This window comes from Martinezella tropici (genome assembly GCF_008370325.1).
Lineage (GTDB): Bacteria > Pseudomonadota > Alphaproteobacteria > Rhizobiales > Rhizobiaceae > Rhizobium > Rhizobium tropici_B.
This window is the reverse complement of sequence record NZ_VNIP01000004.1, coordinates 1-115343: the sequence shown is the minus strand read 5'-3', so window position 1 is coordinate 115343 and position 115343 is coordinate 1. Positions and strand designations below refer to the sequence as shown.

Sequence of the window (115343 nt, the reverse complement as noted above, 5' to 3'; positions counted from 1 at the left end):
GGCCTTGCAGGTGTGGCCGGAACATATGCTGTCAGCCATTTGCTGCGCATACGGCTGTTCAGCATCCTCGCCGCGATCCCCTTTGTCATGGCGTTCATTGCAATGGGGCTCGTCCTGTTCGGGACATCGCCCTCCATTACCGCGGCGCTTCTGATGGGCTGGGGTTTCTTCGGTACCGCGGCTCCGGTCGGATGGGGCACCTGGCTGAGCAGATATATGGCGGATGACGCGGAAGCCGGCGGCGGCCTGCAGGTCGCGACCATCCAGCTTGCCATCACCATCGGCGCGTCGGCCGGCGGCGCTCTCTTCGATGCCACAGGCTGGTGGGTCACCTTTGCCTTTGCCGCAGCGCTGCTTCTTACGTCATCACTCTTTGCCATCGTCGCATGGCACTCGGCAACCAGGCTTTGACATGGCGGCTGGGCCATGAGTCAGCTCTGGTAAGGCTTTGGTCCGAATGCCCTTTGCGACCCACGTCCCAATCCAATCGACTGAAGCCTAAGAAAAGGAACTGATTGCAATCGGGTCCTGTTTTACCAACAGCTCCGTCAATGACGGACGAATAGAAGGTGAAAGGAGATTCTGATGAAAACGAAAGTACTTAGTATTGCGGCACTCTCGCTTGGCCTGGCCGCCGGATGTGCCTTCGCCCAGTCGTCGACCGTCACCGGCGCGGCAGGTGGCGCCGCAACCGGAGCCGTGGTCGGCGGACCTGTCGGAGCTGCCATAGGCGGCGTGGCAGGCGCCATCGTCGGCACCGCCATCGATCCTCCGCCGCAGAAGGTGGTTACCTATGTCCGCGAACAGCCTCTGCCCGATGATGGAATTGTGGTCCGCGAACGAGTGGTCGTCGGCCAACCGTTGCCGGAAAGGGTCGTCATAAGAACCGTTCCGGAAAACCCGCGATATGCTTATGCCGTGGTCAACCACGAACGTGTGATCGTTGAACCGTCATCGCGCAAGGTCATCCGGATTCTTGAGTGACCAAGGTGGAGAGTGGGGACACGCTCCCCACTCTCCCCAGGGCTTTGCACCTGGCCATTGAATCTAGTGGAGACGATGTAATTGCCTATCGCCGGATCGAGCAGCGTCCGGGCGGGAAGCTCGACCCGGCGATAGAGCCGGTGGGCGGACCGGCTATGAAATGGCGTCAGCTGAGCGGAACCCTCAGAAGATTGACCTCAGGAACCGTCGATACAGACGCGCGGCAATCGATATGCTCATGCCGTAAAACCGTTATTGCGGCGCTTCAGTCGTCAATCCCGGTATCGCTCTGAGACGGGGCCGTGGATTGCCTTTCCAGTGCGTCGCGAACTTCTGCGATTTTTCCCGTATTCGTTCCGGCTCCAAGAATGCTCTTTGCCTCGGCAAAGGTCTGGTCCGTCACTGGTTTGTTCGACAGCTGCGCCAGTGCCGAACGCAAAGCGCTGTCGCTGAGGGCAGGATCCGTCGGCACGGCTGTCGTTCCGTATTGCATTTCGAACTCTGCATATGCTTTCACATAGGCTGAGAGCGCCGCCATCTTGGGATCCTTCGAATTCAAGTAGGCGTGGTAATCTCTCTTGAGTGAACTCAGGCTGCCCTGGCCGGGCTTCGAAACATGCGTCTTCGCGCTTGCGCTATGGGATTTGGAGTGCTTGTCGGGGTGATGCCCCAACAAGGACGATGAAGCGCCCGGCGCCGTGGCCGTATTCGCGGACGTGCCGCTGGCATCGTCGTCGCCGGACTTTGCGTGGTCGGATTTTCCCTGGCCGTGGCTACCGCCATTGCCGTTACCGCCACCATTTCCATTTCCGCCGCCATTTCCGCCCTTTGCGAATGCCGTCTCTATGAAGCCGGCGGCGGTTCCTGCCATGGGAGCGACGGCCAATACCAGGCTAAGGCTCGCGGTGCCGATGATAGAGCCGATTTTCATGCACATTTCCTTCACAAAAAATCCGTCGCCTAGGGCAGCGGTCAGCAAATCAATGCGCATTATCATATTGCCGAAATCACGTGTTTCTACAGCGCTCGGACCTATGCCTTGGGTATTTGGACCATGGTCTGATTGATCCCGCCCGATGGTCCCTTAGATTGCATGGGCCGGGAGAAATACCATCCCAGGTGACGAGACGACCGATGCCTAAGGGCAATAGTTGACACGCGATCCAGCTGGGATAGCTATAAGGGGTTGGGAGATCAGTGCTGACTATGCCGGTTCTGCGAGCAAATCGTAAACACAAGCTATCTCTGGCAGGTCTGATCGAACGCTGGAATTCTCAATCCTTGGCCAGACAGTTCCTGCTCGCCGGCGGCTTCGTCGCGATCTGTGCCATGCTCGTCGTCGGCTCCTTCGTTGCCGGCCTGATCGAAAATGCGGTGACACGCAATTCCGCGGCAACGACTGCCCTTTACGTCGATAGCGTCATCGCCCCGCTTCTACCCGATATGCAAACCACCCAGGCCCTCGACGACACGGTAGCACGGGCTCTTGACGAGACACTCGGCCAGGGCGCGCTTGGGACGCGGCTGTTTTCGTTCCGATTGTGGCGTAGCGACGGGACGATCCTTTACTCCAATAACAAAAATCTTTCCGGCAAGCAGTTTCCGCTCTCTGACAGTCTCAGAACCGCTTTTTCCGGCCAAATGGTCGCCAAATTCAATCGGATCGACGATATGGAGAGCGTTGCCGAGCGCAATAGCGGCAAACCGCTGCTGGAAATCTACAATCCGGTGCTGCAGCCCTGGTCGGGCAAGGTCGTTGCCGTTTCCGAGTTTTACGAGGTGGCCAACGACTTCGAAGGGAGCCTGATACAAGCCCGGCTGTTAAGCTGGCTTGTGGTCGCCTTGTTTACACTGACATTCTTCGCGCTTCTGTCGATCATCGTCCTGCGCGGCAGCCGCACCATTGACAATCAGCGCAAGGCGCTCAATGGCCGTATCGGGGAGCTGTCGACGCTTCTTCGACAGAACGAGGCATTGCGTGCACGCGTTCAGCGCGCGACGCAGCGCTCGGCTGCGCTCAACGAGAGCTATTTGCGCCGCATCGGCGCCGACCTGCATGATGGCCCTGCCCAATTGGTCGCATATGCCTCCTTGCGCTTGGACAGCCAGACCCTGACAAGCCCCGCCACCGCACCGGATGAACGCGAGGCATCGCTGCGCACCATCAAAGCCAGTCTCGACGATGCCATGGCCGAAATCAGAGGCATCTGCGGCGGATTGATGCTACCCCACATCGAGACGGATAATCTGACCGAGCTCTTGAAGCGGGCAATCCGCGCGCATGAGCGGCGCACCGGCGTCACCGTCGCGCTCTTCGTGGGCGCGATACCGGCGGACCTTTCCACCTCCGCGAAGATCTGTGTCTTTCGCTTTGTGCAGGAAGCCTTGAACAACGGCTATCGTCATGCCGGCGGCATCGGACAAAAGGTCGTGCAATCCTTGGAAGACGGCCAGATCGTGATCGAGGTCGCCGATGAAGGGCCGGGATTTGATCCGAAAGATGTCGGGCCGCAAAAACTGGGGCTGGCCGGCCTCAGGGACCGGGTCGAGAGCCTTGGCGGCACGTTTCAGCTTTCATCATCGAACCGTGGAACAACCGTTCGAATGTCTTTGAACATCGAGGAAATGGAACAGGCATGACAGCTCCGATCAGCTTGGCAGTCATCGATGACCACCCGCTTTTCAGGGAGGGTGTTATCCGAAGTCTGACTGAAATGAATGGATTTAGCGTCGTCGGCGAAGGAAGCAGCAAGGAGGATGCGCTGCGCATCGCGGCGGAGTGTCGCCCAGACATCTTACTGCTCGACATCTCCATGCCCGGCGGGGGGCTGGACGCCATCCCTCTCATACTCGAGCAGATCCCGAACCAGAAGATCGTGATGCTGACGGTCTCCGAGGCAAGCGATGACGTGATGGAGGCACTTAAGAGCGGCGCGAAGGGCTATGTTCTGAAAGGCGTTGGATCCCGGATGCTTGCCGATATCATTCGCAGCATTGCCGCCGGCGATAGCTATGTCGCGCCGACGCTATCGGCTCGGCTGATTTCGGAGAACGGATCGAGCACCCAGACAAATCCCTTCAGCACGCTGACGGATCGGGAACGGGAGGTGCTGGAATTGGCCTCCGCCGGATTGAGCAACAAACATATCGGCCTGAAGCTCGATCTACACGAAAAAACCATCAAGCATCACATGACCCAGATCTTCACCAAGCTTGAGGTGAGCAATAGAACGGAAGCGGCGATGGCATTCCGGGATGAGCTTGAAAGGCGCCGTCAGTGAAGGAAGGATTTGAGCCGCTGCTCGTCCGCAACCGTCGCACTGCGATTGACGATCGTGCGGCCCTTTGAATCCTGCATCACATAACGTCCACTCTGTATCTTTTCGCTCATGCCATCCTTGTGGCGAACGGCAAGTGAGCCGTTGCCCGCGTCAGTAGATTGATCGGAATCGACCTGACTTTGCGTCGCGCTCTTGGCGCTGGACGACTGGCCCTTGTCGTTTCCTTTGCCATTGCCGTTACCACCTCCATTGCCGCCCCCATTGCCGCTGTTGCCGCCGCCGTTTCCATTGCCTCCGCCATTCCCGTTACCGCCGCCGTTGCCTCCACCATTGCCGCCGCCATTACCGTTTCCTCCCTTGGCCTCCGCCATCTGCTGCGCAAGTATCGCGGAACCGCCGTGAATTTTGACGGTGTAAGGGAGCGCGGTGCTGAGGAAGGTCAGCAACAAGCATGGTAAGGCGGCAATAAGCTTTCGACGCAATGACACCTGTAGCCTCCTGAGGCTTGGAGTAGTTCCGGCGACGGGCGGTCATCGTTCCCCGGCACGAAAGCGCCGCCCTTTATCGCCTATTGGCAAGTTCCGATCTCCATATCAGATCGTCGCAACACCGCGAGGGGTCAAGTTTTATCACACGGGCAAAGCTCGGCTTGGACTTCAGCAATCGCGCCCGGGACCTTTTGCCGACACGGCATCAGACCAACGTCGGAGAAGAAGACGGACCGAAGCCCAATTGCACGATTGCATTATTGAAAGCAATTTTCTTCGGCCGATATGACTGCGGGCACGCCGGGGCCTTGCCGACGCAGATGCGGTGGTTGGGATCCTAATAACGTCTCTGAAAAAATTGGCACGCGTGAGGCGGCAGCACCTTCGCGATCGATCCGATGGGAGAATATTGTGACCCAGCAATGGAGGATATTTCTGGCCCGTTCAACCCCACCAGGCGCAATATTGGATTTCTCGGCCGCCGAATTCGCCATCGAGGTTGCTGTCAATCTGCGCTATTGCCTGCGTCTCGTCCAACCGACGCCGGAATGCATCGATCTGGCCGAACTCGTGCTGCTGCGCGCCCAAAGGTATGGCGAGGCCAGAATGGGCGATAAGTCGCTGTTGTTCGCGGAGGCGGAAGATGCCCTTGCCCAGGCGACAAGGCTGCTCGAGCTGGAACTCGAATATTGCTCGAAACGGGACATGCAGAGCAGTTGCGATCAAGCCGCCGCCTGAAATTTCGCCGAACTATGCGCTTTGTCGTCTTAAGCCAAGACCCTATCGACGTGATCGCAAGGCTGCGGTCAGGGGAAGTCTGCTTGCAACGGTTGCCGGTAAGGCACCGCCCAGAATGCCGATTGCAAGTCCGAGCAGACCGGCCGTTGCCATGACATCGCCGGTTACGGAGAGTTGGAACGCCATGCGCGCGCCATTAGCACCAACCGTACTTGCCTGCCAACCATTGAAGGCCAGCCACGATGCCAGCAGCCCGATCGCCATACCAAGGGCGGCAAGCACGATTGCCTCCACCCAAGTGCCGAGAAACGCTGATATCCGACTAAAACCGAGAGCCCGGACGGTTGCGATCTCGACGGTGCGATCGGAGACCGAATTCATCATCGTATTGAGCGCTCCTGCGGTCGCACCAATGGCCATCAACAGCGCAAGCGGCCATCCGAACAAGCGGATTAGGCTTGCCGTGCGAGCCGATTGCGCCGCATAAAGCTCGGCTTCGACGATGGCACGCAGCGGCGTGGTCTTGATGGCATCGAGACTATCCTGCAGCCGTGGCAGCGAGGCGGGGTCGGCAAGGCGCATACGAAGGCTCTGCACTTGTCCCTGACGATTGAAGGCGGACCGTACCGCATCGAGGTCGGCCCAGATTTCGGATTCGAACGCGCTGCCTCGCGCCGAGAAGAAACCGACCACCGTCCAGTCGACCGTGCCGAGCCGCACCACGCTGCCGATCGAAAATCCAAACTGCCGGGCGAGGCGGTCTCCGAGGACGATCTCGCGGGTACCGGGTGCAAATAGGCGTCCCGCTGACAGGCTTATATTGTCACGGATCGACGGGCCGCTTGCGTCCATACCCCGCAAGGCCAAAGTCTGCCCTGTCCCAGCGTTGCCCGGCTTGGAATCGACGGCAATGACGATTTCACGCGAGACGATCGGCATGCCGTTGGCATCCCGTGTGATGCCGATATCACCGGTCATGGCGCCAAGCGTGCGGATGACCGAGGCCGGAACGTCTGAACCAGCCTCCTGATTGGTGCCTCCGCCCAGGATCACCGCCACCGAATTCGAGCCGGCACTTTGCAAAGCGATCTCGAAGCCTCTCGCCATGGCCAGAAAACCTGTGAGAACGCAGACGACCAGCGCCACGGAGATCACCATGGAGGCGGAAACGGAATTGCGTCGCGGCAGGCTGAACAGGTTTGCCCTGATCATGACGAATGCTTGCCTGGCATTGGAAGACATGGATCTACCTCGTTCTGAATGCGGAAATGATCGGGATCCTGAGCGCGTTCAGGGCCGGAAGGGCTCCGGTCACAAGCGCAAGCAGAATGACCATTGCCAGGGCTTTTGCAAAAATGACGTTGGAAAAGACCAGGCCAATTGCGGGGCCGGTGATCTTCGTTGCAAGCAGCGCAAGCACCAGTCCCATAGTCCCGCCGGCCAGGAATATGAACAGCGTTTCGCCAAGGATAAGCGCCATGATCCAGAACCCGGAAAAGCCCAGAGTTTTCAGGACACCAATCTCGAAGGTACGCTCGCGAACGGCAAAGACCATGGTGTTGCCGACGATCATCAGCAGCGTGACGAAAGCCGCTCCGATAACCATGTTCACGATCAATCCAATATCGGCATATTGGCGCAGAAAGGCCTCCAGGAACTGCCTTTCCGACCTGGTCTGCGTCGGCGCCGCTGAATTGGCGAACAGCTCGTCGATCCTTGAGGCCAGCTCTCCGGCCGATACACCCGGTTGCGGTCGAACAATGAAGGCGTCGACCGTGTCCCTGTTGCGGGCTCTAAGCGCATTGATATAGTCATATTGCGCGACCACGAAATAGGTGTCGGTGGAGGCATTTTCGCCCTCGAAGATGCCGGCGATTTCGAAGGGCCAGTCGCGGTTGCCATCCTGCCTCGCGATATCGAAACTGGTAATCGTGATTTTCTGGCCGATCGTCCACCCTTGCGCCTCGGCAAGCGCCCGGCCGACGAGGACCGTGCTGCGGTCCTTGCCGAGTGCGCCAATCAGATCCGGTGTCAGTCCGAGCTCCTTGCCGTTCGAACTCAAAAGACGCTGAGGCTCGGCGGCACTCAGTGAAATGATGTTCTTCTCCACCGTCGCAAATCCCCGCAGGCGCGACATGTAGCCGACCGCGGCCACACCTGGTTCGGCGCCAATCCGGTTCAGGTAGGAGATCGGCAGTGGCTGGGTGCGGCCCGCCGCGCTCATGACGCCGAGAATATCGTCGCTGGCCGCCGACGAGCCTTGACTGCCATCGACGAAGCTCGTCGTCAGTCCGTAAATGAGAAAGGCCGTGGCTACGCTGACCATCAACAATATTGTGCGCAGCGGCTTTCGCCAGGCGCTCTTTCGCACGAGATCGAGGAAGGTCATGCGTCAACCCTCCCCTCCTCGACGAACTCACCCTTGTCGAGATGCAGCGTTCGGCTGGCATAGCTTGCGGCTTGTGGATCATGGGTGACCATGATGATGGTCTTGCCCAGCTCACGGTTCAGAAAGCGCAGCATTTCCAGCACCTCATCGGCCGATCTGCGATCGAGATCGCCCGTGGGCTCATCGCAGAGCAACAAAGCCGGATCCGCGACGATGGCGCGCGCGATGCCGACGCGCTGCTGCTGACCACCCGACATCAGCTTTGGATATTGTTTCTGGCATCCGGCAAGCCCGACGAGATCCAGCACCTTGTCGACGCGGACCCTACGTTCCCTCGACGAAAGCGGCTTCAGCAGAAGCGGGAGCTCGATGTTCTCGGCGGCGTTCAGCATCGGCAGGAGGTTATAGAACTGGAAGACGATCCCCATATTGTGGGCGCGCCAGCAGGAGCGGGCCGATTCGCCCATCTGATCGAGATTGCTGACCCCGATGCGCAGGCGCCCCTGATCCGGCCTGTCTATGCCCGACAGCATGTTGAGCAGGGTCGATTTTCCAGACCCCGAAGGCCCCATGATGGCGACGAATTCGCCCCGCGCTATCTCAAGATTCAGATCGGTAAAGATCGGGACGGCCTCCGTCCCTATCCCGTAGCCCTTTCTGACGCCGCTGAGCGCGATATAGGGCTCTTTGCTTATCGAAGAGGTCATTGAAACTTGCCTCCTGGCTGTTGTGCTGAACCGATCGAAATACGAATGCGCGCGGCCATATTGGGCATGATGCCCTCGGGTGGATTGAGAAGGGCAAGGCGCAGGGTAATCGTGCCTTTCTCGCGTGAAGCGGTCGGCCAAAGCTGTAGGATCTCGATGATAAAAGGCTTGTCGGGAAAACCGTCGAGGACGGCTTCGCCCCGAAGGCCCGGCCGAAGGGCGCCGATATTGGTTTCGGCAATATCGGCGTCGATCACGAGGCTGCCGGTATCGGTGATCGTCAGAAGGCTTTCATTTTCCTTGATGCTATCCACTCGAGCGAGGACCCGGCCGCCGATATGAGCGTCGAGCCGCGTCACCGTGCCCGAGATCGGAGCTTTCACGGTTAGCGCGTCGACATGTTCCTGGGCGACCTTCACGCCCAGTTGCGCTTTGGCGTAAGCTTGGCGCGCCTGATCGACGGCGTTGAGGGCGGTATCTCTCGCCGTTCGCGCTTCCTCGAGGATTTGCGTCGAGACTACGCTTTTTGCGGAAAGCGCCTCATTGCGCTCCAGCGAACTGAACGCCTGCTTCAGTTCCAGTATCTTTCCGTCAAGGGCAAGCTTGGCTGCATCGCGATCCGCCCTGGCCTGCTCGAGCGAGAAATCAGCGCTGATATCGTCGATCTCGACGAGAACCTGCCCGGCTTCGACGCAATCGCCGATTCGGGCGGCAACCGAGGCGATCTCTCCCTCATATTTGGAAAAGACGGTCACGATACCGGGAGCAACGACGTAGCCGGAGCCGGTTATCTCGGGCGCTGGCGCCAATTGAGGCGGATTGAGAGCGGGAATGGCTGTGTTTACGCCCGCGGCTGCCTTGTTTGCTGCCGAGTTTGCTTGGCCTCTCGTCTGCGCAATGCTTGGAGCGAAAGCGACTTCCTGCTTCTGTTGCAATATTCTTGTGAGCTGAGGCGCGATTTCCGGCCATAAGATGGTCACCGTGATCGTGCTGGCACCGAGCACAAGCAGGATGGTCAGGAGGACAGGCCGCCGATCCTTCCCGGGCGGCGGCTCCCCTGATTGGAACGACGCCTCGAGAGAAAGCGACCTGAGCGTTTCGGCGAGCTTGCGATTGTCTTTGGTGATCGTGTTCATGCCGCCAACATGAACGGAAGGGCAGAAAATTCGACCTCAAACGCGTTCCAGATCGTACTCGATCGCGATCTGGTACTTTTGCCCCTCCTATGCGGCTGCCAGGGTCTTCTTCCGCCACTCGAGAGGTGTGACCTCGGTCACGCGCCGGAACTCGCGATTGAAATTGGATTTCGTCTGAAAGCCGACCGCATACATGATCTCGATGACCGACTTTTCGGTTTCGGTCAGCAGCTTGCAGGCGGCGGCGATACGAAACTCGTTGACATATTGCGAGACGTTTTTTCCGGTGGCACGGTTGATCGCCTCGGAAATCTGACGCGCCGACAGGCCGGCCTTGCGCGCCAGTCTGTTCAAGGTCAGATCGTGATCTTCATAGAGCCGCCTCTCCGACATCAGCGCTTGAACGGCAGCCATCGTTTCGATATCGCCCGCATCCGCTTTCGGGACCTCGGCGATCTCAGGCACTTCTCTTGCCGCGCCGCTACGGCTGGCAGCCGCAGCGGCTGTGGACAAGATGATGAGCGCCACCAGGTTCCCGCCGACAATGAGCGTCGGCGCGTAGCGGCCCTGCGCCCAAATCAAATCGAAGGCGACGACCGTATCGAGCGCCGCGGACAGAAGCAGCGAGGCGGCCGCGAGCAGGATCGCATGATAGGCAGGCCTGGCTTCGTCGAAGGCGGCGAGGCGAAGGGCGTCCATTCCCGGCCTCATCAGCCGCAATATGGCGATCGCATATCCGACGAAGACGAGAACGAGGACGATATCGATCGCATCGCGCCAAACGATCATCGATATCAGAACAAGAACCGCGGGCAGACAATGAATGCCGATGCGCAGGAAAGGCGGTCGCGCACTCTTCTTGACCAGCTGGAACACGCCCGCATAGACCAGCGGCGGCATGGTCGCCGCCACCAGGGGCGCCAAATACATGACGGCCTGGATCCCGTACCCCCATCGCAAGCCGGACAGCACGGATTGGAAAGCACTGACCAGGATAAGCGCCAGGAACGGGACATTGACTGGGCGTTCGTCATCCCGCTTGAACACCATGCCAAACAGGACGAGCAGCACAATGGCGACAGCGAAGGGAAATGGAATGAAAAGCATGACAGTCACCCACGGCGGCTCAAAAGCAATAGAATGAAATCATGTCAGCAACTGTCGCTTCGCACGACCTCGATCGCGTTTCAGTACCGTGTCATTGCCATAAATTGACGCCTGCTACCGGTCAAGCGCGGGCAACCCGCTACATCAGCTTGGAGGCCATCAGCGAATCCTTGCGCGCGCCGATGGCCTCCGGAACGGTCATTGCTCCAGACGCTCCGCTCGGAGATTGGTTTGTGATCCTTACGGAAACCTCGGCTGGTTGGGACCGCAGGCGCGGCTTAATGAAGATGTCGCTAGCTGTAATAGGCGCGCTCGAGGTCCGCGATGACGATCTTTTTCATTTTATACATGGCGTGCAGCACGCGCGTCGCCTTGCTCTTGTCGGCATCGGCGATCATTTCAAGCAGGATTGTCGGCGTGACCTGCCAATAGACGCCGAATTTGTCGGTGAGCCATCCGCACGGCTTTTCTTCACCGCCGCCGGCCGTAAGCGCATTCCAATAATAGTCAGTTTCCGCCTGGTCGCCCGTTCCGATCTGGAAGGAGAACGCTTCATTATAGGGTACGTCAGAATTGGCATTGAGGGCGGTGATTGGCAGCCCGGCCAATTCAAACCGAACTACCGACAATTCAGGATCTGGAAGGTCGATTCGCCCCAGGGGCTTCGAGTCCCTGAACACCGACATGTAAAACGCCATGGCGTCTTCTGCCTGCGCCTTGAACCAGAGATGGGGATAGATTTTCATGGCAATACTCCCTCACTGGCCGTTGCACATCGACATCGGGCCACCGGCCCGGATCAGCGACCCGTCCCAGTCCCTCTCGAAGCCGATATCCCGCAGACGATGGGCCGAAAAACGGGTGATGAGCCGCATCGTCCACATATACTGGACACGGGCGAACAGGCAGGCCGCTCGCCGCGCGATCATGGTGAGCACGGATTTGATCGCCGCTATGGGTAGGCCGATGGACACGGGGGCCTGGCGATCGACGATCTCATTATAGGCGTGAATAACACTCACAATAACCTCCTGTTTGTATCGCATTGTCACCGACTACTTCGCTTAAAAAACGATACTGATAGCCAAAGATTGCCCGCCGCCCGGCTGGACGACAACCGAATATTCGTGCAGGATATGTGAGTTTCACTCACAGGTAATCGATGCCGCGCCAGCTTCCGCCTTTGACAACTCTTCCGGCTTTCGACGCCGCGGCTCGTCATTTGAGCTTTACGAAAGCAGCCGCCGAGTTGAATGTGACCCACGGGGCAATTAGCCGCGCCATCCGGAACTTGGAGGAAAGACTCGGTACTCTGCTGTTCGAGCGAGGAACGCGATCCGTCCGGCTGACACCCGCGGGCGTCGCTTACGCCGCCGAAATCGGCGCGGCTCTAGATCGAATAGGTATCGCAACCGCCGCCGCCACGGCGCCGAAATCATCAGGCGTCCTCAATGTCAGCACGTCGGACGGGTTTGCCGGAAGGTGGCTTGTTCCGCGGCTGCACCGGTTCCATCGCGCCAACCGCGACATCGATGTGCGTCTCTCCACCTCCGGCGGATTCGCGGATTTCCTAAGAGACGGAATCGATATCGCAATCCGCTATGGAGAGGGCGACTATGAAGGGGTGGTTTCGGAGATGCTGGTGGAGGAAGATGTCTCTCCGGTCTGCAGCCCGGAGCTACTTGAAGGCGAGCATCCTCTCCGCTCGCCGACTGATTTGAGATACCATAGGCTTATTCACGACAACTTCCGCATTGATTGGGCCACCTGGCTCAAAGCCGCGGGCTTGGACGATATCAATCCCGATAATGGCGTCAGATTCGACTCGGCCGCCTATGCGGTGGAAGCCGCCGTGCAGGGCGAAGGAGTATTGCTGGGCAGGAGTGCGTTGGTCTCGAACGATCTCGCAGCCGGGCGCTTGGTACGCCCCTTTGATCTCGCGCTGAAATCGCGGTGGAACTACTATGTCGTCTATCCAGAAGGCGCGATGCGGCTCAAAAAGGTCAGATCGTTCCGCGACTGGCTATTTAGCGAAATGGCCTCCGGCTGAGCGATGTCGAGGTCCGAAGCCTCGCCGCAGCGGTGCCGCGACTGCCCGACACCTCACGCGGCGGATTGGAGCACAAGTTCACCCATTTGATCAGGAACATTCGCAGTTCACGACAGTTGGGAGTTTCTGTAGATCAATGGAGGTCATTATGAAAAGATTGCTCGCTATTGTGAGTGCGGCACTCTTCGCATCCGGAACAGCTTTTGCTCAAAGCACTGTGGTTGTAACTCCGGACAGTTCCGACACAAATGGGACAACCGTGGTTGTTCCCGGAGATGTCACGACATACGTGACAGGGCAACAGGTTCCATCGGTAACTTACGAAGGCGATATCGTAGTTGGTAGCGAACTGCCGAGTTCTGTAGAGGTATATCCTGTGCCTAGCAACAACAGCTATGCCTATACCATCGTCAACAAGAAGAGAGTTATCGTAAACCCGCATACGCATAAGATTATTGAAATCGTCAAATGATCGATCTTGTATGCACCTGTTGATTGCGGACGGCTGTTGTCCGCAACAATTCGTTCGGCAGTCACTATCATAGGTTCCGCAAGTGAAAAGGCGCCGCATCATCATGCGAAAGCTGCAATGGCGGTAGATATCTCCTTGCTCTGTTAGCGACGAGATCACGAAACCTCTGGCACGACGACATCTCTGCCTCGTGTCGGCCTCTCGTCAATCACAGCGTGAAGCGAATGGTTTTTATCTATCGCCGGAACATATCACGCAGCCTAGCCAATATGCTCGGTCGGTCGTCTGCGGCAATCAACGCACGAACGCTATGAGCGGCGACCGAGGCATTAATCGTTGCTCCGAAGTGACAATAACAGACGAGCTTATGCAACTGATTGTGACTCAGCCCGAAGAATCGCCTAATTTCGCCATAACTGTCGTCATTGAGCCCAGCTGCCCGCAGGACCGGGTCGGCAAACGCCACCGACAACGGCGAATCGTCAGCGCGCATGATCGCACGCTCCTGGGCGGGTTGAAATTCCGTTTCATGCAACGTTGAGAGCGCTTGGTGCCCGCAGCGTTCGAGGAGCTCCGCCCAACGCTCAAGTCGGTCGCGGCGCGTCGCAGGCAGCGCGTGCGGATACTCGAGATTAACGTTGGCGCGGGTCCGAATTTCTTGAAGGGGATGGTGTTTCATCGAAGGTTCCTTTCGGACGATACCTGTCCATTCGCGACATTCTCAAATTGAGTGGGTTCCGACGCCGCTATGAAGATCATTCGATCCCGTTCGTGCCCGATGGTGGACAAGCCCGTTTGTTAACGTCGGATGCGATGCAGTCTCGGCGCTGGCAAGCTCCTGAAGTTCACCAAGATATCTGTCCCCGAAACTTCTGATCTGCATCGCGGTAATCCTTTTCACCCGATCTGACCGGAGATCGGAATGCCAGCGGATTCGAACTGCGGCGATGGCCAAATGTTCCGATCAAATTCCGGAGCCCTTCAAAATCGTCCGATCAAACTCTCCTCGTCGCAGGCCGAGAAAGTGCCTGCAATCATGGAAGCTTGCCCCGTTTCGCCCGCTGCGATTTGCTCTCACCCTGCATGAGCCATCATCTCGATGATCACGTCCGCCATTGCTGGCAAGCGCTGGTGGATCAGCCCGGCTCGCCGTCCGAGTTCGCGACTGTAGACGCGGCAACGCTTGTCAAGGCAGCTGATCACCTGTCATGGGAAGCGATCGCGACCTTGCCCATCAGCGCTACCACATCCTGCTAGGCGGGTCCGAAAGGCTCGGCGAGCCTTGGATATATCGTCATAGTTTTACTCTCGGTGACCGGGATCGCACACCGAGAGCGTCTCCAGGAAATCGCGAGAAGACAAAGAGATCGAGCGGCTCAGAGATTCCGTGAAAAAGCTGAACCGCTCTAATGGTTGGAGCAGGGCTGGGGTTAGGCTACCTCCTCCGATAACCGTTCGAAGATCGGCTTCAGCCGAGGATGGCGTCCTGCTGGTGGATGCTGGATTTCGATCATGCGTCCCGACTTCTTCTGGCGTTTCAACCACTCGCGCAGGGTCTCGGCACTCGTGTGGTCAAGATAATGCAGGCGAGTGCCCGCAATCCTGATCTTGCGTCCCTCGGGAAGCGCTTCCAGCATATTGAGCAGCGTGGGAACGTCTCTGCAGGTCGCCACGCCGGCGAGGTCGAGATGAATGGTTTCCTCATCTTCCAACCTGTCGATCGCAAGCTTGCGACGAAGATATGGAAAGATCTCCAGTATGGACAGTGCAAGGCCAAGCGCCACGCCGACGAGCAGGTCCTGGAGCACCACCATTGCCACTGTCGCGGTCCAGATCCCCACGGGAACCCAACCGTGATGCTCGAAGAGATGGCGAACGTGATGAAGGCTGATTAACCGCCATCCCGTCACGAGCAGAACGGCGGCAAGCGCCGTCAGCGGCACCATTGCGAGCAGCTGCGGCAGAAACGCCACCAGCCCAAGAATCCAAACCCCGTGCAAAATGGCCGATGCTCGGGTGCGCGCGCCTGCCTGAATGTTGGCGGACGATCTGACGATAACGCCCGTGATCGGCAGCGCACCAAGCAGACCGCAAAGCCCGTTGCCGATGCCCTGCGCGAACAACTCCTTGTTGAAGCGGGTTCGTACGCCATCATGCATGCGATCGACGGCGGCGGATGAGAGCAGTGTTTCCGCACTGGCGATCACCGCGATGACGAGCGTCGTCATAATGATACCGGGCTCGACCATCCTGGCAAAACCATCGAGCGTCGGCAGCGAAATACTTTCGATAAGAGAGGACGGTACCTCCACCCGGGCGATAGGCAACTGCATCCCGGCTGTCAATATCGTGCCAGCCGCAACCCCGACCAGCGCACCGGGGACCAGCATCATTGGCTTCGGCCTGAACTTCTCCCATGCGATCATGGCAAGCAGGGAGATCAATCCCACGAGGAGAGCAACCGATTCCCGGGTCAGTCCCGCACCCCATACGCGACCGAGGGTTTGCTCCATGGCGGTGACGTTCTCGATGCCTCCGGCAGCAGGTCTTGCGCCCATGAGCACATGGACTTGACCGAGAATGATGAGGATGCCTATCCCGGCGAGCATGCCATGGACCACCGCAGGCGAAATGGCCCGAAACCACGATCCGATCTTCAGGAATCCGGCAAGAACCTGCAGCAATCCCGCCACGATGAGAACCGGCCCAAGCATGGCAGCGCCATATTGCTCGACGAAGCCGAAGACGATCACGGCGAGCCCCGCCGCCGGGCCGGACACCTGAAGTGGCGATCCGGCCAAAAGGCCGACGACTATGCCGCCGACAATGCCTGAAATGAGGCCCATGGCCACCGGAACGCCTGAAGCCACGGCAATCCCGAGGCAAAGCGGTATGGCGACGAGAAACACGACGAGCGACGATGCGAAGTCTCGCGAAAGAACAGAGCTTGATATCATCGGCCTACTCCGCGGCTTGCGGCATCACGTGCGGACGACCACGACCGGTGACCGCGACAGGCAAGGGCCTATCCTCAATGATATCCGTGAATCGGGCGGCTGTACCGTCATAGACGAGCACCTCCCCCGTCTCGATATCGAAAAACCAACCGTGCAGCGTAATGTCATTGGTCGCCAGCTTGGCCGCGACAGAAGGATGCGTACGCAGATGGTCAAGCTGGACAACGACATTTTCCATGGCGATGGCACGAACCCTTTGGCGCTCGGGCAGATCGGCAGGATAGGCTTCGCAAACAATCGAATGGGCCGCATGGCTGTGTTTCAGCCAGGCAGCAACATTTGGCATCGGCTTCAAAAGATCAGGGTGCCAAAGCCCTTTCATCGCACCGCAATCGGAATGCCCGCAAACGATGATGTCACGAACGCCGAGCGCCACGACGGCATATTCTATCGCCGACGATACACCGCCATTCGCCGTGGAAAACGGAGGAACGATATTTCCGGCATTGCGGCAGACGAAGAGTTCGCCAGGGCCTGATTGCGTGATCGTTTCGGGCATCACACGGCTGTCGGCGCAGGAAATCATCAGCGCGTGCGGCTGTTGCCCCTCTTCCGCCAGCCGGCGATAAAGTGCCTGATGATCGGGAAAGACGGCACCGCGAAAGCTGGAGATCCCTTTAAGCAAATCACCCATTGTCGAGTCCTTGTGATGGGCCGGACGGCAGGCAGGGGGCGTACCCATGCCCGGCGGGTTGGGATGCGCGATTATTTCGCAAGTGCGAGATAGGTACGGGTGGCCGGAAGAAAATAGCGGAAATGAATTTAGCTCGCGCTAATTTATAACAATCTTGTGAGTGGATTGTGAAATGACTTTAGTTGCTAGCGTATGGCTATAGATCGACCATCAGGTGCCATGCCGTCGTGTATGCTTCTTGGCGCGGTTGCCGCAAGTGGCCATGTCGCACCAGCGGCGCGAGAGACTCTTCGTGCGGTCGATGAATAGCCATTGGCAATCGTCCGACGGACATTACTTCAGCCGGAATAATTCATCACCGCGAAGCAGATCCAACGCGGTCCAGGCGATAGCACCGGCAATCTGGTCGAGGCCCTCAAACTTGAAAATTGCGGGAACTCCCGAGATAGCTGCGGCCCGGAGAGCGCTCGCGGCGAAATCGCGAATAATATTCAAGGCGGATACCGGCGGCTCCCTGCCCTGCGCAATCGCCGCGCCGGCTTGACCTATCGCTAAGCGCAACGCGTGGGTCCGGTTGACCAACACATCGCATTCCCTAGCACCCAAAGCGTAACTGCGATCGACCAAACTAGCTTCCTTTGCCCATGCCAAAATATCCTCGGCGCTTGCCAGATGATCGATCTCGCGATCCGTACCACGCCAGGATACGGTGTTGGCGAGATCCGGCGCGATGTTGCCGGCGATACGGTGCGGTAAGGACATGGCTCAGTTCCTGTCCATTTCTGTATGATGCTTCCTCCGATGCTATAGCGCGATGCCAGCCGCAAACAGCAACAGTATAGTGCCACCGATCTCGGCGGGGCCGATTGTCTCGCCACGGAGCCACGCTCCGACCGCAAGCGCGATGATAGGTGAAGCAAAGGCATATAGACCCGTTCTAGCTGTACCCACGTCTTCAGAAGCCGCAGATAGAGCGTATAGGCGACGATCGTTCCGAAGACGGACAGGAAAAGCAGGCTCCCGACGGCCCGCTCGCTTATGACGGCGCTCAGCGTGTCCGGCCAAGGCAAGCAACGGACGTTGGAGCTTCTTCGTCCGGACGACGCAATTTGCCATACGGAATTTGCCCTTGCCAAATTATCGCTAAGATGCAAATTTATCTATAATTCTATCATGGAGCCTTACCATCGTGAAGAAATTGAATGCATTCAACTCAATCCTCGCTGAAAATCAATCTAATGGACCATCAATTTCGATAGGCGAAGCCAAAACTATCTATAATTTGCCATTCAACAATTTGCTCTTTCGGGCTCAGACCGTCCACCGCGCGCATTTCGACCCGAACGCCGTGCAGATGAGCCGACTTCTGTCGATCAAGACAGGCGGATGCGCCGAGGATTGCGGGTACTGCAGCCAATCCGCCCATTATCCGACCGGCCTGAAAGCCTCGAAGCTGATGGAAGTCGAACGCGTTCTCACGGAGGCGCGCAAGGCCAAGGATGCGGGTGCGACGCGCTACTGCATGGGCGCGGCATGGCGCAGTCCGAAGGACCGCGATATGGACACGCTGGTCGCCATGGTCGAGGGCGTGAAAGCACTTGGCATGGAAACCTGCATGACGCTCGGCATGCTGACTGAAACTCAGGCGGGAGAGCTCGCGGAAGCTGGCCTCGACTACTACAACCACAACATCGACACGTCCGAGCGCTTCTATTCCGAGATCATCACCACCCGAAGCTTCGAAGACCGCCTCGATACGCTGGAAACCGTGCGCATGGCCGGCATCAAGGTCTGTGCCGGCGGAATCCTGGGCATGGGCGAGACGGTCGACGACCGGATCTCGATGCTGCTGACGCTGGCGAACCTGCCCGTGCCGCCGGAAAGTGTGCCGATCAACCAGCTCATCCCCATTCCCGGTTCGAAGCTGGCGGACGCAGCACCTGTCGATCCGATCGATTTCGTCCGCACGATCGCACTGGCGCGCATCCTCATGCCGACCTCGCATCTGCGCCTTTCGGCCGGACGCACCGAGATGAGCGACGAGATGCAGGCGCTCTGTTTCTTCGCGGGCGCCAACTCCATATTCGTCGGCGATACCCTGCTGACGGCAGATAATCCCGGCGAGGATCACGACACAACGCTCTTCCGCCGCCTCGGCCTTTCTCCCATGCCGCTGGAGCCGGCGGTGTGACGGCGATAGTTTCGGATTATGCCGCCACGCTTGAGGGCTTGCGGCGCAAGGCGCGGCTGCGCAGCCTTGTGCCGCAGCAGGGCGTGGACTTTACGTCCAATGATTTTCTCGCTCTCGCAAGTGCACCACGCCTCAAGGCGGCGATCATGGTTGCGATGGAACGGGGCGTTCCGGCGGGCGCAGGGGGCTCGCGCCTGCTGCGCGGCAACCACCCCGAACACGAAGCGCTGGAGGCGGAAGCCGCCGAATTTTTCGGCGTGGAAAGCGTGCTTTATTTCGGCAGCGGCTATGCCGCCAATTCCGCGCTTTTCTCCACTCTGCCACGGCGTGAAGATCTGATCGTGTACGACGCGCTCATCCATGCCAGCGCGCATGAGGGCATTGCAGCCAGCAAGGCGGCGGCAGTCAGCATCGACCACAACGATGCGAACGCCTTCGATGAAGCCATCCGAAACTGGCGAAGGAATGGCGGCAGAGGCCGCCCTTGGATTGCAGTCGAGAGCCTCTATTCCATGGACGGCGACAGGGCGCCGCTTGCCGCCCTCATCGATATTGCCGACCGTCATGACGGCTTTCTAGTGGTCGACGAGGCCCATGCCACCGGCGTTTTCGGCGCGGGCGGCCGAGGACTGGCAGCGGGGTTCGAAGGCCGGGAAAACGTGCTTGCTCTGCATACCTGCGGCAAGGCGCTGGGTGTTTCGGGAGCTTTGCTGGCGGTCCCCCGCGTGCTGGCCGATTATCTCGTCAACCGCGCCCGCGCCTTTATCTATTCCACCGCACCCTCTCCTCTAATGGCGGCGGGTGTGCGCGAGGCCTTGCGCATGGTGGATGACGAGCCTGAGCGCCGCGAAACCTTGGAACGTCTGGTCGCTTCTGTCGGCGACGGATTGAAAAGCCGATTCGGCATCCAGCCGAGCGGGTCACAGATCCAGCCGGTTATCATCGGTGACAACGCGCGTGCAGTCCGAATTGCCGAAACTCTTCAGGCTCAAGGGCTCGACATCCGTGCGATCCGCCCCCCAACCGTGCCGGAGGGCACGGCGCGCCTACGGCTGTCGATCACGCTCAACGTCGATCCAGAGCAAATTGCGCGCATGCTGGATTGCCTGGCCGCTGCCATGGAGGAACATAGAAGATGACCACCCGCTTCGTGGTAACCGGGACGGATACCGGCATCGGCAAGACGGTGTTTGCTGCGGCACTCGTAGGTGCACTGAACGCCCGCTACTGGAAACCCGTGCAATCCGGACTGGAGGCCGAGACGGATAGCGACACCATCGCCCGACTGAGCGGGCTGCCGGCTGAGCATATCCTACCGGAAGCCTATCGCCTTTCCGCCGCGCTCTCACCGCATCTTTCGGCTCGCCTCGACGGCGTGGAAATCGACCCGGCCCGGCTTGAACCTCCGGCCTGCGCCGATGCGCTGGTCATCGAAGGGGCCGGCGGTCTGCTGGTCCCGCTTACGAAAAATACGGTTTTTGCCGATGTGTTCGCACGATGGCGCATTCCCGTCATTCTCTGTGCCCGAACGTCGCTTGGCACCATCAATCATACCCTGCTGTCCGTCGAGGCACTGCGTAGCCGCGACATCCCCATTTGCGGTGTGGCTTTCATCGGGCCGGAAAATGCCGACAGCCAAGCGACCATCGCCGCCATAGGGCGAGTGAAGGTGCTAGGACGGCTGCCCCTGCTGAAAAACCTGACGCGTGAAACCCTGCACCGCGCTTTCCGCGAAAACTTCGACACTGCCGCCTGATGGAGGCACACGCATGACCCCCTCACCCGTCTGGCACCCATTCACACAGCATGCCCTCGAACCGCCGATGAAGCGGATCGTCGCGACCGAAGGCGCATATCTGTTCGACAATGACGGCAATCGCATCCTCGACGCAATCTCGTCATGGTGGGTGATCACCCATGGCCATCGCCATCCCGGCATCATGGCGGCAATCCGCGAGGCGACGGAGGCCTACGACCAGATCATCTTCGCTGAATTCACTCATGAACCGGCGGAAGTCCTCGCCGAACGTCTGGTCGACTTCGCGCCCTCCGGACTGAAACACGTCTTCTATTCGGACAGCGGATCGACGGCGGTCGAGGTGGCGATCAAGATGGCGCTCGGCACCTTCCACAATCGCGGCGTCGCGCGTGATCGCATCGTCGTGATGGAACACGGCTATCATGGCGACACGATCGGCACCATGTCCGCGGGAGAGCGCGGCGTGTTCAATGCACCCTTCGAGCCGCTGCTTTTCGGCGTCGACCGTCTCCCTTTCCCCGAACCCGGTCGGGAGCAGGAGACGCTCGACGCGTTCGAAGCCGTCGGCCGTTCAGAAAAGGTCGCAGCTATTCTGATTGAACCGCTGGTACTCGGCGCGGGCGGCATGAAATTCTACGGCAACGCCGTCCTCTCAGCTTTGAAGGAAATCGCCGGTCGTTACGGCTGCCTGTTCATCGCCGACGAGGTGATGACCGGCTGGGGTCGCACCGGAACGCGTTTTGCCTGCGAACGGGTGGGTGTAACTCCGGATATTCTCTGCACCTCCAAGGGTCTGACCGGGGGCGCCCTGCCGCTGGCGGCAACGCTTTGCACCGCGGAGATTTTCGAGGCCCATCTGTCTTCCGACCGGCGTAAGACCTTTTTTCATTCGAGTTCCTACACCGCCAATGCAATCGCCTGCGCGGCGGCGGTCGCAAATCTGCAAATCTGGCAGGACGAACCGGTGGAAGCCCGGATTGCCGAGCTTGCAGCGCAGCACAGCCAACACCTGCGGCGCTTCGAGAACGACACGAGATTTGTAAACGTCAGGCAATGCGGCACCATCGCCGCCCTCGATCTTGCCGTGCCCTCCGGCGGCTATCTGGCCGAAGCGGGGCCGCGCATGCGCAAACTGTTTCGCGAACGCGGGTTGCTTGTGCGCCCGCTCGGAAACGTCATCTACCTGATGCCACCCTATTGCGCGAGCGCCGAGGATGTCGCGGCCGCCTATAACGCGATCGATGAAGTCGCCTCGCTCGTTCTGGAGGAGACTGCATCTTGACGCCCCTCACCTCCCGTCTCGCCGGATTCGGTCACGCGGTTCCATCCCGCATCGTCCAAAATGCGGAAATCGAAAGCCGGCTCGGCCTCGAGGCAGGCTGGATCGAAAGGCGCACCGGTATCCGATCCCGCCATTGGGCAACCGAGGGGGACACGTTGAGCGGCCTTGCGGCGGAGGCCGGAAAAATGGCCCTTGAGGATGCCGGGATTGCGCCGGGCGAGATTGCTATGACCCTGCTTGCCACCTCGACGCCGGATCATCTCTTGCCGCCCTCGGCGCCGCTTCTGGCGCACAAGCTCGGCTTGCGAAATTCCGGGGCCATCGATCTTGCCGGAGCTTGCTCCGGCTTCCTCTACGCGCTGACGCTGGCGGACGGTTTCGTGCGTGCGCATGGGCGAGCGGTGCTCGTCGTGGCCGCCAATATTCTCAGCCGCCGCATCAACCCGGCGGAACGCGCCAGCGCCGTTCTGTTCGCGGATGGCGCCGGCGCGGTCGTGCTTGCCCCCTGCAGCAATGGTCAAAGTTGTCTTAAAGCAGCGACCCTGGCTTCGGATGGGAGTGGCTACGATCTGATCACCATCCCATCCGGCGGCAGCAACAGGCCTTTTTCTTCAGAAACTGCAACGGACCAAGTGCTGATGACGATGCGCGATGGGCGCGAGGTCTTTTCCCGCGCTGTCGAACTGATGACACGCACCTCACGCCAGGCGATGGACGAGGCAGCCTTAACGATCTCCGCCATCGACCGCTTCATTCCGCATCAGGCTAACCTCCGTCTTTGCGACGCCGTTCGCCATGGCCTCGAATTGGAGGAAAGCAAGCTTGTCAGCACGATCGCGGAATTCGGCAATTCTTCGGCTGCGACCATTCCCCTGTCTCTTTCCGTCGAAAACCGCCGCAAACCGTTCAAATTCGGAGAGCGCCTTCTCATGGCCGCAGCCGGTGCAGGATTGGCGGGCGGGGCTGTCGTCCTGACAATCTAAGCCAGTGCGATCGAACAGCGACAATTCTATGAGCAATATGGAGAATCGATGCAGAGCCAGTTAAGCTTAGGGCGTTGAGTCGATGCGCACCCATTCTCAAACCGATGATAATTCAATGAGCGTTGCAAAAGATGATCCTATCGCTGTGCGGATAAGCCGGACACTCGCGGATCGCATTATTTCAGGGGAGATCGACGCCGGCGCCAAGCTGAGGCAGGACCACATTGCTGAGGAGTTTGGCACCAGCCATGTGCCGGTGCGCGAGGCCTTCCGCCGCCTTGAATCCCAAGGACTGGTGATCAGCGAGCCGCGCAAGGGCGTGCGTGTGGCCGGCTTTAGCCTCGAAGAAGTTCGCGAAGTCGCTGAAATGCGCGCCGCTCTCGAGGTGTTGGCGCTCCGCAACGCCGCGCCTCATATGACCATGGCCATTCTGGATCAGGCCGAGGAGGCCACCCGTGCCGGCGACCGCGCGGTTGACGTGCAGGCATGGGAAGAGGCGAACCGGGCATTCCATCGCATCATTCTGTCTCCTTGCAACATGCCACGCTTGCTGAAGACAATCGATGACCTGCACGCCGTCAGCGCGCGCTTCCTGTTTTCCGGCTGGCGAACCGAATGGGAGGCACCGACCGATCGCGATCATCGTGCAATCCTTGCGGCGTTGCGTGGCGGAAACCTGGAAGGTGCCACAGCGGTCCTTTCGCGCCATGTGCAATGGGTGGGCCAGAAACCCTCGCCACAACCGGGCAAAAAGAACCTTCGTGAAGCAACTTACCTTCAAACAAAGTTGCTTTAATCTCAAGCGAATAGGTTGCGAAGATACTCGATCAGCCGGCCGGTATTTGCAGATTTACAAAGCGCCTATGCCAAGTTTAAATGAATTGCTCTTGAGCAGATAGAAACCGGGGATGCAGCGTTTCGTCTGCGCGCCAGAAGCTCTTGAACTCGGGGAAGGGCCAGCGAAGTTTTCCCTCCCGCTCCATCGTTATACATGACATAGTCAATGGCCAGATGTAGCCGGAGCATGTTTCGATGCCGCGAGAAGCCATCTGGACGCTGATTTTGTTTGTTCTCCTCATATTGAGCGCCGCGGTCGGTTCGATGTTGCGCACCAGATTGCCTGCTCCGCACCGCGGTACCGAGACGATAGATTACCTTCGCGTCGTGACGGCCTTGCTCGTGACGTTTGCGGCACTTGTCATGAGCCTGCTTTTGGCATCGGAGCTGACCGCCTTCACAACGGCGTCCCATGATCGCAACCGCTACGCCGCCGGCTTGGCGGAAATGGACGCCTGCCTCAAAAACTACGGCGCCGCATTGGATAGCGAGAGACAACTCCTGCGCAGCTACACCGCCGCCGTCATCGCCAGCACTTGGCCCGGAGAGCCGCTTCCGCCGGGAATGACATATCCTGACGTATCAAAATTACCTTTGATTGGCGAAGCGCCTGCCCTGGGGGCACTTCTGAACACCATAGGGCTCGGCATTGCCCACCAGCAGCCAAGCGATTCCCTGCATCAGGTCCTTGTGGCCCGTTGCAATCAGCTCTTCAGCAATCTCGTGGTCGCGCGATGGACCGTTATAGAAGATGCGCACGGCTCGCTTTCGACGCCGTTTCTCGATGTCCTGATCTTCTGGCTTATGCTGGTATTTCTGAGCTTCGGTCTTCAGGCCCCCAGAAATCCGCTGGCGGGCTCCATTGTCGCCGTCGCCATCATTTCGGTGGCGAGCGTCATGTTTGTCATCCTTGATCTTGATCTGCCCTATGGCGGCCTTTTTGGTATTCCGAGCACGTCCATGCGGCACGCGCTCGCCGATATGCTCGCGCAATAGCGATCGATCGGCAGCTGTTGTCATAATGACCGACGGCACGGGCCGCCGAAGGAAATCGTTGCTGCTTACGCGGTCTGTCAGGGTTGCCAGCGTAGCAGATAGGCCTCCAGCGCATAGGCAATACGATTGAGGGTGAAGCCGACGAGGCCCAGCACGAGAACGCCGACGGGGGCACAGCGTCCCGTTGCAAAAGTGATCGTTGCGAATGTCCGGAATCCAAAGGCAGTTTTTCTAGCAGGCGACGAAGGCAATGCTTCGTGCCATGCGGCAAATTGCAGAGAAGACGGGAATTCTGATTGCCGATGCCGAATGACCCCGCTGGAAAGCGGTCAGTGATGGCTTTTTGCCGGAAGCGTTTGGTTTCGCTTACCTAACGTCTTTTTCGGTCAACAAATGTACAGATTGTAAAAATCTCGAATTCCCTGATAACGACAGAAACCTCAGACATTAGTAATTTATTAATCATAGTCCTCTCCGAAACTATATTTCGGATCGAGGAAAAACACGGCAAATGTGCAGTACAGCCGTCGCGGCTATGTTTGTGTTTCATCGTAAAAGTGGAGAGTTCTATGAATATGCCGCTCAGATATACGAATTTGTATTCGAGAAATTCCGAACGCCGTACCGTTCTTGTTGCTGGCGGCGCTGGTTTTCTGGGTTCTCATCTCTGTGAGTGGCTATTGCGGGATGGCTGTCAAGTCATCTGTGCCGACGACTTCTCGACGGGCCGGACGGAGAATTTGCGGCATCTGCTCCGCTACGACGCCTTCAGCTTCGTTCGCCACGATATCGTCAATCCCATCGATCTGCCGGTCGACGAGATCTATAATCTGGCCTGTCCCGCATCACCCGTGCACTATCAGGCAGACCCGATCCATACGATGAAGACATGCGTTTTCGGGGCTCTAAACCTGCTTGAACTGGCGGCACGCCACCAGGCCCGCATATTCCAGGCTTCGACCTCGGAAATCTACGGAGACCCGCAGGTGCATCCGCAACCGGAACGCTATTGGGGCCATGTCAATTCGTTTGGCCCGCGCTCCTGCTATGACGAGGGAAAGCGCTCGGCCGAAACGCTTTTCTATGATTTTCATATGAGACATGGCGTGGACATCAGGATCGCGCGCATCTTCAATACCTACGGGCCGCGCATGCGTCCGGATGATGGCCGCGTCGTTTCCAATTTTATCGTTCAGGCCCTCAAGGGGCAGGATATTACCGTCTACGGCGACGGATCGCAGACGCGCTCGTTCTGCTATGTCGACGATCTTATCGAGGGTTTCGTTCGGCTGATGGGCAATCCGGCCGCGCTTCATTCGCCAATCAATCTGGGCAATCCGGCCGAATTCAGCGTCCGCGAACTTGCCGAACAGGTCATTGCGCTGACGGGATCGCCTTCGAAAATTGTCTACAAACCGCTGCCAATCGACGACCCTCGCCAGCGTCGTCCCGACATCATGATCGCAAAGCGGGACTTGGGATGGGAGCCGACGGTCGCTCTGGCCGAAGGTCTGAAGTCGACGGCCGCCTATTTCGAACGCCAGCTTCATCGGCAAGGCAGCGAACTCGTAGAGGTCATCTGATGTCCGCGCGCACCATCCTCGTCGCGGGCGGTGCCGGCTTCATCGGCAGCCACACGGCCAAGCTTTTGCATAGAGAAGGTTACGAACCGGTCGTCTATGACAATCTTTCCACCGGCCATCTTGAATCGGTCCGCTGGGGACCGTTCATAGAGGGGGATATTCTCAACACGCGTCGCCTAGTCGAGACCATCAGGAGATATCAGCCTCAGGCGGTCATCCATTTCGCAGCTTCGGCCTATGTCGGCGAATCCGTCGAAGAGCCGGCGAAATACTACGCCAACAACGTCAACGGCACGCATTCACTGCTGGAAGCCTGCCGCACCACCGGTATCGACAAGCTCATCTTTTCATCGAGCTGCGCGGTCTATGGCATACCGGATCAACTGCCGATCCGCGAATGTGAGCCGCAGCGTCCCATAAATCCCTATGGCCGCACGAAGCTCATAGCCGAACACATGCTGGCGGACTACGCGGCAGCCTACGGGCTTCGTTATGTCGCGTTGCGCTATTTCAATGCGGCGGGAGCTGACCCCGAGCAGGAGCTCGGCGAATGGCACACTCCAGAGACACATTTGATCCCCCGCGCAATGCTCGCCGCGACGGGGTCCATCGACTGCCTCGAGGTCTATGGCGATGATTACGATACGCCAGATGGCACCTGCGTCCGCGATTACATCCACGTCATGGATCTGGCTCGCGGCCATGCTCTCGCCGTCCAGTATCTGATGGCGGGCGGCGCCAATCTCGCCATCAATCTCGGAACCGGCCGCGGAACGTCGATCAGGGAGGTTCTGGACGCCATTGGACTTGCCTCGAAACATCCCGTGCCGGTTGCGATGCGCCCTCGCCGGCCGGGTGATCCGCCGTCGCTCTATGCGGCGGCGGATCTCGCCGCCGAAAAACTCGGCTTCCAACCCCTGTACTCCGATATCGGAACCATCATCCGAACGGCAGCTCCATTCTTCGGATTGGAGACACAATCGTGAGAACGCCCAGGATAAGCAGATCCGCCGCACAGGACGAGCCACTGATGGTTCCCATCCTTTCAGGCTATCGGCGCGTGGAATATATCGTCTGTGCCGCGATATGGTTTGCGGCACTCGTTTATCTTTGGAGCTGGTGGCTCTTGCCGGCCCATCATGTCGATGCGCTCGGATCCATCCTGATCACCACCGTTCTGGCATGGACGAGCCTTCTTCCGGCCTATTTCGTCGCCGTATTCTATCGTGCACGGAAGCCGAACGGACCACTGCGTCTGCAGGCGGGCAGCCGGATGGCGATGGTGGTGACAAAGGCGCCGTCCGAACCGTTCGATGTCGTCGCCCGCACCCTGGAAGCCATGCTGGCACAGGAGGTGCCGCACGATACCTGGCTGGCCGACGAAGATCCCTCACCTGCGACGATCGATTGGTGCCGCAGGCATGGCGTTCAATTATGCACCCGCAAAGGGCGGGACGATTATCACCGCAAGACATGGCCGCGCCGCACGCGCTGCAAGGAGGGAAATCTCGCCTTCTTCTATGACCATTACGGCTATGAACGTTATGACTTTGTCGTCCAGCTCGATGCCGATCACGTGCCGAGCCAGGACTATCTTTACCAGATGCTGCGCCCGTTCGCCGATCCCGCGATCGGTTACGTATCTGCGCCGAGCATCTGCGACAGCAACGCTCGCGAGAGCTGGGCTGCGCGGGGACGTCTTTATGCCGAAGCAAGCATGCATGGATCGCTGCAAGCCGGTTTCAACAACGGCCTGGCACCGCTCTGCATCGGCTCACACTATGCCGTTCGCACTGCAGCCCTGAAAGAGATCGGCGGCCTCGGGCCTGAACTCGCCGAAGATCATTCGACGACGCTCATGATGAATGCACATGGCTGGCGCGGCGTTCATGCCATCGATGCCATTGCTCATGGCGATGGTCCGCGCACCTTTACCGATCTCATCACGCAGGAATTCCAGTGGTCGCGCAGCCTGATGATGATCTTGCTGCAGTATTCGCCCAAATTGCTTCCCTGCCTGCCGCCTCGGCTAAGGGCGCAATTCCTGTTCTCGCAGCTATGGTACCCGCTGTTTTCGCTGTTCATGGCACTGATGTTCGCGCTGCCGATAATAGCGCTCATGGTAGGACGGAACTTCGTCAATGTGTCCTATCCCGATTTCCTGCTGCACTTCCTGCCGCAATCGCTCCTGCTGATCGCGTTCGCCTATCGCTGGCGCCGTACCGGCACGTTCAGGCCGGTAGATGCCAAGATTCTCAGCTGGGAAGTGACGCTGTTTCTGTTCGCGCGCTGGCCATGGGCGTTCGCCGGGACAATCGCAGCGATACGGGATTGGACGACTGGATCTTTCGTCGATTTTCGTGTCACCCCGAAAGGCACGTCCAATGTCGATCCACTGCCCTTCCGCGTGCTGTCGCCTTATGCATTTCTGTCTCTCATCTCCATCGTACCTGTCTTCATGGTTCACGATGCTGGAGAAACGAGCGGATTCTTTATCTTCGCGACCATGAATGCGGCGATCTACACGCTGCTGCTGTTGGTGATCGTTCTGAAGCACGTGCAGGAGAATACCATCTCCATGAGCAGCCGCTTCTATCGTCCTGCCGTTGCAAGCGCAATGCTCGTTCTCATCGCTCTGCCAGGATTTGCCGCCACGGAGCGCGGTGCCGAAGGAGTGCTGTCGCTGACGTGGAGCACGAGCGGCTATGCGCTTTTCGTGGAGCGTTCGTCGGTGGCAGGGGCAGGCGTCAGCGGACGCAAGCTGCATCGGATCATGTTCGATCCGCACTGGCATGACGCCAACGCAATGACGGAAGTTCCCAGCAGGAGGGGCGCATAGGCGCAACAAACCATGAAGATAGCTGTTGTCGGAACGGGATATGTGGGTTTGGTTAGCGGCGCCTGCTTCGCCGAGTGGGGTCACACCGTCGTCTGCGTGGACAAGGATCCGCCGAAGATTGCCGGTTTGCGACAGGGCAGAATGCCGATCTACGAGCCGCACCTCGACGAAATGGTCGAACGAAACTGTGCGTCGGGACGACTTGATTTCACCTGCAACCTCGCCCAAGCGGTCAAGAAAGCGGCTATCGTCTTTATCGCCGTCAGCACTCCGCCTCGCACCGATCGGGGGGAACCCGATCTTTCCTGCCTCTACCGTGTTGCAAGCGATCTTGCGCCGTTGATAGCGGACGACACGGTTGTCGTCGTTAAAACGACCGTGCCCGTCGGCACCGGCGACATGGTGCAGAAGATCATCGCCGCGATACGGAAGCCGGGCGCATTTTCCGTGGCCTCCAATCCGGAATTCCTGTGCGAAGGCGTTGCTGTACGGAATTCGCTTACGCCGGACCGTGTCGTTATCGGTGTCGACGACGAGCGTGCCCATAAGCGCCTACTCGAACTCTATGCAGACCCGATGGATCTCCAGGACATACCGGTTGTCGTGACGGCGCGGCGAACATCGGAATTGATCAAATATGCGGCCAACGCATTTCTGGCGACGAAAATAACCTTCATCAACGAGCTCGCCGATCTTTGCGAACGTCTGGGCAGCGATGTCGAGGAACTGGCGCTCGGCATAGGATTGGACAAGCGCATAGGCACGACCTTCCTGGCGGCAGGTCCCGGCTTCGGCGGCTCCTGCTTTCCAGGGGATACGCTCGCTCTTCTGCGAACCGCGCAGGACTATGGCGTCGCGCTGCGGGTGATCGAGGAAACCGTTGCGGCGAATGACGCCCGCAAACGGCGCATGGCGCTAAGGGTCGTCGAAGCGCTTGGCGGCAATATAGACGGTCTGACCATCGCCGTTCTCGGCCTCACATGCAGGCCCGACACGGACGACATGCGCGAAGCGCCCTCGGTCTCGCTGATCGAAGCCCTCCAGCGCTTTGGCGGCCATATTCGAGCCTATGATCCCATGGGCATCGAGAACGCCGCGAAGGTCCTCGATGACGTGGTGTTCTGCGACGATCCCTATGACTGCGCGCGAAATGCCGATGTGGCGGTCGTCATGACGGAATGGGCAATCATCAAGAACCTCGACCTGATCCAACTCAAGGCGAACATGCGCCAGCCGATCCTGGTGGATCTCAGAAACGCCTTTCGCAAGGAAGCTGCCGCGCAACTCGGATTCCGCATTTCCACCATCGGAAACTCGGCCAGCACAAAGGGCGATGTTCGAAGCATGGCGAGACAGAGGAACAAATCTCTGAGCGCCGCGAAAGTCATACCAATTACTATGCGGGAGAAAGACAATGGCATCATCATATAACAAACCGAGCCTTCTGATCCGCGCAGGTGTGGCGACGCTCGCCGCCGTCATCGTCCTCGGATCTGTTACGTCAAGCAGCGCGGCCGCCGCGGGCAAGAGCCTCAAATTGCCGGTCGACGCTCGCCCCATGACCGCGTTCGAGCTCTACCAACTCTATCGCGACAAGAGCTGGCAATGGCCAGATGGCGCAGGGCAAATGCAGGACGCAGATCGTCGTTTCGCGGCCTGGGTCGACGGCAAGGAAGGCAAATCCTGGGCCGAGGGCCGCTGGAGCGTAAGCGATGCGGGCCGTATGTGCTTTGAAGCGACCTGGTACGCGGCGAACGGTAAGTTCCCGGCCAAGACCTGCTTTCTGCACCGCATATTCAATGAAACCGTATACCAGAAGCGCGAGCCCGGTGGGGCATGGTTCATATTTCGCCATGCCGCGGCCAAAGACGCCGATGAGGCGCAAAAGTTGGTCGCCAACGATCTGGTTACTGAACGACTGAGCATCGTGAAAGCCACCTTGAACACGAGCAAGGCCGAACTGAAGAAGGAGGCAGTCCAATGAAAACGGCATTCAAGTTTACCGCAGCCGTCGTTTGCTTCGCAGGTTTGTCTGGAGCGATCTACGCCGCCAACAATGGTCTCGAAACGGCGGGCGGCAGTCAAAACATGTTCCATGACAAGAGGCCGATCATAACGCCGCAATCGTTGCCATCAGGCGCATACGATCCGAACGGCGATTTCTCGAATGACCCCAATCCCAAGATCGAGCATCTCTTCCTTCCCTGGGAGGATGTGGATCTATCGACGCTTGGGGTCGCGGACAGCTATGCCCGCCAGCGAGGGCGCTCGCTGCTGATTACAGTCGAGCCCTGGTCCTGGGCACGCAACTGGCGTGTCACGCCGGACGATCTTTTCCAGGGGATCATGGATGGGCACTACGATGCGAACATGGCAGCGATATGCTCTGCCGCCGCCAAGCTCAAGCAACCCGTTACCATTCGCTGGGCCCATGAAATGGATGAGAAGAACGGGCAGTTCACCTGGGCCTACTGGAGCCCGTCGCAATATGTGAAGGCATATAGACATGCCGTCGATGTCTGCCGCCGCGATCTTCCATCCGCCAAATATATGTGGTCGCCGATGGGCAAGGAAGGGCTCGAAGCCTATTATCCGGGAGATCGATATGTCGATGTCGTGGGCCTCTCGGTCTTCGGCTATCAGCCTTTCGACCAGCTCATGCTCGGGCGTGACTCGACCTTCGTCGAAGCGACCAAACCGGGCTATGACCGCGTCAAAGCCTACGGAAAGCCGATCGTTATCGCGGAGCTGGGCTACCAGGGAAGCGAAGCCTATGTCCATGCCTGGGCTGAAGAAGCCGCCAAACCGCATGATGAATTCAAGAACATCGCGGGGGTGGTGTATTTCGACGATCGCGAGGTCTATCCGTGGCCTCATGGCCTCGGACGGCCGGACTGGCGCGTTGTCAGTCCTCTGTTGAACTGAACCAACAACAACAAAAATGGAGGCGAAGATGTCTCTCGCAAGACTCTTTATATCAGGTGCAGCCATATCGATGTTGCTGTTGGGTGGATCGGCACATGCTGCGAGCCGGCAGCATGCCGATTGGATGATCGAGCGCTCTGCCATTCAAGCAACATCGATAAGCGCCTCGGACGTGCGAAACCTTTACGCCGGCCGGTCGTGGATTTGGAAAGATGGTGCCGGCTATTTTTCCGCCAAGCAAGACAGCTTCATGGCCTGGTCGCATACCGGCGCCGACAGAACTTATGCCAAAGGCACCTGGTATGCGACCTTCAACGGCAAGCTATGCATGAAGGCTCGTTGGCAGAACAAGACGTACGACGTGGAAAAGACGTCCTGCTTTCTGCACCGTGAAAAAGACGGCGTCATCTATCAGAAGCGCCTACCGGACGGAAAGTGGTATGTATTTCGTCACAACCTGCCGAGACATGACGACGAGGCAATGAAACTGCGCAGAGACAACTACGTCATCCGGCACTTGCCCAGCTAAACCGGATACAGAGAAGATGGCGAGCAGGCAAGATCGATCGACTGTGACGTCGGCATGGATTGAGACATTCGGGACCGTTCTGGCAACGGGATCAATTGCCAGACGGTTTCAATTTGTTCAACGATTGTAGCAATGCGAGGTGCGTCCAAAGCCGCTCGGCGTGCAGATATAGGGCGCCCCCTTGAAATACTCGTCGGAGGAAACCGTTGTCCTCTTGCGAACCTGACCGGTCCCATAAAAGTACATGTTGCTTTCGCTTTTCTTCATGTACAGATCGATGGTCTTGTATTTATATTTATTCATGGTTGCGGACACCGCATTTTCTGCCGGGTAGGCAAGAAAAAGGGCGCACAAGCAAACAGAAGTCAAGCTTGATACAAGGCGGGAAAGATAAAACTTCGGCTTAATCGGGTTTACTACCATTTGCTTACTTCCATATCCTCTATCTTCGTTTCCACATCCGTTAAAATTATTTCCATCTCTCGATAAAATTCTTGAAATTATTAGAGAATAATGCTTAAGTAACTGTTACGAGTATTGAAGTAAGGTTTGCGGTAAATGCGACCCTCTCGGGTATCAGTTTTGCGTTCCTTGCGATGGCCGCCGGAGATCATCAGCCGGGCAGTTTGGCCTTTTGCCAAGCTGCTCGCCGCGCTGTCGAACAGAGATGTCCGCCGCCTCAAAGACGAGGACGCAACCTATCGTGCGTTTATCCCTCTCTCTTCCTGTTACAATAAGGAATCAGATTCGTTCCGGCATGAAAAGTTGGAAATCAGGCTGGATCTCACGAGAAGGCGGCTAATCCACAAACAAATGTGGTTTTAATATGATCAACTGGTGTGGGGGCCAGCTGCAGAATTTTCAATGGGCGCTGCAGCCGCGGCAAGTAAACACACTATGTAGTGTCGAGGGGGCGCTACAATGATGTGGAGCAAAGCAGATATTTCATTTGAACAGCCCAAGGCTGTCGAGCGCCGCCGCTGGCCCCGCTCCCCACAGGTACCGCTTTACAGCGAGCTTCCCGAAAGAACGGAGCTGGCGTCCCTGGCGTTTTCAACGGAGGAGCTGCGCCCCGATCGGCAATTTGCAGCCTGGCAGGAGCGCATGGCGCCGCTGATCGATATGCGGCTGCAAAATCAAGCAAAAGCCTATGAGCCGTTCGCGGTTAAGCAGATTGTATGGAACCTCGAAGGGGTCTTGCTCATTCAGCAGGACACCCCGGCATTCAGTTTCGAACGCACCCCGGAAAAGGTGCGCTTCAGCTCGATAGATCATTGGCAGATCACTTTTTTGCGCACCGGAAAGACATGGGCGAGCGTAAACGGCAAGGTTGTCGAAAACGAGCCCGGCATGATGGAAATCCGAATGCTGGGCTGCCCCTTTTACGGACGAACCTTGCCGGCGCAATCCACGACGCTGATCCTGCCATGCGATCTGTTTGCCGCCTATGGTGGACTGCCGAGCGCCAGCAGCAATATCGTACTTGGAGGCCCGCGCGTCTCGTTACTTTCGAGTTACATGGATTTTCTCGAAGTCAATCTCCTTCGCTTGACCAGAGACGATCTTCCAAGCGTCAGGAACCAGCTTCGGGAGATGGTGTTCCATACAATATCCCCCTTGATGCACGGCCAGATCGATGGCGAAATATCGCAAAGCGGATTGATGACCCGGGCAAGGCATTTCATTCAGAACAACCTCGGCTCCGCGGAGTTGACGCCGGAAACCCTAAGCCGTGAACTGGCGATTTCGCGCACCCGCCTTTACGAGCTGTTTCAGACCTCGAGCGGAGTGCTCAACTATATAAGAAGAAAACGGCTTCTGGCCGCGCGCGCCGCGCTTAACGATCCCGCCGATGGCCGGAAAATCGGCGAGATAGCCGGTCAGTTCTGTTTCGAGTCCGCCGCCAACTTCTGCCGGGCTTTCACCCATGAGTTCGGCTACAACCCAAGCGAAGTGCGCAAGCATTCACGAGATTTCAAGACGGAAGCGCCGTCGCGCGCGGCTTCAGTGTCGAGTTTCGATAGCTGGCTCGGTACGCTTGGTCTATGACAATCCAGGCCGGCAGCGACGTCGCAAAGTCCTGCCCGGCAAGATCCGGAGCCTGTTTGATATCGTCGCCAAGCGTGATATGTTCCGTATTTGTTCGACACGCCGCGATTTGCGGTAGCGTTGGAACGCCAGAGCATGATGCCGAAAAGTGCACGCGATTTTCGGACGAAATCATGCTCACCTACGTCATTCTAGCGCGGCCTGATTCTAGCGCGGACCACCGAGACGATAATGAACGATATGAGCTCGACGCCCGTTCGCAAAATCATCCATGTGGACATGGATGCCTTCTACGCGTCGGTCGAACAGCGAGACAATCCCGAACTGCGCGGCAAGCCGCTTGCGGTCGGCGGGTCCGCAGCGCGCGGCGTTGTGGCTGCGGCAAGCTATGAGGCCCGCGCCTTCGGCGTTCGTTCGGCCATGCCATCGGTGACTGCGAAGCGCAAATGTCCGGATTTGATTTTCGTGCCGCCGCGCTTCGACGTCTACAAGGCCGTATCGCAGCAGATCCGCGAGATCTTCGCCGAATATACGCCGCTGATCGAGCCGCTCTCGCTCGACGAGGCCTATCTCGACGTCACCGAGAACCTCAAGGGCGTGGAGATCGCCACCGAGGTCGCGCTGGAAATCCGGGCCAGGATCAAGCAGGTCACCGGGCTCAATGCTTCCGCCGGCATCTCCTACAACAAGTTTCTCGCCAAGATGGCGAGCGATCTGAACAAGCCCAACGGCCAGGCTGTGATCACGCCGAAGAACGGACCGGCATTTGTCGAGGCGCTGCCCGTTAGCAAATTCCATGGTGTCGGGCCGGCGACCGCCGAGCGCATGCGCAAATACGGGATCGAAACCGGGCTCGATCTGAAAGCGAAGCCCCTCGTCTTCCTGCAGGAGCATTTCGGAAAGTCCGGACCATATTTCTACGGGATCGCCCGGGGCATCGACGAACGCCAGGTGAGGCCCGACCGGATCCGCAAATCCGTCGGCGCGGAGGATACGTTTCCGGAGGATATCGACGATCTCGATCTGGCGACGGCGGAATTGCGGCCGCTCGCAGAGAAGGTCTGGCGCTACTGCGACGCAAGCGGCATCAGCGGCAAGACGGTGACCGTGAAGATCAAATACTCGGATTTCACGCAGGCCACGCGCAGTCGGACCATTTCTGTTCCGGTCGCGGGCATGGATGAAATCCTTGAAGCGGCATCCGCGCTTTTGGCGACCGTCCATCCGTTCAGGCGGCCGGTTCGGCTGCTCGGCGTCACGCTTTCATCCCTGACGAACGAGGAAAACGACGATGGCCGCTCGCAATCCCAGCTCGATCTTGGCATTTAATTGCCGGTCACGGCGGTGATACCGGCGAACCCAGGCCTTGCCCTGGTCCATGCGTGCCGAATCTGCATAAATATGAGTAAATTCCTCTTGTTTGTAACCGCCTGACAAGGCTATACCGCCGCGGGTGTTTTTACCCGTTCACATTTGGCCGCAAACGATCAGGATGTTTTTCGTGACCATATTGAAATCACTTTTAGCCGTCTCGGCTCTTTGCGTAGCGCTCGGCCTTGCCGTACCGGCGGCATCTGCCGCATCCACCAGCTATCCTCTGACGATCGACAATTGCGGCACCAAGGTCACATTCCAGAAAGCACCGGAACGGGCGATCGGGCTTGGCCAGAACAGTGCCGAAATTCTTCTTTTGCTTGGTCTTGAGAGCAAAATGGTCGGCACCGCCTTCTGGCCCAACAAAGTTCTGCCGCAGCTTGCGGAAGCCAATTCCAAGGTCAAGCTGCTGACGGTCGAGTTCCCGACCTTTGAATCGATCCTCTCGGAAAATCCTGATTTCGTTACAGCCGCACTACCGACCCTGATGGGACCGAGCAGCAAGGTGGCAAAGCGCGAGGACTTCGAAAAGCTCAATATTCCCACCTATGTTTCCCCCAGTATCTGCCCAGCCCAGGGTGCTTCTCAGGACAAATACGGCAATGCCGCCCGTAGCCAGATTTGGAACATGAGCACGCTCTATCAGGAGATCGACGAACTCTCGCAGATTTTCGATGTCCGCGACAAGGGCCAGGCGCTGATCGCGGATTTCAAAAAGCGGGAAACGGCACTCCGCGCGAATGCGCCGAAGGACGGCAAGAAGCTCTCCTATGTCTTCTGGTTCTCTAGCCCATCGCCATCTGCAGATGCCTATGTCGGCGGAAAAAACAGCCCTTCAGGTTATATCGCCGACCTGCTTGGCGGCCACAATGCCATTACCACCGAAGCGGAATGGCCGACACTCGGCTGGGAGAGCATCATCGCCGCCAATCCTGATGTCATTGTCGTTGCCAGCCTCGACCGCAATCGCTGGGAACTCGACAAGCCGGAAGCCAAGATCAAGTTTCTCACCACCGATCCGGCCGTCAGCCAGCTTCCCGCCGTCAAGAACAAGGCCATCGTCGTCATGGACGGTCAGGCCATGAACCCGACCATCCGCACGATCTATGGCGCCGAGCAGGTGGCCCAGCAGCTCAAGGCACTTGGTCTGCTGAAGTGATCGACGCGTACCGCACCCTACGGCAACTGGCTGCCTTCGGCCTGTTGCTGCTGGCCTCCCTTGCAGCGATCGGCCTGATCATCGGTATCAGTGTCGGCATCGGCGACCTGCCGATCCCGCTGTCGACGACGTTCTACGCCATCACCAACAGGCTCGGCTGGACAGGCGTCGAGATCAACCGCATCCACGAAACGGTCATCTGGGATTATCGCCTCAGCCGGGCATTGGTGGCGGCTTTCTGCGGTGCGGGGCTGGCACTGTCGGGGGCAATCATGCAATCGCTCCTTCGAAATCCCCTTGCCGAACCCTATGTGCTTGGCATTTCGGCGGGTGCTTCGACGGGTGCCGTTGCGGTCGTCATCTTGGGCGTCGGCGCCGGTGCGGTTTCGTTGTCGGCAGGTGCCTTTGCCGGCGCATTCGCTGCCTTTTTCTTTGTCGCTCTCCTTTCCAACGGCACACGAGGCGGTGCCGATCGCACCATCCTTGCCGGCGTCGCCGCCTCTCAGCTGTTCAACGCCGCGACATCCTATATCGTAACGACATCGGGGAATGCCCAACAGGCGCGTGATGTGATGTTCTGGCTGCTCGGCAGTTTCGGCGGCGTACGCTGGCCGGAATTCATGCTGGTATCGACTATCGTCGGCTTCGGGCTTGCCGCCTGTCTGCTCTACGCGCGTGTCCTGGACGCCTTCGCCTTTGGTGACGAGGCAGCCTCGTCTCTTGGCGTCAATGTCGGGCGAGCGCGGATGGGGCTCTTTGCGCTGACCGCGATGATGACAGCGACCATCGTCAGCATGGTGGGCTCGATCGGCTTTGTCGGTCTCGTCGTACCGCACACGGCACGCTTCGTCGTCGGGCCGCTTCACATCCGGCTGCTGCCGGCTTGCGCCATCATCGGAGCGATGTTCATGGTGCTGGCAGATATCGCCTCACGCGCCCTCATCCCACAGCAGGTCCTGCCGATCGGGGTGGTTACGGCGCTGGTCGGCGTCCCATTCTTTGCGATCATTCTCTATCGGTTCCAGCGCGCATCATGAGCATCAAGGCCGACAACATTATCTGGAAAATCGGCAGGAAGACCGTGCTCGACGGCGTCTCCTTCGAAGCGCCTGCGGGAAAAATGCTCGGCCTGCTTGGACCGAATGGCTCCGGAAAGACGTCGCTTCTGCGTCTGCTGGCCGGATTGAAAAAGCCGAATTCCGGCCGCATCACGCTTGACGGACGCGATCTTGACAAGATGCCTCGGCGCGCGATCGCACGGCGCGTGGCCTTTGTCGAGCAGCACGGCACGACCAATGCCAATCTCCAGGTCATCGATGTCGTAAAGCTCGGCCGATTTCCGCATCGGTCGATGTTTTCAGGCTGGACCTCGACGGATGACGAGACCGTGGAAAGCGCCCTTGAGCGCGCCGGAATGAAGGAAAAGCGCAACGATCGTTGGCTGAGCCTTTCGGGCGGGGAAAAACAGCGCACCCACATTGCCCGCGCCTTGGCGCAGGCACCGAAAGAACTTATCCTCGACGAGCCGACCAACCATCTCGACATTCAGCATCAGATCAGCCTCATGCGGCTGGTTTCAGGCCTGCCGATCACCAGCATCATCGCCCTTCACGATCTCAACCATGCCGCCATGTTCTGCGACCAGCTGATCATCATGCAGCACGGCCGGATCGTGGCCGCAGGCGCCCCGGAAGATGTGCTGACCGAAGACCTCCTGCGGGACGTCTTCGCCGTGGAAGCCCGGGTCGAGATCTCGCCTCATCACGAGCGGCCGCATATCCATTATCTGCGATAGTGAACCGATCACAGTCCACACAGAACCATTCAGAAATTCCATGAAAACCGAACCGCTCTATCGGCCGTCCTCACCACCATTTGCCAGCGGAACGAATAATCCGAGTTTCACGTCCCGCAGCACCACATTCGTATGCATGCGGCGGATTTGCGGATTCTCAGCCATGATCAACGCGGCGATGTCGTCATAGTGCTCGACATCGCTGGCGGTGACGATCGCAATGAGGTCGACGGCGCCGGTGACATAGTAGACCTGCTGAATGTGATCCTGTTTCTCCGCCCAAAGGCGGAACTTGGCAAGCGCATCGTAGTTGTCCCGTTCGATCTCCATGCCGACGATGAAGACCATCGAGGTTCCGGTCGCCTTGCGGTCCACGACCGCAATTTCCGCCTTGATGATGCCATCCTCGCGCAACCGTTTCAGGCGCCGCTGCACGGCGGACGTTGAAAGGCCGACCTCATCGGCGATTGTTTCGGCGGTGAGCTGGCAGTTGCGTTGGACGATATCGAGAATATCGCGATCGAAGCGATCCAGATTTTCCATCCCATTCCTCTGGCCGGTCGGTGAAATTGTGTGGCGACATCTCTATTCTATCACAAAAGATGCACCTGAAATAGATTTTTGCTTTTTTTATGCAAAATAATCGGAAATTGCGCGCAAATTCCGCCCATCTTCGCGATATTCTCCGCAAATTGTCTTTTATCGGAATTATGCATGGCAGAGCCGTCCTCCCAGGCACTTTGTGTGGAAGATCTTCACAAAAGCTTTGGTTCACACGAAGTCCTCAAGGGCGTTTCAACCACGGCCAGACAAGGGGATGTCATTGCCGTCATCGGCTCGTCCGGTTCCGGCAAGAGCACGTTTCTGCGGTGTATAAACCTGCTCGAAATGCCGGACCGCGGACGCATCGTCGTCAATGGCGAGGAAATCGCCTTGAAACAGGCACGGCAAGGACGGACGCAGCCGAAAAGCTGGCGGCAGATCGAGCGGATCCGCCGGGGGCTCGGCATGGTATTCCAGAGTTTCAATCTCTGGGCGCACATGACCGTTCTCGAAAACATCATCGAGGCTCCGGTGCATGTCCTGGGCATCCCTCGCCGCGAGGCGATCGAAAAGGCGCAGGTTCTTCTCGATAAAGTCGGGCTCTACGACAAGCGCGATGCCTATCCAGCCTTCCTCTCTGGAGGTCAGCAGCAAAGAGCAGCGATTGCCCGAGCCCTTTGTATAGACCCGGCGGTGATGCTCTTCGACGAACCGACATCGGCGCTCGATCCGGAACTGGTGGGTGAAGTGCTCAAGGTCATCCGTGATCTCGCGGAAGAAGGCCGAACCATGCTGCTGGTGACCCACGAGATGCGTTTTGCCCGCGATGTCTCGAGCCACGTTCTCTTCCTGCACCAGGGACGGATCGAGGAAGAAGGACCGCCTGAGCAGGTCTTCGATGCTCCGCTCAGCGCCCGCTGCCGTGAATTCACCGGCATGCTTTCGCCCTGATCTTCACTTCCCGCACAGACAACAACACCAGGAGAACCCGCATATGAAACTGCTTCCCATGCTGCTTGCCGGCGTAACGCTTGCCCTTTCCACCGTCACGGCGCAGGCCGAGGTCCGCTTCGGCATCATGAACGAATCCTATCCGCCATTCTTCGCCAAGGATGCCTCTGGCAAATGGCAAGGCTGGGAAATCGACATGATGGACGCCGTTTGCGAGCAGATGAAAGAGAAGTGCTCGATCGTCGAGCTTTCCTGGGACGGTCTCATTCCGGCGCTTCAGAGCAAGAAGTTCGATGTGATCTGGTCATCGATGTCGAATACGGCGGAGCGTTCGAAAGTCATCGATTTCACCGACAAATACTACAATACGCCCAGCACGCTGATCGGCCCGAAGGACCAGAAGCCCGGCGCGACGGCAGACGACGTCAAGGGCAAGACCATCGGCATCCAGGTGTCGACCATCCAGTCGGAATACTACAAGAAATACTTTGCCAAGGTCGCGGACGAAAAGACCTATCAGACGCTCGATGAGGCGTTTCAGGATCTTGCCGCCGGCCGCATCGACTATGTCTTCGGCGATTCACTTGCCCTCGACGCCTTCCTGAAGAGCGATGGCGGCAAGGATTGCTGCGCCAAGATGGGCGACGTCGCCGACGATAAGGAAATCCTCGGAGCCGGCGTTTCCGGCGGCCTGCGCAAGGAAGACACCGCGCTCAAGGCAAAGCTCAATGCGGCCATCGCCGCGGTGCGCGCCAGCGGCAAATACGACGAAATCACCAGAAAGTATTTCGGCTTCGACATCTACGGCGCCAAGTAAACGATCGCGACGATGGCGACCTCCCAGCAAGGCATTCTCGACCTGCTCTCCCCCTATCCGCCTGGATGGGGTGGAGTGCTGTTGACGGGCGCCGCCTCCACGGTCGCCATCTCCGCCGGCGCTTTTCTGATAGGCCTTCTTCTCGGTATCGGCGGCGCGCTGGGCAAGCTTTCCGGCATCAGGCCGCTCTGCCTTTTGCTGGAACTTTACACCACCGCCATTCGCGCGGTCCCCGAGCTGATCCTGATCGTGGGGCTCTACTATGCAGGAATGGACGGCCTCAACCGGATCTTCGCGGCGCTCAATTTCCCGGCCTTCGAATTGAATGGCTTTGCGGTCGCCGTCGCCGTGCTCGGCTTCGTGCAAGGCGCCTACATGACGGAGGTGCTGCGCGGCGCGATCCTTGCCATTCCCGTTGGTCAGGTCGAAGCGGCAAAGGCTTTCGGCATGGGGCCGCGCCTGCGTTTCCGCCGCATTATCCTGCCGGCCCTGCTGCCGAATGCTCTGCCGGGACTTGCCAATCTTTGGATGTCGGTCACCAAGGACAGCGCGCTCGTCGCGGTCGTCGGCTACCAGGAGCTCGCTCTCGCCACGCGTCTCGCCGGTGCGAGCACCAAGCACTACTTCATCTTTTTCCTGGCCTCCGCCCTCATATATCTCGCCCTCACGCTCGTCTCGAATGCGGTGTTCAAGTTGATTGAACGCCGGGTGCGTCGTGGTCAACCGAAGCTCGCGTGAGGAGCATTGACATGACCTTCTCGTGGATCAATTCCTATTGGCCACTTCTGTTGACCGGAGCCTGGCAAACGCTGTCGTTGCTTGCGATTTCCGTCGTCTTCGGCTTCATCATCGCAATCGGCCTCGCCTTCGCGCAGATCAGCAGCAATCGCCTTCTCCGATATTTCGCCAGCGGCTATTGCACCTTCTTCCGGGGCACGCCGCTGCTGATCCAGCTCTGGCTGCTTTATTACGGCGTCGGCTCTCTTTTGCCTGTCATCCCTGGTATTCGCCAGAGCCTGCTTTGGCCGATCCTTCGCGAGGGCTTTTTCTTCGCCGCCGTCAGCTTCACGCTGAATTATGCGGCTTACGAGGCGGAAGTGCTGCGCGGCGCATTGCTTGCCGTCCCGAAAGGCGAGCTTGAGGCCGGTCGCGCATTCGGCATGCGGCCGTTCACGCTGACGCGGCGCATCTGGCTGCCGCGCGCCATTCGCATCGCATTGCCGACCATCGGCGGCGAAATCGTCATGCAGCTGAAAGCGACGCCGCTGGCTTTCACCGTCACGGTGATGGATCTCTACGCCGTTGCCACCAAGGTGCGCCAGGACACGCTGCTCGTTTACGAGCCGCTGATCGTCGTGACCATCTTCTACCTCATAATCACCGCCATTATCGCACGAGCCTTCCGCTTCCTGGAGGCGCAGGTTCCCATGCGGCGCTAACCGGGGGCACGAAGGAGGGGCGCACCTCTCCGCATGCCTGACCTTTCTGGAGATCCTATTTATGAGCAAACTCTTGATCCTCGACGGCGGCATGAGCCGCGAACTCCTTCGCCTCGGCGCCGAGTTGAAGCAGCCGGAATGGTCGGCACTCGCGCTGATCAATTCGCCCGAGATTGTCCGACAGGTCCATGACGAGTTCATCGCCGCCGGCTCCGACGTCATAACCACCAACAGCTATGCGCTCGTGCCCTTCCATATTGGCGAGGAGCGGTTCTGGACGGAAGGTGCCGCTCTGATTGCGCGCGCGGGAAAATTGGCGCGTGACGCCGCCGATGCTTGCAAGGACCGTAAAATCCTGGTTGCCGGTTCCTTGCCGCCGATCTTCGGTTCCTACGAGCCTGAGAATTTCGATCCGTCTCGGGTCCAGGACTATCTCAAGGTTCTCGTGGCAAATCTCGATCCTCACGTCGATGTCTGGCTCGGCGAAACCCTCAGCCTGATCGCCGAAGGAGAAGCCGTCCGCACCGCGGTCGCCGAAACCGGCAAGCCGTTCTGGATCTCGTTCACTTTGGCGGATGACGCCGCACAGCGGGACGGCGCTCCTCCCGCGCTCCGTTCCGGAGAAAAGGTAGAGGACGCGGCTCGATGGGCCGCTTCGTCTGGTGCGGAAGCGCTTCTGTTCAATTGCAGCAAGCCGGAAGTCATGCGCGCGGCGGTCGACGCGGCGGGACGGGTCTTCAGGAGCAGCGGTTCTGCTCTCCAGATCGGCGTCTATGCCAATGCTTTCGAGGGGGAACAAGGCGAATCTGCCGCCAATGAAGGCCTTCATGCGACCCGTGACGATCTGAACGATGATGCCTATTCGCGCTTCGCCTGTTCATGGGTCGATGCCGGCGCAACGATGGTCGGCGGTTGCTGCGGGATTGGCGCGGGACATATTCACCAGCTGAAGCGATCCCTCATGCATTCCGTTGAGGCGGCGGGCAATTCCTGACATATATGCACGGAGGCGACGGCCAGCGTGGATATAGCGTCATGAATGGGTCAATATCGGAAAAAAGCAAGATGCGTGCACCCGCGGGCTCGGTTACCGGGCTTTGCTCCGCATCGGCGACCATGTTTGCGGTCGGGATGGCGTTCCTCGGCTATTGGGGCGTGTATGAACAGGGACCCTGGCATATTTCCGATTATTTTGTGGTGGTTTTAGCCATCATCGGATTTGCAGCGCTTGGCTGCGTGCCCTGGATTGTGACGACGCCTGTTGCGGAAGAAGAGGCAGAGAAAGTGGTTGAGGCCAGGCGAGCATTGGCGCTGGGAATAGCCTTGATCTGGCTGTCCGTCTGTATCGCGGTATTCGCCTGAGCCATTCGGCACGCCATGGCTGCGCGACGGCACAAGGAGCCTGACTCCAGTGCCGTCGCAAAGCCGGGACAGTCCTATTTTCTGTCACTCAGGGCGGCAATCCGATCGACCGCTGCCGAAAAGCCCTGTAGCGAGACTTGGAAACCCAGCGCATTGCCACCGTCGGCAACGACCTTGAGGTTTAAGCGCGAGCCGGTGCGCAATTTGGCAAGCGTTGCAGCGTCGAGCGGAAGCAAGGCAATGCAGCCGTTTGGCAGACAGGTGCGAAAGCGCACCGGCTTCAAGGGCGCCTGATCATCGATATTCGGTGTCACGCCGGAATCGAGAACAATGCCGAACGGCAGGAGAAGTGTCGCCACCCCGCTGCCGTCGGGACGCATCTGCAGTTCGACGGCAAGCAGTCGCTGACCATTCTGCTGAGTCTGATCCTGCGAAATCGTGCATACCGGCGCCTTGTCGCTTTGGTTGCATGCGACACGCCAGTCCTGATACGCCTCCTGCAGGCTTGAGGCACCGTTTGGCAGCGCCGATTGGGCAAAGGCTGCGGGCGCAAGCGTCAAAGCAGCACTCGCGCAGGCAAAGGTGAGCGTCGCCCGAAATATGCGACCGATTGTGCGAGTTGAAATGAACGTTGAAACTGGCAAAGGGTAAGATCTTTCTGCTTGGAACAAAACATTTCTGCGGCCGGCACCGCAAGACATTAGGGGGTATAGAGTCCGTACTGACAGCCACGATCGCGAAAGCATGGCTTTCGCGATCACAGTTACGGATAAGTTAGGTGCACACCCACTCGCGGACAGCGCAGGAAGAACCGGAGCGCTCGCATGCCTTCAGCGCAAGATCTTCAGCTTCCTTGCGCGTCGGTGCCGAATTCGCGCTCCATGGCGTCGCCCGCTCGCGTTTTTCCTTGCCGATGGCAAGCGCGCCGCAATGATTGTACGGAAAGCCGGTCTTATCGTCGTCATCCCAGTGCCGATGATTGCGAAACACGCTGATCACGACGCAGCTGTTACCCTTGTTCCGCTCGCAGTGCTTGAGCGCGATATCCATAGCTTCCTGCCGTTTGTCGGCGCCCCAGAAGAAACCGTATTTTTCGTCGGGCGCGGAATAGGCTATGGCCGCCCAGATGCCGCGTTCCTCCGGCGGAGGCGCTGGCGGCTGCTCTGTCGTAAAGAGATCGGCTGCCCCCAGCTGGGCAGTAGAGACAAACAACATGCCGATCGCCGCAATGGCGGATCTCAATTTCATTTTGCGCCCCCTTGTTTTCCTGCTGCCGAAGCGACCGAAATGACGACGCAGCCGTTTCCGGTCGGCAGAAGCATCGCATCGCCGCCATCGCTGCCGAGTTCGTAGACCCCGACCTGCCCGAGATTGTTGACGAGCTTGCTTCCGTTCGGGAACTTGGCCGAAACTTCCGGACAAGAGCCTGTAAACGGTGCCACACGAACCATGGCGCCCTCGCAGCCGGATGCGACCGGGGCGGCGAATATGATGCCGGCAGCCGGACCGCTATAACCCTGTGTGGCGTAATCCATGCCGACAAGGGCCTGCACCGCATGCTTGTCGGCCGCCTGATTGTTCCAGATCGATTGGACATTGTATTGCGCGCCGCTTGTCAGCAACTGTCCGAGAACCGGAAAGATGGTCGAGCAGGACTGTAGCCCTGCCTTTTTGGCGTGCTGCAGGAACGGTGTGTCCGGCAGGGCTGGATTGGCGTCGTTCGCCGCGGCGACGGCCGGCTGCGATAGAAGGTTCCCGATCAGATCATATCGGGCCACGGCATAGCCGCCGGCGCCGGCGATGGCGATTGCAAGCAGCGAGAGAAGGGTCGCCTTCCGCCATTTCCGCCCCGGTTTCACTTGATCGTCAGCCACGTTCTGAATTGCAGCGTCGTTCTTGTTGCGGGACATGATGCGATCGTGGATTGATTGCTGGTTCATTGAAAATCCGTCCGTTACTTTATCGCCTTCACGGCGGTAGAAAGGCCCTTGAGGTTTGCAGTCACGCTGATCGTCTGCCCATCCGCCGTTGGATAGGAGATCGCCGGCGCGGTATTCTTCGAAATCTGCTCGCGCAGGACAGGCCCGATCGGGAGCATGCCGACGCAAACCGTTTGGTTGCAGCCATCGAGCTTGACCTGGATAGGCTCCTTGCGACCCTCGAACTTCACAAGGATGCGTCCGTCGCTCTTGGCAACAGGGGCGGTGCGCAAGATCATGTAGGGCTCGCCTCCTTTGGTGGCAGCGAGCGACCAGCTGAATGCAACCTGCCCCCGCTCGTTCTCGATGATCTGAGTGACGTTGCAAACCCGTTGGCGGACCTTCAGGTTTTCATCGCAGATCAGGGTCCAGTTTTCGAACGGACGAATGGTTCTTTGATACTCGCCAGGCTTCAGCTCTGGAGGAACGACGACCTCCGAAGGTTTTATGCGATAGTTTGGGAGGGCAGCCTCCTGTCCGGCCGCAGACGGACCGAACAGGAGGCTGCAAGCCATGAAAGCCGGGACGCCGAGAAGCGCTCCTTTCAGCATGACGTGGCTCAGTTCAGCGTGAAGCTGAGACCAGCGCCGACGCCCACGTGGCCGCCAGCCGCCGTACCTGACAAATTCGCGCGGACTCGCCCGTTTTCGCTGGTATAGCCCGCACCGAAGGCGAGAGCCCCTTCGCCGCGCCAGACACCGCCGCCGACAGCCACGCTCGCCTTGCCGGGACGGTCGTCATAGCGAAGCGATGCAGCGGCAAGTCCTATCGCGGCCGCCTGTCTTGCTTCCGACCGTACGTCTCCGAGCTCCTGGTTCAGTTTCCCGAATTTCTGGTCCGTATAATTGTTAGCCGCGGTCAAAGTGTTGCCGACAGCGGTATCCGTATACGACTTGCCCTGGTTGAAGCTGTCGGTCAGCTGAGCGACGTTGACGGCATCCGTCGGGGCAACGCCCTTGCCGACATTGGAGATGACCACCGGCGAATTGACGTCGCCGCCCTGCAGCGTGATGCTGTTCTTCTTGCTGCCATCGGGATTGAGGTCGTAGGTGACGGCGTTTTTGGTGATCGTACCGACACCCGTCTGCAGGCTGTCGATCGCCGAATTGGTCGCGGCAAGCTGCGATCCGTTGATGGCGTCGGTGCTGTCGGCGGAAATGCGGCCGGCAGCGACGTTCGTGATGGTTCTTTCAGCCCCTACAGCCCCCACACTCACTGTGCCGACTGGCGTGGCGCCGGCAAAGTCGTAGTGCTGGCCCTGAATCGTGGTGCCGGAGGTGCCGACAGCAGCCTGCGTTGACGAACCGGAGCCCAGGGCCACATCATTGGCATTGTTGGCCTGCGCGCCCTGGCCGAGCGCAACCGCGCCCTGCCCTACCGCGGCAGATCCGTTGCCTGCCGCCAGGCTGCTCACGCCGCTAGCGACGCTCTGCGGACCGATCGCAACGCTGTCAGTGCCGCTTGCCGCGGAATCTGCGAGCGTCGAGTTGGCATGGAAATACTTGATGCCGCCGCCATTGGTGATGGTGGTCAATGTGTTATTGACCGCACCGAAGGCATCGTAGATCGTGGTGTAGTTGTTACCCTGGACACTATAGGTCGGACCGGTGATCGAACCATCCGGATTGACCGTCGTACCGCCGCCGATCAGGTTGGTGATGTTGGTGCCGAGCCCCTTGAGCTGGCTGACATTCACGGCATCGGTGTCTGCCGAACCGGCTGCCAGATTGGTCAGCTTGCGCGTCGAGCCGGCCGAGCCGATCGACACTTCGCCAACGGAGGTTTGCGGGCCTGTAAGGGCGAAGCCGGTATAGCCCGCCTGAGCGCCCACGGTCGTTACGGATTGTGCACCGAGAGCGACGCTATTGATATTGTTGGCCTGCGCGCCGGCGCCCAATGCGACCGACTGCACGCCTGCCGCCAGCGAGTTTGTGCCGAGGGCCACGCCGTCAGCCAGCATAACATGGGCATTCTGGCCGATGGCCGTGCCGCCGGGAGCAACCTGATCGACGACCGCGCCGTTGCCGATGCCAATGCCGTTGTCACCGTTGACCACCGTCGTCGGGCCGACGGCCACGGACTCTGCGCCGACAGCAAGCGAGTCGCCGGCGGCCGAGTTCGCATGGAAGTACTTGCCTGGCGTCGCCGCGACCGAAGCAATGGCACCCTGGAGCTGGCGAACCGTGACGGCATCCTGCGCGCTGGTACCGTCAGCGACGTTGGTGATCTGCCGATAGGAGGTGCTCGAACCGACAGAGACGGCGCCCAACAGGGTCTTGTCCGTCGTATTATATTGGATGAAGTTCGTTGGACCCGCCGGAAGCTGACCTGTGGCCGGCGCCAGGGCGCGATCGGCAACCGATCCGGAACCAAGGGCAACGCCGCCAACGATGGTGGACTGGCTGTTCATACCAAGCGCAAGCGAATTGTCGGCGACGGAAGTGGCATTGTAACCAACGGCGGTCGAACCGATCCCTTGCGCGGAGGAGTCGCTGACGGCAAGGGTCCTGTCGTTGGTGCGCACGTAGCGGATGCCATCGCCATTTGCATCGGTGTAGGTCGCGGACGTGTCACCGGCAATATTGTTGATCGTATTGCCGAGATTGGTGAGGCTGCCGCCGATCGTGGTGACCGTCGTGTTAAGGCTGTCGACCGCCTGATTAGTTGCAAAGAGCTGCGAGCCGTTGACCGCGTCCGTCGAGCCGCCGTTGAGCTGGCCGGCAGCGACATTCTGGATCTGGCGCTCAGCACCGGCGGAACCGACCGAGAAGGCGCCCGCCGGCGTCGTGCCCGCGAAGCTGTAGGCGGTGCCTCCCACGGTGGCACCCGAGACCGCCGTCGTCGCACCAGACTGAGAATTCAGGCCGATGGCCACGTCACCGGCATTGTTGGCGACCGCATTCGGGCCGACGGCAACCGAATCCGTCCCAAGGGCTTGAGAATCCGGCAGCGTGGAATTGGCATGGAAATACTTGATGCCACCGCCGACATTGATGTTGTTGATCGCGGTCGTGTTCAGGTCAACCTGCTGGTTGGTCGCAAAGAGCTGCGAGCCGTTGACGGCGTCCGTCGAACCGTTGTTGAGCCTGCCTGCCGCGACATTGGTGATGGTGCGCTCGGCACCTGCCGCGCCGACGCTGACCGTCGAGGCCGGTGTCGTGCCGGCGAAGTTATAGGTATTGCCGCCGATCACTGCGCTGGCTGTGCCGACCGCCGCGAGCGTCGACGAGCCCGAACCCAGGGCCACGTCACCGGAGCTTGCCGTTGCCGCCGCGCCGTTACCCAATGCGACGTTGCCGACGAAACCGGAAGCGCCTGCCGTGGAGCCGTTGCCGAGCGCAACCGAGCCTTGGCCGATCGCCTTGTTGTTGTTGCCGATCGCGACTGCGCCGGCCGCCTGGTTGGCGGCGGTGGCGCTTGCCGTGCCATCGCTGTTGGCGATGTTGTTGGCGCCGCCAGTGAAGGCGCCGGTGCCGCTCGCATAGCTCGGGTCGCCGATCGCGACCGCGCCATCGCCGTAAGCGGTATTGCCCGCGCCGATGGCGACCGCCTTGCCGCCATCAGCCACCGCGCCCGTGCCGATGGCGACGGAATCGGCGGTGATCGAGCTGGCGGCGGTGCCCATAGCGATGCCGTTTACGTCACTTGCCACCGCGCCTGCTCCGAGCGCTGTCGAGGCTGCCCCTGAAGAAACGGCCGCCGTGCCGATGGCAACGGAATCATCACCTCCGGCCGTGACCGAACGACCACCCGCGAACGCACGGGCACCGGTGGCCTTGGCGGCGGAACCAAGCGACGTGGAATCCGCTCCCGTCGCGCTGGCCTGGAAGCCCATGGCTGCCGAGTCGCTGCCGCTAGCTACTGTGCCGATACCGAGTGCCGTACTGCCGGCCCCGCTGGCATTGGCGCTGACGCCGGCGGCAAGAGAATTGGCTCCTGCCGCAACCGTTCCAGATCCATACGCGGAGGCATTTGTGCCGCTAGCGGCGGCCTGACGTCCCGTAGCGGTGGAATTGTCGCCGCTGGCATTGGCACCGGCGCCGGTTGCAACCGATAGAACACCAGCCGCGCTCGCGTTATTGCCGAGCGCGACGCTCGAGGTTCCTGTGGCGGCAACGGTTGCGCCCGAACCTATCGCGACGGCACCACCGCCAGCGAGCGTCTGCGCCTGGTTACCCAGAGCAACCCCGAAATCTCCCGATGCGACGGTGGTCGGGCCGATGGCGAGCGAGTTAATGCCCGATGCGGCTGCTGTCTTGCCAAGAGCAATGGCGCTCGTGCCTGTCGCCTGGCTTTGGCGGCCGATCGCGGTTGCGTCGACTTGAGAGGCCAATACGTCCGTGCCGATGGCAATAGCGCTCTCTTGAAGGGCGCCCATTCCCGCAACAGTTCGGTTACCAAGATTGACGGAGTTGATTGCAGTCGCGGTCGCCTGGAAGCCGATGGCTATGGAGTTCTGGTTGCTTGCGGTAGCGCTATTACCTTGGGCAATAGAATCCAGCCCGGACGCGGTTGCCCCGAACCCGAGCGCAGTGGCGCGCAGCCCAGTCGCTCGGGTAACATAGCCGATCGCCGTCGAGTTCGTTCCGTCGGCACGCGCGTTCAGGCCAAAGGCGGCCGCGCCGGCGGCTGCGACCGAGTTGACGCCAATGGAGCTTGCCCCATCCGCAGTAGCTTGGGCGTTCCCACCTATGGCGAGCGCGTTGACGCCGGTCGCGCCCGCGAAGACGCCTATGCCTATGGCATTGAGGCCGTTGACACCCATCGAATAGCCGATGGCGATCGAAGCGTTGCCCGTTGCACTGTTAGAGGTGCCCAAGGCCACGCTGTTCGTACCATTCGCTTGGGTACCGTTCCCGATGGCGACGGCGTTGCCGGCTGACGCAGTTCCGCCGCCGGCGGCATATTGTGCAAGCGCAGGCGTAGCGATACCGCCGAATGCTATCGTGCCCAGCGCGACCACCGCACCGATTCTCAGGGACCCGGGCCCCATCCCCTTGCCCTGCACGACGGGAGCACTCGGGGATCTTTCGATACAGGAGACGTCACCCGTCCCTGGTGCACCAATGCCCAGATCTTTGCGGCGTATGCCGAGCACGCGAGACGCCATCCGCAGTACAGCCATCAGGCGGCGCCGGAGCCAACGATCGTTGCTGCTGGCTGAAACGAAGGTTCCAGCAAGTCCGGTACGAGATTCAGTCCGCAGGCGTTCCCCAATGCATTCCCTCATGCTGCCTTCTCCTCGTTGTCGACTGGACGACTAAGCGCGCTTGGATCCGCATCGGCGGCCGCGTCGTCATTAAAATTCCGCATTTCCTGTAGTGTATGTCCCATCTTGGCACTTTGGCTTTCGAGCTGCTCGCGCAGACTTTCGACCCATGGCTCCGTCGGCGCCGGAACGCTATGCAGCGCAGCATCGGCCCGATCGGGAGGAAGCTTCATCGCCACCAAAGCGCGGCAGACATCGAAATGGAACGAAGGTTCCCCTTCCCCATAGGCGGGGGAGGTCAAACCGAAGACGAGGCAGGCAAATAGATAGTCGAGTTCCGCCTCTGTCAGGCGGTTGGCATATCGCTGTTGCAAGGCAGTCCAGGCTACCTCGACTTTCGGAGCAAAGATTTCAAATTCAGGGAATTGAATGCCCATGTCGCACCGGATAGTTACCATTAGCGACCATGCCCTTATTTTCGCATAAGCGTATTTTAGAAAATTCCGGATTTTTTTTAGAAAATTACGGTTTTTCGCTTGGGCGGTTGCAGGTGTAGCCGCTTTGCCACACGTACCCCAGGCTGTCGTATATGAGCGCTGGGGATTGTTGGGCATGCGTGCCCAGGCTGGAATTTTTCAACTCCTGGCAGCTCCTATCTCTCCGAATGTCCAGGACAATCGCATATGAAATAGAAAGTGCCCCTCACCCCAGCCCTCTCCCCGTTTTGACGGGGAGAGGGGGCGACAGCGCCAAACTCCTTCGCCCCGCGTGCGGGGAGAAGGTGGATTCGAACAGTTGAGCGAAGCGAACTGTGAGAGGACGGACGAGGGGCCAATCTATCCATATGCGATTGCCCCTCGGCATATCAGAGAAATAAAGCACTTGCTAAAATGGAAAATCAGCTTCGGGCGAATCCGAGCGAGACTTCGACGGCCTATGGTCCACCACGCTTACCGCGCGAATCGGAACTCTGTCGGCGTTTTTCCGCGATATCTCTTCATGGTTGTCGCCAGATGGCTTTGATCCGAGAAACCGGTGATGTAGGCGATTTCCGCAATGGGGACTTCACCTGCCGCCAGCAGCTCTTCCGCCATGTCGAGGCGCAGATTGATGAGGTAACGGTGCGGCGGCATGCCGAAGGTCTTGGTAAACCTGACGATGAAGTGATTGGGCGAAATGCCGGCGACCGCAGCAAGCTCCGCGACATGTACCTTCTCGGTAAAATGCTCGCGAAGATATTCCTGCACGCGTCGAGCGCTTTTGGCGGAGAGCCCGCCCTTTGGCGACTGAAGCTGTTTCATCTGGCTTGTATAGGTGTGAAGCAAGTGCGTACTGAATAGCGTAACCAATGAATCCAGATAGAGTTCATTCGGAGGTACTTTCCCGGTTAACTCGACAGAAATCCTCTGCGCTATACCGAGCGCCACTGGATCGACGGTGCCGAAAGCCGGCGGCTGAAGTTCTACATTTCCAAGATCGAATTCCTGAAGCGCCAGTTCGGACAAAACATCAGGAGGAATGGCGACGACAAGATTTGTCCTGGTTTCCAGCCAGGCAAGGGTACTGTCCACACCGGCGGGATTGACGACGAGACAGCCGACCGGCGCATCGTATTGCGTGATCCGATCGCTGCCGAGCGAGGCTCGCAACCCACGCGAAGGGGCCAACACGATCCCCACCGCATGCTCCTTGGCAAGGAACGTCTGCGATCCGGGATTGCGGATGGAGTTTATGACGCTCCCTCGCATGGTGGCCTTTCTCGGCCCCGCACTCTCAGGGATTATGTCGAATACATATCGATCGGCCCGCTCCCGGACCTCACCCGCAAAATTCATTATGCATCGCCCGCCCCTGACGAAATTTCATAAGCGCGAGAAACAGATGAGAAAGCAATCCTTGATTGTAATCTCGATTCCCAACCCCTGCTCGCCCCACGCTGCTGCCAATCAGCTATAGCGCGAAATTAAATAGTATAAATTACCGAGTTTTGAAGGGGAAATATTCACATGGTAAAGAAAGAATAAGGCGCTAGAGCGCATTATTTATTAGTCGAATCGAATGGATCCGACACAATTCAACAGAGGGCTGTTTTCGGTCTATATTTTATTTCGCGTCGAAGTGGAAAACGATCATCGAGCTATTGCGGCGGCTAAAGACCGCCCCGGCGCTTTTCATAGAGATCCCACGCAACATCCGCCATCGCCAGAAGGACATCTTTCTCGTCCCATCCAGCTGCGACCGCGGCTCGGACGATATCACCAACGATGGGCTGCAATTGGCGTTGGCACTCGTTCGAAATGTCCTCGGAGCCGTTTCCTCGAGGGGGCTCGCTAAAATTGAATTCGACCATTATCATTCTCACGGGACTACTATATGTCAGCTATCACATTCCTAATCTAAAATAAATCCGAAATAACGTGTGGAGATGTTCGCAGGATAGTTCCCAATCACATTACCGCTCTGCTGCGATCAATCCAGCCCTGATCACGGCACCCGGCACCATATCACTACGCAACTCACGGGCTGCCCTGCGATAGTCACAAGAAAAATTGGAAATATTCTATCGTTGGGACAGCATCTTGGCATAGGGCACAGCAACATGTACCTAATTGGTGAATTACCGAAACCGATCGGAAAGCAAAAATTCTGCCAATGAATTCCGGCATAAGCTTCGGTTGAAATTCGGCAAGTCGCACCTGATCCATTGTCGGAGCGGGCCGACTAATTCTCCGCCTGGGAGCGCCTTATGCCTGGAATGCGCGGCAACTCTTCCACCAGAAACTCCACCAGCAGCCTGACCCGCGCAATACTGGTCCGTTCAGGCGCAATAAGCATGTTCAACGGCACGGCCGGTGGCGTGTAGTCAGGCAGGATCGTTTCCAGGCGACCGTCCGCGAGAAGGTCGTCCACCAGCCAGATATGGGCCGGACCGAAGCCGCGGGCCGCCGCAAGGGCTTCGCGCGAGGCAAGCCCGTGATCGAACTGGAGCCGTCCTCCGAAGGGCACGACGTACCGCTTATCCCCCGCCCGTTCGAGCACGAGATCTTCGCTCCCGGCAATGTTCGACATGCGGATACCCTCATGACCCTCGAGTTCCTCGGGGGTCGTCGGCCGGCCATGCCTTGCCAGATAGGCGGGAGACGCGACGAGAACACGCTGGCTTTGACCGATCGCCCGCAGCTTCATGGAACTGTCGGCAAGCGGGCCGAGGCGCAGCGCGATATCCACCCCCTCGCGGATGAGATCGATGCGCTCATCGGTCAGGCTGAGATCGACCGAGATCTCAGGGTGGCGGTCCTGGAAGGCGAAGACCAATCGGCTGACGTGCCGGACGCCGAGCGCCGCTGTGCAAGAGATGCGAACCGGGCCGGCATGGGCGCCCTGTGCGCTTCGCGCCTCATCGGTCGCCTGTTCCACCAGGCGCAGGATTTGGACGACGTTAGCATAGTAGCGGCTGCCTTCCTCGGTCAGCGTGACGCGGCGGGTCGTGCGGCTTAGCAGCGCCACGCCCAGGGCCTCCTCGAGCTCGCGCATATGCCGCGTAATGCTCGACTGGCCGACGTTCAGCTCGCGTGCCACGACCGAAAGATTCCCGCGCTCGGCGACGCGAACGAAGGTGCGGATGCGTTCGAGCGTGATATCAGATCTATCCATTATTCGGCATTATCTTATCCATATCCACCATATAACGCATCAGTCGGGCAGCGTCTATCTTGGGTAAACTATCGTCAACGAACAGGTGCTCGTCATGAATGTACTCATCGTCTTCGCCCATCCCGAACAAAAATCCCTTTCGGCATCGCTCCGCGATGTCGCCGTCCGAGAACTGGAAGCCGTCGGACATACGGTTCAGGTTTCCGATCTTTATGCCATGCGGTGGAAATCCGAGATCGACCGCGCCGACTTCCCTTCCTTGGCTCCGGACGAACGGCTTCTGCCCGTTGCGGCCTCCAAACATGCTTTCGACAGCGACACGTTGACGGCCGATGTCAAGGCGGAGATCGAGAAGCTTCTCTGGGCCGATACGTTGATCCTGCAGTTCCCGCTCTGGTGGTTCACCATGCCCGCCATCCTGAAAGGCTGGGTGGATCGCGTGTTCGCATAGGCTTCGCCTATGGCGTCGGCGAACACAGCGACAAGCGGTGGGTTGATCGCTATGGCGAAGGAACCCTGGCCGGTAAACGAGCCATGTTGATCGTCACCGCGGGCGGATGGGAGGAGCATTAGTCCCCGCGCGGAATCAACGGCGCCATTGATGACCTGCTATTCCCGATCAACGACGGCATCCTCTACTATCCGGGCTACGACGTGCTGCCGCCCTTCGTGACCTACAGTACCGATCGCTTCAATGAACAACGCTTTGAAGCCGCCGCCGAAGATCTGCGCGACCGGACGCGGACACTTGAAACAACGCGTCCTATTCCTTACCGGCGTCAGAATGGCGGGGATTATCATATTCCAACCATGCAACTCCGCGCGGAGTTGGGCAGTTCAGCAACATCGGGCTTTGCGCTTCACCTGGAAGATGTTGCGGACGCAGATCCGGGTTTCCTGCATTCCAGGCAATTGTTTGGTCGTTGATATTGATTTGTAACGGTCGTTACAATAGAAATAAGCCATGGTTGATGGATCATGGCTGTTGCTGACCTATAAGGTTCCGTCCGATCCCGCGACAAAACGGGTAGCCCTTTGGCGCAAGATCAAAGGCATGGGTGCCATCTACGTGCAGAATGGCGTCTGTATGCTGCCCAAGACGGACGAGCATCTCCGGCGCTTCAAGATGCTCGAGAACGATATCGTGGAAATGGGCGGCGAGGCCGTGATCCTGGAGACTGCCGCAGCCGGCCCCGGCCAGCAGGAAAAGGTGATCGTCCGCTTCAAGGCTGATCGCGACGAGCACTATCAGGAGTTTCTCGAACGCTGCGGCGACTTTGAAAAGGAGATTGCCAAGGAAACGGCGGCCGGGAAATTTTCCTATGCGGAGCTTGAAGAAAACGACGCCGATCTGAAGAAGCTGCAGGATTGGCTTGAAAAGATCGCCAAGTTCGACTTCTACGGCGCTCCTCTCGCAGCCGAAGCGCAGGAGCGGCTGAAGGCTTGCGAGACTTTACTCGACACATTCGCCAAGCAGGTGTTCGAGGCGCATGAGGAGACGCGAAACCGCACCGCCAAGCCCACGGAGACGAAGAACTGATGATGATCTCGCTCATGGGAGAAGGCCTGAAACGCACCGTCATCTATGTGGCACTTCTCAATCTCGGCTATTTCGGCGTCGAATTCCTGACGGCACTGTCGATCGGCTCAGTCTCCCTATTAGCCGACAGCGTCGACTTTCTTGAAGACGCCTCCGTCAATCTGCTGATCGCCATCGCGCTCGGCTGGAGCGCCCGCAATCGTGCCCGCCTCGGCATGGCACTCGCCGGCATATTGCTGGTTCCGGGTCTCGCCACGGTGTGGACTGCCTGGCAGAAGTTCATGACCCCCGTCGCACCCGATCCACTGCCGCTGACATTGACGGGCCTTGGCGCGCTCGTCGTCAATCTTTCCTGCGCGGTGATGCTCACCCGCTACCGTCATCATAGCGGCACCCTTACACGCGCGGCGTTTCTGTCCGCCCGCAATGATGCTCTTGCGAACATCGCCATCATTGCCGCCGGTCTCGTGACCGCCTTCGTCTGGCGTTCCGCCTGGCCTGACCTCATCGTCGGGCTGGCGATCGCCGCGATGAATGCCGATGCCGCCCGCGAAGTATGGAGTGCGGCACGCAACGAACACCGAGCGGCCCAACCATAATACGGCGATCACTCTCATGCTTTGCACGCTTGATCCGCCTCAGACAGGTGAACCCATGAAATCAGAAGCCTCGAAAGTTGGCCGCATGTCATCCAAGGAGGTTCCGATGCTGCGAACCCTTGCAACGCTACTCAAAAAGGGCTGGCCATTTCTGTCGGCGGCTGTGCTTACCGTGCTTGTGATTGTCGCCTACAACATGGGCGAGATCCTGGAAAAGCACCATCGCAAGCTGATGGAGAATGTCCATTATGCGATCGCAGCCCTCATCTTGTTCGTTTCATTCTATTTCATTGCATTACTTATACGAACGGTCTGGACAACGGTGCATGACGAGGACGATCAATGACCTGTGCCAGCCGTCGTCGGCGATGGACGAACCTCGGATAGAGCCGGGATATAAAGCGGGCTCAAGGTCGTTGCGAACGTCGCCGTGAGATGATCGGCATCCTTATAGAGCGGCAGGCCGTTTCGCACAGCATCACAACGAACAATGCCGCAGATAGCCGGAAGCGGATCGATGATCGTCGCACCGTATTTTGCGGCAAGACGACTGAGGATCGCGTGTGGGAGCGCCTGCCGCTTCTCGATATAGTCCAATGGCGGCGCGACATTCGTTGACGTGCCTTGCATCATCGCCTTGGCAACAGCCTCCGGCATATAGCGCCCCATTTCGGGAACATCTGAGATCAGCACGACCCTGGTTCCCTGCCTGGTCAAATCAGCAAGCAGGCTATCCAGCGTTTGGACGATCGAGGCGGAACGATCCTCCAGCGGCGGCGGCACTGAGGGATCAAAATACGGCCCCTCGTCCGGCATTTCGGCATCATGAACATATTTGGGCCAGTAGGCGGCAAGGAAGACCAGCGGAACGTGTTGCGACATGATCAGGTCCCGCACGGCCGCATTGAACTTGCCGCAGCGCTCGGTATCGCCGTGCGCGGTGAGCTGAACTCCTGGCAACGGCGGACACGACGCATGTGCCGCCAACAGGCCGGTGATACCGACCTGGGCCGCGGCGGCATCGATGGCCGGAGCCATGGCCCCGGAATGGGAGTCTCCCCATACGAGAAAGGATGGCTTGGTCGCACCTTCCGGCCCTAGCGGACAAAGCTTGCCAGCGCGAATATCTGCCTCGGACGGCCCCGGCCTATCGGAATCGGCGAAACACGGCGGCAGGCTGAAGCGGCTCTGATCATAAGTGGAAGCATAGACCTTTTGTGCATCCGCGGACAGCCGATCCGGCACGCCGCCATGGTGAGCAACATAGTCTCCGAGCCCGATAGCGACAATCACAACCGCCACCGCCCCGGCAAAGAGCGGCACACGCTTCACAAGGCTGCCGCGCCCGCGAAACGGCTGTTCGATGAAGCGCCATGAGATGATGGCGGCGGCAAGTGACGCGGCAACGATCACACCGCCTTGCGGCAGGGAAAGCTCTCGTCCGGTCATCTCGCGGCTGAAGACGATAATCGGCCAGTGCCACAGATAAAGCGAATAGGAGATCAGCCCTACAAAGACCATTGGTCTCGATCGCAGAAGGCGGCTCGCCACCCCTCGGTCATCGCGCGCATGGATGACCAGGGCTGCGCCAAGACAGGGGAGCAGCGCCGCCGGACCGGGAAACAGGGTCTTGTCGTTGAAGCCGAATATGGCAATGGCGATGAAAAGGACACCCGCAGCGGCCAATCCCGCCCGCATCTCGGGCCGTTTCGGCATCGACACGACACCGAGGGCCAGCAGCGCTCCGAGAAGGAGCTCCCAAGCGCGAAACTGAAGCAGATAGAATGCCTCGGCTTGAGACTGGAACAACATCCAGGCGCTCGCCACAAACGAAACGACAAGCAACCCCGCCAAAATCAGCGCGGCGTGCCGCCGGGCAAATCGGGTGACGGCCATCAGCAGCAACGGAAACAGGATATAGAACTGCTCTTCGACAGCGAGCGACCAGGTGTGCAGCAGCGGCTTCATCTGCGCGCCGATGTCGAAGTAACCACTTTCCTTCTCGAACTGGATATTCGACGTGAAAAGGGCGGCCGCCTTCAGGCTGCGCGCGAAATAGGCAAATTCGGTCGGCATCAGCAACAGCCACGCCGCTATGGAAGAAGCAATCAGAACGGTAAACAGCGCCGGGAAAATCCGGCGGATACGGCGCTCATAGAACCGCACCAGACTGAATTCGCCCTGAGCGATCTCGTTCGAAATCAGCGACGCCATCAGGAAGCCCGAGATGACGAAAAACACGTCAACGCCAACGAAACCACCGCTGAAACCGGGAATGCCTGCGTGATAGAGAACGACCGGAATGATCGCCAGAGCTCTGAGACCGTCGATATCGCGGCGATAGGCCAGGACATCAGGCCCATGTCCATGCGTGGGCGCCGGAGAAGACGGGCGCCTGAGAACAAGATTCAAATTCAACTCTCCAAGTCCGACGATATGCGCATACAGCCGCAACATGTCATTTTATGGCAGATAGCCTTATGAACTGACGTAGAGCTGAAAATCCCGCATTCGCTTGCCGCCCGGCATTCTCAGATGGCAAGGTCGTCGGCTGATAAATCGCCCTGTTCGGTTTGGCCGGAGGATTCGGTCCGCACGTCGAGCAAGCTGCGCCCGCTGAACACCGCGCCAGGGATTTGACTTGAACGCCGGCGCATCGAAGAATAGGTCTATCGACTTATTCTAAATCTTTCAGAAGTCCATCAGGTCATAGTGATTTGAAAACAAGGGGCATTAACGGATGCAGCCAAGGCAGAGTGTTCGAGAGCGCATGACGATCCTGGGTGACGTCAGCGCGACCTCATTCGTCCCATGGATCCGGCGTCACGCCAAGAAGCTCGGACTTTCCCAAACATTCTTCCATTCAGACGCTGACAGGATCGAGCTCGAGGTTGCCGGGCCTGTGGAATTGATCGACATGCTGGAAATGGGCTGCTCGCTCGGCCCGATCGATGTCTGGGTGGAGGAGATCCAGCGTAGGGTCATGGATGGTCAACAAAATGCCGCATCTTAGGAATTCCTGATCTACTGCCTTTTATTTAATCAATGTTGCCAATGCGAATTATTTATGCAAGTTTCTGATGGCTGTGGGGATGCAGGGATCGGCGCCTGCCTATGACCGGTGGCGTCAAGCCGTCGGTGAAATTTAAGAGAGTTAAGGCTATGCCATTTGATGGGGCCGGGTCCTGGGCGCCAGTCGCCCTTTCCTCCGATCTACCGCCAGGAACCGTCATACCGGCCTGGACATCAACCGGTTCAATCGCCCTGTGGCGCAGTCAATCGGGCCGCGCAAGCGCATCCTCGGATCGCTGTCCCCATCGCGGAATGCGGTTGTCGCATGGCTTCGTTCGTGGCGAGGCGCTGTCCTGCATCTATCACGGATGGAGCTATTCCCCATCGGGCGGATGCATTCGCATTCCGGCCCATCCCGACCTGGTCCCTCCGGAAACCATACGTGTCGCCGTTCAGCGGGTCGAAGAAGCCGGTGGCGTTTTATGGGTCGCTATCGGACAGCCGGCGGCGCAGCCTCCGCAGCTCGACGAACTGATACCGCTACGCTCGTTAACCGTGGAAGCAGATGTTGCCGCGATCGAGGACGCGGCAGGAGCAGAGATCGATGCGAACGGTCTGATCCGCCCGCCTGAATTCCCATGGATCGCGCTGCTGCTGGCACCTCAGGAAAAGCATACGCTCCTTCATCTCATGGTCGAACCGGACCACAGCCCGGCAGACCGCCTTACGGCGTCCCGCATCACCGAATCCCTCCGCCGTGCGGCGGAAGAGCGCCAAAGAGAGCGTGCGGAATGAAAGGCGGCGCGATGATCGATGAATGGTATCCGGTCGGCCTCGTCAGCCAGCTTAGCGAAAAGGGAAGCAAGACCTATTTGATGGGCCAGGCGATAGAGGTCGCGCGCGATCGCGAGGGGAATGCGCGGGTGGCAACGGACAATGGACGGACCCTTCCGGTCCGCGTCCGATATGGCCATGTCTGGTCCTCCCTCGGAAAGCCGGATAAGGAGTTATTCGCCATTCCGGAAGCCGATCAGCCAGGCCGACGCTTCGTCGATGTCGGCGTGGTTCGCGTGCGCTGTTCACCGCTTCGTGCCGTGGAGAACTTTCTCGACATCGCGCATTTTCCCTTCGTCCACACCGACATTCTCGGCGCGGAACCGCACACGGAGGTCGAAAATTACAAGGTCGAGATCCGCGAGAGCGAAGATGAAGTCTGGGCAACGCAGGTGAAGTTCTACCAGCCGCAGGCTGCAAAATCGGCATCCGGCGGCATTACGACCGAATATATGTATCGCGTACCGGCACCGACCTGTTCGGTGCTCTACAAGACCTGTCCTCCGCGACCAAGCGAATGGGACGTCATTACCTTGTTCGTTCAGCCTCTTGCGGAGGATCTTTGCGATGTATGGCCGTGGATGGCTCTCTTCGACGACGATACGCCGATGACCGATCTCATTCACTTCCAGCAGATGATCTTCTTGCAGGATCGCTCTATCCTCGAAAACCAGATACCCACGCTTCTTCCGCTTGATCCCGGCATGGAAATTCCGACAAGGGCCGATCTCACCTCGGTCGCCTACCGGCGATGGCTCAAGCGCCATAACTATACCTATGGCGCACAGTTGGTCGCACAATGAAACTCTACGATTATATTTTATCGCCGAGCTGCTACAAGGTACGGCTGATGGCAGCCATCCTGGGCATCAAGCTCGAAATCCGGTCGGTCGATTTCCATCCCGGCGCGGAGCATCGCGGGCCGGAGCTTCTGGCGCTCAATCCGGCGGGCTCCATCCCGATTCTTGAGGACGGCGATCTTGTGCTGACCGAGTCCTCGGCAATGCTCGCCTATCTCGCTGCCAATGGTGCGCCGGAATGGCTTGGCCATGATTCGCCGCAAGAGACGGCGCGCGTGCAGCAATGGCTCTCCTTCTCTCATCGCCTGACGGCGAACCTTGGAGGCGCGCGGCTTCATGAAATGCTGCTGCGGCCAGGAGATATCAAGGTATTGCAGGCACAAGGGACCGCGGCACTGCGCGAGCTGGAAGCGGGCCTCTTCGAACAGGGCGAACGCGGCATGCGGTTCCTTGCGGCAAGCGAGCCGACGATCGCAGATATCGCCTGTTTCCCCTATGTGGCGCTTGCGCCCGACGGCGGCATCTCGCTCGATCCCTATCCCTTGATCCGGCTCTGGATGCGCGCCATCCGCAGCCTGCCCGGCTTCATCGAGATGCCCGGCATTCACCGCCTGCACGAGTTGAAACCCGATCCCCATCCGGCAGGGGAGACATGATGGGATGACCGGCTATCTCCTGAAGAATTGTGCGGCTGTGATCGTCGATGAGGGCAAAGGACCGAGCGTGCGCCGAAACGTCGACCTGCTCACCAAGGGGCCGGCGATCCAGGTGATCGGCGAAAACCTGTCGCTGAACGCATTGCCCGAAGGCACCATCGTCCAGGACGCTTCCGGCTGGTTCGTCTATCCGGGGCTCGTCAACACCCATCACCACTTCTTTCAGTGCTTCGTGCGCAACCGGGCCGATCTCGACTGGACGAAGCTTTCCGTCATCGAATGGCTCGACCGGATCTATCCGATTTTCTCGCGACTGACGGAGGACTGCTTCTATCATTCTTCGGTCACCGCCATGGCGGAGATGATCAAGCATGGCTGCACCACGGCGTTCGACCATCAATATTGCTTTCCCCGGCATGCGGGAAAGCGCCTGATCGACCGCCAGTTCGAGGCGGCCGACCTCCTTGGCATGCGTTTTCACGCGGGGCGCGGCGGCAACACCCTGCCGAAGTCCGAGGGATCGACGATCCCGGATGCCATGCTCGAAACCACGGATGAATTCATCGCCGATTGCGCGCGGCTGATCGACAGCTATCACGATGCCGGCCCCTTCAGCATGCGTCAGGTAGTGGTCGCTCCTTGCCAGCCGGTCAATTGCTATCGCGAAACCTTCGTCGAGTCGGTCGCGCTGGCGCGCGATCGTGGCGTGCAGATGCACACGCATGTGGGCGAAGGCGAAAGCCCCGTGATCGAGGCACGGTATGGAATGCGCACGGTCGACTACTGCGCTGAATTGGGTTTTGCAGGCCCTGACACCTTCTATGCCCATTGCTGGGAACTGACGCATGACGAGTTGCGCAAGATGGCGACGAGCGGCACCGGCGTTTCCCATTGCCCGGAACCGGTTTACCTCGTCGGCGCCGAGGTGACCGATATCCCGGCAATGCAGGCTTTCGGATTGCGTATCGGCCTTGGCTGCGATGGAGCCGCGTCGAATGACAACTCGAACCTCATGCACTGCATCCATTCCGCCTACATGCTGCAGTGCCTGACCGCCTCGACGCGTCAGCACGCCGTCCCCGCCCCGCTGGATTTTCTGCAATATGCGACAAGCGGAGGCGCAAGCCTCCTCGGGCGCGCGGATATTGGCCGTCTTGCCCCGGGTATGGCCGCCGATCTCTTCGCGATCGATACGCGGCGGATGGACTATGTCGGGACGCGGCATGATCCGCTGAGCCTGATTGCCAAGGTCGGCATCGGCATGCCGACCGATCTGACCATGATCAACGGACGCATCGTCTGGCAGGGCGGTGAATTCACCGGACTGGATGAGGCCGCGCTGTTTGCAGCGGCCGAAGCGGCACTTGCAACAGTAGAATTCTGAAAGCCAAAAAGGGGAACTGGGATGCAGAAGAATCTGACCCGTAGAACATTGATGAAGAGCGCGGCTGTCGCAGGCCTCGCAACGGCCTTTACTGGCCGCTCCGCCTTTGCAGCCGCCGAGCCGCTCGGCATCACGCTCGTCGTGCCCTCGCCGATCGGCGATGTCGGCTGGGGACACGCGCTGGCCGCCGGCCTTGATCCGATCAAGGCCGCCTATGGCGACAAGGTCAAGGTGACGGTAATCGAGAACATTGCCGAAGGTCCGGACGCGGACCGCATCATGAACAAGACGGTCGCCGATGGAAACCATTTCCTGATCGCTGGATCTTTCGGCTATCAGAACGGCGCGCTTCAGATTGCCCGCCGCAACCCCAAGGTGACCGTCCTGCATGCCTCCGGCTTCCAGGTCGCACCGAATTTCTCGCCCTTCGCCGCCAAGTATTTTCAAGGAACCTATCTGCTTGGCATGGCGGCGGCCGCTGTCTCCAAGACGGGCAAGCTCGGTTCTGTTTCCGCCTTCGCCATTCCCGAACTGATCACGTCGATCAATGCCTTCACGCTCGGCGCGCAGGCCGTCAAGCCCGACATCGAGGTATCGGTCGTCTGGGTCAATTCCTGGTTCGATCCGGCAAAGGAGCAGGAGGCCGCCAAGGCATTGATCTCGCAGGGTTGCGACGTGATCTTCTCGAACGCTCAGGATACGCCCTCGGTCATATCAGCCTGCGAGGAAGCCGGCGTTTATGCCTTCAACCTGAATTCCTCGATGAAGAAATATGCGCCGAAGACCTATCTCGGCTGCATCTCCACGGACTGGTCGCCCTTCTTCAAAGCTTCGGTCGATGCCCATCTCGCCGGCACGTTCAAAGGCGCCAATGCCTTCCTCGGCGTCGCGGAGAAGGTCGTCCAGGTCGTCGACTGGAGCACGGCAATCCCGGCCGATACCATGGCAAAGATCAAGGAAACCGAAGGCAAGATCGCAAGCGGCGGCTTTTCGCCGTTCACCGGCCCGATCACCAAGGCCGACGGCAGCGAAGGAGCGGCTTCGGGCGCGACATTGACGGATGCCCAGATCGTCGCGATGGACTGGCACGTCAAAGGTGTGAAGACGCCTTTGCCGAAGTAAGTCTCCATCATGACCATTCCGCTGCTGTCGCTGCGTGGCATCTCCAAAAGCTACGGCCAGGTCCATGCTAACCAGCATATCGATCTGGACGTGGCTCCTGGCTCGATCCATGCCATTCTCGGAGAAAACGGCGCCGGCAAATCGACCCTGATGAAGCTGATCTACGGCGTCGAACAACCGGACGACGGGACCGTCGCCTGGCATGGACAGCCTCTCAGCCTTGCCTCTCCCGCGGAGGCGAGGCGTACCGGCATCGGGATGGTCTTTCAGCACTTCTCGCTGTTCGAGAGCCTGACGGTGGTCGAAAACATCCGCCTGATCGTCTCTGGCCGCAGGGCCGAACTTGCGCAGCGCATCCGCGCCCTGGGAGATGAATTCGGGCTTGAAGTCGATCCGCTGGCCCATGTGCACGAACTGTCGGTCGGCGAGCGGCAGCGGGTGGAAATCATTCGATGCCTAATGACCAATCCGAAACTGCTGATCCTTGACGAGCCGACATCGGTCCTGCCGCCGCAGGCCGTCGGGAAGCTGTTCGATACGCTGCGCCGCCTGCGCGACGGCGGCGTGTCGATCCTCTTCATCTCGCACAAGCTGGAAGAGATCCAGTCATTGTGCGACCGTGCGACCATCCTGCGCGGCGGGCGCGTGACCGGGCATGTCGATCCGCGCGAGCATGACGCCCATGATCTCGCCCGCATGATGATCGGCCGCGAGATGCCGGAGCCGATACCCGCATTGCCTTTGGCCGAGGGCGAAAAGCGCCTGGAGATCATTGGACTCGATCACCGGCCGGACGATCCCTTCGCGGTGCCGCTCTCCACCATCAGCCTGAGCGTGCGCAGCGGCGAGATTCTGGGCATTGCCGGTATTTCCGGGAATGGACAAAAGGAACTTGCCGCGCTGATTTCGGGGGAAACGCCGCTACCTCGAGACAAGCGCGACCAGATCTTCATGATGGGACGGGATGTGGGTAGCCTCGACGCCGCCAGCCGTCGAAAACTGGGCTTTGCCTTCGTCCCGGAAGACCGGCTCGGGCATGGCGCAGTCCCCGAAATGTCGCTGACGCTCAACAGCCTGCTGACGGCTCATCCCTTGAAGCTTGTGCGACATGGCCTCCTCGACAGCACCAGGGCCACCGCCTTCGCAACTGAGTGTATCCGGGACTATGACGTGCGCACGCCCGGCCCGGAGGCTGAAGCCGGCTCGCTTTCCGGAGGAAACCTGCAGAAGTTCGTCGTCGGACGTGAAATCATGCTCGCGCCGAATCTGCTCTTTCTTGCCCAACCGACCTGGGGCGTCGATGTCGGAGCGGCGTCTGCCATTCGCAAGCGGCTGATCGAACTGCGCAATCAAGGCATGGCCATTCTCGTCATATCCGAGGAGCTCGAGGAACTGTTCGAGCTCAGCGACTTTATCCAGGTCCTTTACCACGGCACGCTGAGCCCGCCGCTCGTCACACGCGATATCCGACCGGAAGAAATCGGTCGATACATGATCGGCGCACAATCCCAACGGGAAAAGCTATCCGCATGAGCAGTTCCTTCTCCGTCACCCTGCCCACCTTTGTCCGCCGGGAACGGGCTTCGTTCACCGCGAAGTTGCTCGCACCGCCGATCGCTCTCATCGTCACCATCGTACTCAATCTCGGCCTCTATATCGCGATGGGTCGTGATCCGGCAGCGGTGATCTATGCGATGCTGATCGAACCGTTCTTCTCCTGGGCCTCTTTCTCGGAAGTATTGCTGAAGACCGGTCCGCTGCTTCTGATCGCACAGGGCCTGGCGATCGGCTTTCGGGCGAAAGTCTTCAACATCGGCGCCGAGGGCCAATTCATTGTCGGCGCAATCTTCGCCTCCGCCATACCCATCTGGATGCCGCAGGCAACGGGCCAATGGATCTGGCCGGCAATGCTGCTGCTTGGCACCATTGGCGGTGCGCTATGGGCCTCCTTGACCGCCTTCTGGCGCATCAGGCTCAATGCCAACGAAATCCTCGTCTCGCTGATGCTGAGCTTCGTCGCCGCACAATTGCTCAATTATCTGCTTCTTGGCCCGTGGAAGGATCCGAACGGCTTCAATTTCCCGCAATCGGTCATGTTCCAGTACGATGCCATGGTGCCGATCCTGTTCGAAGGAACGCGCGTCAACGTCTCGCTCATCCTCGCGGCCGGCCTATCGATCGCGGCATGGATCTTCATGCAGAAAAGCTTCGCCGGGTACAAATTGCAGGTCGGCGGACTGGCTCCCCGGGCTGCGAGCTATGCCGGCTTCAAGGAGAGCTGGGCAATTTGGCTCTCGCTGATGATAGGCGGCGCGGCCGCCGGTCTTGCCGGCGCTGCCGAAGTTGCCGGCCCCCTTGGTCAGTTGCAGCGTTCCATCTCCACGGGATATGGCTACGCGGCCATCATCGTTGCCTATCTCGGCGGTCTCAACCCGATCGGCATCGTTATTTCCTCGATCGTCATGGCAGCGCTCTATATCGGCGGCGACAATGCCATGGTCTCCGCCAATCTGCCGATCGCCGCCGTCCGCGTATTCCAGGGCAGCCTGCTCCTCATCTATCTCATCGCCGTGGCTTTCGTGCGCTATCGCATCGCATGGCGTCCCATGTCCGCCAGGAGTCTATCATGAGCGCCGCCGTGTTCATCCTCGCGGGCATGCTGGCAGCCGCAACGCCGTTTCTACTGGCAGCCTTAGGTGAGCTTGTCGTCGAGCGCGCCGGTGTCCTCAATCTCGGTGTCGAAGGCTTGATGGCGCTCGGTGCCGTCATCGCCTTCATTGTCGTTTATCATGGGGGCGGCCATTTTCTGGCTTTCCTTGCGGCCGGTCTCGGAAGCGCTCTGCTTTCCATGATTTTTGCCGGTATCGTTCTCGGCTTCAACGCAAACCAGGTTGCGGCCGGTCTTGCGCTCGGGATCCTCGGCCAGGGCCTCTCGGCGCTGTTCGGCAAGAGCTATGAGAGCCTAACCGTCACCACACTGCCGAAGATCGCGATCCCCGGGCTTTCGCAAATTCCCGCGATCGGCGGCCTTTTCAATCAGGATATCGTCGTCTGGATCTCGCTTGCCGTGACCTTGGGCATCTGGGCGCTGTTTGCTTACGGCAAGATCGGCCTTGTCCTGCGCGCCGTTGGCGAAAATCCGAAAGCTGCCCATGCCATCGGCTATCCCATCATCGCAATCCGTTTCGCCGCGGTTGCCTTCGGTGGCATGATGGCGGGCTTTGCCGGCGCTTACGCCGCGACGATCTACACGCCGCTCTGGGCGGACGGCATGATCGCCGGCCGTGGCTGGATTGCCATTGCTCTCGTCGTCTTTGGAACCTGGCTGACATTGAGGATCTTCTTAGGGGCCTGCCTGTTTGGCGCGGTATCGCTGATGGGGCTTGCCGCCCAGGCAAGCGGACTTGCCGTTTCCTCGCAGCTGCTGGCATGCCTGCCTTATCTCGTGACGATCATCGTCCTCGGCATCATCTCGGCAGATCGCCGCCTGCTGAAGCTCAATGGCGTCGCCTCCCTCGGCGAGCCGTTCGAACGGTAAGCCGAAATCATCCGCCCGGTTTGTGCTATTCCAGCGGGAAACCCACGCGATTGTTAAAAATCATGCAACCCCTTGAAATTACGTGTAAATATTTCTTGAGGGAGAGAAGTTGCCAACGTAGGGGCCGTCAAAAGGTTACAGTGTTGTTTTCTCAGGGAAATTTGGCTGAAAATTTTTCTGCGTGATTTCGGTATCTGTCGATATCGATCGCGCAATTTTCCAGTTTCGGTCGCGCGAACAGCTCAGAAGACTCAGCGCCAAAAAGTACCGTCAGCGACTCTATCAGACCCATCTGACCATTGCCATGCCTACTCAGAGCATCAACGTCACGTATCGAGAAAATCCCACTCGCTTCCCATCACCCATCGTAACGCGCTCAGCTTGCCGTTCAGCATGCCCCAATCAAAATCGCTCCAAGGTGGCAGTATCAACGAAAGCGTTTCGAGATCGTGAGCATACCCGGTTTCATGTTCGTGGGGTCGTCCTATGACCATTGAGCCCTCCCTACAGATCCTCAAAGCCAACAAGCATCGGTACAATCATATTTGACGTCTAAATGGTAATAACCTGTCATATCTGAATTAAAGTCCATGCGCGACCTCCCTTTCGGCGCCAATGAAAGCGGCCTCATAGTCGCGCGCCAACGCGCCAGAGACGCCAACCTGCCTGAAGGCTTCCCGCCATCCGTCTGAGATGCGCTCCGCCATGTTCCGGATCGTCTCCCGTGCCTCGGCCTCGGGAATCTCGAAAAAATTGCAGGCTTCCAGGGCAAGATTGATCGACCGGTCATGGGCCCCTCCCTCAAGGATCGCCGTCTCGAGGTGCGGGTTGCGGTCCGGCGCCGGATTCACGTCAAACACCGGCGACAAGCGCCACTGACCCGCCCCCACATAGAGGAAGCCGTGGTTCTTCAGGTGATCGTCCTTGTTGGACACGAGGATCGTGAAGATCAGACGCCGGTAGAGTTCACGGAAATCTTCGGAAGGATCAGGTGAGTAAGCCCGCATGAAATCCACGATCTCCGTATAGGAGCCCAGCTCCGCCCCCGTCTTGCCGAGTGCTGTGCGCGCGGAGATGTAGGGAATCCGTGCGGCCCCACGCCGGTCGAACCGCTGGATCAGCGCGACCGGGAACGGCGTGTCCGCCAGTTCCAGCCGTGTCTCGGGCGTGCGGATACCGCAGGCCGCCGCCAGGCGCAGTGTCGCGACCTCCACGCGCTCGATCGGTTGTTGATCGTGGACTGAGGTGAACTTCGCCAGCCACAGCGCATCGCCGTCCCTGACGTTGGCTTTGGGGCGAGCGCCGCCGGAGCCGCCGGCGCCGGCCAGCGCCTGCATTTCCTCGGGCGATATTTCCTTGCCCTGCTCATAGGCCCGCGCGATCGCCGTGATGGTTTCGAGATCGACCAGACGCGGAACAGCGTCCGCTGCCTTGCCGCGAATGACCTCGCCCTTGTCATCCAGAAAGCGCAACGCGCCTTGGCGGCAGGTATCGTCGGAAAGCGTCAGATACTCGAATTCGTTGAGGCCATTGCCATAGGCGCGTTCGAGTAGCCTGCGTCCCCAACTGTCCGGAGCCGCATCGGCGAAAACGCCCGCCAAGGCGTCGCGCATGTTGCCGGGCTGTCCCGACGTGTGGAATGGACCGGCCTCAAGAGGGAAATCGGGCTGTATGGCGAAGGCACGCGGATTTTCGATCCATTCGGCGCCATAGGCGAAGGTCGAGAATTGCCGTGGCCCCGTATGAGTGAAACGCAACTGGCCCACCGTTGTCCGGCCTTCGCCAAGCGCGACATGGGCGACGAAATCGGTCATCAGAAGGACGCCCCGTCAGGGTCCACAACATCCTGCCGATCCTGCGTTTCCGCTGCCTGAGCCTTCTGCTTTTTCAGCCTTGCTGCGAAGGAGCGGCCCCGCCGTGGCGCTTGCTCCGCTGCCAGTGCCAGCCCCAGATCGTCCTTGCGGATATCGATCAGGTCAGCGAGCCGCTCGAGAAGTCCCAGCACAACAAGAACGTCGGCCAGAGTTCCGATGGCAACGCCGGGATCGCCTCGTTCAAGGCGGGCGATGGAACTCGGCGAGGTTCCCGCACGCACAGCGAGATCCGCCACGGCGATGCCACGCCGCAGCCGCGCGTTGCGGATATCCTGGCCCAGCCGCTCCAGTGCGGGTTTTGCTTTAGGAGAACCCATCTCAATCATCCATATCTGGCGCAACATAGCGTTCAATTAGTCATATATGACTAATTACCGCCTTGGTCAAGATTTCTAGCCGTACCTCCGGAAGCGTGAGCGTTTCGTTTCGGCATCTTGGGGGAGAATCTTATTCCTGCTCTTCCTAGCCTTGGCGGTCAGCGCCTCGAGATAGGACCGAATGACCGTGCCGACCTCCTCTCGCTCCGCCTGCTTGGCGATCTCGCCCGGCGTCGTCTGCGCTGGCGCAGCGCCTCCTGAAGGCCTTCTATCGCGACGGATAGGCCAATCTTATTCCGATACCGGAAGCAATCGGCGATCGTCTTTGTGACGCCGAAGACCTTCCCGGGCACCCTCTCGACAGGGTGGGTCTCAACCTCTTCGGCCAGCAGACGATCTGTGAAACGCACCAGCCGAATCGGCGTGCCATCAGATTTCGGGGACCAGTCCTTCTGACCCAGGGCGAGCCAAACCTCCTCGGCAGTTGGTCAGTCAACCCGTGGAACGACAGGGCCGAAACGAGGCAAACCACGCCCTTCGGAACCCGTTTAGCCACCTCAGGGAGACTGTGGTGAACGTCGAGGGCCGCATCGGAGAGTTGATAAAGTCCCCATGCTGTCTTCCTTCAGCGGCTGCACATCCGGCGCTTTGTACAGCAAGCCTCTCAGCGCACCGCGCTTCATCGTGCCTGCACGCGCTTTCAGGAATTCACTGGCCGTCTCCACCGCCCCGATCTTCTGCGCGACCGCAGAGATGACCTACTGATTGAGCGATACGCCGTCTGCTTGTGCCATACGCGCCGCCGTGTCCTTGAGCGACTGCGGCAGTTGCAACGGGTATCTGTAACGTTGGGTCCGCGTCATGTGTTAAGTCTCCTGACAATCTCTGCCGGTGTTATCACGGTCACGCCCAATTCGAGCGCCGGGCGGAAATCCTTGACATTATACGTCACGATGGCCTCAGCCTGTCCGTTCGACCCGGTCTCAAGCACCATTTCGTCCGCGACATCGCAGAGCATCGGCCGCGTCCGAAACGAAATATCGACGCTCTCGATCGCTATTTTGCCATTGGTAAGGATGATTCTCCGTTATCGATCGCGGTCAAGACTGGCGAGTTGCGCGCGACAACGGTGGCGGCGCAATCTTGAAGGATTGTCTTAAGCCCCGCTCCTCCAGCCGCGAAGACGGGGCTCATCTCGCCCACCCTTCATCAACGCTTGGTTTTCTTCGCCAATCGCACGCCCGGACCGCCGCCGTTCTCCGGGATGAACTCGATACCAGCGGCTTCAAACGCCATTTGAATGGTCTTTAGCGTGGAAGCATGTGCCGATTTGCCGGCTTCAATACGTGTAATGGTCGCTGCTGTCACATGAGCTTCGCGGGCCAAATCTCGGACGCCCCATCTCAGTGCCGCTCGTGCCATTCGTATTTGCTCTTCTGTGATCAAATTATTACCTTGACATAATTTCTAGAGCCGTCAAATTATATCAGTGATATAATTTTGTTCGTGCAAGCAGCTGAGCAGAGTGCGGGAACACTCCGCCCAACCTGACCACAACCCAAGCTGATAGGAGCTCGGATCAATGGCTGATTCGGACGATACCACGACTTTGTCTTCCGTCACGCGCAGGATGTTGCTGACGGGCACGATCGCAGCCACGGCGATGTGGCCGTTTGACTATGGCGCGGACGCCGCCGAGGCGTTGACCTGCAATGCCGCCTCCGATCCTGCGTTGGACCTTTGGCAGCAATGGCTGACGGCACACAATGAAACGCAGCGCCTCTGGAAAATACAGCTGGACCTTGAAAGCCGGATGGTCGCCGCCGTCGGATTTCCGCAGGTGGAAATCACACTGCCCGGAGAAAAGGAGCCGGTTCGTGCTTTCAGTCTGGAAGACATAGATCGAATATGCGGCGATGCGTCTGTGCATCAGGCCGTGAGGACACAAGCAATAATAGCCTTCCGGGAGCGGCAGGAAGCCTGGGATTGTCTGGATCACGCTTTGGGATATAGTCGGGCCGAGAAAGCAGAGATCTTATCTGACCGCATGGAAATGAAGTTGGCCGACGCCCTGATGGCTACGCCGGCCGCGACGCTTGCCGGTGTGGCCGGCAAGCTTGATGCGATCCTGCGCGCCGGCGAATACTTCGACAAATGCCCGGAGTTCCCCTGGCTACAGGTGCGTGCGGCGATGGCCGATCTGGTGCGCATCGGGCAGGTCCTGCAGCCGGGTCTCGTCATGCCCGGCAGCGACCGTAAAGGGCTCCCCGGAGCCAATGGCGGCGCTTCATGAAAAGCCCGCTCGCAGGGAATAAAACGGCAAAGCCTCCATGGCACACTTGCACCGGAGGCTGCCGTGTCTGTGACGCTTGCTGAACGCCTCGGTCATCTTCCCGAGAACAAGCGCCGTGAACTGGAACGGGTTGCACGAATCCTTTTCGATGAATTCGAGGACGCGCAAAAGGGCAAGCTGTCAGACAAGGAGAAAGGCGGACGTATCCTTAAACTGCTTCTCTTCGGCTCTCATGCACGCGATGACTGGGTCGAGGACCGCGAAAGCGATGATCGCTCCGAATATAACGTACTCGTCGTCGTCAGTACCAAAACCTTTGCCGATCCACGTTTCTGGTACCGGGCTGCGGATCGCTTCCTGCGGGAACTGACGGTCACAAAACATCTGGCAACGCCGGTCAACTTCATCGTTCACTCCATCATGCACCTCAATAACCAACTCGCGCGCGGTCGGCCCTTCTTCGTGGACATCGCACGCGACGGCATCCTGCTCTACGGGACGCCGGGTCTTCCCCTCGCCAAACCCAAGCCGCTGGACCCGGAGGCCGCCAAGGCTGAAGTGCGTCGGCATTTCGACCACTGGTTCCCAATCGCCACGCATCGCTTCGAACTGGCGAAGGAGGCCATCGGGCGTGGCTACGGCAAGGAAGCAGCCTTCGACCTGCATCAGACCGTCGAACGGCTCTATCATGGCACCCTGCTTGTTCTGACGCTCTATAGCCCGAAATCCCACCGGCTGACCTTTCTGCGCACGCATGCGGAGCGGGTCGCGCCCCAGCTGATTGCGGCCTGGCCCCGCGAGAGCCGTTTTGCCAGGCAGTGCTTTGCCCGCCTTGATCGGGCCTATGTCGAGGCCCGCTATTCGCACCGCTACGAAATCACCGACGAAGAACTGACTTGGCTGGTCGAGCGTGTGAAGGTGCTGCACGAAACTGCCGCCGCAATCTGCGCTGCACACCTCAATGGGTTCGACCGCGCAGGAACGTAAGAGACTGAGCCGTACCATGGCCATCAGGATGCCTGAGCGTCAATCGTCCTCATGAATAAAAATCCGAGCCTCGCCCCTGCCGAGTCAGGGGTTAAGAACGCGCAACTCGAGCGCGGGTTTAATGATCCTGCGCATTGCGATTTCTGGCGTTCGGCGCCTTCGAGGCGCATGTTCCTGATCCGGGGTTATCAGGAAGACGGTGCGGAGACATTCCCCGCCGGAACGATCCTCGACACGACGCTTCCCCTATGGCGAATGGGCGAGGTTCTGTTGCACGCGGAAAAGCTTGCATCGCTCCTTCGCAAAGAGGCCGATACAGTCGTGACGGTTCATTTCCGCGCCATATTCACGGGCCTGCGCGGTCGCGTGTTGCGCTCCTGGGCTAACCCGCTGAGTGATCTGCTTGTCGAAGGTTATGCGGCGCGAAGCGATGAAGCCGTGCTTGAGGCAAAGTTTTCTGCCCACGATATCGAGAGCCGGTTGGCCGAATGCATGCTCCCGTTGTTGACGTCGCTCCATGAAAGATTTGGCGTGGCAGGGCTTTCGCTCAACCGTGTCGAGGCGGAAGTGCAACGCTTGTTGAATAGACCCGTCAGCAAAGAACTTCGTCCACGCCGCTAGCGGTGATAGCAAACCGCTTGGGATGGCGCAAAGACCGCAGTCTGCGGACCCGGCCACGACAGCGTGAAACCCCACCTCAACGAATGCCGTGGTCGCCCAAGCCCGGCTATGGTGGCCGCGCCCAGCCTTACGCCTTGAAATGCTCCGCTCTCCCGACAAGGGCCGCCAGGTCGTCGGCAAGACGCACCGGCACATCCGTGCGTTCATGCAAAATGCTCATTACGCCGAGATCGCCATTATCGATTTCCCGGAAAAAGACATAGTGATGCTCGTAGCGGCTGAAGTAGGCCTCGCGCTTCACATCGGCGGGCACGGCAAGACGCTGCGGGAGCTTTCGCCAGATCGCCTTTTCCTCGCATAACCGCTGTAAATGCGTATGCAAGCCAGTGATGTAAGTCACCGCCTGCTTCTCGCCCCACTTTTCAACGGTATCCCGCCAGATTTTGTCCTGCGCCGCATCCGCGCGCGGATAGAACCGATAAGCCATGATCAGCGGCGCTTATTGCGACGAATGACGTCCTCGGCGATGACGGTGACAAATTCGCTATCGTCCGCCCGTAAGGCAGGTGCAAGCTCTTTCTGAAGCGCATCCCATGCCTCATCACGGGTTTGCAGGTCACGACGGATCAAGGCGCGAATGTATTCGCTGGCGTTCTCATAGAGGCCGTCGTCGCCAATCTGCTGCTGAATATGGTCCTGTAGCGCACCACTGACCTTCACATGAATGCTACCCGACGCCATCAGAACTCTCCCTTCGTTACACCTTAATTGTGGGATGCGTAGCATATATTGTCAATATTCATCACAACACGCCTATATGGGAATGTGCGGGTGCCCCGGGCTCCACATCAGCAAGTCCTCGGCAGAGAACCGTCGGTTCTCAGGTGTCACACGGACACGCCTTTGGCTGATGGCATTCAACACGTTCACGATGCCAAGTACCAGCCGCCGCGATATTGCGGATGCGACAAAGCCCTATCGGAAGGTCCCCATCTCCAAGTTAAACGTCTGGTACAGCGTTGATGCAAGGACGCTTGAAACTCCTTGTCTACCGGCGATTGAATAAAGCAGAGGTAACCGAAAAATATGGCTGAGATCACAGCTCAGGGATGTCTCACAGCTCTGAAGTCATGCGATAATTGCATAATATAAGCAAAGGGTTGACCGATGGGAGGCGCGCCCAACATTACGTTGCGGCGGCACTTGGTCCGCTCTTACCGCAAGCGCACGAACCTGCCTTGTGAATGACGAAGACGTTGGGCCGTACGAGAGGCGATACTTCTGCGATTTTTTTGAAACATGGCCGTTTGTTTCAAACACGTGATCAATCGCTGCCTTATCAGCCCGGAACTGCCCAAGTTTGGCCGGATTCCGTTCGGACGTCTCGAAGGGTCGCCTGGCAAGTTGATCGGGTCCATGTGGTGCGTAAAGAAGAAGAGCATCTAAGCCGCAGAATATCGGGGAGCTGGCGCCGTCAATGAGGGGTCCGAAATAGGCTGAAAGCCGGGGGTGTTTATGCCGAATATACGCGACCGCCAATTGGACGGCCTGAGAACCATTGCCGTTGCCATGGTGCTCTATGCACATTTTTTCGCGGCCGACGGCTCCATCTGGGGCCATTTAGGCGTTCGTCTCTTCTTCGTACTCAGCGGCTTTCTGATTACGCGACTGCTGTTGGAGGCACGAACCGATGCCCGCTACCAGCCGGCCACCGCATTGAAAGCATTCTATATCCGTCGCGCGCTGCGCATATTTCCTCCCTATTTCGCAGTTCTGGCGCTGGTGTGGGTCATCAATCTTGAAGGCGTTCGAGGCACCGGCAGTCTGAAATGGCATGCGCTCTACCTGGCAAACTACTGGTATGCCCTGCGCGGCGAATGGACGCCCTGGGTCCTGTGCCATACCTGGAGCCTCAGCATCGAGGAGCAATTCTATATCGTCTGGCCGCTGCTAATCCTACTGGCGCCGCGCCGGATGATCGAGCGCCTCTGTCTTGCCGTCATAGCCTGCTCGCTCGCCTATCGCCTCTGCTGGCCGCTGACGGGAACGCCATCGCTGGTGCGCGACCTGCTTCCTTCGGCCTCGATGGATGCGCTGGCGGGCGGCGCCTTGCTCGCAGCCTATCGCGAGAGGACACAGGCCTGGCCGCGTTGGATGCGGCGAGGCTGGATGCCGTTGGTGGCCGCCGCCGCCGTGGCACTCTCGCTGAGACCCGATCCAATAACACCGGTTCTCGACTGGTTCATCTGGATTGGCGCGGAGGTTTTTCCACTCGTGCCGCTCGCCATGCTGGTCGGTGGCGCCTCCTCCGGCTTTCGGTCGGTTTTTGGCCAGGTGCTCGAATCCCCGCCGATGGCCGCCACCGGGCGGGTCAGCTACGGCATCTACCTCTTCCATCCGATCGTACTTTCGCTGATCATCAAGGCTCAGGCCTTGATTCCGGTCAACGTCTCGGAACAGGGTTTCGGCCGCTTGATCGTCGGAAGTGTCGCGACCTTGGCTTTGGCTTCGATCTCCTGGCGCCTTTTCGAAAAGCCGTTGAATGGCCTCAAGCGCCATTTCCCCTATGTCGACCGCATCCATCCGCCGGCTGCCGTGATCGGCGAACCGTGGGAACGGCGAACCGATGCGAAAATATACCAAACGGCGCTCTCTCGCCGTGATGCCCATGATCACGGCGACGCCGTCCAAACCTCCGATCTGCAATAGCTGCGCGAGCTGAAGAATGTCCGTTCCCCTGATTTCCGTCCTGCTGCCTGTCTATAACGGCGAACCTTACCTCGCCGCGGCCGTCGAGAGCATCCTGCGACAGGATCACAAGCGCCTTGAGGTCATTGCCATCGACGATGGTTCCACCGACCGCTCGCTGAACATCCTGCAGCGGTATCAGGCGGTCGACGACCGCATTCGCATCATCTCGCGCGAAAACCGCGGGCTCATTGCAACGCTCAACGAAGGCCTGACCTTGGCGGAAGGCGAGTTCATCGCCCGGATGGATGCCGACGATATCGCCTATCCCGAGCGCTTTTCACGCCAGATCGACTTGTTTCGGGAGCGGCCAGAGCTTGCGATCAGCGGCACCGGCGTCGACCGGCTCATCGGCAATCGCGTCGTGCGCGGCACGCCCAATCCGATCCATCAGTCGGCCGACTGGCACGTGCTGTCGATGTTTTACACCGTCTTCATGCATTCAACCGTGATGTATAACCGCAATGTCATTCCGGCTGGCATGCTGACCTATGATGCAAGCTATGTGCACGCTGAAGATTTCGATCTGTTCCGGCGGATCACCCGCAAATTCCCCGCCGCCATGATCGACGACAGCCTCGTTGCCTATCGCGTTCACGACGAAAGCGTCACCAACAAACACAAGAAGCTAATGCGTCGTACGCATCTGGCGATCGCTGCGGAAAATCTCCAACGGGAAGGTCTGATCGACGATTCCCATGCCCTGCATGATATCGGTGCGGCGGCGACGCCGGACGCGGTTGCCCGTGCCGCCGACTGCCTCCTCTCCATCGAGGCAAGGATCGCCGCGCGCGGCATGCGAGCCTCCGCGAGCCACCAGGAAGGACTGATGTGCTTCTTCTATTTCGTCTACCAGCTCATCGCGGACGAGAAGCAGCCAGCGTTGACGCATCAGTTCCTCACCCAGACAGGCAAGTGGCATACGATACGGCGTCGCGAGCGGTATGGCCTTCGCGCCGCCATTTATGCGCCCTGGTGCAGCCGCCTTTGGAGTGATGCGAGCCTGCGCCTCGACGCCCTGGCAAGATATCGGCAATCGGTCCCGGCAAGAAGCGTGCTGCCGTTGCAGGGGCTTGCCTGACATGGCCGGGGAGGGTTCCGAAAATCCGCGGGAGCATATGCGGCAGGCTACAAAGCCCCCTCGTCCTTCCTTCGGTCGAGCTCCAGCGGCAAGTTTCATCGTCTGCACCCGCAACCGCGCCCCGGCGCTCGAAGCCTGCATCCGGTCGATCGAAGCAGCCAGTCTCGCGCATGGCGCGATGACAAGCGAGCTGGTGGTGGTCGACAACGGCTCGACCGACGATACCGCCGAGCGGCTGGCCCGGATCGTTACAACATCGAGCATCGCGATCACACCGGTGACGGAGCGACGCCGCGGCTTGGCCGCCGCCCGCAATGCGGGGATGGAACGATCTCGCGGGCGCATCCTAATCTTTATCGACGACGATTGCGAAGTGGATCTGCACTACCTGCGGGATCTGGAGCAGCATTACTTGGGCGGAGAGCGCCTCGTCATCCGGGGCGGCCGTGTCGAACTCGGCAATGCGCTCGATCTGCCGTTTACGATCAAACGATCGCCAGAACCGGCTCGCTTTACGCCAGATGTCCATCCGGGCGGCTTCATCCTTGGCTGCAACATGACGATGCACCGGGAAGTCGCCCAGCGCGTCGGCCGGTTCGACGAGCGCTTCGGTGCCGGCAGCGCGCTGCAATCGGCTGAGGACACAGACTATCTCGTCCGTGCCTTCAAGCTTGGCATTCCGATCGAATATGTTCCCGACATGAACGTGCTGCATTATCACGGGCGCAACACGCGCGAGGCGATCGAACGGCTTCACCGCAGCTACAGCCTCGGAAATGGCGGCCTCTGTCTGAAGCATCTGCTCGGTGCGCCTTGGCTCCTGCGTCATTTCTGCTGGACTTTCCGCTCGGCCTGGCGGGAATTATGGGGTGGGCCACGCTTCGATCCGGAAGTGTCCTTGTCTCATTGGCCGATCGTGTCCATGAATGTGCTGGGCGCGCTCGAATTCGCACGATGTGCGATGACGAGCCGCCCCCGACAGCCGGAACCGAACGAGATCAAACAGACAACCCGTTCATTGAGGTGAGATCCGCCATGCTGAAACTCCTCCTGCCGGGTCTGCAACTCCTGCGACAGGCGCTTGGCCGGCAAATCCGGCTGCTGCCAGTCGTCGTCGTCCTTGGCCTGATCGGCGCCGTGCTTGAGGGTACCGGCATCGGCCTCATCATTCCGATGCTCGGCATCATCGGCGGTGAAAAAGCCCCGACGGGACTAAGTGGATTTTCCGCCCTCTTCCAGCAGGCCGGGTCGGGTCTGGACGACCGGCAGCGGATGATGGCGATTGCCGCCTGCATTCTCGTGCTGATCACCTTGAAGAACATTCTCGCCTTCGCCAATACGGCCCTTACCAACTTCATTCACGGCAAGGCCGGCCATGCGATCCGCAGCGCGCTCGCCGATCAGCTCCTGAAGATCGGATATCCATTCTTCCTGCAGGAAAGCCCGGGCCGGCTGCTCAACATCATCTCCAATGAATCCTGGCGGGCGTCGGATGCGATACAGACGGTGCTTGCGGCGATCGTGAACGCGTCGGCGGCGATCATTCTTCTTGCCTTTCTGCTGCTGCTGTCGTGGCAGATGACGCTCTGTGTCGCGCTCGGCCTTATCCTCGTCCAGGCGGCGCATGCTGGCCTCTCCGCCAGCCTGAAGATGCCGAGCCGCAAGGTCGCTTCTTCCAACAGTGAACTTGCCAGCCGAATGCTGCATCTCGTTCACGCCGGACGGCTGATCCGAATTTTCGGTCAGGAGGCACGCGAAAAGGCCGTGTTCGACGGCGCATCCAACACAGTCAGAAAGGCGGGCTTCATTCTGCAGACCCGCCAGGGCGCGCTGCCGCCGCTGACCGAGGTGCTGCATTCGGCGCTCTTCCTCGCGGTGGTCGTCAGCGCCTGGGCCTGGGCGGTCAGCTTTCCTATCATCGTGGCCTTCGTGGTCTTGCTGTACCGGCTGCAGCCGCATGTGCGCGCCCTGCAGCAGGCATGGAGCCAGATGCAGGGCTGGAGCGGTTCACTGGAGGAAGTCCACTGGCTGCTGGATGCCTCCGACAAGCCGCAGCCGCCGGCTGGAGACCTGCCGGCTCCCCGACTGAGCCGGGAGATAAAATTCGACGACGTGACCTTTAGGTATCCAAGCTCTGCCGCACGACCGGTCGTGCTGCGCTCCGCCACCTTCGATGTTCGCCACGGCCGCTCCACCGCCCTCATCGGCCGATCGGGTGCGGGAAAGACGACGATCGTGAACCTGCTGTGCCGCTTTGTCGAACCCGACGAAGGCGAGATCCTGATCGACGGATTGCCGCTCAGCCGCATCGATCCCACGCAATGGCGAAACCGGCTCGCGCTTGCCAGCCAGGACCTGGAACTGGTTGACGGCACCATTCTCGAAAACATCGCCTACGGACAGCAGGCCTCGCCCGCTGAGGCCGAACAAGCGGCCAGGCTTGCCGAAGCGCATGAATTCATCGAAAAGCTCCCCGACGGATACGAAACGCTCGTCGGCTACAGGGGCGCCAGCCTGTCGGCCGGACAGCGGCAGCGAATAGCCCTCGCAAGGGCGCTCGTTCGCGATCCCGATATCCTCATTCTGGACGAAGCCACCAACGCCATGGATGGATTGTCGGAAGCCGCCATCGTCGAGACGCTGAAATTGCGCGCCGGCCGCCGAACCACGATCGTGATCAGCCATCATCGCAGCACGATCTCGTTCTGCGACGACGTCGTCGTCCTCAGCGGCGGGCGCGTCCGCAACCAGACGGCATTTGCCGAAGTCGCATCGCTCAGCATGGACCAGCTCTACGAGCAAGAGCTGCCATAGTTTCGAGCGGATATGTGGTGCTCTTGAAGGGTATCGACCTGTCGATGCAGTCGTTTGAATCCTAAATTCAGTCTCGATAACCGGAAAAACTGTCTCAGGCCGTGATGTCTTGGCTGTATCCAAGCCTGCCACTCTTGACTCTTTATTCGGCCGGTTGAACCGGCTTTCACTTTTTGCTCGGCCGCAATAGGACAACAGTTATGAAACTCTGAATCATCTCCGACATCCATCTCGAGTTCGGACAACCCTTTTCGCAGACCCCGCCAGAGGGCACCACTTCCTAGTTTGCGCGGGCGACGTCAGCACGAAAGGCATTGTCCCGAGCATTCAATGGCTTGCCGACGTCTACGCCCAGGCGCTCCCGGTCATCTTCGTGCCAGGCAATCACGAGTTCTATTCAGCGTCCGTCGAGGAAAGCATTCGCGATGCCCGCAAATTCGACGCGGGCTTTTCGAACATCCACTTTCTGGAAAATGACGGGGTGGAGATCGGTGGGGTCAGGTTTATCGGCGGAACACTATGGACCGATTTCCGGCTGTTCGGTCGAAATCCGGCTGTCAGCATGCCATACGCCCAAAGCGGAATGAACGACTTCAGGAAGATCAAATTCTCAAAGCTACCATGCCGCATGTTCAAGCCGATTGACGCCTGTCGGATGCGTGTCCAAACCCGGGATTTCATTGCGGCAGAGCTGCGAAAACCTACACCGCTGAAGACAGTTGTCATTGCCACCATGCTCCGTCTCCACAGGCGATCGACGTCGGTTTTCGACACGATCCGCTCTCCGCTTGTTATGCCTCGGATTTGGAAGACCTGCTGTACGAGGTCGAGCCGTCGTTGTGGGTGCATGGTCACGTACATCATCGAAATGACTACATGGTCGGCGATACGCGTGTTGTCTCGAATGCCCGAGGCTACCCGGGGAAGGAACGGGGTTTGAGCCTAGATTCGTCGTTGACGTGTAGCGAGTTCTACTTTGGTTGTGCCCAGACGGAGTGTCCGGCCTACCGACTTCGTTGAGTACAATTCGCCTGCCATCCGAACGACCGGGTCGTTTGATGCTTGCGTGTGGGCTTATGCGTCGGTCCACGTGTCTTTTGAAAGAAGTTGGAGCAGCATTTCGATCATGTCATCGCGCGGAAACTCTTCGTGTCGATAACGGGTCGAGGTTAGTCGACCCGTTCATGATGGTATCTCCACATTCAATTGAATGACAAAATCCATAGCGAGTTTTGGGCCCTCACGGGGCGTTGTCACCTTGTTTGCGGCTTAACGGTTGGCGAGATAGTTGCAGGAGATGACCACCTCTTATTCGTCCGGGCCGCCGTGAAGATTGGATCCTTAATCATGCCGCGCCAAGAACTCCGAAACCGTCTTCAGGCAAAGATCCTTCTCTTCGACGTGCGGCATATGGCTCGAATTTTCGAAAAGCACCCATTCACAGCCCTTGATCCTATCGACATAGGGCTTGACCACCAGCGGCGTCGCCTCGTCAAATTTGCCTGAGATCAGCAAGGTCGGCGCCTCGATGAGGGAAAGTCTGTCTTCGATCGTCCAGTCCTTCATCGTGCCAATGACGTGAAACTCGGTCGGGCCATTCATGTTGCGGTAGACGGTATTGTCTTCATCCATAGTGGCGAAGGTCCGGGCAACCTCCGCCGGCCAGGGCACGACGCGGCAAACATGGCGATCATAGAAGACGCGGGAGGCGGCGATATATTCCGGATCGGTGATCGTGCCGGCCCGTTCGTGCTTCAACAACGTATCCTGCACCTCCTGCGGCAGCTCTTCGCGAAGACGGTTCGCTTCCGCGACCCAGGTATGCATGTTGGCCGGCGAATTGGCGATCACCAGTGCCTTCAGCCCCTTCGGTCGACGCACCGCATGTTCGGCACCCAGCATGCCGCCCCAGGACTGACCGAGAAAGGCATAGCGATCCTGAATGCCGAGATGCCTCAGCAGCGTATCCAGCTCATCGAGAAACAGCGCCGGCGTCCAGAAATCGGGGCCCTTCTCAGGCAGACGCGTGGACTTGCCGTTGCCGAGTTGATCGTAGTGGATGACGGCGCGGCCATCAATTTCGGCAATGCCCTTTAAGCTATCGACATAATCATGTGTGCAGCCAGGCCCGCCATGGGCGACGATGAGCGGCAGCCTGCCGGAATCAAGCGAGCCGGTGACGCGGTACCATGTCCGGTATTCGCGAAAGGGTAGAAATGCTTCCTGCGTCGGAATTGCGGCCACTTGTCTCTCCATCTCCAGGCTTCGATGGATCAGACCATAACGCGGCCGAAACGGGTGCGGCAGCTATCACAAGTTATAGGATGGCTGCGCGTCCAGCAGCCGATAATGGGTGGCGCGGACGACCGCCTGGGTGCGGTTCTTGGCGCCGAGCTTCTTTGCCGCGGCATTCAAATGCATGACGACCGTCGGCACCGAGCGATCGATGATGCGGGAAATCTCCTTGGCGGAATAGCCCTCGGCGGAATAGCGCAGGCATTCCCTCTCGCGCTCCGTCAGCCGGATCTTGCCGACACTCAGCGCTGCGGTATCGAAGAGCGAATAGGCCGTCTCGTGAAAGACATGCGCAAGCAGGTTGAAATCGGCGATATAGCGCAGGGCGTCGCGCTCGAACTCCTTGTTGGCACCAAAACGGATTCCTGTGACCGTCGCATAATCGCCGCGCGGCATGTGCACCGGCACGGTGACACCCGTCGACATGTCGCGCTCGCTCAGGTAGCGCGCGACGGGAACGGTGTCCTCGCTCATGAAGCGCTTGATCAGCGTATCGGCGTCGGGATCATAATTCCAGAAGAACGGCGCGGAGGTTCGTAGCGCCACCTGCTGTACCGGATCGATGCGGAAATAGCCGCGATCGAACCAGTATTCATACATGTCGTTGGAGATGTTCCTGAGCTTCAGCAGCGAAGGGATCATGATCTTGCCGTCGAGGTCGTAGGGCACTGGCGAATAATCGTAGATCAAAGCCTCAAACCCGATTGCCTTCATGCCCTCGAAAATATGGTCGATACGGCCGTCCAGCGTCTGATGCGCCGTGAACTGGCGCCTGATGGTTCCGATTTGATCGAACATGCAGCTGTTCCCGTCTGTGCTTGCGACCTCCCAACCTATCACTTCTTATAGCTGGTGCCGAGCGCGGTTTAAGGTAAAAATTTAGCCATGCTCAAATATTGAGCAAGCGGAATCTTTCGCCGGAGTTGTCAATGTGGCGTGAAATTGAGCCGGAGGCGCGGCATGTCGTCGAGGTCGATGGCTACAAGGTGGTCGCCTATAGCTTTGGCAGCGGAGCCGAGACGGTCTTCTGCCTGAACGGCGGCCCGGGCCTGCCCTGCGACTATCTGCGCGAGGCGCATTCCTGCCTGATTGATAGGGGTTACAGGGTCGTCGCCTTCGATCAGCTCGGCACAGGCGCCTCCGACCGTCCCACAGACAGGAGTCTCTGGACCATCGGCCGCTATGTCGAGGAGGCTGAAAGCCTCCGCAAGGCGCTCGGCCTCGGCAAGGTCCATATGCTCGGGCACTCCTGGGGCGGCTGGCTGGCGATCGACTATGCGCTGACCTATCCCGAGAACCTTGAGACGCTGATCCTCGAAGATACCGTCGCCGACATGCCGCACCTGATTTCCGAACTGGAGCGGCTGCGCGCGGCACTTGGCCCGGAAACGGTTGCCATGATGCAGAAGCACGAGGCGCAGGGCACCTTCAATCACCCCGAATATCTCGCCGCTGTCACCATCCTCAATTATCGCCATGTCTGCCGCTTGCCGGAATGGCCGGCACCCGTCCGCCGTTCGCTCGACGATTGGAACATGGGTCCCTACGAGACGATGCAGGGGCCGAACGAATTTCTCTACATCGGCAATCTCAAGGACTGGAACCGCATTCCGGACCTTCCGCAGCTTGCCATTCCGGTGCTGATCACGGCGGGCGAACATGACGAGTTGACGCCGGCCTGTGCGCTCAGGATGAAGCTTGCCTTGAAGGATGCCGAACTCAAGGTCTTTGCAAATGCCAGCCACATGCCCTTCTACGAGAACCCGCAGGACTACTATCCGGCGCTCCTCGATTTCCTGTCGCGGCATAGGGCAAGCTGATGCAAGTTAAGGTGATCCAATCCCACCGACGACAAGGGGGCGATCGCCGCCATGCACCGCTATAGATTCATACTGACGCGACCGCTGCAGTTCCTTCCCGTCCTCTTCGGCATCAGCGTCATCACCTTCGTTCTGGTCCGCCTCATTCCTGGCGATCCCGCGCGCAATATCCTCGGCACGCGCGCCACGCCGGCAGCACTTGCCAGCATCCGCGCGCAATATGGCCTCGATCAGCCGATGTGGCTGCAATATTTCTATTTCATCAAAAACCTCGGCAATGGCGAGATGGGCAAATCGATCCTTTACAAGATCGATGTACTGCCCTTGATCTCCACGCGGATCGAGCCGACCGTCGCACTGGTCGTCTCGAGCGTCATCCTGTCGATCCTGATTGCCGTGCCGATGTCGGCGATTGCCGCGCGCAATGTTGGGCGCGCACCGGATCATATCGTACGCGTTGTCTCGACCTTCGGCATTGGCTTTCCGCCCTTCTGGCTGGGGTTGATGCTAATCATCCTGTTCAGCGTCCAACTCGGGGTTCTGCCGGTCTCGGGCTACGGCTCGACGATCGGCGAGAAGATCGCCCATCTCATTCTGCCGGCTCTCACCGTTGCGCTATCGCTTTCGACCGTGCTGACCCGCAGCCTGCGGGCGGCGATGATCGAATCTCTTAAATCGGATGTGGCGACGGCGGCCCGTGCCCGCGGCATGCCGGAGGGTATCGTCTTCTGGCGGCATGTCGTACCGAACTCACTAGTGCCGACGATCAACCTGCTTGCAGTCAACGTAGGCTGGCTGATCGGCGGCACGGTCGTCGTCGAAAGCGTCTTTGCCCTGCCGGGCATGGGGCAACTGCTGGTGCGCGCCATCTTCTCGCGCGACTACATGGTCGTTCAGGGAGTTGCGATGGTCTTTGCCTGCGCCACGGTGCTGGTCAACTTCCTCGCCGATATCGTCACCGTCGCCGTCGATCCGCGGGTGAAGCTATGAGCATCGACACGACAGCGACCGCCTCCCTCGGCTGGAGCAGACTCTTCAGGAAGCACCTGACGCTGACGCTCGGCGGCGGCATCTTTCTGTTTTTCCTTCTTCTGGCAATCTTGGCGCCAACCGTCGCGCCCTATGACCCGATCTTCCAGAATGCCGACATGCGCCTGCAGGCGCCATCGTTCCTGCATCCGTTCGGCACCGACAATTTCGGACGAGACATTCTTTCGCGCGTCATCTGGGGTACGCGCATCGATCTGCAGATCGCCGTCATCGGCGTGCTCTTCCCGTTTCTGATCGGCACCACGGTCGGCACCATCGCCGGCTTTTTCGGCGGCATTGTCGACGCGCTCTTCATGCGAATCGTCGATATCATTCTCGCCTTTCCCTTCCTGGTGCTGATGCTGTCGATCATCGCCATTCTGGGATCGGGATTGAGCAGCTTCTATATCGCCATGGCCCTGGTCGGCTGGGTCTCCTATGCCCGCCTCATCCGTGCGCAGATGCTGGTGCTGAAGGGCAGCGACTATGCCGTTGCCGCCGTCAGTCTCGGCTTCAGCCGTCCCCGGATCATGTTCCACCATCTGCTGCCAAATGCCATTGCCGGTTCGATCGTCTTTTCCATGTCGGACGCCGTGCTTGTGCTCTTGAGCGGTGCGGCCGTCAGCTATCTCGGCCTCGGCGTTCAGCCGCCACTTGCCGAATGGGGTGTCATGGTCGCGGAAGGCCAGAGCTTCATTACCACGACGTGGTGGATCACGCTGTTTCCGGGCCTTTCCATCATCTGCCTCGCCTTCGGCTTCAGCATGCTGGGCGATGCGCTTGGCGACCTGCTCGGGGTGCATGAATGAGCGAGCCCGTCCTCTCCGTCCGTGACCTCGTGGTCAAGGTCCGCCTGGACGACGGCGCACGCACGCTCATCGACGGCGTCTCACTCGATCTCGGCAAAGGTGAAATTCTCGGGCTTGTCGGCGAGAGCGGCTCGGGCAAGAGCCTCTTGTGCCGTTCGCTGGTGCGGCTGCTGCCGTCGTCGCTCCTGAAAATCGAAAGCGGCTCCATCCGTCTCGAAGGGCGGGAACTGACGGAAATCAGTGACGCCGAGATGCTTGAGGTGCGTGGCGGCAAGATCGGGATGATCTTCCAGAATCCGACGAGCCATCTCGATCCTGTCATGCGCATCGGCGACCAGATCGCCGAAGGCATCCGCTTCCATCAGGGGCTCAAAACGCGCGCGGCGCGCGCAGCCGCAACCGAGATCCTTGAGCAGGTCGGCTTTCCTGATCCCAAAAGACAGTATGACAGCTATCCGCACGAGTTCTCCGGCGGAATGCGGCAGCGTGCCATGATCGGCGTTGCACTCTCCTGCAACCCTAAGATCCTGATCGCCGACGAGCCGACGACGGCCCTTGACGTCACCATCCAGGCGCAGATCCTGCGGCTCCTGATCGACATTCGCGACAAGCGCGGACTTTCGATCATCCTCATCACCCATGATCTCGGCATCGTCGCTCAGACCTGCGACAGGATCGCCGTCATGCGCAGCGGCCGGCTGCTCGAACAGGGCCCCAAAAGGACGATCCTCGGCCGGCCTGAAAATCCTTATACGATCGATTTGATCAACAGCCATCCTTCCCTACCTAACGAAGCGGCAATGACGCAGCCGGAACCCACAAAGCCGGAAAGGTCAGCCAAGCCGCTGCTCGAAATCGATGATCTGCAGGTAGACTTCAGGGTCGGTGGCGGTTTCCTCAAGGGCAGCGGCGCAAAGACGGTCAGCGCCGTTTCCGGCGTCAGCCTGCAGGTCATGCCGGGCGAAACCATCGGCATCGTCGGCGAATCCGGCAGCGGCAAGAGCACGCTTGCCCGTGCAATTCTCGGCCTTACCTCGATTTCCTCCGGCCATGTCACCTTCGACGGTGTCGATCTCACTCAGCAGAAGAGCGCTGGCCTCGCAAGGCTTCGGCGCGAAACCGCCATGGTCTTCCAGGACCCGTTCAATGCGCTTAACCCGCGGCTGACGATCGGCCAGACGCTTGCCGAAGTCTTGAAAGTCCACGGCAAGGTCGCCAGGGCCGACATTCCCGCCCGGATCGGCGAATTGCTCGATCTCGTCGGGCTGGAGCGCGAATTCGCCGATCGCAAGCCGCGCAGCATGAGCGGCGGCCAGTGCCAGCGCGCCGGCATTGCAAGGGCGCTTGCCGTCGACCCGAAGCTCATCATCGCCGATGAATGCGTGGCAGCCCTCGATGTCACCATCCAGGCGCAGATCATCGATCTCTTCCGGGAACTTACGCGCAGGATGAACCTGACCTTGATCTTCATCGCCCACGACCTTGCCATCGTGCGCGATCTCTGTGAGCGGACCGTCGTGATGTATCGCGGCAAGATCGTCGAGGAAGGCCGCTCGCAGGAAATCTTCTCTCGCCCGAAACATGCCTATACCGCCGCGCTCATTGCAGCCATTCCCGATATCGATCCGGACAAGCCCTTGAATGGCGAACGCGATGCAGCACAGGCCGGGCAGACCCAATCAGCCAAACGCATGCGATAACAACGAAGGGAACGAACTCATGACCAACAAATGGAAGACAATCGGGCTTGCCGCAATTCTCGCCGGCCTGACGCTGAGTGCGAGCTTTGCCGAAGCCGCCGGCGTGCTGACCATCGGCCGCCGCGAGGATTCGACGACGTTCGACCCGATCAAGACGGCGCAGAATATCGACAACTGGGTGTTTTCCAACGTCTATGACGTGCTGGTGCGCGTCGACAAGACGGGCACGAAGTTGGAACCGGGTCTTGCGGAAAGCTGGACGACCTCGGATGACGGCCTGACCTATGTCTTCAAGATCCGCGATGCGAAATTTTCCGATGGCTCGCCGCTGACAGCAGAAGACGCAGCCTTCAGCCTGCTGCGCATCCGCGACGATCCGGCGTCGCTCTGGAGCGATTCCTATAAGGTCATCGACACTGCTGTCGCGGCTGACCCGCATACGCTGACGATCAAGCTCAAACACGCATCTGCACCCTTCCTGTCGACGCTTGCGCTTCCGAATGCCTCGGTCATCTCGAAGGCCGGCATGCAATCCTTAGGCGCTGATGCCTACGCGGAAAAGCCGATCGCCTCGGGCGCCTTCTCTGTTGAGGAATGGCGCCGCGGCGATCGCATCATCCTGAAGAAGAACCCGAATTTCTGGCAGGCCGACCGCGTGAAGCTCGACGGCGTCGAATGGATCTCGGTCCCGGATGACAACACCCGCATGCTGAACGTGCAGGCCGGCCAGCTCGATACCGCCATTTTCGTGCCGTTCTCGCGTGTCGAGGAGCTGAACAAGGACCCAAACCTCAACGTGCTGATCGATCCGTCCACGCGTGAGGATCACCTGCTGATCAATCACGCCCATGGCGACCTCGGCAAGAAGGAAGTCCGTCAGGCGCTGGACATGGCGATCGACAAGAAGGCGATCGTCGACGCCGTTACCTTCCATCAGGGCACGGTCGCCAATTCCTACATTCCAAAGGGTGCCTTGTATTACTATGCGGATAATCCGCAACGCCCCTACGATCCGGAGAAAGCCAAGCAGATGCTTTCGGCAGCAGGCGTCTCCAATCTCACTGTAAAGTACCTCATTCGCGCCGGCGACGAAGTGGATGAGCAGACGGCCGTCCTGGTGCAGCAGCAGCTCGCCAAGGCCGGCATCACAGCCAATCTGCAAAAGGTGGATCCCAGCCAGGAATGGGACATGACCGTTGCTGGCGAGTATGACATCTCGGTCAACTACTGGACCAACGATATCCTCGATCCGGACCAGAAGACGACCTTCGTTCTCGGTCACGATTCCAACAACAACTATATGACCAACTACAAGAATGATGCGGTAAAGGATCTCGTCGGCAAGGCACGGCAGGAGCTGGATCCGAAGAAGCGCGAGCAGATGTATATCGACCTGCAGAAGATGGCGAAGGACGATGTCAACTGGATCGATCTCTACTACAGCCCCTATATCAACGTCGCACGCAAGAACATCGATAATTTCCATCAAAATCCGCTCGGTCGCTTCTTCCTAGAAGACACCGTCAAGAATTGACATCTCAACGCCGAATCCCAAGCTCCGTTGTCGCGAAGGCAGCGGAGCATCGGTTTGTGCGCGGGTGGTGTTGGTTCGGGGAGCCGAATACATATTTCACCTGGTGATCCCCGACTTCTACTTCCATCTCGCGACGGCGCACGACATTCCGAAGCATCTCTGCGCATGTAGGAAAGCGGACTGGATTTGCTCTTTTGGATCGGTTTCACGTTCGGTTCTCCTGTTGGTTATCCGGCTGCGCCTATCGCGATCGGTCGAGGGATTTTCGCGGCCGCGTTTCTGGGCAGAAGGCGAACGACAGGCACGGCAGCACTGGATATGCATACCGATCTCATCAAGCCGTCGCAGCGGTAGCAGCGCCCCATGCAGCCGAAGTACCGTCAATTTCCGCAATGCCCATTGTAAAATCAAGAATTGAGCTTACATGGTGGATATCGACCATTGCTTGTGATGTCATTCCAGAGCTTTATGCTTCCGTTGGATTTCCTTTCAAATAATCGATCTTATCCCGCAAGGCATCGTGGGACCCACAACGATTGCTATGAAAGGAAATCGTTATGAACACCGGTACTGTAAAGTGGTTTAACTCCACCAAGGGCTTTGGCTTCATTCAACCTGACAACGGCACTACGGACGTGTTTGTCCATGTCTCTGCTGTCGAGCGCGCCGGCATGCGCTCGCTTTCGGACGGCCAGAAGATCAGCTACGACATTGTTCAAGACCGAAAGTCTGGCAAGAGCTCGGCCGACAATCTTCAGGCTGCATGAATTCGTCATTCGCTCCGCTGACCACGGATGTACTGGCAGCTAAGCTGAATGACTGTGAGAGAGGTCGGGTTCATGCCCGGCCTTTTGTTTTTCTGGGAATTGAGTTCTCACGCCGTAAGATGCGGCCAGGCCTTTGCTATGGCGCTGGAAACTCAAGACGTCGCGCGTTGCGGCCTATACATTTGACAATGCGAATTTTTACACCTCAACCGAGACGATATTGACGTCACGGCTTCGACCGCGCTTCGATCCGACGGAAGCGGCATCCCATCCGGTAAGGTCTATTCGCAACATGCGGGAAAACGACATTGCCTGCCAAACGGCGATACGGGCGCGTCTTGGACGTCAATAGCCGTACCATAGTAACCGCTGTCTCGGTGGACGGCCTTACCAAAACAAAAGGAGGACGCGATGTCTTCCAACAATTATTCCGGATGTGTTTCACGAAATCTGGTTCGGACGAGTACGTTCGGATACCGGGAAACCGCGAGCCTTTGCGCGCTTCTGGAAACCGCCGGTAGCAGAGACGCTCAGCGAAAACTGCCTTTGGCAAGCCTAAGGGCATTTCCCGATTTCGGCTTCGATCGGACAGCGCGCGTACGAACGGCGCCCGTGAACATTGCGCCTCTCCCGCTTTAGCCAATCCGTTTCGGAAGAAACGCCAACCCAAATCCAAGCTATCAAACAGCGCCCTCAATTATTAGGGCGCCAGAGGAGAACCCCATGGCCAAGGGCCAAATGCGCGGCAATCGAGAAATCCGCAAGCCTAAGAAAGACAAAACAGCAGCAGTAGCCCCCGCGTCATCCGGCTCGCAGGTTAAGCTTGCAGGCGGCAGCCCGGCAAGTCTCGGCAAGAAATAGCAAGCTGGCGCCCATCAAGGCAACGTCACCGGGAGGGGCGCGCGCTCGAACAATTCCAGGAAAAGTGCACAGCGGTTTTCCGTCCGGAATTGCGTAGAAACAAGAGATAGAGCGGTTCAGAGACCGCACTCACTATTCGAGGAACCAATGATGAATTACACCCCCCTGCAATCCGCAGAAAACCTCTTCCGCGCGCCACGCGGCGAAGTAGGATCAAATGCCGAAAAGCTCCTGAACCTTCGAAAGGGGATGCAGCGTCGCAAACGCGAGCTTCGAGACACCGAGCGCAAAGTCAGAGAGACTGCGCGCGTGGAGGGACAAACCTCTTCCGCACCCCCCAGGACAATCGTGTGACCAGATTCGATTATACCGGCGGGGCAGGACTCTCTGCTGGCAGAGCGACACGCGGCAGTGGCGGACTTCGCTATAGGCGTTTCGAAACCGCCGCCGAAGCCCTCCGCTTCGCGGTCGAGGACATGCCTGGCATACAGCAGCGAGGCGCTCTGCTGGAAGTAGACGAGGCGCGTTTCGACCACAACCAGATCCGCGCACTTTATGACGCGCCGGATTATCCGCTTTCACACCGGATCAAGTGAATGAGGCGACGTGCGGCTGGCGATCCGTCGCCCACCGGGCAAGTGATTGCGATTACGCCGTCGCTTGGGGGTCGGACGGTGGTGGAATATCCCTGACCGCCAGGGATAGGCTAAGCCAGCCCGGAGCGCCTTGAGAAGAACGACGGCCAGGACAGCGAATGGCGCAATTAAGCGCCGGCGGCCGGCCCGATCCGTGAGCGGCTTTCTTCTTCCTTTTTGCTTTCTCTCCCTTTCAAGGCCGTTTTGAACTGCTGCGTTCAATGACCATCGTCTCACCTTTGCCGAAATTAGGCGCGGGCGACAGGCTGAAACTTCATGTCCAAGCCGGCCGCTAGAGATTGTTAGCCCGCGGATTTTGTCCCACTACCTGCTCCGCATCGACGGGTACCTCAACCAATATGGATGGGTGACCGGGGCTGTAGCTTTCGCGCATGATCTCGGCCAGATTGCTCAGATCCGGCATCAGCCTGCGGCTTGACCAGCCGCAAGCTCGCGCCATCGATCCAAAGTCGATGCGGTGCAGATCGCTGTGGTAGCGATCGGATGAATAGTCGGGAATGACCACCGGCAGGCCCTGTACCATGATGCCGAGTGCGCCGTTGTCCAACACGAACAGGACGATTCCCAATGATCGCGCTTCGGCCAGGCAACCGGCAATCAACCGGAAGCAGCCATCGCCCGTAAAAGCGAAGACCGTCGCATCCGGTTTTGCAAGCTTTGCGCCGATTGCCGTGCCGAATGCTCCGCCCATTGCCGAACCGCGATAAAGCGAATGGAAGCGGACGTTCGGATGCGGGCGCTGCGTGACATATTGACGATCTTTGTAGGCAAGGCACACATCATCGAACGCAATGCTTCCTGGCTGCCATTGACGATCGAGCTCCTGATAAAATCGGGCAATATCGATCGTCCCGGCGCGTGGCGGCATGACCTCGCGATCATTGAGATCAGCCACGAAAGCCGGTGCCGGAGGGCGCGGCAGCTGAAGACCCTCGAGCCGGCCGATCGCTTCGCTCAGAACCTGATCGATTGGCCCTCGAACATCGAAATACTCGCCGCGCACACGATGCCGAAACTCGCCCCCAACGCTGCCGTATGGGGCGGCAAGGTTGGTGAAATTCCATGTCGTATGGGCAGGTATGTCGGAAAAATTCAGGGTATATTCGTCAGGGCAAAACCCGAGGGTAATGACGATATCCTCAGGGCCGAGGCTTCTCCAGAGCTGCATTGCGCGATCATTGCCGCCGAAGCCCAGATAGCCGAAACCGAAGATATTGTTGCGCGCCACCGCATTCGCCCCGTTTATGCTCCAGACGATCGGTGCCTGTAACACCTTGCACAAACGCGTGGTGAGGACAGGCATATACGGATACATAGCCGCCTCTTCGCCAGCGAGCACGATCACCCGACGCCCAGCCGATTGCCGCGGGAATTCGGCCAGAAAATGGGTGAGCGACCCATGGTCGATCTTGTTCGGTTTATGGGCGTGATCACCGCGCCAAGGCGTACGGACCGGCTCAGGCACTATCTTTCCGAGCGCCTCCGGCGGCATCATAAGAGCGACGGGCGAACCTTGAGCGAGGTGTTTGCGGGCCTGCTCGAGTTGTTCTTCGATACCGTCCGGATTGTCCAACACGAATGTGCCTGATGGTAGCTCGGCCTTCAACTGAGCCACGACGCCGGCACCTTCAGGGCTCGTATCTTGCAGCGGTGCATGGTATCGCGTCTCTGCCGGGCTGAGAGGAATGAGGTAGATTGCGGGAATATTGTGCAATTTCGCATCGCTCAGGCCGCAGGTCAGCAACCGCGTTGCGGCTCCCGTCGTTGCAATGGCCGCACTGATTTTCCCGCTCGCCAGATAGTATCCCAGAGGAATGAAGCCGGCGACGTACTCTCCGATATTGAAAAAGACCGGCCGCTCGGCCCCGTCGTCGGGGACAACCATCGGCTCGAGATGTTTGAGCAGATGGATGACCCCTCCCCCCGTGACGCCGGCATAGAGACGCACCTGCCAGGTCGCAAGCGTGTCGATCAGCAATTCATACCCTGTTTTCGGCTTGACTACCTGAGCATCGCCTGCCGTTCCGACTGCAAGATTCACCGTCATTGGCTAGCCTCTCCGTTATGACCTTTTCCTGAATTCAGCAAAATATTGACGTTCGTTCCCCCAGACCGGTTGGGCCCGGAGGAAGCGCAGTTCCGACATCCAGCCGACCCCGATTGCATGGTGTAGAAGCAGAATTATGCGATGCGTTTTTCGCGGGAGAAGGCTTCCATATCCGCAACCGTCGCCAGAAGATCCTCATCGCAAAGCGATGCCTTCTGATCCGCGATATCCTTGAAACGGGAGAAAGCGAGGTCGAGATCGGCATCGGAGCCGAACTCGACGCCCAGCGAGCGCATGCACATGCGGAAACCGTTGCGACCCGAATTCTTTCCGAGCACCAGCCGATACTCGTCGGCGCCGACCTCCGCCGCCGTCATGATCTGATAGGTCAACGGGTTCTTCAGCATGCCATCCTGGTGAATGCCGGACTGGTGCGAGAAGGCATTCCTGCCGACGATCGCCTTGTTAGGCTGCACAACGAAACCCGTGATCTCCGAGACGAGCCGGGAGGCGGCAGTCAATCCGCGGGTTTCGACCGAGGTCCGGCATCGGAAGAAATCCTCGCGCGTATGCAGCGCCATGACGATCTCCTCAAGCGACGCGTTGCCCGCCCGCTCACCGATACCGTTGATCGTGCATTCGATCTGGCGCGCGCCCTGCCGGGTCGCTTCGAGCGAGTTGGAAACGGCCATGCCGAGATCATTGTGGCAATGCGCGGAGAATACGGCCTTGTCGGCGTTCGGCACGACATTGCGCAGATAGGTGAATAGCTCGCCGTATTCGTGCGGCGTCGCGTAGCCGACCGTATCGGGCAGGCTGACCGTGGTCGCACCGGCTTTGATCACCTGTTCCACGAAGCGGGCAAGAAACTCGGGTTCCGACCTGCTCGCGTCCTCGCAGGAAAACTCGATATCCTCGGAATAGCGTCGCGCGTGGACCACCGCGCGAACGGCATGTTCGAGCACGTTTTCCGGTGTCATTTGCAACTTGTATTTCATGTGAATAGGCGAGGTCGCCAGCACGATATGGATACGAGACGACGCCGCGCCGGAAACAGCCTCCGCCGTCAGATCGATATCGCGCTCAACAGCGCGGCTGAGGCTGCAAATCGTACTGGCTTTGACGACGCGCGCCACGGCTTTGATCGCTTCGAACTCGCCGGGGCTGGAGACGGCAAAGCCGGCCTCGATCACGTCGACCTTCAGTCCTTCGAGCATAAGCGCGATCTCGACCTTTTCACCGGCGTCGAGGTTGATGCCGGGGCTTTGCTCGCCGTCCCGCAAGGTGGTGTCAAAGATAATGATCTTTTCGGTGTTCATGCGACTCTCCCGATCGATTGAAGCATCGGCATTGCCGAATTCGTAATGGTTGGCTGTATGCATTACGCTGAAGTCACGGATGGTCGACGCTTCGGGCGCATTTCATGCCAGCGGCGAAATCCATCACGTCCTGCCAGATCTGAGCCTAAGTGGCCCGGTTTTGCGAGATTGTGCATTTCCTGAAGTGTGCCCCATCCCGATGGCTTGGCTTTCGCTCGGCTCGGCTATCCCGACGACCGATGGCTGCGTCGGCTCGGGAACGGAATGAATGCAACATGGGCGCGATCGGAAGGGAGCTTCGTCCCCACTAGGGCGCGGCAGGCAAATAGATGATCGATTTCCGCAGCGGTCGGGTGACTGGCATATTGCCGTTGCAAGGCAGTCCAAGCCACATCGATTTTCGGAGCAAAGATTTCAAAATCTGAGAATTGAGTGTCCATAGCGCACCGAATGGTTACCATGGCGAGGATGGCTGCATTCGTGACGGCGGTATTTTAGAAAACTATGGACTATGTTTAGGAAATTACGGTTTTCTGCTTAGCCAGCGACAGCTGTAGCCGCTTTGCCACAGTTACTTCTGGTAGCCAGTCTTTCAATGAGGTGGCGAGGGTGGCACCTGCCTCTGTTCGCGAGCGGGATGGGACAGCGTGCCCTTCACGCACAGCTGCTCGGGCACGCGTCTTCGAATGAAAGCGCGCGGGAAACCTAGGCTCTGCCCGGCAACGAGTTGCCGGGCAGAGCAGTTCCGGTTAAGTCGCAGCCCCGATGGCGGAACCGCGGGCGCTCATACGGAGCAGATAGTAGACTGCCCCTCCGATGCCGACGCCGAAGAACCAGCCATAGGTTCCCCACCATTCCGGCAGGATCGACGTGAAGGTCGGCAGGATCGACGAAAACAGCGCGCCGACCACCAAGGCGATAAAGGCATTTCTATGCCAGCCGCTCTGGAAGCGAAACTCGCCATTTTCCTGATAGAGCGCCGCAACGTTGAGCTCGCCTTTCCGGATCAGATAGTAATCCACCATCATGATCCCGAAAATCGGCCCCATGCTCGAACCGATGAAATTGACGAAATGCGCGGCACTCGTCTCCCAGGGCGCGAACGGATACAGCAGCAGCGCGATCAGGGCCGCGATATAGCCGCCCCGCTTGAAGCTGATCTGCCTTGGAAAAACATTCGAGAAGTCGAATGCCGGTGAAACGAAGTTTGCGACCACGTTGATGCCAAGCGTTGCGACTGCAAAGGTCAATGCGGCAAGCAGCGCCAGGAACCAGCTATCGAACTTCGCCGAGATCGCTTCGGGATGCAGAAGCACTTCGCCGTAGACGGTGAAGGCAGCCGTCGTGGTTACCCCAGCAACGAGGCAGAAGGCGAGCAGGTTGATCGGCAAGCCCCAGAGATTGCCCTTCCGCAAGGTCTTGATGTCCTTGGCGTAACGAGAGAAGTCGCAGAAGTTCAAGTAAAGTGCTGCAAAATAGGTGATCCAGGTGGCGGCCACAGCCGCAAGCGCCGGGAAGGACCCAGGCTCACCGGGCACACCGGCATCCTTCGTCTTTTCCAGCAGCACCTCGCGCGGAATTTCACTGCCGAAGGAAAACGTGCCTGCCTTGACCACCAGATAGATCGCAAGCACTAGCATCATGATCCAGACCGCGGGGCCGGCCAGATCCTGAAATTTGCGTACCGTCTCCATGCCGCGCTGAATAATCAAAAGCTGCAGCGCCCATATGACGACGTAGCAGATGACCTCGAGCGTTGAATGGCCGAGCATGTGGCTGCTTTGATGGAATGCGAGAATGCTTTCGTTGCGGATCAGAAGTGCGACGATCGCACCCGAGGCGGCTGCGGTCTGAGCGCCATACCAGAAGCAGGCGACGATAGCCCGCACCAGCGCCGGGACATTTGCGCCGAAGGTTCCAAACGAGGCGCGGGCAAGGACCGGAAAGGGCACGCCTGTCTTGACGCCGGCGTTACCGACGAGGCTCATAAGGAAGAAGATGACCAGCGAGCCGATACCGATCGCAATCACGAAGTTGATGAAACTTCCGCACAACAGGAAAAGACTTGCGGCAAGATAATATCCCCAAAGGCTGTGAACGTCCGATGTCCATACATTGAAGATACTGAACGCCCCCCACTTCCTCTCTTCGGCGGGCGCCAAGTCCTCGTTGTACAATGCAGGCGATGGATTTTGTATGGTCATTTCCCCCTCCCCAATCTTTCAGAGTCCACCGGACTCCTGGCGAAGCGTGCTCCCAAAATGCCTATATGGCAATCGCGATGCCATGCAGCGGGGTGGCTTTTCCAGCTCATAATCGCGGTACTTCCTCATTCAACGCGCATGCGTTATCGTGAGTGTTAGTTTCAACTTACATAGCATATATAGGAGTCAACATACAGTATAGATTGACGAAAATGATGTAATTCTGCCGTGAAATCTTACATCTTGCCGACACATCCGACTATACGCGGGGAATCTATTTCTGGTGTGAAAATATTTTCAGAAATACAACTTTTAGATGCTGCCGAAGCCGCCAATGGTCGATCGAAGTACTTTAATCAATTTGTTTGACTTCCCATTATTAATTGTTTCATCAGATGTGTCTGTCATCTCTTACGTCGCAGCGCCAAGATGCGACGAGCAGAATGCTCATGCCTGCGATGTTCCCGATTTTCAGAGCAGGCGATAGTCACGGCATCCATCGCGCAGGCGGTCGCCGGCTCCCAAAAGTGGATGGGCCCCATGAGCATTTTTCAGAACGCCAAGATCAAGACGAAAGTCCTTGCGATCATAATTCCGATCTGTCTGATCGGGATCGCCGGTGTCCTCGTCGTATCAAACGAGTATAGGGACACGGTTGCCACCTACTCGAATTTTATCGCCAAGGATGAGGCGGCGGCGGTGGAAATGTCGAGAGCCAATCAGCGCGTGACCGCCATGAGTTACAACGCGTACCAGATCCTGCAATATCCAGCGGAGGATCCGCGGATGGCGGCATTCTCTAGGGATTATCAGGAGAACAAGCAAGTACTTCTGCTGCGTTTCGCCAACGTTAAGCAGCTAATTCCGGCTGAATCGGATTCAGTAGACAAGCTAGCCGCACGGGCCAATGATATTATCGTCCTTACGGACCAAGCCGTGAAAGCCGGTCTGGTCGATGACAACGTGACTGCCGCCAAGCTCTTGAAGCAGGTGGATCCGATGATCGATGACGAGGTAGTTTCGGTTCGACAGTGGCTTGATACGTTCAACAAGTCCATCAACAAAAAGAGCGACATGTTGGCGGAACATGCTAGCAGCACCATCGAAGATGCCCTGATCGCGCTCGGCGTTCTCTTTGCTGGCGCTATTGCGATCGCCATTCTCGTGTCGGCACGCGGAATTGCCGCTCCGATCGAACGGCTACGGGCGCGCATGGTATCGCTTGCGGATGGCAAGACAGAAGAGCTTGTTTCAGGGATCGAGCGCAAAGACGAAGTCGGTCAGATGGCTGCGGCCGTCGCCGTATTTCGCGACAGTGCCATCGAGCGCATACGATTGGAGCAGGAAGCCGCTGCCGGCCGCAGCCTCTCCGAAAAGGAAAGGCTGGAGCGCGAGGCGCAAAAGGCCAAGGATGCCGCTGATGCCCAATTTGCCGTCGACAGCCTGGCAAACGGCCTCGGAGAGCTTTCGAACGGCAATCTTATCTATCGCATAGAGCAGCCCTTCGTTGCGCATCTTGATCGACTGAGAGCAGATTTCAACGCCTCGATGGCAAAGGTCGAAGAGACGCTTGTCGCGGTCGGCCAAGGTGGTCAGGCTATAGCGGCCGGTGCCAACCAGATCCGCTCCGCCGCGGAGGATCTCTCCAAGCGTACCGAGCAGCAGGCAGCCTCCGTCGAGGAGACGGCCGCCGCACTTGAGGAAATCACCACCACCGTCAAGGATTCCACCCGGCGGGCGGAGGAAGCAAGCTCGCTGGTCGGACGCGCCCGGATCGGCGCGGAAAAATCCGGCGAGGTCATGCAACAGGCGATCGCCGCGATGGAGGCAATCTCGAAATCGTCAGGCGAAATCAATAACATCATCGGCGTCATCGACGACATCGCTTTCCAAACGAACCTGCTTGCCCTCAATGCCGGCGTCGAGGCGGCGCGTGCCGGTGAAGCCGGCAAGGGCTTTGCCGTCGTCGCGCAGGAAGTCCGCGAGCTTGCGCAGCGATCCGCCACGGCGGCAAAGGAGATCAAGTCGCTCATCTCCACATCGGGTCAGCAGGTCGACAGCGGCGTCACTCTCGTCACGAGAACCGGGCAATCGCTGCAGCAGATCGTCAAGGAAGTGGAAGAAATCGATCGTAACGTGCGAGCGATCGTCGAGGCCGCCCGCGAACAGGCAACCGGCCTGCAGGAGATCAACACGGCCGTCAACAGCATCGACCAGGGAACGCAGCAGAACGCGGCGATGGTCGAGGAATCGACGGCTGCCAGCCACAGCCTTGCCAAGGAAGTGACGGCGCTGAATGACATTCTCGGACAGTTCAACCTGCAAAATGGCCGCAGCCGCGCGCGGCCGGCCGTCGCGACGGAACGGGCGAGCCCCGCCGCATCGCCGGCACGCTCGCTCCGGGCCAAGATTGCCGGCGCATTCGGCGGCTCCGGGGCTGCCGCAGCGGCATCGGCAACCTGGGAAGAGTTCTGATCCTGCGAACCACGGCCGTCCTTGAAGGATTGCCAGACTTCAAAACTGCAGATCGCGGGAGGGTATGCCCTTCCCGCGACCGCGTCCGGCCGATATGTTCATGTCGCCCGAGTTTTCGTGGCTGGAACCTCAATGCTTCGCACCGCTTGATTGAGCCAGCAGCGGTGAAGCTGTCGCGCAGACTGCCGCACGGACAGGACCACAATCCGGAACGAAACCAGCGTCGTATTCCTGCTGCTTCCGGCGGCCGCGTTACATGGCGACGCGCTCGCCGAGCGTTTCGGCCAGCGAGTTTTGTCGCTTGACGACACGATCGTTCGGCGATGGGGACGAATTTCAGGCGAAGTGAAGCGCGACAGCGGTCAGGCTCCACCGGTGATCGACACGATGCTCGCGGCAACCGCGATCGAGCATGATCTCTATCTCGTCATACGCAACGCGAAGGACGCGCAGCCGTCAGGCGCGGTAATCTTCGATCCATGGAACGATGATGCGTAGAAATTCCCACTGAGCCCCCGAAGTCGCGGCGCGTCGGCGACTTGAAAGAAGTTCGGCCTCGCAGGAGGAAAACGGCAAGGCCGCCCGCGCGTCACAGTTCAATCATGGGCCGCCAGCTAGAATTCACGCTCTTACGACCGACAGATCGTGCGGAGAGTTGGAAACTTTTCTGCCTTTCAGAACTTTGATTACACGAACGGCTTTGCATGAATGAAGCCTCTCGTTTCGCGTGATGGCTGAGTCCACGGACTGCGCCTCACTCCATGAGCCCTTTCAACCAGGCCAGGGGGAGATGATGCCGTTAATATACAATGTCGGCAAACATGATGAAGGCTTCGCCTACCGCGTCGGGGATGTTTGGTCGGAGACGTTTCCCGATCATGAGAGTGCCCTTGCCGCGGCAAAATCGGCCGCGGCCCGGCAACAGCAAGGTGGTGAAGACGCCCAGATAACCTACCAGCTTTACGACGGGCGCTGGAAGACCGAGCATGTCAGCCGCGGTGAGGGTCCAACCACGAATGTCATCGACGAAGAGGATATCCCATGACGAAATTGACCGGCTCGTGCCGCTGCGGGCAAGTGCGTTTGGCGGTTTGGGGAAATCCCCTCCATGTCGGCATTTGCCACTGCACCGATTGCCGGCAGGAGAGTGGCTCGGCCTTTACCTATTTCGGCATATGGTCTTCAGATGAATTCGAATATGAGGGTGAAACGAGCGAATTTGCCGGACGGGAATTTTGCGCTCGCTGCGGTTCGCGCGTTTTTGCAATTCGCGAGAAGGAAGCAGAGATAAAGCTTGGTGTCCTCACCGAAGCACCTGTCCGCCTCACTCCCACCTATGAGCTCTGGACCAAGCGTCGGGAACCTTGGCTTGCGCCGGTCGAGGGTGCGGAGCAACATGAAGAGGACCGACCATGAGTGAGGCAAGATGGTCGGGCGGTTGCCTTTGCGGTTCCTGCCGATACGAATTTAGCGGCGATCCTCTTCACGCCGGCTATTGTCACTGCAATATGTGCAAGCGGGCGACCGGAGGCGCTTTCGCTATTCTGGTGCAGCCGCCGTTAGCAGCTTTTAAATGGACAAAAGGAAAGGCGCGAAGTTTCAGCTCATCGCCAATCGCCATACGTGCGTTTTGTCCCGATTGCGGCACGCCGCTCTTTCTCCAATATGACGATGATGAACTCATCCGGGTGACCGTCGGCTCTCTCGATCATCCCAACCAGGTCGTGCCTCGCACACATTATGGGGTCGAAAGCCGCCTTGATTGGGCTGAGATTGGTTCGGATTTGCCGCCGGAGGAAACGCGCGAGCGCTTCTGAGAAACGAAGATCGAAGCGACGGACCAGCTTGTCGCAGTGATCAGGCAAAGCGAAATGTTCTCGGTCCAAGAGACGTCTGGCCGGTCATCAATCAGGCAGATTATTGCCCTGTCACCAGAGCTTGCTCTGGTGACAGGGCTGACCGCCGACACTAATTGTGGTGAAGGCGACCGGGGGCAAAATGGCCATAGCTCAAGAGAAATATATTGAACATGGACCTTAGTCTGAACACAGGCGCCAAATGAGACTTTCTTTATCCTAACACAGCTTATTAGCGCAGCTCGATGCTCGCCAACCTTCGAACCTTCGCTAGATCCGCAACAGGATCAAACAAGCACCGAGGCCTGCTCAGATATTCTCTGCTTTCCAAAGACGATGCTGAGATAGGTCTCACCCGAGCGCAGGACATGGTTGCGCATCAAGCGCGCTGCCAAATCGGCATCGCCCGTGACAATCGCTTCGGCGATGCCTGCATGTTCGCTCGGCAAAGGGTGCGAACAAACGCCCGTTTACCGCTAAGCCCCAGGATGTGCTCAGAACTCTTTCCACCCGGAAGCGGCTCGACCGCCCCCGGCGACCGCTCTGCGTGCCATCTGTGCAGCCGGCTCGACGGATGAAGCGCGCCGCGATGGCTCTGCCATGGCCCGCGCCGTTTGTCGCAAGATCGCCGAGCTGGCGGAGGTCGCGGCCTCAAGGCGGAATTGAGATACGAGTTCGCTTAGCTTGCTGGCCTCAGCGGCCAGTGCGGCGGAGGCTGCCGTCGACTGTTCGACCATCGCGGCATTCTGCTGCGTCGTCTGATCCATCGTATTGACCGCCGCATTGACCTCGGCAAGGCCTGTCGACTGCTCCTTGGAGGATGCGGCGATGGCGTTCATATGCTGGTTTATGCCCGAGATGCGCTCACCGATTTCCTTCAACGCGACCCCCGTTTCACGCACGAGCTTCACTCCACCATCGACCTCGGCGGAAGAAGCATTGATCAGCGCCTTGATCTCTTTTGCAGCGGCCGCGGAGCGCTGCGCCAATTCCCGCACTTCCTGCGCCACGACGGCAAACCCCTTACCCGCTTCACCGGCGCGCGCCGCTTCCACACCGGCATTGAGCGCCAGTAGGTTGGTCTGGAAGGCAATGTCATCGATCACGCCGATGATGTTGGAAATCTGCTGGGAGGAATTCTCTATTCGCTGCATGGCTTCCTCAGCCCTGCTGACGACGTCAGCCGACCGGGTAGCGCTATGATCGGCGGCCGTTGCCGCCGTCCGCGCCTCTTCCGTCCGCTTGCTCGAATTGCTGACATTGACCGTAATCTGATCGAGAGCGGCGGCGGTCTCTTCAAGCGATGCTGCCTGCTGCTCCGTTCGGCGGGAAAGATCGCTAGCTCCGGAAGAGATTTCCTGCGTGCCGCTGTCAATCGATACGATACTCTCGGCAATCGCGCTCAATGTGCTGCTCAATTGCTGCAGTGACGTATTGAAATCGTGGCGAAGAGCTTCGAAATCCGGGGCGAATGGCTCGTTGAGCTGGAAGGAAAGATCCCCGGAGGCCAATCTCTTGAGCCCCATGGCAAGACCGGATGTTGCGACCTGCAGACGCTCCGCGGCATCGGCTTCCGCCTTCTGCTGGGCAGCGATCCTGTCGGCGTCCGCCTGCTGACGTTCCCTTGCCGCGTCCGCTTCGAGCTGCCGATTGGCGATCGCCGCCTTTCGGAATACTTCGACGGCTTGCGCCATCGTCCCTATTTCGTCGCTTCGGCCGATGCCCGTGCAAGCGATATTGGTCTCGCCGCCCGCGAGCTTGGCCATATCCGCGCAGAGTGCCAGGATGGGTTTGCACACGGTCCTGCGGAACAATACGAAGAGCATGATGGCGAGCAGCGCTGTCAGCCCTAGAAGCCCCTGCATGAAGCCGCGAATGGAATTTGCTGTGCGGGTACTTTCTGCCGCGATCGATTCCGATACTTTTTGTATCTGATCGCCCGCCTCCTCCATGGCAGTTTCCAAGGCGGAAAACTGCTTCATGAAATCGGGCAATGCCTTCAAGGCGCCCGCCGGATCCTTCTCTGCCGCCGCGACCATCTTGGTTGCGTTGTCGATATAGGCCAGCAACGGAGATTCGACGCCGGCAAGCACCTTTTGAGTGTCCGGATCCGTCGCGAGCGCCTTGTTGGCCTTAATCATCTCGCGAAACGATGTGACATGCTCCGAAAGATCTGAGTTGACTGTGTCAAAGCCAATACCGGATGCAGGATCGGAAGCAAGCAACGCGGCCAGCACATCCGCTCTCAAAGCGTCATGCATCATATCTGCCTGCATGTGGTTCCGCAGAACCTGAGCCGATCCCGCTATTTTCTCGGCATTCTGCGTCAGGGTCGAGGCGGACCATATGCCCACACCAGTTGCGCCGCCCGCAATCACAAATATCGCTACGCTTGCAAGGATGATTTTCTGCTGGATCGACGCCATGAAACATATCCCAAGATTTCCTCAAGAGAAGGATGTGGGATCGTCGTTAATTATCCGTCAAAATATGTCGATCACTAAGGATTTTATGCTCAACATCGAGGTTACAAGTACAACTATATCATATCTTCAGGCATATACCGAATATAGGGAAATATACATTAAGATACCGCATATAAAATATTACTTCATTGGGTTCTGACGGGAACCACCGCCTCCGACTTTAGCGCAATCATCTCCCAAACCCATCTATCTCGGGCCGTGCAAGCTCACCGCATCGATCGATGACCGATCAACAAAGAAGGGTTCCCCGGCTGATCTGGTACGCCACGCTCAATAGCTTCTCTACGTGCTGAATGCAGCGACCACCGTCGAGGACCGGCCCGACGTTTCACCGACATGTCCAAGGACGACAATAACGTCGTCCTCCCGGGAATCTGGGACAAAAGCGGAAGATCAAATTTTTATGCCGGATAGTTCGCCTATTCTTGAAACCCGCAAGCCACGGAATTATATTAATATTGTTCGATTGCCCAACGGGAATCGACGAAGTCCAGGAGGCGCCATGTGCTCTTGGCGCCTCCTTGTATCCATGTTGCTTATAAGGAGGATATGGCTATGAGGACAAACCTCGATTTTTCTCCCCTGTTCCGGTCGAGCATCGGTTTCGACCGAATGTTGAATGCGCTCGAAGCTGCAAGCCGCCTCGATACGATCGACAACTGGCCGCCCTACGATATCGTCAAGACCGGTGACGATGAATACCGCATTGCCATGGCAGTGGCGGGTTTCTCCGACGACGAGCTGACAATCACGCAGGAGCAGAACCTTCTCATCGTTTCGGGTCAAAAGGCAAACGGTGAAGACGTCCACTATCTGCATCGCGGCATCGCAAACCGTGCATTCCAGCGTCGGTTCGAGCTCGCTGATCATGTCAAGGTCGTCGGTGCCGGCCTCGTGAACGGTCTGTTGACCGTCGATCTCAAGCGCGAAATCCCTGAAGAGATGAAGCCGCGCCGAATCGACATTTCGACCGACATGGTTCTGCCGAAAGCCGAGACGAAACAGATCGGCAACGAAAAGCAGGTGGCTTGAGCTTCCACGAGTGCGACACGCGCAAAGGCGCCGGGCAAGTCTCGGCGCCGGCCGGCAAGCTTTGCCAATAGAACCATCAGAAAGGAGAAAACCCATGAGCGTTCGTGATTTGATTTCCTGGCGCCGCAACAACGGCAACCAGGTTCCAAGTTTCCTGCGCGATGACGACCGTGATCCTTTCCTGTCGTTGCATCGCGAGGTGAATCGCCTATTCGACGATGTTTTCCGCGGCTTCGGCTCGGGCCTGCCGTCTTTCGGCAAGGGCTCCACGTTTGGCGCCGACTGGCCGAGCGTCGAGATCTCCGATACCGACAAGGAGATCAAAGTGACGGCCGAGGTCCCCGGCCTTGAGGGGAAGGACATCGAGGTCCTACTCAACGATGGCGTCTTGACGCTGAAAGGCGAAAAGCGTTCCGAGACCGAAGACAAGGATCGCCAGTTCTCCGAGCGCTATTACGGCCGGTTCGAGCGCCGCATTCCGCTCGGCGTCGAAGTCAAGGACGATCAGGTCGACGCCACCTTCAAGAATGGCGTACTGACTGTGACCTTGCCGAAGAGCGAGAAGGCGCAGTCGCAGGTCAAACGCATCGCCATCAATAGCTGATCGATCCAACCAGCCGGCGGCTGGCCCGATGGCGACCGCCGGCATCTATCGCCAATTATTCCTTATTACGAAAAGGCCCGATCTCGGGCGATGTCCCTCTTAAGCAGGCTTTCTCGATCCGCCTTCCTGCCATGGCATCTAGCAAGCGCTGAACAGATGTGAACTCGTCTTCTTGTTTCGAACGCGCAAGCAGCAGGTCTTGGCTCGGCCGGCTAAACGAAAGCGCCCAACCGGCCGAGCCCGGACGTTTTTACTTACCCATCATCTGCTTTGCGTTCTCGGGCGTAATGGCTGTGGTGTCGACCGTGACCGTGGCCGGCACCGATGGAGCGCAGTCCAAAAGTATGGACTTTGCCATATCGATCGCCTCTTTCGCACCCGTCGGATAGGTGAAGGTCGCGGACCAGTCACCCCTTGCGACGGCTTCGATACCACCTGCCGGTCCTGGCAAGCCATCGGTGCCAATAATCTTGATCGTCTTGCCCGCACCCTTCGCGGCAAGCAGGGCACCGGCTGCCATCATGTCATTGCTCGCATAGACCATCTTTATATCGGGATGCGCCTGCAGCATGGCGGCGAACGCTGTCTGCGCCTTATCCGGCAGCCAGTCGGCTGCTTGTTCCGCTACGATCTGGATTTTCGAATTAGCCTTTACGCCATCTTTGAAACCGTTCAGTCGCTCCACGGCCGGTGTCGAACTGGGAAGGCCCTCGAGTACAGCAGCTTCACCGCCATCTGGTAGCAGCGTCTTGCTCGTATATTCACCGGCAGCCAACGCGATCTTATAGTTATCGCCTCCGATGAAAGCGGTGTAGTCCTTGCCGGCTTCGCCGTTCGTCTTGCGATCGAGTTCGATGACCGGAATACCCGCATCCATCGCCCGCTTGACGGCCGGCGTGAGCGGAGCCGCCTCGAAAGGCGAGATCAAGAGAAGATCAACCTTCTGGGTGATGAAATTGTCGACCTGCGATGTTTGCGTGTTGACGTTGCCTGCTCCGTCGGCGATTTGCAGCGTAAATTGCGGGACGGCTTTGGCGGCTGTCTGCAATTCATCGTTGACGTGCTGGCGATAGGGTTCCGCATTATTTGCCTGCGAAAAGCCGATAACGAATTCGCCATTCTTGGCGCAGGCCTTCACGAGCGGATCGGCGGCCTGGGCCGCGCTGGCGATACCAAGGCATGAGCTCGCCAGGAGTACGATGCGCCAGGTATTCGATGATCGAAACGCATTCTGTGTCATTACTTTCTCCTCCACATTAATCCCGGATCCACCCTCCGGGAAATGCCGCCACTTTACCTGCCCAATCCTTCGCGGCGACGGACGAGGGACTGAAGGACAGCCGCCAGAACGATAATTGCCGCCGTGGCAAGCAATTGCATGGCTGGCGTTATGTTGTTGAGTTGAAGAATATTGGCCAAAGCGCCGAGCATGATCGTACCGGCGATTGTACCGACCATCGAACCCGAGCCGCCAAACAGGCTGGTTCCTCCAATGACGACGGCCGCGATCGCCGTCAGTTCGTATCCGGTCCCATCATTGGCGCTCCCGAAGTTGAACTGTCCGGCATGAACAATACCGGCGAGCGCCGATGCGAATCCGGTAATCGCATAGACAGCGATCTTGATCGCCGACACTGGAACGCCCGATATGCGCGCGGCGCGCTCATTTCCACCAACGGCAAAGACGTACCGGCCAAACCTTGTCGTATTCAGCACGAGCGTAGCGATGCAGGCAAAGATCAGAAAGACAATCGTGGCAACGGGAACCACGTTGCCGAACAACCGACCGCCCAGAATGGCGAAAACGGGTGGAGCAAGACCCGGGCCATCGCCGTACGAAATATTGATGTATTGGTTGCCCGAAACGACGAGCGCCAATCCGCGCGCCGCCTGCAAACCTGCAAGGGTCACGATAAATGCTTCAAGGCGAAACTTGCTTGAGATAGCACCTTGGATCAACCCAAAGAATGTGCCCATAAGCAGCACGGCCAAAACCGTTGTAATAAGCCCAAAACCGCCTGACACCATCAACGTCGCGGTCACGACGCTCGCAAGACCGAGCGTCGCTCCGACCGATAGATCGATCCCTGCGGTGATGATCACGAATGTCATGCCAATTGCGATAATCCCCGTCTCCGACACCGCGCGAACGATATTGGCGATGTTGTCAGGCTGGAGAAACAGGATGATGCCGTGCCGCCGCGGGGAAAAAATGATGCCCCCGGCAAAAACCAGCACAAGGCCAATCAGACTTTGGAAACGGACCATCACCGCAAGCGGATCGATCCGCTTGACGGGCTGGACCGCTGGATTGGACGCGATTTGCTGTTCGGACATCAGGCCTCCCTCCCGTTGGCAGCCGCGAGGACTTCATGTTCTCCAACCCCGCCAGAAAACTCGGCAACGCTGCAGCCGTTGCGCAGAACCACTATTCGATCGCAGAGCCCGATCAGCTCTGGCATTTCGCTTGACGCAACCAGAATCCCCAAACCGTCAGCTGCAAGCTTGCGCAAGCGCGCGTAAATCTCGCCTTTTGCGCCGACATCGACTCCACGTGTAGGTTCATCGAGAAGAAGCAGGCTCGGATTGCCAAGTACCTCCTTAGCGAGGACGACCTTCTGTTGATTTCCCCCGGAAAGCGATCCGACCGGAATGGCGGAATTCTTCGGACGGATATCGAATTGGCCGAAGGAGCTCCTGATCGCATCTTCCTGACGCCGTGAAGATAGCAAGCCATTTGGCGATATTCGGCGGATCACCGACATGACCAGATTGAGACCAACCGACATGCGCAGCATAAGTCCGGTCTCGCGTCTGTCATCCGTCACGAACGCAAGACCCGATCTGCGCGCGGCCGCGATCGATTTCAGCTTTGCCGGCCTACCGCCGATCGTAATGTCACCAAGCCATTTGCCGGGAACGCCAGTTCCATAGAGGGCACTTAACAGCTCCGTTCGGCCAGCGCCCATGACGCCGGCGAGCCCGACAATTTCTCCGCGGCGGACATCCAGATCGATTTTCACCGGGGCCTGCCACCCAGGCGATGCCCGATGTGGGCGGAATGAAGCCTGATGCATGTGCAAGAGCACGTCACCAAAGCTCTCCGCGCGGCGCGGATAAAGCTCGTTCAAGGGACGTCCGACGAGAAGCTGCACCAGTTCGGCCTGCGGCGCATCGGGCTCAGTCACCCCGGCGACCTTGCCGTCGCGCATCACCGTTACGCGATGGGCAATCTGCGGGACTTCTTCAAGTCGATGCGAGATATAGACGATGCCAACGCCTGAAGAAACCAGACCACGCATGATCTCGAACAATCGATCCACTTCGCCAACGGTCAAGGCGGCGGTCGGCTCATCCATAATGAGCACCTTCGACGCATAGGAAAGTGCCTTGACGATGGCAACGACCTGACGCTGGCCAATGGACAGCTCACTGACGAGCTGAGCCGGATCGATCGACCGGTCGATCGCTTCCAGTCTTTTGCGCGCTTCGTGCAGCATCGCTTTTCCGTCGAGCATGCCATGCGGATGCACAAGCTCTCGCCCGAGAAAGAGATTGGCGGCCACGCTCAGGCTCGGAACGAGGTCCAGCTCCTGGAAGATCGTCGCAATCCCTGCCGCCTGCGCGTCGCGAGGGCTGTGAAATCGGGCGAGTTTGCCGTCGACGAAGATCTCGCCCTCATCCGGCGTATGCACACCAGAAAGCAGGTTCATCAGCGTGGACTTTCCAGCACCGTTCTCACCGAGTAGCGCGTGGATTTCGCCAGACTTAAGTTCGAAATCCACGCCGCGAAGTGCGTGAACACCGCCGAAACGCTTGACGACACCTTTCGCTGAAAGAACGACCTGGTTCATGCTGCTTCTCCGCACGATTCACGAACCCGCAGAACTGACGCCAGGCGGACGGTCTGGAGGGGGCGTCGTTTATTGCCGATACGTTTGATCAGCAGGTCTGCCGCCTTGCGGCCGATCTCATCACAGGGCTGCGCAATCAGCGTGAGGCGCGGCTCGAAATAGTCCGCCCATTCGAAATCATCGATCCCGAGTACGGAAATATCTGCGGGTACGCGAAGCCTCCGTTCCCGGACCGCCCTCATCGCGCCGATCATCGTGAGATTGTTCGATGCAAGGATCGCGGTCGGCGGTTCCTTCAATTCCAACAGTCGGTGCGTCGAGGCGGTGGCGTCAGCGGTATTGTTATTGCTGTCGCTGATCAAGCCATCCGGAACCTCTATTCCTTTCTCGGTCATCGCAGCCCGAAAGGCATTCATTCGTTCCACAGTCGTTGTGAAGCCTGGCTGCCCCAGGATGATCCCGACCCTTCGATGATGCAGCGTCACGAGATGGTCGACCAGCGTACGAATTGCAGCGGCATTATCGGTCCCGACCTGGTCAAAGCGATCGTCCGACAACCTGTCAACCAGCACACAAGGAAGATCGGATGCGATGAGGTAGTCCAGCGACCTTTTAGGCTCGCCCGAGGGCGCAAGTATAATTCCGTCGACGCGGCGTTGATGCAGATGCTGAATCAGCTCCAGCTCGCGCTCGGGATCGTCCTGCGTATCGCATAGGAACACGATCAAGCCGCGCTTCGAGCACTCGGCTTCGATCGCACAAATGATGTCACTGAAATAAGGATTCGAAATTGCGGAAATCGCCAATCCCACCGTGCCTGTCGATGAAAGCTTGAGCGAGCGAGCGACGGCGTTCGGGATGTAGCCGATCGCTTCGACGGTCTCCATGACGAGTTTCACCTTCTCGGGCGAAACAAAGCGTGTCTTGTTGAGAACATGCGAAACCGTGGACACTGAAACCCCGGCCGCTTTGGCAACCTCGGAAATAGTCGTCATGAGCACGCTCCAGCTTTCGCCAGCAGCGCAACAAACAGGCTTTTCAAAGTATCCTCCCCAGCGGAATCCAACCTCCAGGAGGCTCCTCAAGGATCCGCGAATATCGTCACGCTAGCGTCGTCGAAACGTTTGCGCAATCGTTTTTTCGCCTGCTGTCTCCGCGATCGATTGGAAACTATTTTCCGCTTACAGTTTTCGTTTGTGCAAACCCATGCTCGAATGCCTGGAGGATTGCTCATGCCGAGACGACCTACGAAACAACGTCGGATCTGGAACTGTTTGCCAAGCGTCTGGCCCGCAGTGGCAAGCCAAAAAACACGCTTGCACCTTCACAAACCATCAACGGATTCACCGACCTCAGGCATAGACTTGATGTGCGTCTTCAATCTGGCCGAATGGACTTGAAACTACTCGCTCTGGAATGGCGATATGACGTCGCGCTTTTGCTCGATCATGTGCGCCATTGGATGTTTGAGGTGGACCGAGATTTCAATGGCTAAAAGATGGGCGAGTGGTATTCGACATGGCCGGGAAACCGGCTGAACTGCTAGCCCGCCGGATACTCAGCGTTTTCGCGAACGCCGCAGCACAACCCTTTCAAGCAATCCACCGCAAAATGCTGGCATCAATCCGAACAGGATGAGCTGCGGCGTCCCGGAAAGCCCGAGCAGGCTCGAGAGAACAAATGATATCAGCAACCCCAGGGCGCCGCCGGCGATATAGGGCAGATAATCACGCACTTCATCATCTCCTCATTTTGTTCTCCGACGAGTCCCGGGACGGACATAATTCTCGACGAGCGCCGTGGCGGCGAAGGTGGAAACGCGGATCGCGCGCCAGCTACCGCAGCGCCTCCTCGACCGCTTCCTGGATTGCGCCGACGACATAGTTGACCAGCGCGCCGCCGGCTGCTTGCGCCAGCATCTCGCGGCTGATGCCCTCATTTTCAGCATCGCTAACCAAGTCCTCGACCAGCTTCGACGCCTCTGTTTGCTGAGTACCACTGTTGATATGTTCCGATTTCCAACGTTCGAGGAATTGTTCAGGCTTCATGGCTTAGACCTTGTTTCGATACGAACGCACAAGGACGGAAATGGTTGTCCAGGTGGCGCCGAAAGATTGCGGCATGAACGGAGCCACCTCCTTTCAAGGTTCATCGACGCGCTCGAGTTCGAAGAAATAGATCCGCGGATCGCCACTGATCGTCATTGCTCCCATGACCCTCACCTCATCAATGCGGCGGAAATGATCGACGATCGATTGCATATCATAGACCATCGCGGCACTCTCGGCGCCGCCAAACACCGCGGTCTTGAGCGATGCGACCGGTCCCCTCGCCCGCAGTCGGCGCTGAAGACAGGAAAATAGGTCTCTCGCTACACGAGTCCTCCCGACGGAATGGAAACGCAGCGCCAGGCGAATCGGTATCCATTTCGGATCGATTGCCGTCAGCCGGTGTTCGCGTGACCGAAACAGCAACGCGTCGGCGCGCATATTGGGGGTGAAGCGCTTGCCGAACCAGCCGAGATTTTCCAGTACGCCGTCGAATGGATGCTCCGCCGGGATGCCGCGTCCCTTCCATAGGCCGAGGAGTTCGCGCGGCGCGATGGACGGCAAGCGTCGGAATTCCTCAAACACTGTCTGCTGGTCTCTCACTGGATGGGTTGTCCCTTTGCTTGCGCTTTTTAGTCCGCAGCCTGGATCTGGCGTCACGCCGGGCAATGCGCAATTCCTCCAGCGTCGGTATCCACCAGCCGCGATCGCGTTCGCTTTTTTCCGGTAGCGTCCGCGCCGGCCAGGTCGTCACCAATTCTTCCAGCGTGCCTAATCGCCATGACGCCCAGACATAGTCCTCTCCTGCTGCGGCGGCAAAGTAGAAGCCGGTGACTGTTGCCGGATCCGCAATCTCGCCATCGGTCCTGGTGAAGAAGACGATCCCGATATGCGTGCCGATCGCACGATCGAAGGGTGGAGCATCATCTGGGGGAACCGGATAGCGCTTCCGCCGGCGCTCCATCATCCTCACCTTAGATGCCTCCTCTTCCTCGGTCCCCTTGATCGCCACGCGCCGCGCCCGCCGAGCCTCCGGCTCACTACGCGCCGCGGCCGCCTCGATCGCCGGCCAGCGCTGCCGCAATTCCGCAAACGAACGGTAGGGCACAGTCCAGAGGCGATGATCGACATCCCAGCGGGCATACGGAATTTGCCGGACCTCGTTGATCACGGTTCGCGAATAAGGCGTTCGGATCTGTAGGGTTGCCGGGCCTACCTCAAGATAGCGGCTTTCGATTGGCTCGAAGGCAAAGGCATCCCGTCCCTTCTCGTCCGCGAACCTGCCTGCCTCGGCCTCCATCTCGGCGAGCCAGCGGCCGATGCGTCTCTCCGCCGTGCGGCCAGGCACGAACCAGGCATGCAGCCGGTCGCTCCACCGGGCACGCGGGAATGCCTGCCGAAACCGCTCGACCGTTACGCGGTCATGCGGCAGTTCGGCCGTCGCCCCCTCGAGCGGGCGTGGTTCGGATGTTTCTTTTGTTGCTTCGTCCATATGACATCGCCTGGAAACTACCCTCGCGAGATCACGCTGCGCGTCGTGTTTTTCCGAGGCGCGTGATCGCCTCCTCCAGCGGTCGCGCCTGTCTGGCGTGTTTGGAATGTCGCTCTGATCGTCGTGGGGCTGTCATCCGTCATTGGCTGTCTCCTGCTGATGAAGTTCACAGGAAGAAAACGCCTTTACGCGCTTGTGGTTTCCCGACGGGAGCCGCCGTCGAAACGGATCTGGACAACCTCGCCCCCCCGCAGGCACGCCAATTTATGATTGTCAGAGAACTGCAAAGAGCTTAATTTGCTATATAGGTGCAGCCATTCCCGTCCATTCAGGCGCCAGCCTGACGCTCAGCGATGCGATCGCGGATTGCATAGGACCAGACCAGTCCGTCGCACCGTTCCAGCCAAACATTGATAGCCTTTGGAGGATGAGAAAATGATCTCAGCCGGATACTGCCGACTTATGTCGCGTTACAATACTTGGCAGAATACCTCTTTGGTAACTGCCGCCGATAGTCTCACCAATGAAGACCGCTGGAAGGATCGAGGTGCTTTCTTCCGATCGATCGCAGCGACATTAAATCATCTTTACTGGGCTGACGCCCTGATACTGCAGCGACTAAAGGGAAACGAGCGCCCAGAGGAAACCATCAAGCACTCCCTGACAAGTCCATCGGATTGGGCTGACTTCAAGGCGCTCCGCTTGAAACGGAACGAGGAAATCGAAGCGTGGTCCGCGGGATTGCTGGACGCAGACCTGGACGGGACACTTGTCTGGTATCCCGGGGATGGTTCCACTCGGATCGAGAAGCCAAAAGCGCTTTGTGTCATGCAGCTTTTCAATCATCAGACACACCATCGAGGTCAGGTCCACGCGATGCTGACGGCAGCGGGCACAGAACCAGAGCCGACTGATCTTCAAATGCTGGAGTAGATTGCCTGTTTCCTGAGCTGGATAGTACCCATACGGTGAAGACC

The 115343-nt window shown here is 58.8% G+C and carries 110 protein-coding genes and 4 pseudogenes (1 of these 114 running past the window's edge); 69 read left to right on the top strand and 45 right to left on the bottom strand.

Going from position 1 to position 115343, the window contains the following annotated elements:
* Together FP026_RS06295 and FP026_RS06290 are read left to right on the top strand one after the other, a co-directional pair.
* Positions 1-411, top strand: the 3' portion of a protein-coding gene (locus FP026_RS06295) for an MFS transporter (protein ID WP_246665265.1). Its footprint begins 858 nt before the window's first position; the window shows 411 of its 1269 coding nt (coding positions 859-1269); its start codon lies beyond the left edge, outside the window; it ends in the stop codon at positions 409-411.
* Between the two features lie 174 nt (positions 412-585).
* A complete protein-coding gene (locus FP026_RS06290) occupies positions 586-984 on the top strand; it encodes a DUF1236 domain-containing protein (RefSeq protein ID WP_149633779.1) in 399 nt (132 codons plus the stop codon).
* A gap of 265 nt (positions 985-1249) precedes the next feature.
* On the opposite strand, the gene FP026_RS06285 is transcribed toward FP026_RS06290, so the two are convergent.
* Positions 1250-1915 (bottom strand): hypothetical protein, encoded by a 666-nt coding sequence (locus FP026_RS06285; protein WP_149633778.1) that lies wholly within the window; start codon positions 1913-1915, stop codon positions 1250-1252.
* A 275-nt stretch (positions 1916-2190) separates the two neighbouring features.
* On the opposite strand from FP026_RS06285, the gene FP026_RS06280 reads away from it, so the two are divergent.
* Complete coding sequence (locus tag FP026_RS06280; RefSeq protein ID WP_149633777.1) at positions 2191-3624, top strand: sensor histidine kinase; 1434 nt, start codon at positions 2191-2193, stop codon at positions 3622-3624.
* Positions 3621-4265: a response regulator gene (locus tag FP026_RS06275; protein WP_149633776.1), complete on the top strand. Its 645-nt coding sequence runs from the start codon at positions 3621-3623 to the stop codon at positions 4263-4265. The genes FP026_RS06280 and FP026_RS06275 overlap by 4 nt, the downstream gene beginning before the upstream one ends.
* Here FP026_RS06275 and FP026_RS30145 read toward each other — a convergent pair.
* Positions 4259-4753: a hypothetical protein gene (locus FP026_RS30145; protein WP_188112516.1), complete on the bottom strand. Its 495-nt coding sequence runs from the start codon at positions 4751-4753 to the stop codon at positions 4259-4261. The two genes, FP026_RS06275 and FP026_RS30145, sit on opposite strands and share 7 nt — an antisense overlap.
* A gap of 411 nt (positions 4754-5164) precedes the next feature.
* Here FP026_RS30145 and FP026_RS06265 point away from each other — a divergent pair, with 411 nt between their 5' ends.
* Complete coding sequence (locus FP026_RS06265; protein WP_149633774.1) at positions 5165-5491, top strand: hypothetical protein; 327 nt, start codon at positions 5165-5167, stop codon at positions 5489-5491.
* 42 nt (positions 5492-5533) lie between these two features.
* Here the strand turns inward: FP026_RS06265 and FP026_RS06260 are convergent, their stop codons facing one another.
* The 7 genes from FP026_RS06260 to FP026_RS06230 all read right to left on the bottom strand — a co-directional run bounded on the left by FP026_RS06260 (position 5534) and on the right by FP026_RS06230 (position 11852).
* A complete protein-coding gene (locus tag FP026_RS06260; RefSeq protein ID WP_149633773.1) occupies positions 5534-6733 on the bottom strand; it encodes an ABC transporter permease in 1200 nt (399 codons plus the stop codon).
* A gap of 4 nt (positions 6734-6737) precedes the next feature.
* The gene (locus FP026_RS06255) at positions 6738-7880 is read right to left on the bottom strand and encodes an ABC transporter permease (protein WP_149633772.1); all 1143 of its coding nucleotides are present in this window, start codon (positions 7878-7880) and stop codon (positions 6738-6740) included.
* Complete coding sequence (locus tag FP026_RS06250) at positions 7877-8587, bottom strand: ABC transporter ATP-binding protein (RefSeq protein ID WP_149633771.1); 711 nt, start codon at positions 8585-8587, stop codon at positions 7877-7879. Before FP026_RS06250 ends, FP026_RS06255 begins: the two co-directional genes overlap by 4 nt.
* The gene (locus FP026_RS06245) at positions 8584-9723 is read right to left on the bottom strand and encodes an efflux RND transporter periplasmic adaptor subunit (protein WP_149633770.1); all 1140 of its coding nucleotides are present in this window, start codon (positions 9721-9723) and stop codon (positions 8584-8586) included. The genes FP026_RS06250 and FP026_RS06245 overlap by 4 nt, the downstream gene beginning before the upstream one ends.
* An 87-nt stretch (positions 9724-9810) precedes the next feature.
* Positions 9811-10830: a helix-turn-helix domain-containing protein gene (locus tag FP026_RS06240; protein WP_149633769.1), complete on the bottom strand. Its 1020-nt coding sequence runs from the start codon at positions 10828-10830 to the stop codon at positions 9811-9813.
* Between the two features lie 293 nt (positions 10831-11123).
* Positions 11124-11576, bottom strand: coding sequence for a VOC family protein (locus tag FP026_RS06235; RefSeq protein WP_149633768.1), 453 nt, complete (start codon positions 11574-11576; stop codon positions 11124-11126).
* Positions 11577-11588: 12 nt separating this feature from the next.
* Positions 11589-11852, bottom strand: a complete 264-nt coding sequence (locus tag FP026_RS06230) for a hypothetical protein (RefSeq protein ID WP_149633767.1) — start codon at positions 11850-11852, stop codon at positions 11589-11591.
* 140 nt (positions 11853-11992) lie between these two features.
* Here FP026_RS06230 and FP026_RS06225 point away from each other — a divergent pair, with 140 nt between their 5' ends.
* Entirely contained in the window at positions 11993-12880 is an 888-nt protein-coding gene (locus FP026_RS06225; protein WP_149633766.1) for a transcriptional regulator GcvA, read from the top strand.
* Positions 12881-13028: 148 nt separating this feature from the next.
* On the top strand, positions 13029-13352 hold the full coding sequence (locus tag FP026_RS06220) for a DUF1236 domain-containing protein (RefSeq protein WP_149633765.1): 324 nt from the start codon (positions 13029-13031) through the stop codon (positions 13350-13352).
* A 235-nt stretch (positions 13353-13587) separates the two neighbouring features.
* On the opposite strand, the gene FP026_RS06215 is transcribed toward FP026_RS06220, so the two are convergent.
* The 4 genes and pseudogenes from FP026_RS06215 to FP026_RS06200 all read right to left on the bottom strand — a co-directional run bounded on the left by FP026_RS06215 (position 13588) and on the right by FP026_RS06200 (position 17765).
* Positions 13588-14031 carry a hypothetical protein gene (locus FP026_RS06215; RefSeq protein WP_149633764.1) on the bottom strand — a complete coding sequence of 148 codons (444 nt, stop codon included), beginning with the start codon at positions 14029-14031 and terminating at the stop codon, positions 13588-13590.
* A gap of 751 nt (positions 14032-14782) precedes the next feature.
* The gene (locus FP026_RS06210) at positions 14783-16309 is read right to left on the bottom strand and encodes a SulP family inorganic anion transporter (RefSeq protein WP_149633763.1); all 1527 of its coding nucleotides are present in this window, start codon (positions 16307-16309) and stop codon (positions 14783-14785) included.
* A gap of 4 nt (positions 16310-16313) precedes the next feature.
* Positions 16314-17003: a carbonic anhydrase gene (locus tag FP026_RS06205; RefSeq protein ID WP_149633762.1), complete on the bottom strand. Its 690-nt coding sequence runs from the start codon at positions 17001-17003 to the stop codon at positions 16314-16316.
* A gap of 210 nt (positions 17004-17213) precedes the next feature.
* A pseudogene (locus FP026_RS06200) lies at positions 17214-17765 on the bottom strand (CGNR zinc finger domain-containing protein).
* A 454-nt stretch (positions 17766-18219) separates the two neighbouring features.
* On the opposite strand from FP026_RS06200, the gene bioB reads away from it, so the two are divergent.
* The 14 genes from bioB (at position 18220) to FP026_RS06125 (ending at position 32927) form a co-directional block, all read left to right on the top strand.
* Entirely contained in the window at positions 18220-19194 is a 975-nt protein-coding gene (gene bioB / locus FP026_RS06195; RefSeq protein ID WP_432444104.1) for a biotin synthase BioB, read from the top strand.
* Positions 19191-20333 (top strand): 8-amino-7-oxononanoate synthase, encoded by a 1143-nt coding sequence (locus FP026_RS06190; protein WP_149633761.1) that lies wholly within the window; start codon positions 19191-19193, stop codon positions 20331-20333. Before bioB ends, FP026_RS06190 begins: the two co-directional genes overlap by 4 nt.
* Positions 20330-20950, top strand: coding sequence for a dethiobiotin synthase (gene bioD, locus FP026_RS06185; protein ID WP_149633760.1), 621 nt, complete (start codon positions 20330-20332; stop codon positions 20948-20950). The genes FP026_RS06190 and bioD overlap by 4 nt, the downstream gene beginning before the upstream one ends.
* Positions 20951-20963: 13 nt before the next feature.
* The gene (locus tag FP026_RS06180; protein ID WP_149633759.1) at positions 20964-22235 is read left to right on the top strand and encodes an adenosylmethionine--8-amino-7-oxononanoate transaminase; all 1272 of its coding nucleotides are present in this window, start codon (positions 20964-20966) and stop codon (positions 22233-22235) included.
* Positions 22232-23218, top strand: coding sequence for a beta-ketoacyl-ACP synthase III (locus tag FP026_RS06175; protein ID WP_149633758.1), 987 nt, complete (start codon positions 22232-22234; stop codon positions 23216-23218). The genes FP026_RS06180 and FP026_RS06175 overlap by 4 nt, the downstream gene beginning before the upstream one ends.
* Before the next feature lie 115 nt (positions 23219-23333).
* Complete coding sequence (locus FP026_RS06170; RefSeq protein ID WP_149633757.1) at positions 23334-24014, top strand: GntR family transcriptional regulator; 681 nt, start codon at positions 23334-23336, stop codon at positions 24012-24014.
* Positions 24015-24250: 236 nt separating this feature from the next.
* Positions 24251-25051, top strand: a complete 801-nt coding sequence (locus FP026_RS06165; protein ID WP_149633756.1) for a hypothetical protein — start codon at positions 24251-24253, stop codon at positions 25049-25051.
* A gap of 569 nt (positions 25052-25620) precedes the next feature.
* On the top strand, positions 25621-26634 hold the full coding sequence (locus FP026_RS06155) for a UDP-glucuronic acid decarboxylase family protein (protein ID WP_149633755.1): 1014 nt from the start codon (positions 25621-25623) through the stop codon (positions 26632-26634).
* Positions 26634-27620 carry a UDP-glucose 4-epimerase GalE gene (gene galE, locus FP026_RS06150; protein WP_149633754.1) on the top strand — a complete coding sequence of 329 codons (987 nt, stop codon included), beginning with the start codon at positions 26634-26636 and terminating at the stop codon, positions 27618-27620. The genes FP026_RS06155 and galE overlap by 1 nt, the downstream gene beginning before the upstream one ends.
* A 44-nt stretch (positions 27621-27664) precedes the next feature.
* On the top strand, positions 27665-29473 hold the full coding sequence (locus tag FP026_RS06145) for a glycosyltransferase family 2 protein (RefSeq protein WP_149633753.1): 1809 nt from the start codon (positions 27665-27667) through the stop codon (positions 29471-29473).
* Positions 29474-29485: 12 nt separating this feature from the next.
* Positions 29486-30904 carry a UDP-glucose dehydrogenase family protein gene (locus FP026_RS06140; RefSeq protein ID WP_149633752.1) on the top strand — a complete coding sequence of 473 codons (1419 nt, stop codon included), beginning with the start codon at positions 29486-29488 and terminating at the stop codon, positions 30902-30904.
* Positions 30888-31457, top strand: coding sequence for a DUF995 domain-containing protein (locus tag FP026_RS06135; RefSeq protein ID WP_149633751.1), 570 nt, complete (start codon positions 30888-30890; stop codon positions 31455-31457). Before FP026_RS06140 ends, FP026_RS06135 begins: the two co-directional genes overlap by 17 nt.
* A complete protein-coding gene (locus tag FP026_RS06130) occupies positions 31454-32398 on the top strand; it encodes a glycoside hydrolase family 26 protein (protein WP_149633750.1) in 945 nt (314 codons plus the stop codon). The genes FP026_RS06135 and FP026_RS06130 overlap by 4 nt, the downstream gene beginning before the upstream one ends.
* 70 nt (positions 32399-32468) lie before the next feature.
* Positions 32469-32927: a DUF995 domain-containing protein gene (locus tag FP026_RS06125; protein ID WP_246665263.1), complete on the top strand. Its 459-nt coding sequence runs from the start codon at positions 32469-32471 to the stop codon at positions 32925-32927.
* Between the two features lie 117 nt (positions 32928-33044).
* On the opposite strand, the gene FP026_RS06120 is transcribed toward FP026_RS06125, so the two are convergent.
* Entirely contained in the window at positions 33045-33350 is a 306-nt protein-coding gene (locus tag FP026_RS06120) for a hypothetical protein (protein WP_149633749.1), read from the bottom strand.
* Positions 33351-33848: 498 nt separating this feature from the next.
* On the opposite strand from FP026_RS06120, the gene FP026_RS06115 reads away from it, so the two are divergent.
* From FP026_RS06115 to FP026_RS06095, 5 genes are all read left to right on the top strand, one after another.
* Positions 33849-34976 (top strand): helix-turn-helix domain-containing protein, encoded by a 1128-nt coding sequence (locus FP026_RS06115; RefSeq protein WP_149633748.1) that lies wholly within the window; start codon positions 33849-33851, stop codon positions 34974-34976.
* 231 nt (positions 34977-35207) lie between these two features.
* Positions 35208-36305: a DNA polymerase IV gene (gene dinB, locus FP026_RS06110; protein ID WP_149633747.1), complete on the top strand. Its 1098-nt coding sequence runs from the start codon at positions 35208-35210 to the stop codon at positions 36303-36305.
* Positions 36306-36477: 172 nt separating this feature from the next.
* Positions 36478-37509 carry an ABC transporter substrate-binding protein gene (locus tag FP026_RS06105; protein WP_149633746.1) on the top strand — a complete coding sequence of 344 codons (1032 nt, stop codon included), beginning with the start codon at positions 36478-36480 and terminating at the stop codon, positions 37507-37509.
* Positions 37506-38546, top strand: a complete 1041-nt coding sequence (locus tag FP026_RS06100; protein ID WP_149633745.1) for a FecCD family ABC transporter permease — start codon at positions 37506-37508, stop codon at positions 38544-38546. The genes FP026_RS06105 and FP026_RS06100 overlap by 4 nt, the downstream gene beginning before the upstream one ends.
* Positions 38543-39304, top strand: coding sequence for an ABC transporter ATP-binding protein (locus tag FP026_RS06095; protein ID WP_149633744.1), 762 nt, complete (start codon positions 38543-38545; stop codon positions 39302-39304). Before FP026_RS06100 ends, FP026_RS06095 begins: the two co-directional genes overlap by 4 nt.
* A gap of 57 nt (positions 39305-39361) precedes the next feature.
* Here FP026_RS06095 and FP026_RS06090 read toward each other — a convergent pair whose 3' ends face one another.
* On the bottom strand, positions 39362-39847 hold the full coding sequence (locus tag FP026_RS06090; RefSeq protein ID WP_149633743.1) for an Lrp/AsnC family transcriptional regulator: 486 nt from the start codon (positions 39845-39847) through the stop codon (positions 39362-39364).
* Between the two features lie 171 nt (positions 39848-40018).
* Here FP026_RS06090 and FP026_RS06085 point away from each other — a divergent pair, with 171 nt between their 5' ends.
* The 6 genes from FP026_RS06085 (at position 40019) to FP026_RS06060 (ending at position 44416) form a co-directional block, all read left to right on the top strand.
* Positions 40019-40798, top strand: coding sequence for an ABC transporter ATP-binding protein (locus FP026_RS06085; RefSeq protein WP_149633742.1), 780 nt, complete (start codon positions 40019-40021; stop codon positions 40796-40798).
* A 43-nt stretch (positions 40799-40841) separates the two neighbouring features.
* Positions 40842-41615, top strand: coding sequence for a transporter substrate-binding domain-containing protein (locus FP026_RS06080; RefSeq protein WP_149633741.1), 774 nt, complete (start codon positions 40842-40844; stop codon positions 41613-41615).
* A 12-nt stretch (positions 41616-41627) separates the two neighbouring features.
* Positions 41628-42353, top strand: coding sequence for an ABC transporter permease (locus FP026_RS06075; RefSeq protein WP_149633740.1), 726 nt, complete (start codon positions 41628-41630; stop codon positions 42351-42353).
* 11 nt (positions 42354-42364) lie between these two features.
* On the top strand, positions 42365-43054 hold the full coding sequence (locus FP026_RS06070; RefSeq protein WP_149633739.1) for an ABC transporter permease: 690 nt from the start codon (positions 42365-42367) through the stop codon (positions 43052-43054).
* 61 nt (positions 43055-43115) lie between these two features.
* Positions 43116-44048 (top strand): homocysteine S-methyltransferase family protein, encoded by a 933-nt coding sequence (locus FP026_RS06065; protein WP_149633738.1) that lies wholly within the window; start codon positions 43116-43118, stop codon positions 44046-44048.
* 71 nt (positions 44049-44119) lie between these two features.
* On the top strand, positions 44120-44416 hold the full coding sequence (locus FP026_RS06060) for a hypothetical protein (protein ID WP_149634096.1): 297 nt from the start codon (positions 44120-44122) through the stop codon (positions 44414-44416).
* A 74-nt stretch (positions 44417-44490) separates the two neighbouring features.
* On the opposite strand, the gene FP026_RS06055 is transcribed toward FP026_RS06060, so the two are convergent.
* The 8 genes from FP026_RS06055 to FP026_RS06015 form a co-directional block, all read right to left on the bottom strand.
* Positions 44491-45117, bottom strand: coding sequence for an invasion associated locus B family protein (locus FP026_RS06055; RefSeq protein WP_149633737.1), 627 nt, complete (start codon positions 45115-45117; stop codon positions 44491-44493).
* A 73-nt stretch (positions 45118-45190) separates the two neighbouring features.
* Positions 45191-45664 (bottom strand): DUF4189 domain-containing protein, encoded by a 474-nt coding sequence (locus FP026_RS06050; protein ID WP_149633736.1) that lies wholly within the window; start codon positions 45662-45664, stop codon positions 45191-45193.
* Positions 45661-46356, bottom strand: coding sequence for a hypothetical protein (locus tag FP026_RS06045; RefSeq protein ID WP_149633735.1), 696 nt, complete (start codon positions 46354-46356; stop codon positions 45661-45663). The genes FP026_RS06050 and FP026_RS06045 overlap by 4 nt, the downstream gene beginning before the upstream one ends.
* Before the next feature lie 14 nt (positions 46357-46370).
* Positions 46371-46946: an invasion associated locus B family protein gene (locus FP026_RS06040; protein WP_149633734.1), complete on the bottom strand. Its 576-nt coding sequence runs from the start codon at positions 46944-46946 to the stop codon at positions 46371-46373.
* Positions 46947-46954: 8 nt separating this feature from the next.
* The gene (locus tag FP026_RS06035) at positions 46955-51625 is read right to left on the bottom strand and encodes a beta strand repeat-containing protein (RefSeq protein WP_149633733.1); all 4671 of its coding nucleotides are present in this window, start codon (positions 51623-51625) and stop codon (positions 46955-46957) included.
* Complete coding sequence (locus FP026_RS06030) at positions 51622-52218, bottom strand: hypothetical protein (protein ID WP_246665262.1); 597 nt, start codon at positions 52216-52218, stop codon at positions 51622-51624. Before FP026_RS06030 ends, FP026_RS06035 begins: the two co-directional genes overlap by 4 nt.
* Positions 52219-52554: 336 nt before the next feature.
* Entirely contained in the window at positions 52555-53439 is an 885-nt protein-coding gene (locus FP026_RS06025) for a helix-turn-helix domain-containing protein (protein ID WP_149633732.1), read from the bottom strand.
* An 886-nt stretch (positions 53440-54325) separates the two neighbouring features.
* Positions 54326-55258, bottom strand: coding sequence for a LysR family transcriptional regulator (locus FP026_RS06015; protein WP_149633730.1), 933 nt, complete (start codon positions 55256-55258; stop codon positions 54326-54328).
* A gap of 94 nt (positions 55259-55352) precedes the next feature.
* Here FP026_RS06015 and FP026_RS06010 point away from each other — a divergent pair.
* The 4 genes and pseudogenes from FP026_RS06010 (at position 55353) to FP026_RS05995 (ending at position 57743) form a co-directional block, all read left to right on the top strand.
* A pseudogene (locus tag FP026_RS06010) lies at positions 55353-56185 on the top strand (NAD(P)H-dependent oxidoreductase).
* 37 nt (positions 56186-56222) lie between these two features.
* Entirely contained in the window at positions 56223-56798 is a 576-nt protein-coding gene (locus FP026_RS06005) for a Chromate resistance protein ChrB (RefSeq protein ID WP_149633729.1), read from the top strand.
* Entirely contained in the window at positions 56798-57397 is a 600-nt protein-coding gene (locus tag FP026_RS06000) for a cation transporter (RefSeq protein WP_188112515.1), read from the top strand. Before FP026_RS06005 ends, FP026_RS06000 begins: the two co-directional genes overlap by 1 nt.
* Before the next feature lie 55 nt (positions 57398-57452).
* Positions 57453-57743: a hypothetical protein gene (locus FP026_RS05995; RefSeq protein WP_188112514.1), complete on the top strand. Its 291-nt coding sequence runs from the start codon at positions 57453-57455 to the stop codon at positions 57741-57743.
* On the opposite strand, the gene FP026_RS05990 is transcribed toward FP026_RS05995, so the two are convergent.
* On the bottom strand, positions 57737-59809 hold the full coding sequence (locus FP026_RS05990; protein ID WP_149633727.1) for an acyltransferase family protein: 2073 nt from the start codon (positions 59807-59809) through the stop codon (positions 57737-57739). The genes FP026_RS05995 and FP026_RS05990 overlap by 7 nt on opposite strands.
* A 358-nt stretch (positions 59810-60167) precedes the next feature.
* Here FP026_RS05990 and FP026_RS05985 point away from each other — a divergent pair, with 358 nt between their 5' ends.
* From FP026_RS05985 to FP026_RS05945, 9 genes are all read left to right on the top strand, one after another.
* Positions 60168-60410 carry an acylphosphatase gene (locus tag FP026_RS05985; RefSeq protein ID WP_246665261.1) on the top strand — a complete coding sequence of 81 codons (243 nt, stop codon included), beginning with the start codon at positions 60168-60170 and terminating at the stop codon, positions 60408-60410.
* Positions 60411-60559: 149 nt separating this feature from the next.
* Entirely contained in the window at positions 60560-61204 is a 645-nt protein-coding gene (locus tag FP026_RS05980; RefSeq protein ID WP_149633725.1) for a Rieske (2Fe-2S) protein, read from the top strand.
* Entirely contained in the window at positions 61201-62046 is an 846-nt protein-coding gene (locus tag FP026_RS05975; RefSeq protein WP_149633724.1) for an aromatic ring-hydroxylating dioxygenase subunit alpha, read from the top strand. The genes FP026_RS05980 and FP026_RS05975 overlap by 4 nt, the downstream gene beginning before the upstream one ends.
* On the top strand, positions 62043-62699 hold the full coding sequence (locus tag FP026_RS05970) for a glutathione S-transferase family protein (protein WP_149633723.1): 657 nt from the start codon (positions 62043-62045) through the stop codon (positions 62697-62699). Before FP026_RS05975 ends, FP026_RS05970 begins: the two co-directional genes overlap by 4 nt.
* 4 nt (positions 62700-62703) lie before the next feature.
* On the top strand, positions 62704-64083 hold the full coding sequence (locus FP026_RS05965) for an amidohydrolase (RefSeq protein WP_149633722.1): 1380 nt from the start codon (positions 62704-62706) through the stop codon (positions 64081-64083).
* 21 nt (positions 64084-64104) lie between these two features.
* The gene (locus FP026_RS05960; protein ID WP_149633721.1) at positions 64105-65205 is read left to right on the top strand and encodes a BMP family ABC transporter substrate-binding protein; all 1101 of its coding nucleotides are present in this window, start codon (positions 64105-64107) and stop codon (positions 65203-65205) included.
* A gap of 9 nt (positions 65206-65214) precedes the next feature.
* Entirely contained in the window at positions 65215-66738 is a 1524-nt protein-coding gene (locus tag FP026_RS05955) for an ABC transporter ATP-binding protein (protein WP_149633720.1), read from the top strand.
* The gene (locus tag FP026_RS05950; protein WP_149633719.1) at positions 66735-67835 is read left to right on the top strand and encodes an ABC transporter permease; all 1101 of its coding nucleotides are present in this window, start codon (positions 66735-66737) and stop codon (positions 67833-67835) included. The genes FP026_RS05955 and FP026_RS05950 overlap by 4 nt, the downstream gene beginning before the upstream one ends.
* Positions 67832-68743: an ABC transporter permease gene (locus tag FP026_RS05945; protein ID WP_149633718.1), complete on the top strand. Its 912-nt coding sequence runs from the start codon at positions 67832-67834 to the stop codon at positions 68741-68743. The genes FP026_RS05950 and FP026_RS05945 overlap by 4 nt, the downstream gene beginning before the upstream one ends.
* A 581-nt stretch (positions 68744-69324) precedes the next feature.
* Here FP026_RS05945 and FP026_RS05940 read toward each other — a convergent pair.
* From FP026_RS05940 to FP026_RS05915, 4 genes and pseudogenes are all read right to left on the bottom strand, one after another.
* Positions 69325-70557, bottom strand: coding sequence for a type II toxin-antitoxin system HipA family toxin (locus FP026_RS05940; RefSeq protein WP_149633717.1), 1233 nt, complete (start codon positions 70555-70557; stop codon positions 69325-69327).
* Positions 70557-70934: a helix-turn-helix domain-containing protein gene (locus FP026_RS05935; protein ID WP_149633716.1), complete on the bottom strand. Its 378-nt coding sequence runs from the start codon at positions 70932-70934 to the stop codon at positions 70557-70559. The genes FP026_RS05940 and FP026_RS05935 overlap by 1 nt, the downstream gene beginning before the upstream one ends.
* A 153-nt stretch (positions 70935-71087) precedes the next feature.
* Positions 71088-71556 (bottom strand): annotated as a pseudogene (locus tag FP026_RS30915) (type IV toxin-antitoxin system AbiEi family antitoxin domain-containing protein); the annotation flags it as partial.
* Positions 71557-72143: 587 nt separating this feature from the next.
* Positions 72144-72356, bottom strand: a complete 213-nt coding sequence (locus tag FP026_RS05915; RefSeq protein ID WP_149634093.1) for a helix-turn-helix domain-containing protein — start codon at positions 72354-72356, stop codon at positions 72144-72146.
* A gap of 160 nt (positions 72357-72516) precedes the next feature.
* Here FP026_RS05915 and FP026_RS05910 point away from each other — a divergent pair, with 160 nt between their 5' ends.
* The 3 genes from FP026_RS05910 (at position 72517) to FP026_RS05900 (ending at position 74835) form a co-directional block, all read left to right on the top strand.
* Positions 72517-73227, top strand: a complete 711-nt coding sequence (locus FP026_RS05910) for a hypothetical protein (RefSeq protein ID WP_149633715.1) — start codon at positions 72517-72519, stop codon at positions 73225-73227.
* Positions 73228-73290: 63 nt separating this feature from the next.
* Complete coding sequence (locus FP026_RS05905; protein WP_348642307.1) at positions 73291-74214, top strand: HEPN domain-containing protein; 924 nt, start codon at positions 73291-73293, stop codon at positions 74212-74214.
* 51 nt (positions 74215-74265) lie between these two features.
* Entirely contained in the window at positions 74266-74835 is a 570-nt protein-coding gene (locus tag FP026_RS05900; RefSeq protein WP_246665260.1) for a hypothetical protein, read from the top strand.
* A gap of 127 nt (positions 74836-74962) precedes the next feature.
* On the opposite strand, the gene FP026_RS05895 is transcribed toward FP026_RS05900, so the two are convergent.
* A complete protein-coding gene (locus FP026_RS05895; RefSeq protein WP_149633714.1) occupies positions 74963-75325 on the bottom strand; it encodes a type II toxin-antitoxin system RelE/ParE family toxin in 363 nt (120 codons plus the stop codon).
* Positions 75325-75576: a ribbon-helix-helix domain-containing protein gene (locus FP026_RS05890; protein ID WP_149633713.1), complete on the bottom strand. Its 252-nt coding sequence runs from the start codon at positions 75574-75576 to the stop codon at positions 75325-75327. The genes FP026_RS05895 and FP026_RS05890 overlap by 1 nt, the downstream gene beginning before the upstream one ends.
* A 774-nt stretch (positions 75577-76350) precedes the next feature.
* On the opposite strand from FP026_RS05890, the gene FP026_RS05885 reads away from it, so the two are divergent.
* The 5 genes from FP026_RS05885 (at position 76351) to FP026_RS05865 (ending at position 82418) form a co-directional block, all read left to right on the top strand.
* Entirely contained in the window at positions 76351-77544 is a 1194-nt protein-coding gene (locus FP026_RS05885; protein ID WP_149633712.1) for an acyltransferase family protein, read from the top strand.
* Between the two features lie 16 nt (positions 77545-77560).
* The gene (locus FP026_RS05880; protein ID WP_149633711.1) at positions 77561-78664 is read left to right on the top strand and encodes a glycosyltransferase family 2 protein; all 1104 of its coding nucleotides are present in this window, start codon (positions 77561-77563) and stop codon (positions 78662-78664) included.
* A 37-nt stretch (positions 78665-78701) separates the two neighbouring features.
* Positions 78702-79691: a glycosyltransferase family 2 protein gene (locus tag FP026_RS05875; RefSeq protein ID WP_246665259.1), complete on the top strand. Its 990-nt coding sequence runs from the start codon at positions 78702-78704 to the stop codon at positions 79689-79691.
* Between the two features lie 8 nt (positions 79692-79699).
* Positions 79700-81478, top strand: a complete 1779-nt coding sequence (locus tag FP026_RS05870; RefSeq protein WP_149633709.1) for an ABC transporter ATP-binding protein — start codon at positions 79700-79702, stop codon at positions 81476-81478.
* Between the two features lie 208 nt (positions 81479-81686).
* The gene (locus FP026_RS05865; protein WP_348642308.1) at positions 81687-82418 is read left to right on the top strand and encodes a metallophosphoesterase; all 732 of its coding nucleotides are present in this window, start codon (positions 81687-81689) and stop codon (positions 82416-82418) included.
* 401 nt (positions 82419-82819) lie between these two features.
* On the opposite strand, the gene FP026_RS05860 is transcribed toward FP026_RS05865, so the two are convergent.
* Together FP026_RS05860 and FP026_RS05855 are read right to left on the bottom strand one after the other, a co-directional pair.
* On the bottom strand, positions 82820-83734 hold the full coding sequence (locus FP026_RS05860) for a proline iminopeptidase-family hydrolase (protein ID WP_188112513.1): 915 nt from the start codon (positions 83732-83734) through the stop codon (positions 82820-82822).
* A 54-nt stretch (positions 83735-83788) separates the two neighbouring features.
* A complete protein-coding gene (locus FP026_RS05855; protein ID WP_149633707.1) occupies positions 83789-84571 on the bottom strand; it encodes a LuxR family transcriptional regulator in 783 nt (260 codons plus the stop codon).
* Between the two features lie 131 nt (positions 84572-84702).
* Here FP026_RS05855 and FP026_RS05850 point away from each other — a divergent pair, with 131 nt between their 5' ends.
* From FP026_RS05850 to FP026_RS05820, 8 genes are all read left to right on the top strand, one after another.
* On the top strand, positions 84703-85593 hold the full coding sequence (locus FP026_RS05850) for a proline iminopeptidase-family hydrolase (RefSeq protein WP_149633706.1): 891 nt from the start codon (positions 84703-84705) through the stop codon (positions 85591-85593).
* Positions 85594-85644: 51 nt separating this feature from the next.
* A complete protein-coding gene (locus FP026_RS05845) occupies positions 85645-86583 on the top strand; it encodes an ABC transporter permease (protein WP_149633705.1) in 939 nt (312 codons plus the stop codon).
* Positions 86580-87431, top strand: coding sequence for an ABC transporter permease (locus FP026_RS05840; protein ID WP_149633704.1), 852 nt, complete (start codon positions 86580-86582; stop codon positions 87429-87431). The genes FP026_RS05845 and FP026_RS05840 overlap by 4 nt, the downstream gene beginning before the upstream one ends.
* The gene (locus tag FP026_RS05835; RefSeq protein ID WP_149633703.1) at positions 87428-89131 is read left to right on the top strand and encodes a dipeptide ABC transporter ATP-binding protein; all 1704 of its coding nucleotides are present in this window, start codon (positions 87428-87430) and stop codon (positions 89129-89131) included. The genes FP026_RS05840 and FP026_RS05835 overlap by 4 nt, the downstream gene beginning before the upstream one ends.
* 19 nt (positions 89132-89150) lie before the next feature.
* A complete protein-coding gene (locus FP026_RS05830) occupies positions 89151-90665 on the top strand; it encodes an ABC transporter substrate-binding protein (RefSeq protein ID WP_149633702.1) in 1515 nt (504 codons plus the stop codon).
* 557 nt (positions 90666-91222) lie between these two features.
* Entirely contained in the window at positions 91223-91432 is a 210-nt protein-coding gene (locus FP026_RS05825) for a cold-shock protein (protein ID WP_149633701.1), read from the top strand.
* 723 nt (positions 91433-92155) lie between these two features.
* A complete protein-coding gene (locus tag FP026_RS30140; RefSeq protein WP_188112512.1) occupies positions 92156-92293 on the top strand; it encodes a hypothetical protein in 138 nt (45 codons plus the stop codon).
* A 350-nt stretch (positions 92294-92643) separates the two neighbouring features.
* Positions 92644-92889 carry a hypothetical protein gene (locus tag FP026_RS05820; RefSeq protein WP_149633700.1) on the top strand — a complete coding sequence of 82 codons (246 nt, stop codon included), beginning with the start codon at positions 92644-92646 and terminating at the stop codon, positions 92887-92889.
* A 331-nt stretch (positions 92890-93220) separates the two neighbouring features.
* On the opposite strand, the gene FP026_RS05815 is transcribed toward FP026_RS05820, so the two are convergent.
* The 3 genes from FP026_RS05815 to FP026_RS05805 form a co-directional block, all read right to left on the bottom strand.
* Entirely contained in the window at positions 93221-94996 is a 1776-nt protein-coding gene (locus tag FP026_RS05815; protein WP_149633699.1) for a thiamine pyrophosphate-dependent enzyme, read from the bottom strand.
* Positions 94997-95130: 134 nt separating this feature from the next.
* On the bottom strand, positions 95131-96315 hold the full coding sequence (locus FP026_RS05810; RefSeq protein ID WP_149633698.1) for a 2-isopropylmalate synthase: 1185 nt from the start codon (positions 96313-96315) through the stop codon (positions 95131-95133).
* 749 nt (positions 96316-97064) lie between these two features.
* Positions 97065-98519: an NCS1 family nucleobase:cation symporter-1 gene (locus FP026_RS05805; protein WP_149633697.1), complete on the bottom strand. Its 1455-nt coding sequence runs from the start codon at positions 98517-98519 to the stop codon at positions 97065-97067.
* A gap of 540 nt (positions 98520-99059) precedes the next feature.
* Between FP026_RS05805 and FP026_RS05800 the strand changes: the two genes are divergently transcribed.
* From FP026_RS05800 to FP026_RS05780, 5 genes and pseudogenes are all read left to right on the top strand, one after another.
* Positions 99060-100994, top strand: a complete 1935-nt coding sequence (locus tag FP026_RS05800; RefSeq protein WP_149633696.1) for a methyl-accepting chemotaxis protein — start codon at positions 99060-99062, stop codon at positions 100992-100994.
* 261 nt (positions 100995-101255) lie between these two features.
* A pseudogene (locus FP026_RS05795) lies at positions 101256-101492 on the top strand (type II toxin-antitoxin system VapC family toxin); the annotation flags it as partial.
* A gap of 295 nt (positions 101493-101787) precedes the next feature.
* Positions 101788-102039, top strand: a complete 252-nt coding sequence (locus FP026_RS05790; protein ID WP_149633695.1) for a hypothetical protein — start codon at positions 101788-101790, stop codon at positions 102037-102039.
* On the top strand, positions 102036-102410 hold the full coding sequence (locus FP026_RS05785; protein WP_149633694.1) for a GFA family protein: 375 nt from the start codon (positions 102036-102038) through the stop codon (positions 102408-102410). Before FP026_RS05790 ends, FP026_RS05785 begins: the two co-directional genes overlap by 4 nt.
* The gene (locus FP026_RS05780) at positions 102407-102811 is read left to right on the top strand and encodes a GFA family protein (protein WP_281408577.1); all 405 of its coding nucleotides are present in this window, start codon (positions 102407-102409) and stop codon (positions 102809-102811) included. Before FP026_RS05785 ends, FP026_RS05780 begins: the two co-directional genes overlap by 4 nt.
* A gap of 326 nt (positions 102812-103137) precedes the next feature.
* Here the strand turns inward: FP026_RS05780 and FP026_RS30840 are convergent, their stop codons facing one another.
* Complete coding sequence (locus FP026_RS30840) at positions 103138-103299, bottom strand: FCD domain-containing protein (protein WP_348642306.1); 162 nt, start codon at positions 103297-103299, stop codon at positions 103138-103140.
* Between the two features lie 45 nt (positions 103300-103344).
* Positions 103345-105276, bottom strand: a complete 1932-nt coding sequence (locus tag FP026_RS05770) for a methyl-accepting chemotaxis protein (protein WP_149633693.1) — start codon at positions 105274-105276, stop codon at positions 103345-103347.
* Positions 105277-105891: 615 nt separating this feature from the next.
* Here FP026_RS05770 and FP026_RS05765 point away from each other — a divergent pair.
* Positions 105892-106368, top strand: coding sequence for an Hsp20 family protein (locus FP026_RS05765; RefSeq protein WP_149633692.1), 477 nt, complete (start codon positions 105892-105894; stop codon positions 106366-106368).
* 94 nt (positions 106369-106462) lie between these two features.
* Positions 106463-106972, top strand: a complete 510-nt coding sequence (locus FP026_RS05760) for an Hsp20/alpha crystallin family protein (protein WP_149633691.1) — start codon at positions 106463-106465, stop codon at positions 106970-106972.
* A 250-nt stretch (positions 106973-107222) separates the two neighbouring features.
* On the opposite strand, the gene FP026_RS05755 is transcribed toward FP026_RS05760, so the two are convergent.
* The 8 genes from FP026_RS05755 to FP026_RS05725 all read right to left on the bottom strand — a co-directional run bounded on the left by FP026_RS05755 (position 107223) and on the right by FP026_RS05725 (position 114366).
* A complete protein-coding gene (locus FP026_RS05755) occupies positions 107223-108212 on the bottom strand; it encodes a substrate-binding domain-containing protein (protein ID WP_149633690.1) in 990 nt (329 codons plus the stop codon).
* Positions 108213-108265: 53 nt separating this feature from the next.
* Positions 108266-109309, bottom strand: a complete 1044-nt coding sequence (locus tag FP026_RS05750; RefSeq protein WP_149633689.1) for an ABC transporter permease — start codon at positions 109307-109309, stop codon at positions 108266-108268.
* Positions 109309-110826 (bottom strand): sugar ABC transporter ATP-binding protein, encoded by a 1518-nt coding sequence (locus FP026_RS05745; protein WP_149633688.1) that lies wholly within the window; start codon positions 110824-110826, stop codon positions 109309-109311. The genes FP026_RS05750 and FP026_RS05745 overlap by 1 nt, the downstream gene beginning before the upstream one ends.
* Positions 110823-111821, bottom strand: a complete 999-nt coding sequence (locus FP026_RS05740; protein WP_149633687.1) for a LacI family DNA-binding transcriptional regulator — start codon at positions 111819-111821, stop codon at positions 110823-110825. Before FP026_RS05740 ends, FP026_RS05745 begins: the two co-directional genes overlap by 4 nt.
* 563 nt (positions 111822-112384) lie before the next feature.
* Positions 112385-112561, bottom strand: coding sequence for a hypothetical protein (locus FP026_RS30135; RefSeq protein ID WP_188112510.1), 177 nt, complete (start codon positions 112559-112561; stop codon positions 112385-112387).
* 100 nt (positions 112562-112661) lie between these two features.
* A complete protein-coding gene (locus tag FP026_RS05735) occupies positions 112662-112874 on the bottom strand; it encodes a DUF768 domain-containing protein (RefSeq protein ID WP_149633686.1) in 213 nt (70 codons plus the stop codon).
* A gap of 93 nt (positions 112875-112967) precedes the next feature.
* A complete protein-coding gene (locus FP026_RS05730; RefSeq protein WP_149633685.1) occupies positions 112968-113477 on the bottom strand; it encodes a DUF4334 domain-containing protein in 510 nt (169 codons plus the stop codon).
* On the bottom strand, positions 113452-114366 hold the full coding sequence (locus FP026_RS05725; RefSeq protein ID WP_149633684.1) for a hypothetical protein: 915 nt from the start codon (positions 114364-114366) through the stop codon (positions 113452-113454). The genes FP026_RS05730 and FP026_RS05725 overlap by 26 nt, the downstream gene beginning before the upstream one ends.
* Before the next feature lie 435 nt (positions 114367-114801).
* Here FP026_RS05725 and FP026_RS05720 point away from each other — a divergent pair, with 435 nt between their 5' ends.
* Positions 114802-115299, top strand: coding sequence for a DinB family protein (locus FP026_RS05720; protein WP_149633683.1), 498 nt, complete (start codon positions 114802-114804; stop codon positions 115297-115299).
* The last annotated feature ends 44 nt before the right edge of the window (positions 115300-115343 follow it).

Coding starts and splice junctions, on each gene's coding strand:
- FP026_RS06290 (WP_149633779.1), top strand. CDS start 586: ATGAAAACGAAAGTACTTAGTATTGCGGCACTCTCGCTTGGCCTGGCC.
- FP026_RS06285 (WP_149633778.1), bottom strand. CDS start 1,915: ATGAAAATCGGCTCTATCATCGGCACCGCGAGCCTTAGCCTGGTATTG.
- FP026_RS06280 (WP_149633777.1), top strand. CDS start 2,191: ATGCCGGTTCTGCGAGCAAATCGTAAACACAAGCTATCTCTGGCAGGT.
- FP026_RS06275 (WP_149633776.1), top strand. CDS start 3,621: ATGACAGCTCCGATCAGCTTGGCAGTCATCGATGACCACCCGCTTTTC.
- FP026_RS06260 (WP_149633773.1), bottom strand. CDS start 6,733: ATGTCTTCCAATGCCAGGCAAGCATTCGTCATGATCAGGGCAAACCTG.
- FP026_RS06255 (WP_149633772.1), bottom strand. CDS start 7,880: ATGACCTTCCTCGATCTCGTGCGAAAGAGCGCCTGGCGAAAGCCGCTG.
- FP026_RS06250 (WP_149633771.1), bottom strand. CDS start 8,587: ATGACCTCTTCGATAAGCAAAGAGCCCTATATCGCGCTCAGCGGCGTC.
- FP026_RS06245 (WP_149633770.1), bottom strand. CDS start 9,723: ATGAACACGATCACCAAAGACAATCGCAAGCTCGCCGAAACGCTCAGG.
- FP026_RS06240 (WP_149633769.1), bottom strand. CDS start 10,830: ATGCTTTTCATTCCATTTCCCTTCGCTGTCGCCATTGTGCTGCTCGTC.
- FP026_RS06235 (WP_149633768.1), bottom strand. CDS start 11,576: ATGAAAATCTATCCCCATCTCTGGTTCAAGGCGCAGGCAGAAGACGCC.
- FP026_RS06225 (WP_149633766.1), top strand. CDS start 11,993: ATGCCGCGCCAGCTTCCGCCTTTGACAACTCTTCCGGCTTTCGACGCC.
- FP026_RS06220 (WP_149633765.1), top strand. CDS start 13,029: ATGAAAAGATTGCTCGCTATTGTGAGTGCGGCACTCTTCGCATCCGGA.
- FP026_RS06215 (WP_149633764.1), bottom strand. CDS start 14,031: ATGAAACACCATCCCCTTCAAGAAATTCGGACCCGCGCCAACGTTAAT.
- FP026_RS06210 (WP_149633763.1), bottom strand. CDS start 16,309: ATGATATCAAGCTCTGTTCTTTCGCGAGACTTCGCATCGTCGCTCGTC.
- FP026_RS06205 (WP_149633762.1), bottom strand. CDS start 17,003: ATGGGTGATTTGCTTAAAGGGATCTCCAGCTTTCGCGGTGCCGTCTTT.
- bioD (WP_149633760.1), top strand. CDS start 20,330: ATGACCACCCGCTTCGTGGTAACCGGGACGGATACCGGCATCGGCAAG.
- FP026_RS06180 (WP_149633759.1), top strand. CDS start 20,964: ATGACCCCCTCACCCGTCTGGCACCCATTCACACAGCATGCCCTCGAA.
- FP026_RS06170 (WP_149633757.1), top strand. CDS start 23,334: ATGAGCGTTGCAAAAGATGATCCTATCGCTGTGCGGATAAGCCGGACA.
- FP026_RS06165 (WP_149633756.1), top strand. CDS start 24,251: ATGCCGCGAGAAGCCATCTGGACGCTGATTTTGTTTGTTCTCCTCATA.
- FP026_RS06155 (WP_149633755.1), top strand. CDS start 25,621: ATGAATATGCCGCTCAGATATACGAATTTGTATTCGAGAAATTCCGAA.
- galE (WP_149633754.1), top strand. CDS start 26,634: ATGTCCGCGCGCACCATCCTCGTCGCGGGCGGTGCCGGCTTCATCGGC.
- FP026_RS06145 (WP_149633753.1), top strand. CDS start 27,665: ATGGTTCCCATCCTTTCAGGCTATCGGCGCGTGGAATATATCGTCTGT.
- FP026_RS06140 (WP_149633752.1), top strand. CDS start 29,486: ATGAAGATAGCTGTTGTCGGAACGGGATATGTGGGTTTGGTTAGCGGC.
- FP026_RS06135 (WP_149633751.1), top strand. CDS start 30,888: ATGGCATCATCATATAACAAACCGAGCCTTCTGATCCGCGCAGGTGTG.
- FP026_RS06130 (WP_149633750.1), top strand. CDS start 31,454: ATGAAAACGGCATTCAAGTTTACCGCAGCCGTCGTTTGCTTCGCAGGT.
- FP026_RS06125 (WP_246665263.1), top strand. CDS start 32,469: ATGTTGCTGTTGGGTGGATCGGCACATGCTGCGAGCCGGCAGCATGCC.
- FP026_RS06120 (WP_149633749.1), bottom strand. CDS start 33,350: ATGGTAGTAAACCCGATTAAGCCGAAGTTTTATCTTTCCCGCCTTGTA.
- FP026_RS06115 (WP_149633748.1), top strand. CDS start 33,849: ATGATGTGGAGCAAAGCAGATATTTCATTTGAACAGCCCAAGGCTGTC.
- dinB (WP_149633747.1), top strand. CDS start 35,208: ATGAACGATATGAGCTCGACGCCCGTTCGCAAAATCATCCATGTGGAC.
- FP026_RS06095 (WP_149633744.1), top strand. CDS start 38,543: ATGAGCATCAAGGCCGACAACATTATCTGGAAAATCGGCAGGAAGACC.
- FP026_RS06090 (WP_149633743.1), bottom strand. CDS start 39,847: ATGGAAAATCTGGATCGCTTCGATCGCGATATTCTCGATATCGTCCAA.
- FP026_RS06085 (WP_149633742.1), top strand. CDS start 40,019: ATGGCAGAGCCGTCCTCCCAGGCACTTTGTGTGGAAGATCTTCACAAA.
- FP026_RS06080 (WP_149633741.1), top strand. CDS start 40,842: ATGAAACTGCTTCCCATGCTGCTTGCCGGCGTAACGCTTGCCCTTTCC.
- FP026_RS06075 (WP_149633740.1), top strand. CDS start 41,628: ATGGCGACCTCCCAGCAAGGCATTCTCGACCTGCTCTCCCCCTATCCG.
- FP026_RS06070 (WP_149633739.1), top strand. CDS start 42,365: ATGACCTTCTCGTGGATCAATTCCTATTGGCCACTTCTGTTGACCGGA.
- FP026_RS06065 (WP_149633738.1), top strand. CDS start 43,116: ATGAGCAAACTCTTGATCCTCGACGGCGGCATGAGCCGCGAACTCCTT.
- FP026_RS06060 (WP_149634096.1), top strand. CDS start 44,120: ATGCGTGCACCCGCGGGCTCGGTTACCGGGCTTTGCTCCGCATCGGCG.
- FP026_RS06055 (WP_149633737.1), bottom strand. CDS start 45,117: ATGTCTTGCGGTGCCGGCCGCAGAAATGTTTTGTTCCAAGCAGAAAGA.
- FP026_RS06050 (WP_149633736.1), bottom strand. CDS start 45,664: ATGAAATTGAGATCCGCCATTGCGGCGATCGGCATGTTGTTTGTCTCT.
- FP026_RS06045 (WP_149633735.1), bottom strand. CDS start 46,356: ATGAACCAGCAATCAATCCACGATCGCATCATGTCCCGCAACAAGAAC.
- FP026_RS06040 (WP_149633734.1), bottom strand. CDS start 46,946: ATGCTGAAAGGAGCGCTTCTCGGCGTCCCGGCTTTCATGGCTTGCAGC.
- FP026_RS06035 (WP_149633733.1), bottom strand. CDS start 51,625: ATGAGGGAATGCATTGGGGAACGCCTGCGGACTGAATCTCGTACCGGA.
- FP026_RS06030 (WP_246665262.1), bottom strand. CDS start 52,218: ATGCCCAACAATCCCCAGCGCTCATATACGACAGCCTGGGGTACGTGT.
- FP026_RS06025 (WP_149633732.1), bottom strand. CDS start 53,439: ATGAATTTTGCGGGTGAGGTCCGGGAGCGGGCCGATCGATATGTATTC.
- FP026_RS06015 (WP_149633730.1), bottom strand. CDS start 55,258: ATGGATAGATCTGATATCACGCTCGAACGCATCCGCACCTTCGTTCGC.
- FP026_RS06005 (WP_149633729.1), top strand. CDS start 56,223: ATGGTTGATGGATCATGGCTGTTGCTGACCTATAAGGTTCCGTCCGAT.
- FP026_RS06000 (WP_188112515.1), top strand. CDS start 56,798: ATGATGATCTCGCTCATGGGAGAAGGCCTGAAACGCACCGTCATCTAT.
- FP026_RS05995 (WP_188112514.1), top strand. CDS start 57,453: ATGAAATCAGAAGCCTCGAAAGTTGGCCGCATGTCATCCAAGGAGGTT.
- FP026_RS05985 (WP_246665261.1), top strand. CDS start 60,168: ATGACGATCCTGGGTGACGTCAGCGCGACCTCATTCGTCCCATGGATC.
- FP026_RS05980 (WP_149633725.1), top strand. CDS start 60,560: ATGCCATTTGATGGGGCCGGGTCCTGGGCGCCAGTCGCCCTTTCCTCC.
- FP026_RS05975 (WP_149633724.1), top strand. CDS start 61,201: ATGAAAGGCGGCGCGATGATCGATGAATGGTATCCGGTCGGCCTCGTC.
- FP026_RS05970 (WP_149633723.1), top strand. CDS start 62,043: ATGAAACTCTACGATTATATTTTATCGCCGAGCTGCTACAAGGTACGG.
- FP026_RS05965 (WP_149633722.1), top strand. CDS start 62,704: ATGACCGGCTATCTCCTGAAGAATTGTGCGGCTGTGATCGTCGATGAG.
- FP026_RS05960 (WP_149633721.1), top strand. CDS start 64,105: ATGCAGAAGAATCTGACCCGTAGAACATTGATGAAGAGCGCGGCTGTC.
- FP026_RS05955 (WP_149633720.1), top strand. CDS start 65,215: ATGACCATTCCGCTGCTGTCGCTGCGTGGCATCTCCAAAAGCTACGGC.
- FP026_RS05950 (WP_149633719.1), top strand. CDS start 66,735: ATGAGCAGTTCCTTCTCCGTCACCCTGCCCACCTTTGTCCGCCGGGAA.
- FP026_RS05945 (WP_149633718.1), top strand. CDS start 67,832: ATGAGCGCCGCCGTGTTCATCCTCGCGGGCATGCTGGCAGCCGCAACG.
- FP026_RS05940 (WP_149633717.1), bottom strand. CDS start 70,557: ATGACCGATTTCGTCGCCCATGTCGCGCTTGGCGAAGGCCGGACAACG.
- FP026_RS05935 (WP_149633716.1), bottom strand. CDS start 70,934: ATGGGTTCTCCTAAAGCAAAACCCGCACTGGAGCGGCTGGGCCAGGAT.
- FP026_RS05915 (WP_149634093.1), bottom strand. CDS start 72,356: ATGGCACGAGCGGCACTGAGATGGGGCGTCCGAGATTTGGCCCGCGAA.
- FP026_RS05910 (WP_149633715.1), top strand. CDS start 72,517: ATGGCTGATTCGGACGATACCACGACTTTGTCTTCCGTCACGCGCAGG.
- FP026_RS05900 (WP_246665260.1), top strand. CDS start 74,266: ATGAATAAAAATCCGAGCCTCGCCCCTGCCGAGTCAGGGGTTAAGAAC.
- FP026_RS05890 (WP_149633713.1), bottom strand. CDS start 75,576: ATGGCGTCGGGTAGCATTCATGTGAAGGTCAGTGGTGCGCTACAGGAC.
- FP026_RS05885 (WP_149633712.1), top strand. CDS start 76,351: ATGCCGAATATACGCGACCGCCAATTGGACGGCCTGAGAACCATTGCC.
- FP026_RS05880 (WP_149633711.1), top strand. CDS start 77,561: ATGTCCGTTCCCCTGATTTCCGTCCTGCTGCCTGTCTATAACGGCGAA.
- FP026_RS05875 (WP_246665259.1), top strand. CDS start 78,702: ATGCGGCAGGCTACAAAGCCCCCTCGTCCTTCCTTCGGTCGAGCTCCA.
- FP026_RS05870 (WP_149633709.1), top strand. CDS start 79,700: ATGCTGAAACTCCTCCTGCCGGGTCTGCAACTCCTGCGACAGGCGCTT.
- FP026_RS05860 (WP_188112513.1), bottom strand. CDS start 83,734: ATGGAGAGACAAGTGGCCGCAATTCCGACGCAGGAAGCATTTCTACCC.
- FP026_RS05855 (WP_149633707.1), bottom strand. CDS start 84,571: ATGTTCGATCAAATCGGAACCATCAGGCGCCAGTTCACGGCGCATCAG.
- FP026_RS05850 (WP_149633706.1), top strand. CDS start 84,703: ATGTGGCGTGAAATTGAGCCGGAGGCGCGGCATGTCGTCGAGGTCGAT.
- FP026_RS05845 (WP_149633705.1), top strand. CDS start 85,645: ATGCACCGCTATAGATTCATACTGACGCGACCGCTGCAGTTCCTTCCC.
- FP026_RS05840 (WP_149633704.1), top strand. CDS start 86,580: ATGAGCATCGACACGACAGCGACCGCCTCCCTCGGCTGGAGCAGACTC.
- FP026_RS05835 (WP_149633703.1), top strand. CDS start 87,428: ATGAGCGAGCCCGTCCTCTCCGTCCGTGACCTCGTGGTCAAGGTCCGC.
- FP026_RS05830 (WP_149633702.1), top strand. CDS start 89,151: ATGACCAACAAATGGAAGACAATCGGGCTTGCCGCAATTCTCGCCGGC.
- FP026_RS05825 (WP_149633701.1), top strand. CDS start 91,223: ATGAACACCGGTACTGTAAAGTGGTTTAACTCCACCAAGGGCTTTGGC.
- FP026_RS30140 (WP_188112512.1), top strand. CDS start 92,156: ATGGCCAAGGGCCAAATGCGCGGCAATCGAGAAATCCGCAAGCCTAAG.
- FP026_RS05815 (WP_149633699.1), bottom strand. CDS start 94,996: ATGACGGTGAATCTTGCAGTCGGAACGGCAGGCGATGCTCAGGTAGTC.
- FP026_RS05810 (WP_149633698.1), bottom strand. CDS start 96,315: ATGAACACCGAAAAGATCATTATCTTTGACACCACCTTGCGGGACGGC.
- FP026_RS05805 (WP_149633697.1), bottom strand. CDS start 98,519: ATGACCATACAAAATCCATCGCCTGCATTGTACAACGAGGACTTGGCG.
- FP026_RS05800 (WP_149633696.1), top strand. CDS start 99,060: ATGAGCATTTTTCAGAACGCCAAGATCAAGACGAAAGTCCTTGCGATC.
- FP026_RS05790 (WP_149633695.1), top strand. CDS start 101,788: ATGCCGTTAATATACAATGTCGGCAAACATGATGAAGGCTTCGCCTAC.
- FP026_RS05785 (WP_149633694.1), top strand. CDS start 102,036: ATGACGAAATTGACCGGCTCGTGCCGCTGCGGGCAAGTGCGTTTGGCG.
- FP026_RS05780 (WP_281408577.1), top strand. CDS start 102,407: ATGAGTGAGGCAAGATGGTCGGGCGGTTGCCTTTGCGGTTCCTGCCGA.
- FP026_RS05770 (WP_149633693.1), bottom strand. CDS start 105,276: ATGGCGTCGATCCAGCAGAAAATCATCCTTGCAAGCGTAGCGATATTT.
- FP026_RS05765 (WP_149633692.1), top strand. CDS start 105,892: ATGAGGACAAACCTCGATTTTTCTCCCCTGTTCCGGTCGAGCATCGGT.
- FP026_RS05760 (WP_149633691.1), top strand. CDS start 106,463: ATGAGCGTTCGTGATTTGATTTCCTGGCGCCGCAACAACGGCAACCAG.
- FP026_RS05755 (WP_149633690.1), bottom strand. CDS start 108,212: ATGACACAGAATGCGTTTCGATCATCGAATACCTGGCGCATCGTACTC.
- FP026_RS05750 (WP_149633689.1), bottom strand. CDS start 109,309: ATGTCCGAACAGCAAATCGCGTCCAATCCAGCGGTCCAGCCCGTCAAG.
- FP026_RS05745 (WP_149633688.1), bottom strand. CDS start 110,826: ATGAACCAGGTCGTTCTTTCAGCGAAAGGTGTCGTCAAGCGTTTCGGC.
- FP026_RS05740 (WP_149633687.1), bottom strand. CDS start 111,821: ATGACGACTATTTCCGAGGTTGCCAAAGCGGCCGGGGTTTCAGTGTCC.
- FP026_RS05735 (WP_149633686.1), bottom strand. CDS start 112,874: ATGAAGCCTGAACAATTCCTCGAACGTTGGAAATCGGAACATATCAAC.
- FP026_RS05725 (WP_149633684.1), bottom strand. CDS start 114,366: ATGGACGAAGCAACAAAAGAAACATCCGAACCACGCCCGCTCGAGGGG.
- FP026_RS05720 (WP_149633683.1), top strand. CDS start 114,802: ATGATCTCAGCCGGATACTGCCGACTTATGTCGCGTTACAATACTTGG.